Genomic DNA, 115,343 nt, shown 5'->3' with positions numbered 1-115,343 from the left:
TTAACTGGTTGCATAAGGAAGGGTTTTCACCTATTTGCTAGTTTTATAGCCCAAGGCGATGGTTTTAGCGTTACTGTGAACGCTAAAACCCGAATAGGCTTAGTACAACAAGCTATAGACTTTACGACGATACTCTGACTTAAGCGGGTCGCCGTCAGCGAGTGCGTTCATCATATCCATCATTAACTTTCTGGCATCGCCAAAGCCAAGTTCTTTCTTTAATACAGTATAAAGAAGTTCTAGTGCATCTTGTGCTTTGTTCGCTTGCTGCAACTGTACAGCTAGGTCAACCTTAAGCTGCAGGTCATCAGGGCTCGCTTCTACTGCCGCTTGAAGCTGGCGTATTTCAGGCGTATCTGCCGCTTGTTCTGCAAGTTCAATTTTGCCAGCCAAACTCTTATAGCGAGAATCTTGATCTACTAGCTTAATCTCTTCAAGCAAAGCTTTAGCTGCATCGATAGAGCCAGTCTCAACGTAGCAATCAATAAGCATATACTTAGCGTTTACGTTATCAGGGTTAAGCGTTAAGGCTTCTTTTGCCGCTGGCAGTGCTTCTGCGTAATCCCCTTGTTGGATCGCCTTGCCAGCAGTGGCAAGTAGGTCATCTTCTGGGTTTGGCAAATATTTATCCAGCATTTCACGAATTTGCTGCTCAGGTTGTACACCTGCAAAGCCATCGACGGGCTGACCATTTTGCACCACCATCACCGTTGGTAGGCTTCTAATACCAAACTGAGCCGCCACTTCTTGCTGTGCTTCGCAGTCTACTTTGGCCAAAATCAAATGCTGGCTATATTCACCTGCCAGCTTTTCTAATATGGGCATTAGGTCTTTACAAGGTTCGCACCAATCAGCCCAGAAATCGATAAGCACTAGTTTTTCTTGTGATGCTTCTACAATAATTTGCTGAAAGTTTTCTACCGTAATATCCACGATGGTTGCTTGGCTATTTGCAACGAGATTTTCCATGACGCAGGCCTTTAATTTCTTGTATTGAGAGGAATATGGGGCAGACGCTGTAAAATTACAAGGTTAACGCGCGTTATCTTTAGTTTCGCAATGAGCGACATACTCTTTTTATAAAAGCAGCCATTTCGTCTTTGTCGCTTTCACGACAATCTACAATCTCAATGAATGTTAATGTAGTGTAAATTCGCTCTATTGAGCTACTTTATTATCAAGCCACCCTACATCTTTAAGATTTGGCCGAGAGGGTTTTATGACTACACAAACCAGCACAGACACTCAGTTTGCTTCATTCAAAGAGTTTTACCCGTTTTATTTAAATGAGCATAAAGACGGCACATGCCGCACGCTTCATTTTATCGGCTCTTGGCTAGTACTTAGCGTTATAGCGCTGGCAATATATATGGCGAGCTGGTCGCTACTGTGGTTTATACCGCTAGTAGGTTACGGCTTTGCGTGGGTAGGACACTTCTTTTTTGAGAAAAATCGCCCCGCCACATTCAAACACCCCCTTTACAGTTTGATGGGCGATTGGGTTATGTTTAAAGATATTCTGGTGGGCAAAATTAGCCTTAAAGGTGAATAAGCCTTGTGAGAATTAGACAACGGCGATACTGCGTTATTACCGATAATACCCGCTGTTAGCCTCCCATTGTTATACATAGCGCTATGTGTTGCGATACATGCAGTAATACGCACTTTTAACGGACAATCCTGCCCCTTCACCGCACACCCTTTACATAATGGAAACGAAAGCGATATGGTTGAGAATAAGGTTCACAGTTTACTAAATTAACCCTAGCGTTAACGTTAAGAGCACGACTGCGAACACATTACCTATCGCGCTTAGCGCAACAAGAATAACAAAAGGAACAAACATGTTTGTGTCTCGTTTCCCCCTTCGCCCTATGCGACAAGGCTTATTAGCTACCTCGACAGCATTATCATTATTGGTTTTAGGTATCAGCCAAGCCAGTGCGTTGCAAAATTCTGGCTCTGATTCAGATAGCGTAAATGCGCTAACGTACGAAGATACCTTTAACTTGGAATTTGTCGCTAACCCTCAATTCCTTGATAAAGAAACAGTCATTTATTCTCGTCAAAGCATGGATGTCATGACTGACGGAAGACAAAGCCGATTGTGGCAGGTGAACATTAAATCAGGTGAGCATCGCCCGTTTATCGGACTAGACGAGAACTTGTCACAGGCGACTTTGTCGCCCAACGGTAAAATGGTGGCGTATACAAAATCGGTCAACGGCCGCGCACAAATCCACCTTTATTATTTAGATACAATGCAGTCTGTGCGTTTAACCAATACCAGCGAGACACCTCGCCAGTTAACCTGGTCTCACGACAGCAAAACTTTAGCCTTTACGCAGTTTACCGAAGAAAAGCAAAAGCCATTGTTTACAGGAATGCCGAGCAAGCCAAAAGGAGCAAAGTGGGCTGACCAAGCCACCTATATTGACGCGGTAAAATATAGAGGTGACGGCATAGGCTACTTGCGCGAAGGCTTCGATCAGATTTTTGTTTTACCTGTGGAAGGCGGCACACCGCGACAGTTAACAATGGGGAAATTCCCAAGCGGCGGTACCCTTGCCTTTTCTAGAAACAATGACTGGATTTATTTCGCCACACCGCAGCGAGAAGACTATGCGCTGCACCCATTGTCTGGCGATATCTACAAAGTGAACGTAAGCACAGCGGCAGTTGAACAAGTTACCGATATGGAGGGCCCTGAAGGCAGACCAACCTTAAGCCCCGACGGAAAGTACCTTGCGTTTACTCAGCTAAACGACAGAAAGCTTTCATACCAAAACGGTGACATTGTTGTACTAGAGCTTAAAAGTGGTGATATCACCCGCTTAACTACATCGTTAGATAGAAGCTTAGGTAAGTTCACGTGGCGTAAAGACAGTCGCGGATTAGTTTTCTCTTATCTTGATCATGGCGAGACTAAGCTTGCTACAGTCAACCTTAAAGGTGATGTAAGAACTATTGATGTAAGTATTGGCGGTCAGGCCTTTGGCCGCCCTTACACGTCAGGTGACTTTGCAGTTAGTGAAAAAGGTGACATCGTTTATACCACTGCCAGCCGCACCATGCCTGGCGACTTAGCGCTTTACAGAAAAGGTAAAGACGACACAGTGCTTACCGCTTTAAATAACGACGCACTCGGGCATAAGACGTTGGCAGAGGTACAAGATCTTTCCGTAGAATCAAGTGTTGACGAACTACCTATCGACGCATGGATTGCTTTGCCACCTGGATTCGATAGCAGCAAGAAATACCCGCTGATATTAGAAATTCACGGCGGTCCTCATGCGGCCTACGGCCCTCATTTTGCTATGGAAATTCAGCTAATGGCGGCGCAAGGTTATGTTGTGGTATGGGCTAACCCAAGAGGCAGTAGCTCATACGGTGAAGAATTTGGTAATTTAATTCACCATAACTACCCGTCAGAAGACTACAACGACTTGATGGACGTGGTAGACGCCGTTGTTGAACAAGGCTATGTTGATTCAGAGAACTTGTTTATTACCGGCGGCTCGGGTGGCGGTACACTTACTGCCTGGTCTATTGGTAAAACTGAGCGCTTTAGTGCGGCAGTAGTGGCGAAACCCGTTATCAACTGGATGAGCTTTTCGTTGACGGCTGATGCATATCCTTACTTTAGCCAATATTGGATGGCTGATATGCCTTGGAAAATTGCCGATAAGTTGTGGCAGCGCAGCCCGCTAAGTTTAGTGGGTAATGTAGTAACGCCAACTATGCTGCTAACCGGCGAAGCCGATCACCGCACCCCCATCAGTGAAACCGAGCAATATTACCAAGCGCTGAAACTGCAAGGTGTGGATGCGGCGATGGTGCGAATTCCAGGGGCTTCACACGGCATTGCAAGCCGCCCCTCTCGCTTGATTCAAAAGGTGGGAAATATTGTGGCGTGGTTTGAGCGCCACAAGAAAGACAACGACAGCGAGTAAATCGGTTTAAATTATGAGCTCTCTTTAAGAAAAAAGGCGCCCTTCAGTGAAAATGGCGCCTTTCTTTTTTTATCATCGACCCTTATTTGGTCAGCTTCACAACTTTGCCATTGGGCGCGTCTGTCAGTAAGTAAATAGCACCATCTGGCCCCACTTCTACGTCGCGGATGCGGTCGTGATTGTCTCGAACATACTCGAACTGCTCATCTGGCTTTCCATCTTCTACCTTGATACGGCGAAGGTGCGTAAATTTTAAAGAGCCCACTAATATATCGCCGTTCCACTCTTTAAACATGTCGCCCTGATAGAAGGTTAAGCCGCTTGGTGCAATGGACGGATCCCAGTACAACCAAGGCTGCTGCATACCATCCATATGAGTTTTATCGCTGATAATATCGCCGCTGTAGTCAACGCCATAGGTAATTTCTGGCCAACCGTAGTTCGCACCGCGCTCTAAGATATTAATTTCATCACCGCCTTTAGGACCGTGTTCCATCGCCCAAACTGCGCCGGTTTCAGGGTGAATAGTTACGCCTTGGACATTGCGGTGACCATAGCTAAATATTTCAGGGGCATTGCCATCGGTAAAGGGGTTATCCTCTACTGCGCTGCCGTCACGGTTGATACGCACAATTTTACCAAAGTGATTATCGGTGTTCTGCGCTTCTTTCATGTACTTATAGCGATCGCCCATGGTCACGTATAAGTGCTTTTTAGCATCGAATGCTAAGCGACAGCCAAAGTGAAAGCCATTATCGACAATAGAGTCGGCACTGAAGATAACATCGACATTCTCAAGGCCCGAATCAGTAAGCGTGGCTTTTGCAACACTACTACTGCTGCCAGGCTTGCCTTCTTTCTCACTCGCTTTGCTGTAACAGAAATAAATTGTGTTGTTGCTGGCAAAGTCTGGGTCGATGGTAATGTCTAACATACCACCTTGGTTCTGCGCGACCACTTCTGGTACGTTGTTTAGGCGCCCTGACAATTTACCGTCTTTTGACAATCGTTGGATACCACCCGCTCGTTCGGTTACCAGCAAGTCTCCATCAGGTAAAAACACCATGCCCCATGGATGCTCTAAACCTTCAGCAAGCGTGGTTACGGTTATATCGCTGTCAGTAATTTCATGCGCTTCGCCATGCTTATGATCGCCATGAGCTAGGGCGAATTGGCTTACCGTTAGCGCCATTGCACTCGCTACTGCGCACGCTATCGGGCGCGCTAACGTGCTTAAGGGTTTGGACTTAACTGCTAAAGTGCTTAATGGTTTCATCGTTAGAAGCCTCTTTTACAGAAGCTGTGTTTGGTTGCACAGACTTCTTCTATTATTTTTTAAGTTATAGCAGTATACAAAAAAGGGTACAGCGCTGCTGTACCCTTTGTGATAGTTTTACTCGCTAATGCGATAAAGTTAGTTTGTCGTCTAAACGATGCGAACCACCTTCACCACGGCGGCGTATTTATTTTGGAAGCGTTGCACGAAGCATCCACGCTGTTTTCTCGTGAACACGCATGCGGTCACCGATTAGCGCTGCAGATGATTCATCGTCCGCATCTTGCGCTAGCTTTAATGATTCGCGGCACGTTTTCACTACTTGCTCATGACCATGAGTCAGTAAGCGAACCATTTCGTTGGCCTCAGGCACACCTTCAACTTCTTCAATTGAACTAAGTTCAGCGAACGACTTATATGTGCCCGGCGCTGAAACACCTAAAGTACGGATACGCTCTGCGATTTCGTCTACCGCTTCCGCAAGTTCGGTGTAATGCTCTTCAAACATAAGATGCAGTTCACGGAACTGCGGCCCTTCTACATTCCAATGGAAGTTATGCGTTTGAAGGTACAAAGTGTAAGAATCGGCCAATAGCTTTTTCAGGCCTTCTGCTACTGCGTTACGATCGCTTTCAGAAATACCAATATCAATCTTGCTCATGTCACACTCCTTAACGTTGAAACCCTTTTAGAGATTTTCGTTCAGCCAGTTTCTTGGCCATCAAAAATCTAGGTCTTGATAATATAGGTTAATAATACTCTATAATTTTTGATTTAGATTAACGGTTTAGTTAATTGCTTCCATCGTATTAATCGATGACGTTAAGCGTTTTGTCTTAGATATCTGACTAATGGTGGTGATGATGGCCATCACCCGTTTCTTTTTTGGCTGATGGCTCTTTTCCAGCTGATGGCTCTTTTTTAACAGGCAGTCTTACCTTAGCCTCGCTCGCATCGTCAAACTTAAGTGTTAGCGCTATTTCACTACCCTCTTTTAAACCTTTGGTCAGTCCCAACAGCATTATGTGGCGACCACCTGGTTCAAACGCAATCATTTGGCCCGCTTTAACCTTAACCCCTTCAGTTAGCTCACGCATTTTCATGACGTCATCTTGCATAACCGTTGTGTGGATTTGCGCATCACTTGCTATATCTTGGGGTACTAAAACAGATATCAGCGTTTTATCGCTTTTACTTTGATTATGTAAAGTAAAGTACACTGCGCCGGTTTTTGCCAAGGCAAAGGTTGCTCTGGCGTAACCGTTCATCACCATAACGTCAGTTTGCTTACTGGCGTGCCTGTGCTGCTCTTCTGGCTTGTGGTGGTTATCATGATCATTGCCATGGGCTGAAATAGTCCCAGACAAGCTTAAAGAAAATAAGCCAGTAACGATAACTAAAGGTTTAAGTGATTTGGAAAAAAGTGACATACAGTCTGCTCCGAATGAGTATTCGTAAGCAAGTGTACGTAAGTTTGGCATAGGAAAAAAGAAAAATGGTGCCGACTGCCGGAATCGAACTGGCGACCTACTGATTACAAGTCAGTTGCTCTACCAACTGAGCTAAGTCGGCACACTTTAAAAACCGCTGCCTAGACAGCGGATGCGTATTCTAGCGATAAACGCGTGGGTGTCAACCTTTTAATCGCGTTGCTTCACCAACTAATTTCGGGAAGTACTCAAGTGGTAAATATTTGCTCAACGCCATGAGCTTTTCACCTAAATTTTCATAACTATTAGTGGTGACATTGATGTGTCCCATTTTGCGTTTTTCACGAACAGACTTTCCGTACCAGTGCAGGTGACTTCCATCAATGCTTAGCAGGTCTCGTGAAAAGCTGCTGCAACCAATGATGTTAACCATAGCACTAGGCCCTATGGCTGACGTATCGCCAAGAGGCAAACCGCAAACAGCACGCAAGTGATTCTCAAACTGACTGGTTACAGCGCCTGACTGGCTCCAATGCCCAGAGTTATGTACACGCGGAGCAAGTTCATTGACAAGCAGTTTATCGCCTACTTGGAATAGCTCCACTGCCAGCACGCCTATGTAGTCCATGCCTTCAGCTAGTTTCACGAAAATATCGTGAGCTTGAGCCTGAAGAGCATCATCCACACTAGTTGCAGGCGCGACCGACACATGAAGCTGACCTTGGTGATGCAGATTTTCAGCAAGTGGATAGGTTCTCACGTCGCCATTAGCGTTGCGTACACCAATTAATGATAGTTCTCTATCGAATGCCACCATTTTTTCTACCACTAATGGCACGTTTTCTAAGTCCAGGCCTTGTAGCGAGCGTTTTAGTGCTGGCAAATCCGCTTCATCACTTAAACGCCACTGTCCGTAACCGTCGTAGCCATCGCGACTCGCTTTAAGAATAAGTTTGCTACCAAGCTGTTTTACGCAATCATCTAATTGAGCAAGGTCGGTCACTATCTGGTGATCACAGTTTGCTACTTTCATGCTTTCAAGCAGCTTTTTCTCGCGTACGCGGTCGGCACCAACTAGAATACTGTCGATATTCGGCATCAACTTGTTTGTTTTAGCCGCTTCTTCAAGCAATCTTTCAGGTACATGCTCAAACTCTACTGTTAATGCATCGGCATCCTCTAGCGCTTGCGCTAGTGTTGTATCGAGTGGGGTTTTGCTAACTGGATGTACAACGGTATCGTTGTTTACGTCCACAGCTTGAACCTCAATACCTAACGGGCTTCCCGCTAAGTACATCATTTGAGCAAGTTGGCCTGCGCCGTAAACAACTACTCTCATTCATCTAGCTCCAATGTGTTGCTTGAAGCAAGTACTGTCTCAGTCTGAGATTTTCTAAAAGCGATAACGGCTTCACGCACACTCTCGTCTTGCAGCGCTACGACTTGCGCCGCCAGTAGACCAGCATTTGCTGCACCAGCTTCACCAATGGCTAGTGTGCCTACTGCTACGCCTTTCGGCATTTGAACGATAGAAAGCAATGAATCTAACCCGTTGAGCGCTTTTGATTTAACCGGGCAGCCAAACACAGGTAAATGCGTGTGTGCAGCAATCATTCCCGGCAAGTGTGCTGCACCGCCCGCGCCAGCAATTATTGCGCTAAAACCTTCATCGGCAGCGCTTTCTGCAAACTCTACTAGCAAGTTGGGTGTACGATGTGCCGACACCACCTTCGCTTCAAATTCAACACCAAACGACTTCAGCATTTTTGCGGCCTGCTGCATGGTAGGCCAGTCTGAAGTTGAACCCATTACAATCGCGACTTTTGCCATCTAGAGATCCTCGGAGTAGGTAAAATGGACAACCTTGGAAAGGCCGCGATTGTAGCTTAAAACCGTTCAAAATCCCACCGTAAATGGCGTGAAATATAGCGCTATAGATTACGAGCGTGTAAAAGCACTCTACCTTTAAGGGTGATCTATCTAAACTTAATAATCCGTATTAACTATAATTAATTTGTGTAGAAAAACTGCCTTATAACACGGATTAGCAACCGCGACTCTACAAGCTTTGCGGTGTTAGTAGTTAAATGGCGCAAGAGGTTATTGATGACAGATAAGCATGAACCCGACGTACTTGATGAAGTGATAGAAGAAGTACAGGACGTTGTCTCTGACTTCTTAAACCGCGAGGCGGCTCCCGGTATTTTGCTGATGGCCGCGACAATACTCGCACTCATTATTGCCAACTCCCCACTAGATACACTTTACGACCATTTAATCAGCATGCCAGTTCAAATATCCGCTGGTTCGTGGGCTATCGATAAACCTTTGCTGCTATGGATTAACGATGGCTTGATGGCAGTCTTTTTCTTTCACGTAGGCCTAGAGCTTAAACGCGAAGTGTGTGAAGGTGAGCTGGCAAACCCTAAAGATATTATTTTACCCGCTGCAGGTGCAGTGGGCGGCATGGCGTTGCCTGCATTGATTTATGTAGGCATAAACTGGGATAACCCTGTGGCGATTGCAGGGTGGGCGATTCCCGCTGCCACAGACATTGCCTTTGCGTTGGGTATTCTCGCGTTACTGGGTAGCCGAGTACCTACTAGCCTAAAAGTATTTTTGGTTACGTTAGCCATCATCGACGACATCGGCGCTATTGTAATTATTGCTTTGTTTTATACCGACAACATTACAGCTGGCGCGTTGTACGTTGCTGCTGGGTGCTTGTTACTGCTGTGGCAAATGAACAAGCGAAATGTAGTGGATATTCCAGCCTATGTTTTTGTAGGCATCATTTTATGGGTCGCTATGCTGAAATCGGGCGTACACGCGACGTTAGCCGGTGTGGTATTGGCTAGTTTTATTCCCATGCGGGATCAAAAAGACGCGTCATACTCTCCCGTAACACGACTTGAGCACGGCTTAAATGGTTCTGTAAGTTTTGCCATTTTGCCTCTGTTCGCGTTTGCTAATGCGGGCATTAGTTTTGGCAATATTAGCCCAGAAGGAATTTTCCACCCTGTAACCTTTGGTATTTTCCTTGGCTTGGTTGTGGGTAAACAGATTGGTGTATTTGGGTTTTGCTATTTAATGGTGAAGCTAAAACTAGCAAAGTTGCCTGACGATCTTAACTTCAAGCATATTTACGGTTGTGCACTACTGTGTGGCGTTGGTTTCACTATGAGCCTGTTCATAGGAGGACTTGCTTTTGAACAAACCGGGATTAATCAAATCTTTGATGAGCGGGTCGGAATTTTAGCGGGCTCTCTTGTGTCTGCGTGCTTGGGCTACATTGTATTGCGACTGGTAAGTGATGCCCCAAGTGATGACACTGACGTAGCTTCAAACGCTAGCAAGCTCACGGGCAATACAGTCAAATAGCACTTGCTTGCGTATAGGCTTACTTAAATGCGCATTCATGCCTGCTTCTAAGCAGGCATTTTTATCTTCAACAAATGCGTTGGCCGTTAACGCTATAATTTTAATCTTAGTTTTATTTCTACCTTCTTTGCGGATAAGTGTGGATGCAGCCAATCCATCCATTATGGGCATCTGACAGTCCATTAAAACCAGGTCGAAATCATGTTTTTTCTCTGCTTGTACGGTATCTCTGCCATTCTTAGTTCGAATACATTTGATGTTCGCTGATTTAAGCATATCCATCACGATATCAGCGTTTATATCGTTATCTTCTGCAAGAAGTACGCGAAGACCACTGGGGAGTGTTGCTGAGGTCTTAGGTTGCTCCTGCTTATCGCTATTACTCGTAGTGGCCGGAATATGGAAAGTAAAATTAGTCCCCTTGCCCAATTCACTTTCAACGTAGAGCTCGCCGCCGAGCAACTCAACTAGCCCTTTGGATATGGCCAAGCCTAGACCGGTTCCTCCGAAGTGGCGGGTGGTCGATGTGTCAGCTTGTTCAAACTTTTCAAAGATAAGATGTATTTTTTCCGGGGCGATACCAATGCCGCTATCCTGTATCGAAACTTTAAGCCCTTGGTGCGCGTAACTAACGTCAACCGAAACTTCACCTTCATTGGTAAATTTAATCGCGTTGCTAAGAAGGTTATTAATAACCTGAGCTACTTTTCCAGCATCAATGTTTAAAGCATTGGGTACATTGTCTCTAATATTAAGTGCAATGTCGTACCCCTTAACCTGCGCTGTATGGCGATAAAGTTCACAGGAAGCAATAAGCAACTCACGAATGTCACAGCGCTGGATATCACTGAGCATTTTTCCTGATTCAATTTTCGACCAATCCAAAATACTGTTCAAAATAATCAGTAAATTAGTAGCTGAACGAGAAATCGTTTTTGCTCTCACTGCGATATGCTCGGGGAGGTCATTGTCTAACATCAATTCGCAAGAGCCAACGATACCGTTCATCGGCGTTCTTATCTCGTGGCTCATATTGGCAAGAAATTGGGTTTTGGCAACGTTAGCAGCTTCAGCTTCTTTCAACGCTAGCGCTAAATGCTCAGTCTTTTCCTCTATACGTTTTTCTAAAGACTGGTTTAACTCATTAAGTTCTACGTTTAGCCCCTGCTCTATTTCTCGCGCTTTCTTAAGCTCATCAAAAGCACCTAACAAGCGGGTTTCTAAGCGCATAAACTCATCGCTTAGTGACGATAACTCTTGAATGTGGAGTGCTCTTTGCGGCGCTTTTTTTCCTTGTTGCTGTGTAGGTTCGAAGTCTGCTATGTAGCGAATAAGACGGCGAATGGGTGCTCCCACCATTTTCGCTACTACATAGCCTGTAAAGGTCCCGAATGCAGATAAAGCCAGTAATAAAAGCAAATCTTTGAGTAAATAACTACTCATTGATGCCATCAAAAGCCGTTTATCGAAATAATAGCTAACCTTCCAATTAGCAAAAGAAACATTATCAGTAAATCTAAGCCACGTCTTACCTTGAGGGCCATTATCAACTTCAATGGCACATTTAGGCTCGCATGAATAAAACGGTGCCTTAGTTAAGGGCTTTAACGCTAACGCCTCGGAGGCGTAAATTACCTCACCCTTTTGATCTTCGATTAACATCGAGAATCCACCGAGACTAAGTTTATCAATAGCATGAAAGCTCTTTAGTGATAATGACCCTTCTACAATACCTTTAGGCGACCCATTACTATCTAAAATAGGCGCAGATAGCGCGACAATGGGGTCGTTACCAAAGCCACGGCCTTGAAAAACGTTAGATAAGAATGGCGCCCCACTTTGCATTACCTCATAAAAATAAGGCCGATAAGACACATTGGGCCGCCCATTTCGCTTTGCTTTTTCCAACATGCTTGGTGGATAGGCATGCGTAATATCACCATCTTCATTGGCTACCAAAAAGGTTAAAAATTCAGGGTTATTAGAAGCCACAATTTGTAGATTTTTGGCTGCGGTGTTTTCGTTGTTTTTTTCCGAACCACTATTAGAAAGTACTTTTGCTGTGGCGGTAATAGCATTTTGATGATGACGTAAAAAATTTGAAAGCTGAAACTCCAGCACTTTAACGCGCTGGGTCATATAACTGTGAATTTGCCGTTCTTGTTGATGCTGAAACAAGCTTACTGACAGATATATCACCGCCATAGAAGCGACAAAGAAGCATCCAGAGAAAAAATACCCGAAGAGAAAGTGAAGCGTGACCCGCTCGGATTTGTACGAAGTTTGCCGCTTCAGACCATAAATGGCTAAGTATGCGAAATGGCCGATGATTAAGCCAAATACACCGCTGACCCAAGTAACTAAAACACCCGAGAACACCATGTTCACGTTGTCATCATCGAACAGAGAGTGTTCTAACAGCAAAATGGGTAAAAAGACGATAGACCAGAAACCTGCGCCTACTTTAATCACCTGCTTTAGCGATTTATCGTAGCCGAAAAAGCTAAGTACTATTGGCAAAAGAGTGAGACTTTCCTTGCCTACAATGCTGCCTTCGTTTAACCACAATGGAAGACTGGTTAGCAGTGCAATGGGAATTGAAATAAAAGGGGAAAAGCGAAGAGAGGCGTAAACTGCCGCTCCTATACCAAATGCGGCTATCCCAGTGCTGTCAAAAGGTGGAGAGAGGGCGTTTAAACTTGCACCAAGTACACATACAATTAATGCTTGGAAGGCCAGAGACCATGAAATGGAAAACGAATTACTACCAATTTTCAATACATGTCTCCAGCCGCCAGTGTTAGTGTTGCGCCATATAATCTAAAGTAAAGTTAGTAAGCAGCTTAACACCCAGCTTCATTCCCTCATCATCAACATAGAACTCTGGCGTGTGATGAGCGGGGCTGTCTTCTTCTGATACATCTAGCGGCTTACCGCCCACCCAAACGTATAAGCCTGGAACTTGCTCTTGGAAGAATGAAAAGTCTTCTGCCCCGGTTACCGGCTTGGAAAGCAATGTGTTTTCAATACCAGCGGTACGCTGCATGGTAGGTAGCATGGCTTTTGTAAGCTCTGGATCGTTATAGGTAATTGGGTAATAGTAATCTAGTGGTAACGTAAGTTCTGCCTCCGCCCCCATACTCTCTGCAATCGCTTTTACTTTGCGTGGAAGCGACTCGTAAATATGATCGCGAGCGGCTTCGTTAAGAGTACGGATAGTGCCTACCATCTCTACTTCATTTGGAATGATGTTAGAGCGGTTACCACCATGGATTGAGCCAATCGATACCACTGCCGCGTCGTCAATCAGTTTTAATTCACGACTTACAATGGTTTGAATAGACATTATCATTTGCGCAGCAGTAACTACTGGGTCTACGCTTTTCCACGGATAAGCGCCATGCGCTTGCTTACCGTGAATAACAATTTTGAACGGATCTACTGCGGCCATAGTGCCACCGGCGTTATAGCGCACTTTGCCCACATCGGTGTTGGCATTAATATGCAAACCGAAAATAGCATCAACATCAGGATTTTTTAATACGCCTTCTGCCACCATAACTTCAGCACCGCCTTTTTCTCCAGCGGGGGCGCCCTCTTCTGCAGGCTGAAAGATAAATTTCACTTTACCCTTTAATTCACCCTTTATTTCAGTAAGAATTTTTGCAGCACCCATGAGCATAGCCATATGCGTATCGTGACCACAGGCGTGCATCACTGGCACTTCTTTACCATTATATTCGCCTACTTGCGTAGAGCGATATGCTAGGTCGTTTTGCTCTTTGACCGGAAGCCCATCCATATCAGCTCGTAGGGCAACAACGGGGCCAGGCTTGCCAGAATCTAATATTGCTACCACCCCGGTTTTAGCTACACCGGTTTGAACTTGTAAGCCTAGGCTCTTAAGGTAATCAGCCACATACTCAGCGGTTTTGAACTCGCGGTTCGACAGTTCTGGAAACTCATGAAAATGATGGCGCCATTTAATAACGTCCGGCTCAACTTTGTTAGCCAGTTCATCAACGTTAATGGGGTTAGCGCTAGCTGTAAAAGAGGCTAGGCCAGCAAATACAAGTGACAGCAACTTCCGATTCATATCTCTTATTTCCTTTGATGTTTTTAGACAGAGTAAATCATCTTAAAGGAGAACACACCAATGCTTCTACAATTGCAGCATAGAATTAGCAGGCACTTGAAAATACCCCATTCGCCCAGCCGTGAATATTAGACGGAAGTATAAGGTAAGCCACTGAGTAATCTGGGAAACAAAAAAGGCGCCATGAGGCGCCTGATGTATATATCAACTTATTGCTAAGTCGCGATTAGCTCTTTTGTCTACGCATTGCGTCAAAGAACTCATCGTTAGTCTTAGTCATCGACAGCTTACTGATAAGGAAGTCCATGGCATCAATTTCAGACATTTCGTGAACAATTTTGCGAAGAATCCACATTTTCTGTAGTTCGTCTTGCGCAGTAAGTAGCTCTTCACGACGGGTACCTGAGCGGTTAAAGTCGATAGCTGGGAATACACGTTTTTCCGCAATCTTGCGGTTAAGGTGAAGTTCCATGTTACCTGTGCCTTTAAACTCTTCGTAGATAACTTCATCCATCTTAGAGCCGGTATCAATTAGCGCTGTTGCGATAATGGTTAAGCTTCCGCCTTCTTCAACGTTACGTGCAGCACCGAAGAAGCGCTTAGGCTTGTGTAGTGCGTTTGCGTCAACACCACCGGTAAGTACTTTACCTGATGAAGGAATTACCGTGTTGTATGCTCGCGCCAATCGAGTGATTGAGTCAAGCAAGATAACCACGTCTTTTTTATGCTCTACAAGACGCTTCGCTTTTTCAATTACCATTTCTGCCACTTGTACGTGACGGCTTGCTGGTTCATCGAAGGTCGATGCAACAACTTCACCCTGAACAAGGCGGTGCATCTCTGTAACTTCTTCTGGACGCTCATCGATAAGCAATACCATTAACTCACAATCTGGGTGATTAGCAGCAATTGACTGAGCAATGTTTTGAAGAAGAAGGGTTTTACCGGCTTTAGGTGGTGCTACGATAAGACCACGTTGACCTTTACCGATTGGCGATGCTAAATCTAGGACACGTGCCGTGATATCTTCCGTTGAACCGTTGCCGCGTTCCATACGCAAGCGGTCTGCTGCGTGAAGCGGTGTAAGGTTTTCAAAAAGAATTTTATTACGTGAGTTTTCAGGCTTGTCGAAGTTAACTTCGCGAATTTTTAACAGAGCGAAATATCGTTCACTGTCTTTCGGTGGACGAATTTTTCCAGCAATCGTATCACCTGTACGCAAATTGAAGCGTCGGATTTGGCTTGGCGATACATAGATATCGTCTGGCCCTGCAAGATACGAAGAGTCAGCTGAGCGTAAGAAGCCGAAACCGTCCTGTAAAATTTCTAGTACCCCATCACCAAAGATATCTTCACCGCTTTTTGCGTGTGTCTTTAGGATTGAGAAAATGATGTCTTGTTTTCTGGCGCGCGCCATGTTTTCCAGGCCCATTTCCTCGGCCAGGTTAACCAACTCGCTTATTGGTTTGTTCTTTAATTCAGTTAAATTCATACTGGTGGGTCTTTGTGCTTGAACTTCGCTTACAGGACTTAAAGTCACTCTGTTCTAGTTTAGATTTGATATCACCCGGATGTGGGCGTAAGCAGAATGCTGCTCGGATGAGCGCTGAGGAAAAGTTAGCACTATATTTAATCAACGTCCAGCGTTTTACCACCGAAATGTTAAATAAATTGATATGCCCTTTTCTAAAACAATTTGTAAGTACCTGTGATGCAAATAAAAACCGGTGCTTTATTCGCACCGGTTTTTTATTTTGTTTCAATTACAGATTTTCGTTTAGGAATTCTGTTAATTGAGCTTTTGATAGCGCGCCAACTTTAGTGGCAGCAACGTTACCGTTTTTGAAAAGTAGCAATGTAGGAATACCACGAATACCATATTTAGGTGGAGTTTCGTTATTTTCATCGACATTCAACTTGCCAACTGTTAACTTGCCTTCAAACTCGGTCGCAACTTCTTCTAAGATTGGTGCGATCATTTTACACGGGCCACACCATTCGGCCCAGAAGTCAACCAGTACAGGACCTTCAGCATTGATAACATCTGCTTCGAATTTATCGTCAGATAACTGGATAATTTTGTCGCTCATTCTTTTCTCCATTATTGGTCTGTCGCTGATTTGTCTCAGCCCGACCATAAGTGTTATATAGAAACTGTTTTTTAATGCAAGCACTGATAAGCTATAAGCTATGCCTACTCACTTAACTGATACTCATTTTTCCGACCTGCCGATTAACGGCAAGGTTGTTGACGCCTTAGCGGCAGCTAATTTTTCACATTGTACACCAATTCAAGCACTTGCACTGCCTCCATTATTGGAAGGTCACGACATTGCAGGTCAAGCTCAAACAGGAACCGGTAAAACCATTGCCTTTTTGGTGGCTACATTTCACTATTTGCTAAGCAAAGCAGAAAATGCAGATAACAGCAAATCAAATGGCCCTCGCGCAATTATTATGGCGCCGACCAGAGAACTCGCCGTTCAAATTTATAACGACGCCAAACTGCTTAGTGAGCATACCGGATTGTCGCTTGGTTTGATTTATGGGGGCGAAGGTTACCAAAGTCAACGTGAAACTTTGGAAGAAGGGGTGGATATTATAATTGGTACGACGGGACGCATTCTTGATTACTATAAACAGAATGTGTTTACTCTGAATAATATTCAGGTTGCCGTACTTGATGAAGCCGACCGAATGTTCGATTTAGGCTTTATTAAAGATATCCGCTTTTTATTCCGCCGTATGCCACCAGCAAGCGACCGCCTAAGCATGCTGTTTTCAGCTACGCTAAGCTATCGCGTACAAGAACTTGCCTATGAGCATATGAATAACCCGACTCATGTTCAGGTTGCCCCGGAACAAACCACGGCGACTCGCGTTTCACAAGAGCTATTTTACCCTTCTGACGATGACAAGATGTTGCTTCTTCTTACGTTACTTGAAGAAGAGTGGCCAGAAAAAGCGATTGTTTTTGCCAACACTAAAAATAGCTGTGAAAAAGTCACCGACTGGCTTACCGCTGATGGACATCGCGTAGGCTTACTAAGCGGTGATGTACCGCAGAAAAAGCGCCTAGGGATCTTAGAGGGCTTTACCAAGGGTAACCTTGATATCTTGGTAGCAACTGACGTTGCAGCGCGAGGCCTCCATATTGACGCGGTTACTCACGTATTTAACTATGACCTCCCTGACGATGCGGAAGACTATGTGCACCGAATAGGCCGTACTGGTCGCGCAGGTCAAAGCGGTGTCGCAATTAGTTTTGCATGTGAGAAATACGCACTAAACTTACCTGCTATCGAGCAATACATTCAAAAAGCAATTCCGGTTACCGATTACGACCGCAGTGCCCTGCTTGATGATGTAACGCCGCCCAAGCCACGTAGAAGACGCACGCCCAACAACCGCAACTCTTCACGCCGTGGTAACGGTAGAGGCCGTGGCAAGCCTCAAAACAGAAACAGCAGAGCGCAATAATAAGGCGTAAGGGTAGTTAATAAGAAACGAGATTTTATGCAGGCAGAACTTCAGCACGATGCACAAACCTACGGCGAGTATTATGCTGCCGTAGACTTAGGCTCTAACAGCTTTCATATGGTGATTGTTCACGTTGTTAACGGCAGTGTGCAAATAATAGGGAAAATTAAACAAAAAGTACGTTTAGCCGCTGGCTTAGACGATGACTTATCACTTGATGACGTGAGCATGGAGCGCGGCTGGCAATGTCTGCAAGTTTTCTCGGAACGTCTGCAAGATATCCCTTCATCTAATATCAAAATAGTCGCTACTGCTACCCTACGTCTTGCGACCAACGCCCATGTTTTCATCCGCAAAGCTGAAGAAATACTTAATCACAAGCTCAACGTGATAAGTGGCGAGGAAGAAGCGCGACAAATTTACCTAGGGGTAGCCTATACATCTGCAAACCAAGGTAACAGCCTAGTCATTGATATTGGTGGTGCCAGCACCGAAATTATTATCGGTAACGACATGCAGCCTATCCACTTGAAGAGTTTGGATATGGGCTGTGTGACTTTTATGGAGCGTTATTTCACAGGCGGTACCATAACCGAAGAGAACTTTATTAATGCCAAAAAAGCGGCCCATGCATTGATTGATGATGTATCAAGCGCTTTTTTGTGTTTCGACTGGGAAAATTGCTTAGGTGCGTCGGGGACGCCGCAAGCGATTACCGAAATTTTGGTAGCGCAGGGTATCAGCGATGCCATTCGTTTAGATTATCTGTATCACTTGGAAAAGCAGTGCATCGAATGCGGCAGTATTAAAAGCCTTGATATCGACGGATTAGAAGATAATAGAAAAGCTATTTTCCCTTCTGGGTTGGCGATTCTTATCAGCTTGTTTGAAGCGCTGAATATCAAACATATGAATATATCTGGCGGGGCATTGCGCGAAGGGCTTATCTACGGGATGTTAGATAACGTTACTGAAAACGATAGACGCCAACAAACGCTCAACCAAGCAAAGCAGCGTTATCACGTTGATAAAAACCACGCTAATTCTGTTCGCCACGTGGCGCTAGCTTTATGCCACCAGCTTTGTGCTCAACAAAATATTTGCCATCTAGATACGGAAACTATTTTAGGGGCCGCTGCACAGTTGCATGAAATTGGTCTTCATATTGAATATAAACGCCATCATGAACACGGTGAATATATTCTGAGTCATATCGATTTACCGGGGTTTACTCGCTTGCAGCGATCAGCAATTCGCGACCTTGTTGCGCAGCATCGTTTAACGATTAATGCCGAAATTTTTGATAAGTACCACGAAGACTATCGCCCTATGCTAAAAGGCATGCTTCGAGTATTGCGCATAGCGGTAGTCTTATGCCTGCGCCGCCAAAACAAACATATTCCAGAAGTTTCGCTACAATGTGATAACAGTAAGTGGACACTTACTTTCCCTGAAGGCTGGTTAAAGTCTCACCCTTTAATTAATGCTGAGTTAGCTAACGAGTGCTGGCTACAGCACAAAGCTGGGTGCGAGCTTGTATGTAAGTAAATACTTACATCTTTATTCTATAATTAAAAAAGCCGTGCTAAGCACGGCTTTTCTTTGGCACACGCAATTCAATGCCATTTAATTTTAATGTCTATTTACCATTTTGCTTTGCTAGCAACTCTGCTGCTTTAGGTGCAAAATAGGTTAAAATACCATCTGCTCCAGCGCGTTTAAATGCAAGTAAAGACTCTAAAATTACTGCTTCTTCGTTTAGCCAACCGTTAGCAAAGGCAGCTTGATGCATGGCGTATTCGCCACTTACTTGGTAGGCAAACGTCGGCACTTTAAATTCGTCTTTGCAGCGTCGTACAACATCTAAATAAGGCATGCCGGGCTTCACCATTACCATGTCTGCGCCCTCTTCTATATCAAGAGCAATTTCATGAAGCGCCTCATCGGTATTTGCAGGGTCCATCTGATAGGTTTTCTTATTGCCGCCCTTGATGTTTGCGGCAGAGCCGACGGCATCACGGAATGGACCATAGTAAGCCGATGCGTATTTAGCCGAGTAAGCCATAATACATGTGTTGATATGGCCTGCCTCTTCAAGTGCCTTACGAATGCTGCCAATGCGGCCATCCATCATGTCAGAAGGTGCCACAATGTCAGCACCAGCATCGGCATGTGACAAAGCTTGTTTGATGAGAACCTCAACGGTTTCGTCGTTCATCACATAACCCGTTTCATCTAGAAGGCCATCTTGTCCATGAGACGTGAAAGGGTCTAATGCAATATCAGACATCAGCATGACTTCAGGGAACGCCTTTTTAAGCGCCCTCATAGCTTGTTGAGCAAGGCCATCAGGATTAAATGCCTCACTGGCACATTCGGTTTTAAGGGACATAGGTGTTACAGGGAAAAGTGCAATAGTTCTAATACCCAATGTTACCCAATTTGCGGCTTCTTGAACCAGCAAATCAATAGAAAGTCTTTCAACACCAGGCATAGAGGGTACGGCTTCCCTTGCGTTATCACCAGGCAACACAAAAACGGGGTAGATTAAATCATCCGTAGTTAGCCTGTGCTCTGCCACAAGCCCTCTTAACGCATCTTTGGCACGTAGTCTACGCATACGACGGAGAGGGAAAGGTGAAGACGTCATAGTTTTTCCTGTAAATGTTTGTGTATTACTGTGTTTCGCCCTGAAGCTTTCGCTTCGTACAGGCAGTCATCAGCATATTTAAATAAACTTTGCGCGTGCTCTTCATCCGCGATTATGGTTGTAGAAACACCTGCGCTGGCGGTTAGCTTAATCATTTGTCCCTCGTATTCAAGTGGACTGTTTTCTAAGCTATGTCGAATATTCTCAGCAACGTGGTATGCGCCGCTCAAATCGGTATTAGGCAATATAATGGCGAACTCTTCACCACCTATGCGACACAAATCATCTGTTGGGCGATGGATGAGTTTTTGAAAGACATTTGTGACGTGAATTAAACACGCATCTCCGCCGTCGTGTCCGTATTCGTCGTTAATTTTTTTAAAGTGATCCACGTCAACAATGATCAGTGATAAAGGCGTTTGCTCGCGACGGCTGCGCCTTCCCTCCGACCGCAATCGCTTATCAAAGTGGCGGCGGTTATGGGCCCCTGTAAGCGGGTCTATTGCGTTAAGTCGTTCTAGCTCTTGATTCACATCGGAAAGCTCACGCAGTGTTATTTCTAACTCGAGCGTTCGCTCCTGAACTTTATATTCAAGATCGTCTTGGTAGCGCTTTTGCACCTCCAACAGATTTTCCTTAGCGGTATTCGCCTGTTTTTCTTGTTCAAGGGCAAACTGCTGTGCATCTATCAAGTCGTCACGACTGTGGCTGTAATTAATCGCCAGAATAAGCGCTAATATTAAGGTTTCAACGGTTCCACCTATAACTAATAAGTCATTAGACGAAATAGGTAGCTGAATAATATTCACATTATCTAAACTTGCACACAGCCCGCTAATTAATAGAAAGCCCCAAGCAATTGTAAAATAGCGCGCTACGGCTTCTCGCTTAAGCGACAGCCACACCCCCAGAGCTAGGATAAAAATGACAACAAGGCTTAATACTAAAAGAAACGCTTTTATCATTAGCCAATAAGGCAGAACAAGACCTGCAACAATGCTCAAGCCGCAAACCCAACCAATAGCTTTGGTCACGCTATCGAGTTTGTTACTGTAATTTTTAATGGGCAGAAGACTACGAGTAAATAGCGCCGCAAACATTATAGTAGCGTTTGCAAATACGATAATTGCTTTGCTCTGAAACCAAATATTTGTGGGCCAAATATAAGAAAAGCCATAACCATGAAGCGTCATTAAAATAAACGCTAGATTGATTACATAACCCGAATAAAACAGAAACGACACGTTTTTTGTCGTGACAGTTAAAAACGCGTTACTCACGCCCATTGCTAGCAAAACGCCAAAAAAGATGCCTAATACCAAGTTTCTTGTTGATGTGTATTCTATAAACTCTGTCTCTTCCCAAATACGAATGGGAAGGCGAACGCTGCCCGATGTTTGCAGTTTAATAATGATGCGCTGAGACTGCCGACTGTCAGGTAAGGGGAACAAGGGTTTGACGTGCGCAATGGGTCTATCATCAAAGCTTTGTCCATCGCCGCTAGAGTAAGTCACAATGGGTCTAGTGCCTACTTGGCTATATACCGCTACATCCAGATTATCTAAAAGCGGATAGTCAATATGTAAGAGAAACCGGCTTTGGCTGCTTTTCGTTGGCTCAACTACCATTGAAAACCAGTGCACATCGGTGTTCATCCCTAAATTCACTGGAGACGAGACTTGCGTCCATTCGCTTGTTGGTGTTTGAACAACACTATTGAAATCAAGCGTCGTCCCTTGAGTTTCTTTTAGATAGGTTAACTGTGAAAACCGAGGGGACAGGCTTGAGGCTGGTGAAAGGTTAAGCAGAACTATGGCAAATGCTACGACGGCAAGGGCAGTGATAAGAATGAGACCCGCATCATACTTGCGCATCGCTTTTAGATTTGTCTGCATATAAACCTATGTTTAGCTGAGAGAAAACAACTCACAGCTATTAGCATAACTGCTAATACGCAATTTATCAGTGTCAAGTTGCAGATATTCGCCTAATTGCTGAGCGATATGGGGTAAAAAAGCAGGTTCATTATTGCGTTTACGCGGGCGAAGTGTTTTTGGAAATAAATATGGGGCATCAGTTTCAAGGATAAGCTTGTTCAGCGGTATATGGTTTACAGCATCACGTAAGTCAGCGCCGCGCTTATCATCACATACCCACCCTGTGATACCGATATAAAGACCTAATGACACATACGCTTTTACCTGTTCAGCCGTACCAGTAAAGCAGTGGGCAATTCCCCCTTTCAATTTCGGCATATACTGGGTCAACAAGCCAATTTGCTCGTCAAAGGCGTCTCTTTCATGTAAGTACACGGGTAAGTTTAATGACGTAGCTAATTTTAACTGCGCTTCAAAAACCGTTAACTGTACATCTTGAGGTGAAAAATTACGGTTAAAGTCTAACCCGCACTCACCTATAGCCACACACCCTTTATGTTGAGCAAGCTCACGTAGACGGTCATAGTCGCTTTCAGTGATATCTTTCGCGTTATGAGGGTGTACACCAATGGTAAAACAGCACTGATCAGGGTACTTTTTATAAAGCGCTACCGCGGCATCCCACTCATTGGGATGAGTGGTAATGACACACAGTTTATCAACATCGGCGTCTTGCGCACGTTGTATGACTTCTTCGGCGTCAAAACGCTTGTCAAGCAGATTGACGCCTGCGTCGAACCAAGGCATTTACTTAACGCGCTTCACTTTCATGCGTTTGTTAACACCTTCTACGCTTAAAAAGAATGACCCTAGCAGGCCTCTTTCAATTGATACTTGCTGACCTTCTTCTATCTTCAAGTAAGCACTATCGCTTTGCTGCCACACTGAGCCATCGCTGAACGTAATAATCTTTTTGCCTCGAAGAGAGTCTTTAAACGATGCGATAGTGAGTGAAATTTCTGAGGCTTCGGCAGTTAAATCCCGTCTATGCTCTAGACCAAAATCATTCTCAGGCTTTTGTACGGTAGTAGGTTCGCTGACAGCAGGACGTTTATTCGGCTCAGCCTGTAATCTTGGTTTAGCAACTGGCTGCGACTTATACGCTTGCAGTTGGCTGACAGCTGCATCTGTGCCACCATATTGATTCAGCGATTTAGCAATATTGTCGTAACAAATGAGACGCTTTAAGCTATTGTCTGTGTTGCGGCACTTTTCCATAGCATCAGCTACAGTTTCAGCGTGAACGTTAAGCGCCCCAAAAGCACACAATAATGTGGCAATAGATATCAGTCGAGTTTTCATTCTTATTCCTTGCTCTTTATAACTTTTATGTATTGTCAGTAACTTCTTCTGACTCTTCTTCTTTTGGCTTTTTACCCGCATAAAAGCCACCTACAATAACGCCGACTTCAAATAGCAACCACATTGGTATCGCTAACAGAGTCTGAGAGATAATATCTGGTGGCGTCAGTAGCATGCCAACTACAAAAGCACCTACAACCACATACGGACGTTTAGCTCTTAGCGACTTGGCATCAGTGACGCCAGTCCAACACATCAGAATAATGGCTATGGGTATCTCGAATGAGACCCCAAATGCGAAGAACAGTTTCAATACGAAATTTAAGTAGCTAGATATATCGGTACTTACCGTTACTCCTTCGGGCGCCACGCTGGTAAAAAATGCGAACGCAATAGGAAATACGACAAAGTAGGCAAAGGCCATACCGGCATAAAATAGTAAGGTACTTGATAAAAGCAGAGGCGCAACAAGGCGTTTTTCATTTCGGTATAAGCCCGGCGCAACAAAGCCCCACACTTGATAAAGCACATAGGGGATAGCTATGAAAAACGACAGCACCAAAGTAAGTTTAAAAGGCGCGAAAAAGGGCGATGCCACATCGGTTGCAATCATACTTGAGTTTTCAGGTAGCGTTGCAAGTAAAGGCATTGCTAACAGCTGGTAAAGGTCTTGAGCGAAAGCGGCAAGACACACAAATACAATTAGCACGCTCAAAAGCGCTTTGAGAATACGGCTGCGTAATTCAATTAAATGAGAAATGAGATTGTTAGCGTCAGACATTTATTGCTTTTTATATGGTTCTTGAACCGACTCGGCGGCTTTTTTTAGCTCATCGACACTTTGTTCAAGTTCAGGTGAAAGATCTTTAAGGCCTTGCTGCTCTGCTTTTTTCAAGTTTTCATGCAATTCATGCACACGCAGCTGATGCTCAACTTCTTGCTTAAAGCCCGTTGCTACATTACGTACGCTGCGAATTGTATTTATAGTAGAGCGCATGGCACCTGGCAGTCGTTCGGGCCCTAAAATAAGGAGTGCCAAAACGCCTACTACCAATAGCTCCCAAAAGCCGATATCAAACATCAGGATTTTTCTTTAACGTCGCTCTGTGTTTTTGTCGAAACAGGCTCAGCCGCTGACTTTTCTTCAACTTGCTTCTTTTGTTCAAAGTCGGCGTCTTTGTCTTCTTCGCTCACTGCTTTTTTGAAGCCTTTAATTGCGCCGCCTAAGTCAGTGCCGATACCTTTAAGTCGTTTTGTACCAAACAATAGCACTACGATAACCAGTACGATCAGCAACTGCCAAATACTAATACCACCCATAAAAATAATCTCCATTACATCGTTGTACACAGTATGCCATTGCCCGCCAATGCTTTCACCTGAATATTTACTCGAATGAATAAAGATTGACGTTTTAACAGCGACAATACATTCTCTGTATATCTTAAAAGCGAATAGTAAATACATTCAACTATTCTAATTTTTACAAGGAGTTAGTGAGCAATGCTGTGTCTTACCGTTGTCTATTGCCAATTATTGCTCTCTGCCCCCTCTACGTCGAATAATCCCCCGCACACGTTGAATTACCCCGTAAACACGACCAGTAGAAGTGCTGCTTACCAAGACGTCATTAAACCTTCGCATGTCCTCACTACAAATTCTGTCACGTCGAAGGATGACATAACGTTTGCCTCACAGGCGCAAGACAATGAGCAGTGGTTTGATATTTGGCAGCGCAGTTTTACTGACACTATGGACTTTACGGTAAAGCAGCTCGATGGTTTGTTTGTAAGCGATAGCCTTCCAATCACTTCAGGACGTAAAGAAGCAAGAGCGGAAGGCCGTATTCAACTCTCATGGGAGCCAAGAAGCAGTATGCTTACAGATACTGACTTACGCTTTCGTATTCGCGTTCGTTTGCCTGCTTTAAAAGAGCGCGTTGATTTACTATTAAGTGACAATGAAGACGAAACGCAGAACAATACAATACGGGCAGCAAGAGATACCGGAAATAACGACCGCGATAGGACGACTATTGCACTAAGGTTTCGTCCAGAGCAGGATTCACATTATTCGTATAGAGTCGGCGCAGGACGACGCGACCAACTCTATGCCATGACGCGATACAAAGACGCCTTCGCCTTTTCCCAACAGTGGGCCATGCTATATGACGCAGAGCTTTATTATTATACCCGTGATCGATTAGGTGCTGAACTTGGCTGGGCATTTCAATACGAGATGAGCAAAAAACACCTCATTCGCCAAAATAACCGTTTTTATTTTCGAGACGATACGAATGACTGGTTGTGGCGCCACGAAGTACATCATTTGTTTTCAGTGGATCAACACAACGCTGTTATACCCCATTTAATGGTAGAGGGGTTGAGCCAACCTAACTATCGCGTAGAAGAAATTTACGGCGGGTTTAGATGGCGTAACAACATGCTGCGCGATTGGCTTTTCTTTGAAGTAGAGCCTTTTGTATTATGGCTGCGTGATGAGGACTTCAAAACCTCGTATGGCTTAGCTTTGCGCGTTGAAGCCTATTATGGGCGCGATACTTAGGGACATTCCCTAAAATGAAAAAAGGCTGTCTAATGACAGCCTTTTGAAAAAACGCTTTGCGCGAAAATTCAGAGCATCATTTAAGGACGAAGCGCCCTATCACCTCTAGCTAGGCCACAAACACCAGTGCGTGATGACTCGATAATTTCAGCGCATTGCCCCATAGTTGCTGCAAACGCATCTAACTTATCTGTAGTACCAGTAATTTCAATGGTGTAGTTGTTTACGTTCACATCTACAATACGCGCACGGAAAATATCAGAATTCCGCTTCACTTCAGCGCGTACCGACTCTGTGCGGGTAGCGACTTTAATCAGCATAAGCTCACGCTCAATATGCGTACCTTCAGTAAGATCCACGACCTTTAGCACATCAATAAGCTTGTTTACCTGCTTAGTGATCTGCTCGATAACCTTGTCGTCGCCGTGAGTAATGATGGTCAAACGTGAAAGGCTTTCGTCGTCAGTCGGTGCCACACATAGTGAGTCAACGTTATAACCACGTTGTGAGAATACACCAACGATACGAGATAGTGCGCCAGGGGCGTTTTCCATTAATACAGAGATAATACGTTTCATCAGGTTCGCTCCGTCTTGCTTAAGCGCATGTCATCCATTGCGCCAAACTTAATTTGCATTGGATATACGTGTTCGTTTTGGTCTACTGCTATGTCCATAAACACTAAGCGATCTGTGTAGCTGAAACATTTCTCCATTGCTGCATCTAGCTCTTCGAGCTTGTCTACTTTAATGCCTACGTGCCCGTAAGCTTCTGCTAACTTCACAAAGTCAGGCATTGAATCCATATACGAGTGTGAGTGACGCCCTTTATAGATCATATCCTGCCATTGACGAACCATACCAAGAGCACGGTTATTCAGTGAGATAATCTTGATAGGCAAGTTGTACTGCAAACAAGTAGACAGCTCTTGAATATTCATTTGAATACTGCCATCACCTGTTACTACCACAGAGGTTGAGCCTGGGTGGGCAAACTGCACGCCCATCGCCGCAGGTAAACCAAAGCCCATAGTGCCAAGGCCACCTGAGTTAATCCATTGACGCGGTTTATCATAAGGGTAATAAAGCGCAGCAAACATTTGGTGCTGACCTACATCAGAGCTGACATAGGCTTTACCATCGGTATGCTTATACAAGGCTTCAATAACGCGCTGTGGCTTAATAGTTTCTTCGCCTTGTGCGTAGTTCAAGCACTCACGAGAACGCCATGTTTCTATCTGCTGCCACCAATCGGCGAGCTTTTCACTTTGACCTGATAAATCTTTCTTATTTACCTGGCTTAAAATTTGATCAAGTACTTTATCTACCGAACCTACTACAGGAATATGCGCATTTACGGTCTTAGAAATTGATGCAGGGTCAATATCAACGTGGATAATGTCTGCATGAGGGCAGAATTTATCAACGTTGTTGGTAACACGGTCATCAAAACGTGCACCTAGCGCAATGATACAGTCGGCATTGTGCATGGTTTTGTTCGCTTCAAGTGTACCATGCATACCAAGCATACCAATGAATTGCTTGTGTGTTCCCGGCATAGCGCCAAGACCCATCAGCGTACAAGTTACCGGAGCATTTAGCTTTTCAGCTAACTCAATAACTTTTTCTGACGCGTCGCAAGCTACTGCACCACCACCTACATATAATACTGGACGTTCTGCTTTAAGTAGCGACTCAACCGCTTTCTTAACCTGCTTAGGGTGGCCCTTTTCGGTAGGATTATAAGAACGCATGGTAACGTCAGTTGGATACACATAAGGGTGCTCTTCCGCTACGTTAACAATATCTTTTGGCAAATCTACAACCACCGGACCAGGACGGCCAGTGTTAGCAATATAATAGGCTTTAGCAATCGCTTCTGGAATATCAACCGCGCGCTTAACCAAGAAGCTGTGCTTAACGATAGGACGCGAGCACCCTACCATGTCAGTTTCTTGGAATGCGTCTTCACCAATGTGCTTCGACGGCACCTGTCCCGATAAGATTACCATCGGGATAGAGTCCATGTACGCAGTAGCAATACCTGTAATAGTATTCGTTGCGCCTGGACCTGATGTGACGAGCACTGTGCCGGTTTTGCCAGTTGAACGTGCATAACCATCCGCCATGTGGGCGGCTGCCTGTTCATGACGTACGAGGACGTGTTTGACATCATCTTGCGCAAATAACGCATCATAAATGTCTAGTACGGCACCACCTGGGTAACCGAACACGTGTGTCACTCCTACATCTTTTAGCGCTTCAACCACCATGGCTGCGCCCGACATCATTTTCACAGTGCTTTCTCCTGTAATGGGTTGGGGGGTTTGTCAGCGTACGTTGACGATGCCCCGACTATATCTAAGGTAATAGGAAGATAAAACACCAAATTGCGTAAAAGTGAGATATATATCCCAATATTCGTAATAATTAGGATAAATATTTCGCCGCTAGTATTAAATTGACGAAAAATAGGATAATTATTTACATAATATTAACAGCGTGAACAATAAAATGACGTGCGAAAAGAAAGCGCCTTTATCTACCGCTTGTAAATGAAGGCAAAGCCTTAATCATCGAGGCTAATATCAATGTCACTGTTATCGCTTATATCTTCATCATCGTCAACCTCTTCTGAAGATGGGCGCTTAGAGCCATAAATGCTAGCGGTCTTTGGTCTATTGATTCGTGCTTGGTATTTTAACCACGCTTTTTCTTGAGGCGTTGCGGGCTCGCGATGGCCGAGAGCCGACTCTAAATAGGCTTGTTCTTCGTCGTTTTCCGGCGTGATCTTTCCGTCTACCAGTGCAGCAAACAAGCTTCCGTGACTTTGCAAAAGCTTGCTCTCGTTAATTGAAAAATCTCCTGAACGCGCAAAGCCGTAGGGGTAATTTTTCTTATCTGCGAAGGGTTTTCTGGTGATTTTTTCTTTTGTGATTACAGACATCTTAACCTCTTTCATTGCGGCCCCCTCGTGTTACATAAATAGAGGGCTGCCAGCTAATAGTTGAATGAAATAGACTTCCGATATAGCGCCTTAATCGCTTACCACGTTATTCTTAGATGTGTTTTTGAATACTGTCAATTAGAAATAAGCGTGTCGTAAAAACTTAATATTGTGTTTTAAAGCTGACATAAAAAAAAGGCCGCAAAAGCGACCTTCAAACAACACGACATAGTTTAGCGTTTTTCGCTTACCCAAACCGTAATAGTACCATCTACAACCACTGTGCCTTCAGCGTTGTACGCCTTAACTGAAATAGGTAAATCGCCAGGCTTCCACGCATCTGCTGGCACTTCGGCGACACAGCGAATGTCTGAGTCTGCTTTTGCTGGGTATTTCACTTCCATACCTTTTGGGATCCACCTAAGGTTTTTAGGAATTGATGCTTCACACATAAAGCCCATGGCCATTTCTAAACCATTACAAATCGCGATAACGTGAACCGTGCCAATGTGGTTTTCTACCCCTTTGCGCTTTTTAATAAGCACTTCACAGTAGTTAGGTTTAATGTCTGTAATAAGTGGTGAAACTGTTGAGAAATAAGGTGCTCTGCGCGCCGAATACCAGCTAAACAGCTTTTTGCCAAAGGGCAGTTTAAGGAATTTATTATAAGTATTGAGTACGTAGTTCTTTGACATAGTATTTAACGCCGCTTTTCTAGAAAGTACTAATTCAGAAGCACGATGATAACGCACCGACTTCACGCTCACCTGGTTAGACCAGTAGGTATAACGTTAACATAATCGTTACTTTTATACGTTGCAAATGAATCTGTATTTTTCTAATCATTAATACCTAAAGACTTCTGTAATGCTTCGGTGTATAAGGCATAGCGCTTCCAGCGTCCAATTGGACGAGTATTTATTGGCTCTCTTACCTGAACTTTGCTGGCTGTTGATACCGGAAGCTTGTTATTTTCAACACGCAAACATTGTTCTTCCCAAGGTAGATTGCAATACGCCAATAGCTCTTTAACTTCAGTTTCTGGGTGCTGAGCAAGTTGCTCATATGACTGCAGGCGAATAGCATCTGGGTAAGTTTCAGCAAATTTTCTCACCCATTTTTCGAAACTTTGATACAGCTTTCCTATGACATCAAGGTCGTAAGCATAGGCGTAATAAGGGCTATGGATAGAAAACAATTGTCTAAAATTACCCACGCAAGTATCCATAGGATCTCGCAATAAGCACACTATTTTCGCGTTAGGTAGAGCCTGCCGTATTAGGTCGATATAAAAGAAGTTAAACGGCAGTTTGTCGACTAGGTGTTTTGAATTTTGTCGCAAGAAAGCCGTACGCTGAAGATAGCGCTCTCCAACTTTAGCAAGATCGCATTCATATGCCCTTTCGATAGTATGCTTATCGAGCACTAGTTGACTGCTAGTTTGAGTTACCTCTTTAACAGCAACGCCAAAATCTTGTAGCTCTCCTCCAGAGGCAACTAACGAATGATGACTTAATATCCGCTCAACTAACGTTGTGCCGCTGCGCGGCATGCCTACAACAAAAATTGGAGCGTCGCTTTGTGAACCACTGCTAGAAAAGGAAACGGAGTTTACCTGTGCCTGCAGATTACTATGAAGAGTACTGAATATTGCCTGATAATCTTTCAGTGTACTTTCGCTACGAGCCCTTTGGGGTGCTTTCGCGTGGTTTAGCGCGTCGAAAGCACGCCTGTAATCACCTATAGCTTCATACTCCTTGGCAAGCGCATGCCCTATATGAAGACGCGCATCAAAATTTTTCTCTACCCTTTTAACTAGGGGTTCAAGTCGTGCTAGATGATTATTTTCAGCTGAAACACCGCCAAGATCAGACAGGGCAAAATGAGCCTGAAAAAAATGAGGTTCGCTATCTATGGCTTTTTCAAAGTGTTTTCTTGCTAGTTCAAATTTCCCTGCAAACTTGCAGCTGACAGCATAGTTGTAGTGGTATTGCGGATTCGCTGGCGCTAGCGTAAGTGCTTTTTCAAAATAAGCGATAGCCTTTTCATGTAGGCCGACTCGAGACAGTGAAACGCCAACGGTATCTAAGTCGAGGGCACGAGTTAGGCTATCTACTGGCGCACACGATACAAACTCAAGCGCTTGCTGCATATCGCCTTTTAGTGCAAAACATTTCGCTAGATAGGCAAAAGTAATTGGACGTTTTTCTATCTCGTTAGACTTAGTTAACAAGGCAATTGCCTTTTCTATTTGGCCAATTTCAATATGAATAATGCCAAGTAAAAAATAGGCATGGGCATGCGGCCCGTATTGTTGAATCACTTCAACGCAACAGCGGTGTGCTTGCTTAAAATCTCGTTGTGTTAAGAACCTAACGGCATCGTCTAAGCGAGTTTGGCTTGTATTCATTGTTTATCTGTATTTAAACCGTTATTAAACAAAAAAGGCGCTTACACGTTAAGCGTAAGCGCCCCATATTGTATCGTACAGCAGTAACTATACTACATGCCAAATTGATACTTAAACATCAATCCTACGGTACGCGGCGTTAACACATAATGACCATAGTTTCGCTGTATTTCAGTACCATTAGGTTCTAGGGTGTCGTTAAATTGACCTAAACCTATATCACCTACGTTACGACGAGTAGAAGTAAATGCATACTTATCAAATAAGTTGTCGATATAAAGCGTTACCGACCAGTCTTCATCTGAAATAGTGGCGTTTAGATTACTTACAGCATAGCCAGGTAGCGCTTCACCATCTTGGCGAAGACCAACAGTGGTATACACATCGCTTTGCGCAGTGATACCGTAGTTTACGTTTAGCATTTTATCGTCAAATACTTCTTGGCTGTAAGTAATACCGAATGAAAACTGATGCTCTGCCGTTCCTGGTAAACGATCACCCTCTTTACCATCGTAGAAATCTTGAAGCTCTGTACCTTGGTCATCGAACACGCCGAATAAGAAAGGTGCGTCGGCTGTTAACTCAGCTTTTGTGTAGGCATATGTTGCATAAGTCGTGATATTGTCGCCGATAATACCACGCACCGAGAACTCAGCTCCTTTCGACTCTGCACCCTCTGCGTTAACAATAATAGGCTGCTGACCATTAACTGTTGCCCCAGATACCTGTGGGTCCTGCCAGTCAACATAGAATAGCGCCGTATTTAATTGAAGCTTATTTTTAAAGAAACTGGTTTTAACGCCTAGCTCGTAGTTAGTAGTGGTGTCTGCCTCATAGAGTTGCTCGTCAGGCGTAGCACAAACTATTTGGTTATTAAGATCGTCAACATTATCAGGGCAAGCACCAACGCTATTCGCGCCACCAATTCTAAAGCCTTCACTGATGGTCAAATAACCCATAGTACTAGCGGTAAATTGATAGCTCGTGTTGAACTTAAATAACGTGCCACTATCGTCAGCCTCTGTCTCACCAAAATCTAGCACAATAGAATCAGACGCTCGGCTTTCAAATACAGAATTATAAAGCGGTAAATCTACTGCCGAACGCGAATAGACATCATATTGGTATGCGCGCAGACCTAATGTTACGTCCCAGTCTCTTGTTAACTCGTAAGTAAGTTCACCGAATAGGGCCTTTTCAGTAACCTCACTTTCGTCTACTGAAAAGTATTCAAGCGAGTCAGGGCGGTAGTTACCCTCTACGCCCCACACTTCGATAGCATAACATCAAAGTTAGGCGTAAATTCTTTACTGCTGCCTTCACTGTCTAAATCGTAATAAAAACCACCAACAATCCAAGAAAGAGGGCCGTCCGTTTGCGAAATTAGGCGAAGCTCTTGTGTAAAGACTTCGCGTTCAGATTCTTCTTCGGTGTAAGCAGAGAATGCTGGAAATTCTTCATAGCTATAGTCTAAGCGAATTAACAAGTCTGTTTGGTCACGCTGGCCGTTTGCATTAAAGTTAGACAAGCCTGTTGCAGACACTAATTCAGCAAAGCCCAAATCGGCACTCATTTCTAAGCTCAAAAGTTCGTCTTCTTTTTCGCGAGGCTCTTCATAACGATACGCTGACTCATACTCACCAATAACTTCGCTCAAAGGATTTTCAGAGGAAAGTGAGTCGTAGTGGGTAATAGAACGGCCTTCAACGTCTTGCTTTTGATAGAAGTAAGTCAAAGTGCTGTCAAACCATTCGTTTGGCGCCCAACGCACTGCAATACGACCGGTTAGCGTGTCTTCGCCATTTGCATCTTCAACCTGCTTTAAGTTGCTATTTACTTCTTCTTCGTTAGACCAGTCTGGGTCAGGCAGTGATACACCGCCTTCTTTTACTACATAGTTGTAGTCAAGGAAGCCAGGGTTATTGAAATAGTTTAGTGACGCACGTACCGCTAATTCACCATCAATAATAGGTGCATTAAAGACAATACTGCTTTCCCCGCCTAACGAGTCACTTTCGCTAATGCTGAACACATCACCCGTTACTTCACCAGACATAAACTCTAGGTCAACTTTCTTCGGAAGGTAGCGAATAGCGCCACCTAAAGTTCCGGCCCCATAAAGCGTACCTTGCGGCCCAATAAGAACTTCAACCCGATCCACGTCGACAAGACGCATGTTTAGGAAAAGAGGAATGTCACCAAAATAAGTGGCTACGGTGCCCCCATTTGAACCAGGTCCTGATGAATTAGTATTTAGACCACGTACGATAATTGGAGAATCGTTCCGCCCGCCCTGATCTGTCACAGTAAGACCAGGTACCCATCGGGCTACGCCGTCAAGATCTTCAATATTCTGTTGGTCTAACACGTCAGATGTTAGTGCAGAAATATTAATAGGCACTTCCTGAAGAGTGCCACTTCTGCGCGTTGCGGTTACTTCTACTTTTTCAATTTGTTTTTCGTCTACTGCAACCGTTTGGGCGTATGCGCCTTGGCTTGAGCAAGCGGCTAGTACTGCGCCTGCTACAGCGGAAATATGAAAAGGAGCACTTTTACTCTGCATGTTCTCTCTCTTTAAATGGACATTACTAAAAAGTCACTAGCCCATTCCGTTGGAATAACAGAGTCCTTCTGATTGAGTGTTTCTAGCGTGAATTGGGTAATTATGCGTACCGGCTCGTTCTTGGTCGCCTTACTCTTATCTATCGTTACTATTCGCTGAAAAAGGTCTAGAGCCTATAGCTCAGCAGAATACGTGCCGGAATTTGCGCGCATTCTAATATAAAAACCGGTAAAAGCCAGATAAAAACAGGGTATTTATTCATTTAAAGTGCAATTAATCTCAAAAAATGACACAAGAAGAGGCAAGCGCACTGTATAAGAACTCACAAAACAATGGTTTTTTAAACTACATTTCAATTAGTTATAGACTTTAATCTACAACCCAACCACAAGTGCACCATTTTGATGCAAAGGCGTTGGAATTAATATCCAGAACCAGAGAATAATGTGATGTAAACGAGAAACTTAGAAAATCATTCGTTATTTAGTCGACGATTAATATAATCATTGAAGCGACTGTTATCCCTACACTTTACAGTTCCCTGGACGGTTGTAGAGCCGGGTGAAGGAGGAAAGTCGCGATCCTCAATCGTTACTCCCTTATTTTTACTGAGGGCGCTAAATAACTTCCCTTTTATTGAACTGCAATCAACGACTATTTCGATGCTTTTTAGAAAGTCTTCGTTTTCAGTATTGAAGGAGTTAGAAAGCTTAGGGTTTCTTTTCACATTCGAATGGGTTTTGTTTGAAGGTGATTGATTAGCGATGTCATGCAATCGTTGTGCGTTCAAACGATTGATATAATCTTGTGTGGCATCCCGAATTTTAACCTTGGTTTCTTCTGTTCTTGCTTTAAATTGTGGTGAAGGTTCTTTTACCAAAAGTTTCTGTGGTTCTTTAGGTTTGCCAACCACTTTGCTAGCGCTCGATACTTGCTCACCCTTTTTAGTGTTTTCAATGGCAGCGCTATGTTCTAGGTCACTACCTTTCTCATTCACTGTTTCTGAATCAATCTCGGTCTTTTGAGGGGCAGTCGTTGGCGTTACTAATACTGCTTTTAATAATACGGGTGGAAAGTGTTGCTTACTTACAGACTGGTTTTCTGTGGTGAATGCCAACGCGAGTAACAATGCCCCATTGGTACCTAGAGAAAGTATAAACGCACCGAGAGCAGAAGCGTTTGGCAGGCTTATTTGAGTAAAACAGCTTCTTTTAAGCTCATATCTATCAATCCTTGGCTCGACCATTAATGCATCCATCCATAAAAGCACCTAGTAGTTGAGCATTAACAAAGCAGAAAGTTCAGATAGCTATCGCTTACAAAGTAACTGCGATTATGAGATATGAATACTGAAGAAAAAATTTAGAGCGGGAAACAGGTTTGAGCTCGTTACGAAGCAATGGCCGACACTCGGTCGCGGGCCCATCAAGGGGTCGCATCAATACATCTGTAAATGTTTATATTTTCGTGAGGTTTTAAAATTTGGAGCGGGAAACAGATTTGAACTCGTTGCGAAGCAATGGCCGACACTCGGTCGCGGGCCCTTTAAGGGGTCGTATCAATACATCTGCTAATGTTTAGATTTTCGTGATGTTTGAAAATTTGGAGCGGGAAACAGATTTGAACTCGTTGCGAAGCAATGGCCGACACTCGGTCGCGGGCCCATTAAGGGGTCGCATCGATACATCTGCTAATGTTTAGATTTTCGTGATGTTTGAAAATTTGGAGCGGGAAACGAGATTCGAACTCGCGACCCCGACCTTGGCAAGGTCGTGCTCTACCAACTGAGCTATTCCCGCATAGAGTCGATGCTGTGCATCTTTTGATATCTGATTAGATTCAGATTTAAATTTGGAGCGGGAAACGAGATTCGAACTCGCGACCCCGACCTTGGCAAGGTCGTGCTCTACCAACTGAGCTATTCCCGCAACAAAAGAGGTACTTCGTTTGAAGTGGTGCGCATTTTACAAAAATTTTGGGGTAACGCAACCTTTAATTCTACTTTTTTTGCACCTCGATGCTCGAATGCTTAAATCGTAAACACTTTCTCTCGATAATAGCGCATTTCTTCAATAGACTCGCGAATATCATCTAGCGCTAGATGTACACCTTTCTTTTCGAAACCGTCTAAAACTTCAGGCTTCCAGCGGCGCGTTAGCTCTTTTATTGTACTTACATCAATATTTCTATAGTGGAAGTAGGCTTCAAGCTCGGGCATGTACTTCACCATGAAGCGTCTGTCTTGCCCAATGGTGTTTCCACACAGCGGCGATTTACCTGCATCTACCCACTGCTCTAAAAAGGCTATGGTCTGCGCCGATGCTTCTTCTACGCTTATCTTACTTTCTCGGCAACGCGCGGTTAGCCCACTTTCTCCGTGAACGCGTGTACACCACTCGTCCATATTGTTTAGTACGTCATCACTTTGATGTACCGCTATTACGGGGCCTTCAGCCAATATGTTAAGTTGTGCATCTGTAACAATGGTCGCAATTTCCATTACTACACAGGTTTCAGGATCTAACCCTGTCATTTCCATGTCTATCCAAACAAGGTTACTGTCGTGTTTACTCATTACTTTCCTCTTTGCGCTACAGACATGGCAACCATGCCCTACAAACGGTATTATTGACATAGTATACGTGAAACTAGAAAAGAATCGTGGCGAAAAAACCAAAACTTACACAACGACAGAAACGACAAGTTGCAGCAAACAGAAGCAAGCGCTTGCGTGAAAAGCACACCTCTAAAGGCGCAGCGAACCTTGATGAAAGTACGTTAGAAAGCGGTACTGTGATTGGCCGCTTTGGAAAACACGCCGACGTTGAAGATGCCAATGGCGACGTATCCCGTTGCCACATTCGCCGTACCGTTGACTCTGTAGTGTGCGGAGACAAGGTGTTTTTCAGTAAAGGGGATGACGCCGAGTCGGGTGTAAGCGGAGTCATCGAAATTGTAAAAGACAGGCATTCTGTTCTTACTCGCCCTGATTATTACGACGGTATTAAGCCCATTGCCGCGAATATTGACCGTATCATTGTAGTAAGCGCTATTTTACCTACCCTTTCATTGAACATAATCGACCGCTATCTCGTTGCCTGTGAAGATATCGGTATCACGCCACTTATTGTGCTCAACAAAGTTGAATTGCTAAGCGATGAAGAGCGCGAAAACGTTACGGAGCAGCTTAAAACCTACGAAAAACTAGGCTACGAAGTCCTGTTTACCAGCTGCAAAACTGGCGAAGGGATTAACACTCTTAATGAATACCTTAACGATAATATCAGCGTTTTCGTAGGGCAGTCGGGTGTTGGTAAATCGAGCCTTATTAACCAAGTTTTGCCAGACGCGGATGAGTTAACGGGTGACATTTCAGATAACTCAGGACTGGGGCAACACACAACCACAGCGGCTAAACTGCTTCATTTACCGGCTGGGGGTGATTTAATTGATTCTCCAGGGGTACGTGAATTTGGCCTGTGGCATATTCCTACCGAGAGAATTACATGGGGCTTTATTGAGTTCAGAGATTATTTGGGCGGCTGTAAATTCAGAGACTGCAAGCACTTAAATGACCCCGGCTGCATATTAAGAGAAGCTGTTGAAGAAGGAAAAATTAGCGCTGAACGCTTCGATAGCTACCATAGAATTTTAACCACCATGGAAGAGCAGCGCCCTAGCCATAGTCAGCCACCCGGGGCATAACAACGGCCCTAGGGTTTTGACATCGCTGAAACGCCGAACCAGCAGAAGCGTCTAAAAAGCACATCATTTATTACTGACATTGAGCTTGCTGACATTGAGCCTGCTGACATTTAGTAGCGGGGCTAAGCCAGTAAAGAAAATGTTGCAGTGTGAACCATGTGCTTATGCTTTTGTGTAAGCACTCATAACCCTAAAGTTGCTCTTAATACTACGACTTACTATACAATAACGTTATCTATGCAATGCGTTATTGTTTGCATAAAAGAAACGGAGATATTTTGTGTTAGATTGGCTTAAAGTTAATTTACAATACGTTACACCCAAGCACCTGCTTTCACGCCTTGTAGGCAAACTTGCACAAGCGGAAATGGGTAGCGTCACCACCTTTTTCATCAAGCTGTTTATCAAACAATACAATGTTGATATGACTGAAGCGCTGCATGAAAAACCAGAACATTACCGAAGCTTCAATAAGTTCTTCACTCGCCCTCTTAAACCTGAAGCACGTACGATTGATGAAAACGAAGACGTACTGATCCACGCCGTTGACGGCACGGTAAGTCAGTTTGGCGATATTCATAGCGACAGTATCTTCCAAGCCAAAGGTCACGATTTTAGCTTAACGACGTTGTTAGGCGGAAAACCTGAAGTAGCAGCACCATTTAAAAATGGTAAATTTGCTACCATTTACCTAGCCCCTCGCGATTATCACAGAATTCATATGCCAGTTGAGGGCACCCTAACTGACATGCTATATGTGCCAGGCGAATTGTTTTCAGTAAATCCGCTTACGGCACAAAATATACCTGGGCTATTTGCACGTAACGAACGTGTTGTGGCGCTGTTTGATACACCTGTAGGCAAAATGGCTATGGTACTAGTAGGCGCAACTATTGTGGCTAGTATTGAGACCGTTTGGGCAGGCACAGTTACGCCACCTGCAGGTAAAAACGTTCAGCACTGGTCATATGAAAAAGACACAGAAGCGTCTGTTTTCCTTGAAAAAGGTGCCGAGCTTGGCCGCTTTAAACTGGGCTCTACCATTGTGGTATGTTTTGAAAAAGACATGATCAACTTTGAAGATATTGCCCCAGGTATGGTTACTCGCCTAGGTGAACCTATGGCTTCAAAACTATCTTCACAAGAGATAGCTTCACAAGACGTTGCTTCGCCAGAGCCTGAGCAAAATAGCGATGAGTTCGATGACGATGCAGGTGAAACAAAAAAAGAAACACCATCTGAGGGCGCTGACAGCTAGTTTATGGATGCTGTTAAAAAAAGCCTGATTTCGCTTCACCTCACGGTCATTTTATTAGGTGGTACAGCCCTTTTTTCTAGGCTTGTACCACTTAGTGCCAGTGACATTACGCTAGTGCGTTCAGTATTTGCTTGCATCGCCCTGCTGGCATTTTTGAAACTGGCCGGAAATAAAATAAAGCTCAATTCCAGAAAAGATTATGGCGTCGCTCTTGGTCTAGGGTTTTTAATGGCGCTACATTGGGTTACCTATTTTGCCGCAATGCAATATGCTGGCGTATCTGTTGGCATGATTGCGCTATTTACCTTTCCTGTTATTACAGTGCTTATTGAACCTTTTTTCGAACGGGTTAGCCTGGTGTGGCAGGACATTGTATCTACGTTAACGGTAGTCATTGGTGTTTATTTAATTGTGCCTGAAATATCATTGGAAAATGATGTTACCCTTGGGGTACTTATCGGTATTGCATCTGCCATCTTGTACTCGTTTAGAAACCTAATTCACCGTAAGCATTTTAAGCACTACAGCGGTGCGCAAGCTATGGCATGGCAAACTTTGGTTATCAGTGTATTAATGCTGCCAATAGGCAGTGCGGAAATAGCCTCGGCGTCAACGAGCTCTTGGCTAATGCTGTTGCTTTTAGGCACTGTATTTACCGCTCTTCCCCATGCTTTGATTGCGGCGAGTCTGCGTCACTTACGGGCAAAGACATTTTCACTTATTGCCTGCATGCAGCCGCTTTACGGTGTTTTTCTTGCCATAATTTTACTTAATGAAAAGCCCGGCTTAAGCGCATTGCTAGGCGGAATTCTTATAACGTCGGCGTCAGTCTATGAAACGCTCAACACGCATAAGTTACACAGCGCGAACGATAAGTAACGTTCGCTCTGAGACTTAAGAAGGGAATGTAGATGCTAATTTTTGCCCACCGTGGCGCTAGTAAAGCCGCCCCAGAAAATACGCTAAAAGCCTTTAAACTGGCCTTCGAACAAGATGCCGACGGCATTGAATTTGATACTTATCAACACGAAAGCGGCATTATTGTTTTTCACGATAGAACCCTTACACGTAGAGCCCGCGAGACAGGTTATTTGTTAGATACGCCTTGGCAATCTCTCAAACAAATGGACATTGGCGATGGAGAGCACATACCCTCTCTTTCAGAAACCCTTCAATGCGTTCCAAGTGATAGGTGGTGCAACATTGAAATTAAGCATCTGTATGACGTAAATAGCTGGGTAGAAGACGTAAAGAAGGCAATAAAGCAAAGCAACATAAGCACTAGCCAGCTACTTATCTCTTCATTTAATCATCACTGGCTTAATGCGATCACAGACCTATGGCCGGAAATAAAAATTGGCGCTTTAACCGCAAGCTATGAATTAGACTGCACGGCAAGCGCAAGGACCCTTAGTGCTTACTCGGTAAATATTGCGCTAGACGCGGTTAATAAGCAGTTCGTACAAACTGCGCTGCAGGAGGGCTTTGATGTATTCGTTTATACGGTAGACGAACCTAGAGATATGCTAATGCTTAAAGAGTGGGGAGTGACGGGCATATTCACTAATCTGCCAAATGTAGCATTTAATACCCTATCTGATTAGGTCACGTTTTTTCGTAAGCCTATGTTCTTTTAATAACACCAGATACAAAAAAACGAGCCATTGGCTCGTTTTTTAATACTCTGTTTTACTGGTTACTTAAACTCAGTAGATAGGTGGTCTGAAAACACTGTATTTTTGCAGCACTTACACTGTCGACACAGGCGCATATTGATCCAGTGACCCGCTACAATTAATCCTGCGCCTAACGCAATAGTAAATGGCTCGTAATGATGCCCAAAAATATCTTTATGCCAGTAAATTGCGCCACCAGTAAACAGTAGTGCCAGCGGGTAATATTTGCCGTGGTAGCGAATGGCACCGCTAATCAAGGCTACCGCCCCAACAATCAGTGAGAACGTTAAAATAGTTCTTTCAAACCATACTTGCGCAAAAAAGCTAGAACCAATAAGCGGTAACAGAGGCACCAAAACAGGCAGCGCAAGGCAATGCAGCGCACACAAGCTCGACACCCAAATGCCAAGTTTGTCTAGTTTTGTTGGATTCTCGTCAATTGGAGTCATTACTCTAATTACCACCGTGCTTGAAAATGTATACGCGAATTACTCGCCAGAGACGTTATATTATAACAGACTCACAAAAATGAGAAACGTTCCCACATTAAATTTTGATCTTATCGAGATGAAAATAGACTAATTAAGTAAGAAAAAAAGCGAAGACGTTACTCGTTAGGCGCTGTAGTCGAGAGTTCAGTCATCTCTTTAGCCAAGATACTTTCTTTGGTTGCAGTACTCTCTTTGGGCAAAGTACTCTGCACAAACCTTCTGCTAACAAACCTATCCTGTTCACTTATTTCAGAGCCGGTTTTGTTTACATCTACACGAGTGAGTTGAGCAGTCTGATTCCGTTCTTTACCAAACTGTTTAGCCACTTTGGGTGCGTGTGAAAAATAGTCGGCTACGGAAGTAAGGGTAAAACCTTCTTTTTCAAGTGAGGGTAAATGCGTTTTTAAGAACTCGACCGTTTCAGGATGAGGGTGGCCAATCGCCACAACGTGCCCATTCTTTTCAGCGATGCGTTTCATTTGGTTAAACTGCTTCAGTAAGAATGATGGCTCTAATTTATGGTCCAGAAATACCTGCCTGCTTGCGCTAGGCACACCCAAACGTTGAGCAATTTCTTCACCTTTAGTTAGCACAGTAGTTCTGCTATCAACAAAGAACAGGCCTTGGCGCTTCACCTCTTTTAACAGCGCTTCCATTCCTTCTTGCTGACCGGTAAAGGCACTGCCCATGTGGTTGTTTACACCTACTGCGTTTGGCACACTTTTCATCGCTTTGCGCAAGTTATAAGTAATAGCCCCGGCAAACATATCCGTGGTTAACCCAAGCGGCCCCATGTTTTTACCATTTTGGGCTTGCATGGGCATATGAAGCATAACTGCCCTGCCCTCTTGCTCAGCACGATGCGCAATTTCAGATGCCAATGGGGTTTGTGGAAGAATGGAGAACGTAATTTCTTTAGGGAGAGAAAAAGCAGCGACATCGGACGGCCTGTATCCCAGGTCATCTAATATTATTATTATGTCTGACTTTGCGTTTACTTTAGGGCTAATTAGCCCGCATAAAACAAAGATTATACAAGGCATTAGCAGACGCAAAAGCATCTAAATCACATCCGTTTTTCATCATTATTATTAAGCGCACTGTGTGAATGTATTCACTTTAACGTTAAGCATACCAACAACAAGCGTACTTTCAACAAAACTAGTTTTTTATTACCATCTTATTACAGGTGAATCATGAACAACCTTTGTAAAGGGAGGTAAATATTGCGTAAATCTGGTACTACGCACTAAAAAAATCAGTGATAGGTCGATACTTTCTGGTTAAAGACCACCCAGCATTTAAGGTTTCACTATGATTTCAGGTATTAATGATTCTTCAGCAGCACAACAACTAAGACCAAGTACTCCACCACCGCCATCAAAGGGTCAGCAAACATCACTTTCTGACGAGCAAACACAGGCTTTGCAATCGATTTTAGAACAATACGACGCTAATTCACTCACCAGTGACAACGCGACGTCTATTGTTGAGCAATTGAAAAGTGAAGGTATAGAGCCAGGAAAGGCATTAGAAAATGCGCTTAGTAGTGCAGGTTTCGATGCTAAGCAAATTGGTGAACTGGCAGGCTTAGGTGAAGGCAAACCTCAACGCCCTTTACCAGATACAGCGACATTTGAAGTCACTGCTTAAACATTATTGTGGCGTTAACGATTTAATCCAACCAAGCTTTCGGATTTAGCGCCTTGCCTTTGTGACGAATTTCAAAGTAAAGGTTAGGATATTCCTGACCACCGCTTCGACCGACAAGGGCAATACGCTCTCCTTGACTTACATCGTCACCCGCCTGTTTAAGTAGCGCTTGATTGTGGCCATAAACACTCATGTAGCCTTCGCCATGATCGATAATAGCCACTAGACCAAACCCTCGCAGCCAATCGGCATACAAAACTCGCCCTGGTGCAATACTTTTTACAGGATCGCCCTCAGCGCCGTCTATCACAATACCTTTCCAAGATACTTCGCCTTGGCGGCGACTACCAAATAAATGGCGTATTCTACCTTTCACAGGTGCGGGAAGTTTACCCTTTCGCTTAGCCAGTCCATTCATGCTGAACTCAGCGGCACGCGCAGCGCGTTCAGCGGCTATGCGAGCTGCTTCTATAGCACCTTTAAGTGCTTTCTCATCAGCCTGCAAAGACGCAATTCGCTGATTTTCTGAAGCAATGGTTTTATTTATTTTCTTTAGCGTTGCTTTGCGGTCGGCTTGCCGGGTGATAAGCACTGCCCGCTGACCTTCTTGCTCCTCTTTGAGCGCGACGAGAGATAGTGCTTTTTCACTGAGTTCGGCAGTAACGTCTTCAAGTCTTGCGACATTACTTCTAAAACTTTCGATTTCTTTTTGGCGGGCTTTCGCCACGTATTGGTAGTAGGTAATAACACGTTCAAAAGTACGCGCATCGTCTTGATAGAAAAGCATTTTAGCGTAGTCATAGTGACCTGCCATGAACGCACTCTTAATTTGACTTGCCAATAGAGATTGCTGTTTGCGAATAGCAACTTTCAATGCATCTTGCTCTTCTTTTAGCGTAGCTTCTTCTTGCTCAACGCTTTTAAGCGCTTGTTCGGTGGTAGATAACGCTTTTGCAACTTTTGCGATATCAAGCTCTGAAGCCTTTAGCACGGCTTTTAGCTCTTCTGCACTGGCTTTATTGTTTTCAAGCACTTGCTGTCGTGCACGTAACTCGGCCTGAAGTTTAGCTAATTTTTCTCTTTGCGCACTAGCGTCGCCGTCTTGCGCTAACGCATCACTTCCAATTGGCATAACAGCCAGAGCTAGTATGCACCCGATAACTGAAAGAAAAGAACCTGCTGACATAACGTGCGCTTAAAACCTCTACCTTTGCAATGATGCCAACAGCCTGACCAGCTGTATTTCACCACTACTATTAATAACAACATCCAGTGTATCTGACGGCTTCCCATATGCCCAGTGCAATTTATTCGTAATATCAATCATCTAAAGTATTTATGATCAAGGCATGGTGAAAGTCTCTTAGCTAACTGAAAGGTAAGCTGGTTTCTCGCCCATTTTTCTATATACTTTGCACTCTTTTCATGGTCTGTAGACAGGGTTAGAGGTAATGGATCAACTAATAGAATTTGCTAGCAACAATATTATTCTTGCTGGTATTTGGGTTGCGCTGATTGCCATGTTGATATTTAGCTATATCAGTACATGGACATCTTCGGTAAAAGAATTAAGCACACATGAAGCAACACTTTTAATTAATAAAGATGATGCGATAGTGTTAGATACACGACCTGCAAAAGAGTTTAAAGCTGGCCACATTTTAGGAGCCAGACAAATTAAACCTGAAGAAGTGCGTGAGAAAAACTTCAAGAAACTTGAAAACAGCAAAGACAAACCCATTATCGTAGTATGCGCTATGGGTAATCAGGCTCGTGGTACAGCAAATGCGATGCTTAAAGATGGCTTCGCGAATGTGAATGTATTAAAAGGCGGAATGAACGCGTGGCAAAGTGCCAGCCTTCCCGTTTCTAAATAACAGGTAACCTTTATGAGCAAAGTAGAACTTTACACCAAGGGTCACTGCCCTTACTGCCATCGTGCGAAAGCACTGTTAACGCAAAAAGGTGTAGAATTTATCGAATACCCAATAGACGTTAAGCCCGAGCTACGCGACGAAATGATTGAACGCGCAAATGGCGGCTGGACTGTCCCACAAATTTTCATTGACGATCAGCACGTTGGTGGCTGTGACGATATGATGGCTTTAGAAGCTCAAAGCAAACTAAACCCTATGCTGGGTTTAGCGTAAGCGTCAGCGCATAGAGCAACGCACTACATTAAATTAAAACGACAATTAAATAGGAAATACCATGGCTGACGAAAATCAGACAAATTCAGGTGAAGCAGCAGGCGCACAGGCGCAACAAGGTGCTCAGTTCAATATTCAGCGTATCTACACAAAAGACATTTCTTTTGAATCTCCAAACGCACCGGCTATCTTCACTAAAGAGTGGAAGCCAGAAATTAAATTAGACATCGACACTAGCACTAACAAACTAGAAGAAAACACTTTTGAAGTTGTACTTTCAGTTACTGTTACTGCAACACTAGGTGAAGAGACTGCTTTCCTTTGCGAAGTACAACAGGCAGGTATTTTTGCTATTGGCGAGATGCCAGATCAAAACAAAGCGCACACGCTTGGCTCGTTCTGTCCGAACATGCTTTTCCCATATGCGCGTGAAACTATTTCTAACTTGGTTAACCGTGGCACCTTCCCTCCACTTAACCTTGCGCCTGTTAACTTTGACGCTATCTTTGCGGCTTATGTGCAAAAACGTGCACAACAAGCGCAAGGCGAAGCGCCTAAAATGGATGCCTAATAAGGTCCATGGAGCAGGTGAACATGAAGTCGAATTCGGTTTCTGAGTCGGTTTCAGTATTAGGGGCGGGGTCGTATGGCACCGCCCTTGCTTTTTGTCTTGCCAGAAATGGCAACCCAACACTGCTGTGGGGTCGCGATGAAAAGCACATTACTGAAATGGAAGCGAATCGAGAAAACAGCCGTTATCTTCCTGGCGCAACTTTTCCCGATTCACTAATTGTAAATGCCAACTTAGAAGAAGTGGTTGCCGCCAGCCGAGACATCTTGGTAGTGGTTCCTAGTCATGCTTTTGCAGCTATGCTTCAAAGCTTAAAACCATTGCTTAAGCCGCATCAACGTATCATTTGGGCGACCAAGGGGCTTGAACCTAAGACTGGGCGCTTGCTTCGCGATGTGGCAGAAGAAATTCTGGGAACGGATTACCCTTTAGCTGTTTTATCCGGGCCTACCTTTGCTAAAGAAATGGTAGCTGGTCTACCCACCGCTATTTCACTTTCTTCTACCGACGATGCTTTAAGTGACGAATTTGCAGCAAAGCTTCATTGTGCAAAGTCGTTCAGAGTATACAAAAACTCAGACTTTACCGGTGTTCAATTAGGTGGCGCGGTTAAAAACGTTATCGCTATTGGCGCTGGCCTAGCCGACGGCCTTGGGTTTGGTGCAAATGCGCGAACGGCGCTTATCACTCGTGGTTTGGCAGAGCTTTCTCGTTTAGGTGTGAAGTTAGGGGCCAACCCAGAAACCTTTATGGGCATGGCAGGCCTTGGCGATTTAGTATTAACCTGTACTGACAATCAGTCGCGTAATCGACGCTTCGGCTTGGCATTGGGCCAGGGAAAGAGTGTAGATGTTGCTATTGAAGAAATTGGTCAGGTTGTTGAAGGTTACCGCAATACAGAAGAAGTGCATGTATTATCTAAAAAGGTGGGTGTAGAAATGCCTATTTGCGAACAGATATATGCTGTACTTTATCATGGTAAATCACCGAAGGAAGCGGCCTTAGCCCTGCTTGGGCGAGATTTGAAAAACGAAGCGTAATTTCTCATTACGCTTCGCTTTAATTCCTGCTGACGGCCTTATCATTCAGACCCAATAATTAACGCCCTTCCCTTACTACAATAACTTTCTTGTTGCCTTGGTAGCTATATTGGCTGCGTTTATAGCGTTTAGCTTTTTTCGCGTTTTTATAGGGTGACTCTACAACCACATAGCGGTTTCCATGTTTGCGATAGTAGTGGTTGTTCGCAACGTAATAGCGGTGGTTATCAACAACCTCAACCCTATGTGCGCTTGGTAATACGTTAACGAATACCCCAATCTCAGGCACGCTAATGACTACGTCAACCAAAGAACGGACGGGCTGCGAGATAACAGTTACTGTTTCACTTTTGCCTCTTTTGCCATGAGAGTGATGGCCTGAGTGCGCGCTAGCCTGCCCGGCCACTAGTAAACAAACGCCGGTAATGATACTTAGTATTATGCGTTTCATAATGCTACTCCTAACTCATTTGTGTATATTCAAAGGCTATACTAATGAGCGAAGCTGAACGAAAACTGACTTTGAGGGGCTTTACGCTGTCTTTACATTAGGCATAAAAAAGCCCTTGTTACAGGGCGTTTTTAACAGGTATATCTTCAGGCAACTTTTGCCTACCTTCTACTATCTGGCCCCTTCGTAGCCAAACTGACGCCAGCTTTCGTATACAAAGACAGATACGGCATTAGATAGGTTCATGCTGCGACTGTCTGGCAGCATGGGAATGCGAACGCGCTGCTCTGGAGGTAACGACTGAATATAATCGTCCGGTAAGCCGCGAGTTTCAGGGCCAAATATAAGTGCATCGCCTTTTTGATACGATACATCACTATGAAACGCTTTGCCTTTTGTTGTACAAGCGAATACGCGGTTCGGCTTCGCGTCTTCAAGGTAGGCTTCTAAGTTTGCATGGCGCTTAACGTGAGCAAATTCATGATAATCTAAACCTGCACGTCGTACTCGCTTGTCGTCCCACTCAAAACCTAAGGGCTCGATTAGATGTAGTGTGAACCCACTGTTTGCGCATAGACGGATAATATTTCCCGTATTTGGTGGGATCTCTGGCTGATAAAGTACGACATCAAGCATGTTTTTCAAACTACCTTCACTGTTATTAACCGACTCATTCTATAACGAAACACAGCAATTCATCACCTACTCTGCAGACAAGAAGTCTAAAATTCTGGAAAGAGAGCGCTCGCGAATGTCGTCTGACTCGGTGAATAACTCATGATAAGCTCTTGGTATAATCTCAAGCTCAGCATTTGGCATTAGGTGTGCCACCCGCCGTTGGCGCTTATTATCTATTATGGCGTCATCGTCGGCGCTTAAAACCAGCGACGGGGTAGTGATTGCCCCCGCACTAGTTTCAATTCTATTCATGGCCTGATGGGCTGCGGCCAACCACTCGGTAGTTACGCCCCCAAGCTGGATATCTTGCTCTTCATCATAAAGCTCGCGAAACAACGCGTAGCGGGATTTGCTATGGGTAAGCTTATTCAAAGAAAAAGGAAACGCGATATACGGGGTTTGCCCAAAAAAGTAGCCTGCATCGGCTTTTTTCATTCTATTCACCGCAAGACCAGTGCGAATTAAACCGTTTGCCAACCAATTGGGCAATGAAGGTTTAATACCGAACATGGGGGAAGCCAATACAGCTTTCGAAAACAAATTGGGTAAACGCAATAGCGTAAGCGCACCAATAGCGCCGCCCATTGAATGGCAAACTAACAACAAAGGGCCTTGTTGCATAGGCTTAACGATAGACTCAACGAAGGCAACGAAATCGTCTACATAGTCATCGAAATGCGCCACATAGCCGTGTTGGGGATCCCGTGTCATTCTGTCTGACAGGCCTTGCCCTCGGTGATCAAGAATAAAAACGGCAAAGCCATTTTGATAGAGGTCGTAAATAAATTCTTTGTATTTTAAGTAAGACTCTATACGTCCAGAACAAATAACGATGGTTGCTCGCGGCGTTTCTGGAATGCAGTAGGCGTAGCGCACCTTTATATCATCTTTGCCGGTGAAGTGGCTTTCAGTGACACTCTTCTGCCAAAACGGGTTGATGTGAGTGGCAAAGGTGCTGGCTAAATTCTCTTCCGACGTGAACGTCCAGTTCATAAATACCCTATAACGGTCAATTTGCGCTTGTTGTGAAGCTACATACTACTGTCAAAGTATAGGTTACTACTTCGGGAATGACAGAGTTACTCGCAGCCCACCGCGCTCAACAGGTTCAGCGATAATGCGCCCATGATGCAACTCAACCGCCGCTTTTGCAATGGATAAACCCAGACCAACACCTCCTGACTCCCGCTCTCTGGCAAGCGTAGCTCGGTAAAAAGGTGAAAATATACGTTCGCATTCCTCTACAGTCAGCCCCTCGCCGTCATCGGTAATATGAATGCACCATTGCTTAGCCTCTTCGCTAAAAGAAACATGTGTTAAGAACTCGCTATGTCGTATAGCATTGCGTAGAACATTCTCAACCGCTCGGCAAAGCATCATATTGTCAACAACAACAAGCTTTTTGGGAATATCATCAATTTTTAGCTGCTTGTTTTTATTTGCTGCTTCAAAATTCGCATCGGTGAAGACATCGTTGAGCACTAACGAAAGCATTTGTTTTACCATCGTCGCTTCGCCAGCTTCAGCTCGGCTTAATGTAAGCAACTGGCTCACCAGTGCTTCCATACGCTCAGCCTCTCGCTCGACTCGAGATAGCGTTTCAGGATCTACGTTTTGCTGATGAGCAAGCCCAAGCGCCATTTGCAAACGCGCCAGCGGAGAGCGAAGCTCGTGGGACACATCGGCTAACAAGCGCTTTTGCGCCCCCCACATAGACTCTAATTGCTCAGCCATTTTATTAAAGTCACGAGAAAGCTGTCCTAGCTCATCCTGACGCTTCGCTGCTCGGCCCACCCGCGCTTGCCAGTCACCGCTCGCTATGCGTTTGGCTGAGCTTTGGATACGCAGTATGGGTTTAGTCAGTGATTTCGCAAACAACCAGCTCAATAAAATGGTAGTGATCAACGCAATTGTAAGAAACAGTAAAATTGGAGGAGTTTGCTTGTCAGGCATTTCCAGTCTTACTGAGAAAAGCGCAAATCGAGTACCGTTGCGCTCAAAGAAAACCGGCCCCAATATTTTAAATGCGCCACGCTTCACCGAGATGGGTGACGTTTGTGTTACCAACCTAAGTAAATCATCTCTGTCTTCGTTACGAAGCGGTGGACCACCACCTGAAATAACACGGTTATCGCTTATATCGATGGCCACCATTCGCCCTCTCCCTCCACGGGAATGACGATCTAGCGCTCCGCGTAATGGTGCGTCTTGGAAACGATCCTCTTGTATGCGCTCCACCACTTGATTAAGAGCAGCAACTTCACGTGGCTTTATGGGCACAATTTCAAGATCTTCAAAGAAAAGGCGGCTGCCCCATATAGCCAATAAGGCGGTTACAATGAATGTAGCCCAAAACCAAAGAAACAATCTGCCCATGATGGCCCGCGTTGGGCTTATACTGCGTAACAGTTTTACCATCAATGACTTCCAACAATTAGCATATACCCTACACCTCGGATGGTTTTAATTTTTTCATCCCTGGCCACTGCACCGATTTTCTTGCGCAAGTTACTCACGTGCATATCAATACTTCTATCAAAAGCCTGTAATGGCTTACCCAGTATTTTTAAGCTTATCTCTTCTTTTGTTACTCGCTGAGCAGCGTTGAGCATTAGCAGGCGCAGAATTAAAAATTCCGTTGTTGTAAGCGTTAGTTCGACATCATCCACTTTCGCCAGCTGACTGCTAGGGCTTAAAAAGATACCGTTAACGAATAAGTCCTGTTCAACGGCTCCGCCCGTGGATGACAAATTATGTCGGCGAACAATCGCTTTTATTCGCGCAACGAGCTCCCTGTGATTAAAGGGCTTAGGTAGATAATCATCGGCCCCCATCTCGAGGCCCAAAATGCGGTCGTAGTCATCGCCTCTAGCGGTAAGCATAAGCACCGGCGTACTGTGGCTTGCTCGAAGCTTTTTCAATACGTCAAATCCATCCATTTTAGGCATCATCACGTCAAGCAATATCAGGTCGTAATGACGCCCAGAGATCGCTTCGGATAGCCCCTCTTCGCCATCGTTGCGCACTTGCACCTGATAACCCATACCCGATAGGTACGTGGAAAGCATTTCTGTCAGCTCTAGGTCATCATCAATAACAAGGATAGACTGCAAGTGAAAATCTGTACTCATGGTATTAAACTCTTTAACTGCTAGATTCATGAAAATGCCTGTAAATTAGATAAAACTCAACCTACGCTTTCGGGGTGCTTCGCCTTAAGCTTACAAACAACACTGACAAAACGCGTACTATATCTTTTCAGACCTTTACAATCACAAATCGGCTTTACCTTTACATAAGCTTTACACTGCATTGACTGCTTTTTTAGGTGCGCACGCTAGAGTTAGCATGTCCGAAAAAAGGAGACGACAATGAAAAAGTTATTAATTGCTAGTGTAACAGTAGCAGCGATTGGCTTAGGTGGCCTTGCACTGGCGCAGCCAGCCGAGCCTGGAATGCGTCACCACGAACCGGTAAAAGAAATTGTTAAACATCTTCGCGGCATCAGCTTAAGTGACGCTCAGCGCGAAGAAATAAAAACACTCGTAAGCGCATTCAAAGACGCTAACCCTCGACCTAAATTTGGTGATATTGAAAAACCTAACCTAGATTTTGCGAGCGCCACTGAAGCCCAGATCAGCGCTTTTATCCAAACCCAGCTTGAAGAGCGCGAAGCAACGCATTTTGCTTTTGCTCAACTGCGCCACGATATCTACAACGTGCTAAATGAAGAGCAACAGGCAACTCTCTTAGCTCGAGACGCTAAAAGAGAATTAGATAGACAAAAACATCATGATGCTTTCGTAAAACAAGAAGCACGCTTTGCAAAACGAATAGATGGTGAGGTTAAAGGTCCTAAACGCAAGCCTAGGGAATTTTTGTTCGAAGGCATTGAATTAACCGACGAACAAGTAGCCAGCCTTACAGAACTTCGCGAGTCATTCAAGGACGCATCTAAAGCGAATAGAGAGAAGCTACGCAATTTTAAAGATGCCCAGCGGGATTTGGTTCGTAGCCAGTCTTTCTCTCAAGACGCTTGGGACGCGCTTTTCGCCCAATACAAAGACGACCTTGTAAGTGCTAAAGTTGAGAAAGCCAAACAGCATCAAGCCATGTTTCAAGTTTTGTCATCTGAACAACAAGCGAAACTAGAAGCATTGCGTGAAGAAGAACGTAAGCTACGCGAGATATTTAAGCCTTAACGCTTAGCCCATTTTTACCCATCTTACCCACCGTAAAAAGTGCTGGCTTCGGCCAGCCTTTTTTATGGCTGAGCCTCAGATAATTTTTGTTTCACGGATAAGGTTAGTGGCGTCACAAAATCACCAACATGTACGCTATCACTACCTGGCTCAGCCTTAAGCAAGCTAACTTCGTCAGCCACTTCAAATACTTCTAAAGTAAGGGTCTTACTAGAAAATAAACCCGATTTTCTTGATAACCCTAGGGTGGGTAACGCGCGCTGCTTTACGAGTGAAAATTTATCTCCTGCCACCAAACCGCTATTTTTACCTAGGTCGATTGCAATATAGTCAGGCGATATATCTATAACCTGCGCATAGGTTGTTTCGCACTGTAATGCCCCATGAATATCGGTAATGGCAGCATGTATAGTGTTTAGCACCATTCGACCAAAACCACTTCGCCACAGAAGGCTATTGTTACTGTCTACAGAATCGTGTTGGGAGAACGGCCAGTCTGCTTCACTGTGATAGCTATCGTTAAAAATAACCTTCGCTTTAAACGTATCGAGTACGTAAACCTGAACAGTAAAGTTTCTGCGAAGTGCCGTACTATCGCTTTCAAATACCGACGTTGCTTGTGACACTTGCTCGAAAAGCGAAATGTCTTTAACAAACCCAAATACCACGAATTGCTGACCATACTCATTGCGAAGGTACGTGGACATCGCCGTCAAATCGACATCAGAGAGACTAGAGGTTAGCCAGGTATTTACGTTAATGAGCGAAACGGGAATCTGGCTAACACTATTGCCGTTATACAGCCCATTGAGCTGCTGTGTAAAACGTTGAGATACATGACTACCAAACGAATAGAGCATACCGGTTGCGGCTTGCTGCGGTGAAGTTAAAGAAAACTCCGTTACTAGTATCCGATGGGCTAACCCATTATTAGTACAGTTAAACAAAGGCGTAATATTAACGTTTACCACTACCGTAAGTAGGTCGTCTTTAAGTGTTTCACTTATAATCTCTACACGCTGTATTCTTCCCTGAGAGCGAATTTCTGCCTTACTAGAAAGCAGTAAACCATCTACCATAATATCTTGCGCTGAAATCGTGCTGCCACTTTGAAAAGCCGCATCTGCGATAGCGTTTTGTATAGCACTGGTTCTTATATCGCTTAACTCAGCCCCTGCGAGAGCTACGGTAGACTCACCTTGCACCCATTGAGCACACGCTTGCTTAGTCACCATTAGAAAAGAGAACAAAACTAACCCAGTAAGCGTTTTACGTAATCGGCTTTTATACATGTGGTTCTCGTCACTAACCAAAAATTGAAAACAGCTTGCCGATTACCGAAGGCTGCTGATTGTCCTGCAGGTCCCCCGTACCGCTGTATTCAATTAATGCGTTACCGACTTTAGATGACAACACGGTATTACTTTCATCAACGTCTTTTTTACGTACTTCTCCGGAAAAGCGAATGTACTCTTTTCCCCTATTCATGGTTATCCACTTTTCTCCAGTAACAAGTAAATTTCCAGCAGGGGTTATGCCGGTTACGTACACTGTAATACTTCCGCTCATTGAGTTTGATTGTTTGGTTTGAGCGGAGCTAGCAAATTCACTGTCTTGCTCATGCTCTACTTCAACATCATCTCCTTCAACCTGAATACCACCTAGTTTCAATGTGACAGGCGCTAAATCGAACGAAGTATTTTTGTCGGTATTAAAATCAAGAGACTTCTCTGATTGGGTCTGCTCATCGAGCTTAACCAATATCATATCCCCTACTTTAAAGTTCGCGTGGCGCTCATAAAGCCCTATTGATTGCTCAGGGTTAAATAAAGACCCGGTAGGTACATGTAAAGTGGGCGTGGGCTGCGCTCTGGGTGGTGAATAGCGCGGATGACCAGGTCTCGGTTCGTCTTCTACTTGACTAACTGCCCGTTGCGACACATTGGGGTTAGTGGGGCTATTTTGAACCACCTGCTCTTCTTCAGTAATTGTTTGGGCGCAGCCCCCAAGTGTAAAGATTGCGATAAGTGTGTGTATATGGCATCGAACTTTCATGACATTGCTCAGTATTATTTTTTATGCAGTGTGTAATTTAAGTGCCATCCATGACCTGACAGGAGCAAGTTTAAACGAACAAATCAGAAGAAATCTCGTTCACTTTCTCTATTTGCAAAACCTTTACAAATCAACTATATGCCTGCGGGTAAGGGGATGTTATGGCCTTAGAAAACACAACCACCACCTCTGTTGGAACTGGCTTCAATGCACTGTTATCAAAGCTTGATTTAGCGTCAGGTTTCAATGACAGTAAAGCTACGGATTCGACAAACTCTTCAACAACATCAGATATTGAAGCGGCAAAAAGCGGCGAGTCTTTGCCGTCTATTTTCTCATTATTACTTGAACAACAGAGTCAGACGAATGAACCAGTGGGTACATCAGATACCGTTGCGGATATCAGTGCTACAAGTCTTGCAGAAGATGCTCTCTCACCACTGACAACTATAAGTAATGCACTTTCAGATAATGCTATAGCCGCTATGCAAGGTACGCTATTAACTGCATTGCAAAACAATATATTTCAAGCGTTATCCACCAATAGCGACACCACCAATACAGCTACCAGCGCAACTTCTAACCTTAGCAATGCTAGTATTAATCAAAGTGAAACCAGCCCAACTTTATTCGACACGCTATACACAAACGCATTCGGTGATGACGGGCTTAACCTTAAAGATGGCTTTGATGTTTTAAATATTGCAAACCACCTGCCCGTAGTTTCTGATATTTACGAGGCAACCACCTCTAGTCACACTGCCGCCGCGGCAAGTTTGGCTGGTAGCTTTTTATATGGCGGCATAGGCGGCCTTATGTATAACGCTGTAGACTTAGCCGTAGAAAACGTTACTGGGCAGAGTATTTCAAATAACCTGTGGTCAATGGGCCAAGCTTTTGTGTCATCGTCCTTCAGCAAAATCAATACTGATAGTGCTTCACAGGTGTTGGATGAAAGTGTATTGGCCTCATCGCCCATCGAGACTAATGATATAAAGGCAGGAATTGCCAATAAAGCCGCGGACGCTACTTACCAATTCGTTCAACGAGGCTTAAATTAAAGCCTCTACTTTGAACAAATGCACGTAGCGACAATAGTGTGTACCTTAAAGCCTTAGAAGTTAGGTTTAACTGGCTTGTATTCGGCAGATAGGAAGAGCGGTGATGTGATCACTAAATCTGCTGTGGCTGGTGTGCAGGCTACTGGTACGTTCCACACTGAACACAGCCGCAATAGCGCTTTTACGTCGGGGTCATGGGGCGCTGGATTCAATGGGTCCCAAAAGAAGAATAGTGCGTCTAGCTTGTTTTCTGCGATCAACGCGCCTATTTGCTGGTCCCCACCAAGCGGGCCACTTTTATAGCGTGTGACGTCTAACCCTGTTTCGCTAGCAATTAAGCCGCCCGTAGTTCCTGTCCCCACCAAATTACACTGCTTAAGCACGTCAATATGCTGTTTAACCCATGCTAGCAATTCGGGCTTCTTATGATCGTGCGCAACCAGCGCTAAAGTAAGTTTGCTCATTTTATTTTCCGAGTTTAATCCCAACAACCTATTTTAACAGTCTTCTGTTTAGGCCTATAGCAACCTATCACTTATCACTGTCTGATTTCATGCGCTACTTGCGCTTTACAATTAGGGCCCGTTTTCCTTTGCAAAAACAGACTAAATTCTTAGCTTATTAAGCAGCAACGCTGCCATAAATAAGTACAACGACTACTTATTAGGTGCCAAATATAAATATTCAGTTCTATTGAGCTTGTTGTCAACTTACTGTCATAACTATAAATATATTATTAAGTATCTTTTTACAGACGAAACAGCATAAATATAAGATAAAATATTTATACATTTTTATTGCATAAACATTCAAATTAGATACACTAGTCCACGGTTAAAGCATCCAACCCGTAAATTCGGGTTGTAACTTTATAGGAATTGATGATGACACAACCAACTCGCGTTGTTGGTTCAACCACTAGCAACGATAAAGAGTTTATCTCTCCCCTGGCTGGCTACACCATGCATAGCGCACGACGATGCGTGTGCACATCTATGCTTATTCAGTAGCACACTTTTTACCTTTGTAATGTGGTCGCGGTTAGGCAAGGATATTCGCCCAACCAGTTTACAAAGGTAAAAAGTGATTTTTTTCTCCTTTTATTGAATTTTTAAATTATGTATAGCGTTTCAATTATTGGTGCCAGTGGTTACACAGGTGCACAACTTGTTCAGTTGGTTAATCAACATCCAAAACTTGAGTTAGCGGGTACTTATGTATCTGAGAAAAGTAGCGATGCGAATAAAAATATCGCACAGCTTCACGGCAACTTGGCCCATGTCAACGCTACGCTCACGCCTATCTCAGATGATGCCCTGAAAGAGATGGCTAACGGTGTTGATTTTATTTTTTTAGCAACGCCACATGAAGCAAGCCACGACTGGATGCCTGTCTTATCTTCAGGTAAAGCAAAGGTACTTGATTTATCAGGTGCCTTTAGGTTGAAAGACACCCAAGTATTCGAACAGTTTTATGGCTTCCCTCATACGCAAAAGGAAAGCCTAACTCAAGCCGTTTACGGTCTTGCCGAGTGGCACGAAGCAAAGATTGCCAGCGCAGATGTTATTGCTGTTCCGGGTTGCTACCCCACGGCCAGTCTTAGTGCACTTAAACCACTTGCTGAAAATAACTTGCTTGATGCAAATGTACGCCCTGTAATTAACGCCGTTTCCGGCGTATCAGGTGCAGGTAGAAAAGCCAGTTTAACCACCAGCTTTTTTGAGGTCAGTCTTCAAGCATATGGCGTACTAGGTCATCGCCATACGCCTGAGATTGAAGCGTATTTAGGCACGCCCGTTATCTTCACTCCGCACCTTGGAAACTTCAAAAGAGGTATCTTGGCAACGGTCACCGTGAAGGTTAAAGCTGGTACCACCAGCGAGCAGCTTGAACAAGCGTACACTGACGCCTATGCTGATAAACCTATTGTGCGTTTGCGTACCAGTTTCCCAAAAATTGACGACGTTGCTCATACCCCATTTGTTGATCTTCACTGGAAGCTAGATGAAGCATCTGGGTATGCGGTGGTTACCGCTGCAATAGACAACGTAATGAAAGGCGCAGCCTCTCAGGCTATTCAGTGCCTTAATATAATGACGAAACAACCAGTAGAAACAGGGTTAGTACTATGAGTGTTTCACCTATCGTAATTAAAGTTGGTGGTGCATTGCTTGACGATGCAGCAGCAATGACACGCTTATTTTTAAGCGTAAAAGAAGTTCAAGCCATACGCCCAGTTGTGGTAGTTCATGGTGGCGGCCCATTGGTTGAGACCCTAATGGCAAGTCTAGGTCTTCAAAGTACGAAAATTGATGGCCTTCGCGTTACGCCCGATGAGCACATGCCTTATATCTGTGGTGCACTTGCGGGCTCTGCGAACAAACAGCTTTGTGCAGCAGCACTTGCCACGGGTATTACGCCAGTTGGTTTATCTCTGCTAGATGGAAATATGGTGGTATGCGAACCACTGGCTGATCAATATGGTGCAGTAGGTGTACCTTCAACAGCTGATGCTTCTTTCCTAAAAAGCGTACTAGCACAGTCTACACTTCCGGTAATTAGCTCTATTGGTTCAAGCCCACAAGGTAGATTACTGAATGTAAATGCTGATCAAGCAGCCACGGTTATTGCTGAACTTCTTAACGCGGAACTTTTATTACTTTCTAATGTTGAAGGTGTACTAGATGGCGACAAATCGCTAATTAGCGAACTTAACGCTGCAAGTATTTCAAAGTACGCAGATGAAGGCGTAATCACAGACGGAATGAAAGTAAAAGTAGATGCGGCACTTGCGTCTGCAGAAAGCCTAGACCGCGCGGTTTACATCGCAAGCTGGGCAGCTGATATCAACGATATTTTAAATAAGAAAACGGGCACACAAATTCTGCCCGCAGCGCTGGCAAACTCAGAGTCGACAAACCCTGACTTACACCACACCGACGTAACAAAAGGCAATGCCGGAGAAGTACAATGAAACAGGACCTACTTACTTTTGCAGACTGGACACCAGACGCAATGAAAAACTTGCTGCAATTGGCTGTAGAAATTAAACAAGCACCGGCAAGTTACAGCAATGTGCTAGCAGGAAAATCAATCGTTGCCCTGTTTGAAAAACCGTCTTTGCGAACCCGTGTAAGCTTCGATATTGGTATTAACAAGCTTGGCGGCCACATGGTGTATTTAGATGTGCAGTCAGGCAAATTAGCCGGCCGTGAAGACGCAGTAGACACCGCTGCTAACCTTGCATGCTGGGCTGACGCTATTGTCGCTCGCGTGTTTTCTCACGAAACCCTAGAGACCTTTTCTAAAGCGGCCAAAGTACCGGTAGTTAACGCACTGTGCGATAAATACCACCCATGTCAGGGCCTTGCTGATTACCTCACTATGTTTGAACGCTTTGGCAAAACCGAAGGTCTTACCATGGCTTATGTAGGCGACGGCAACAATGTAACTCACTCACTATTAATTGTTGGTGCGCTTTTAGGTTGCAACCAAGTTGTAGTTACGCCAGAGGGGCACGAAGCGGCACCTGAAATTGTGGCGCAAGCCAAAGCAATTGCCGAGAAAACGGGCGTATCTATTGTTGAAAGCACGGACCTTAGTGCCGCTAACGGCGCAGACGTTCTCTATGCAGATACATGGCTTTCAATGGGTGACGATACGCCACTTGAAGTGATCAAAGAAAAATTCATGCCTTATCAGGTAAATGAGGCGCTGATGGAAGCAACGGGTGCTAGTTACGTAATGCACTGTCAGCCTGCCCATCGCGACCTAGAAATTACAGGCTCGTTAATTGATAGCGATAAGTCACTATTAATGCAGCAAGCCGAAAATAGAATGCATGGCCAAAACGCCATTCTTACTCAATTACTTAATGCCTAAAAAGGCACCTAAGAGGTTTACTTAGATGCAAAACGTTAAAAAAATCGTACTGGCCTATTCAGGCGGGCTTGATACATCAGCCATCATTCCATGGCTAAAAGAAAATTATGGCTGTGAAGTTGTCGCATTTGCGGCAGATGTGGGCCAAGGTGATGAAGAGCTAGAAGGCCTTCACGAGAAAGCTATCGCGTCTGGCGCGAGCGAATGCCACATTGTTGATTTAAAAGAAGAGTTCGTAAGCGAATATATCTTCCCAACTATCACGACAGGTGCGGTATACGAAGGTGAATATTTATTGGGTACGTCAATGGCGCGCCCGGTAATCGCAAAGGCGCAAGTTGAGATTGCCCGTAAAGTAGGTGCCGACGCCCTATGTCATGGTTGTACCGGTAAAGGTAACGACCAGGTGCGTTTTGAAAGCACCTTTGCTGCCCTTGCTCCAGACCTTACCGTTATCGCGCCGTGGCGTGAGTGGGATATGGTAAGCCGCGAAGACTTACTTGCTTACCTAGCTGAACGCAATATTGCGACAACAGCGTCAGCGACAAAAATTTACAGCCGTGATGCCAACGCATGGCACATTTCACACGAAGGCGGCGAGCTTGAAGACCCATGGCAAGAGCCTACTAAGCAAGTGTGGACCATGACGGTTGACCCAGAAGATGCCCCTGATGCCCCTGAGCGCGTTACCCTGACTTTTGACGAAGGTAAGCTGACGCACGTTGATGGTGAAGCATTATCGCCTTATCAAGCACTTGTTAAGCTAAACACAGTGGCAGCAGCCCACGGTGTTGGACGTATCGACATAGTTGAAAACCGCCTTGTAGGCATGAAGTCTCGCGGGTGCTATGAAACTCCTGGCGGCACTGTATTGCTTAAAGCGTACAAAGCGCTTGAAACCATGGTGCTAGATAAAGCCGCGCTTAAATACCGCGAGCAAATTGGCCTTGAGTTCTCGCACGTTATGTATGATGGCCGTTGGTTTACTGCCCTTAACGATGCACTGCTTGCTGGCGCTGCGTCTTTCGCTAAGAAAGTGACAGGCGAGATAGTGGTTAAGCTTTATAAAGGCCAAGCTACTGTTACCCAGCGTAAATCGCCCAACAGCCTTTACTCTGAAGACTTTGCAACCTTTGGTGCAGACGATGTTTACGACCAGAAGCACGCTGAGGGCTTTATCCGCCTATTCAGTCTTTCAAGTCGTATTGAAGCACTAAAAAATCAAGGTTAATTGTATACCGCGCGTAGCTTTTACCAGCTACGCGCGGGTAGCAAAGTCAACAAACAGTATTTAAGGAGCATCGCATGGCGTTGTGGGGTGGCCGGTTTGAATCCGGTGCAAGTAGTATGTTTAAACAGGTTAACGACTCGCTGCCGTTTGACCAAGTTATGGCAAGCCAAGATATTCAAGGCTCTATCAGCTGGTCTCGTGCGCTGCAAAAAGCAGGCGTACTAACTGCTGACGAACAAGCCCAGCTTGAAGCAGCACTTAGCGAGTTGAAAGCGAAAGCCGATGCTGGAGAATTAGATTTTAACGCATCGAGTGAAGAAGATATTCACAGCTTTGTAGAAGCTGCGCTTATTGAAAAGCTTGGCGATATTGGTCGTAAACTACACACAGGTCGTAGCCGTAACGACCAGGTGGCTACTGACTTTCGCCTGTGGGTACGCGAACATATTGCCTCACTTCGCGCTGATGTTTTAGGTGTTATTAAATCACTTCTAAATGCCGCAAGCCGTCATCAAGAAGCGATCATCCCAGGTTACACTCACTTACAGCGTGCACAGCCTATTCACTTTGCACACTGGTGCTTAGCTTACGTTGAAATGCTAAAGCGTGACTTGAGCCGCTTAGACGACCTTAAAGCGCGCATGAATCAGTGCCCTTTAGGCTCTGGCGCATTGGCAGGTACCACGTTTCCTGTAGACCGCCACGCTATTGCAGAGGAATTAGGCTTCGACTCTCCCTGCCTAAATAGCCTTGATGCCGTGTCGGATAGAGACTTCGTTCTTGAACTTTTGTTTGTGGCCAGCACCAGCATGATGCACTTATCGCGTCTTGCTGAAGATATGATTTTCTATAACTCTGGCGAAGCTGGGTTCTTACAGTTAGGCGATAGCGTAACCTCAGGTTCATCGCTTATGCCGCAGAAGAAAAATCCAGACGCGCTAGAGCTTATGCGCGGTAAATGTGGCCGTGTATTTGGTTCTTTGCAGGCGCTGTTAGTTACCATGAAGGGCCTTCCACTTGCGTATAACAAAGATATGCAAGAAGACAAAGAAGGCGCTATCGATACGGTAAATCAGTGGCATATTTGTTTATGCATTGCCAGCGAAGTGCTCGACTCCCTGCAGCTTAATGAAGAACGCTGCCGCGTTGCGGCAACTCAAGGCTTTTCTAACGCAACCGAGCTTGCCGATTACTTGGTAGGTAAAGGCGTGCCGTTTAGAACAGGCCACGATATCGCGGGCCGTGTCGTGCTTCAGGCTATCGACAAAGGCTGCGCTATTGAAGATTTACCGCTAAGCGACATGCAGGCGATTTGCGATAAAATCGAAGACGATGTTTATCCAGTACTTCAATTGGAATACGGTGTAAACCAGCGCAATATCCTTGGCGGAACCAGCAAAGAAACAGTCACCAAAGCACTGTATCAAGAGTTGGAAGATTTGGATAAGCAAGGGTAGCGGTAAGGAACTACTTAGATGGTACTAGCGCAGCAAGATGGCATAAAACTGTTTCGCAGTTCACTGCCATACATTAATGCTCATCAGGGAAAGACCTTTGTACTGATGTTCGGTGGCGAAGCCATTGAACATCCTAATTTTCCCAACATTATTCAAGATATCGCTTTATTGAACAGCCTTGGCGTACGTGTGGTAGTGGTGCACGGTGCAAGACCACAAATAGACCAGCGAGTTGCGTTACGCAATATAGAAGGCCGCTTCGAAAATGGCGTGCGCATTACCGACAAGCAGACCCTTGAATGTGTAAAAGACGCAGCAGGCTCGGTTCGTTCACAGGTAGAAGCCTTACTTACTATGGGGCTTCCAAACTCCCCCATGCACGGTGCACAAATACGGGTGTGTTCGGGCAACTTGGTGGTGGCCAAACCTATGGGCGTACGTGGCGGTGTAGACTTTGAAAACACGGGTTTAGTACGTCGTATTGATACTACTGGCATTAACGACCATCTTAACGACGGTTCGATTGTGCTGCTATCGCCTATGGGCTATTCATCAACAGGTGAAGTGTTTAACTTATCCCATGAAGACGTAGCTACACAGGCAGCTATCGCCCTTAAAGCTGACAAGCTGATTGTGTTTTCAAACTATGATGGCGTATACAACCGTGACGGAAGATTACTTCGCACCATTGAACGTCCTCAGCTAGAACAGCTAACTCTAGCAGGTGACATCACCACCGAAGATACGGTACTAAGCGCACTTACCACCAGCGTTGCTGCCGGCGTTCCCCGTGCGCACTGTATCAGTTTTGAAAAAGACGGTGCCCTGCTTCAAGAATTGTTCACCCGCGACGGTACGGGCTCGCTTGTAATGGAACACCATTACGAGCAATTACGTGCAGCGACCATCGAAGATGTGGGCGGGATCTTAAAGCTAATAAAACCGCTAGAAGAAAGCGGCGTGTTAGTGAAGCGTTCTCGTGAGCGTTTAGAGAACGAAATAAACCAGTTCATAGTGATAGTGCGCGACGGCATGATCATCGCCTGCGCTGCTTTATACTTGTACCCAGAAGATGGCTGCGCCGAATTAGCGTGTGTGGCGACCCACCAAGACTATCGCGGCAAAAACCGTGGCGAACGGATTTTAGATGAAGTGCGAGTGCGTGCTAAAGAAGCCGGTATTAACAGCATTTTTGTATTAACAACGGTAACAGCGCACTGGTTCTTAGAGCAAGGGTTTGAACCTGCAGACATTAGTGCTTTACCTGCCGTGAAAAAAGAGCTGTATAACTTCCAGCGTAATTCTAAGGTGTTTACCCTAGCGGTGTAAGAAAACTCTTCTTTAAAAGCGTAAATGCTATGGCTTACTTATCCCAGCTAAGCCGTAGTATTTGCGTGCTCATTACGAATCACTTATTACTCAGCATTAACTATCAACAAAATAAATAGTCAGGATATTGCATTTTATTGGTGCAGAAGGTTTACTGGTTAGACCAGATGAGTTTTCGAGATCTCCTATGTCGAGCAAATTAAAGCAACACGACACCATAAAGAATACGAGTGTTAAAGATATCACTGTTACCTGTGCTGATAGCACCCCGCTTGCCGCTTCTCTTTTTTCTCCAGCCTGCCCTGCTAAAGCAGCCATTATGATTGGTCCTGCTACGGGTATTAAACGTCAGTTTTACAGCGCATTTGCCACTTACTTGAGTGAGCAAGGGTTTGGCGTTATCACGTTCGATAACCGTGGCATTGGCGGGTCGGTCAACGGCAGCGTTAAACAAAGTGACGCATCACTCGTAACCTGGGGTGAACAAGATATGCCGGCGGTGCTAGAGACACTAAAGATACATTTTCCTAATGTACCCTATTTTCTTGTTGGCCATAGCGCAGGTGGTCAACTACTGGGTTTGATGTATAACGTACACGACCTCACTGCTTTTTGTAACTTTGGAAGTTCGTCAGGTAGCTTACGTAATATGCGTAAAAGCTATTTGCTAAAAGCGCATTTCTTTATGAATTTCTATATCCCGGTGAGTAATTTACTGTTCGGCCATACAAAATCTCAGTGGGTAGGCATGGGAGAGCCACTGCCTAAGAAAGTAGCGCGCCAATGGCAAAAATGGTGTAACGGTAAAGGCTACGTAAAAACAGGGTTTGGCAGTGATGTAAACCAGCACCACTACGACACCATTCAGATACCTTCTAAGTGGTTACTCGCCAATGACGATGACATTGCTAATATTCACAACGTTCACGACATGATCAGCGTTTTCCCCAATATGGAAGCCGAGGTGGAGGAACTCGACCCACTGGCTCATAACGTAAAAGAAATAGGCCATATGAAGTTTTTCTCACGGAAATGCCAGCACTTATGGCCCAAAGTCACCGATTACTTTAATCAATACGTGTGATATCGCCTTCAACCGAGCGCTTTTAGCAAAGCGCTCGAACTTAACGAAGGTGACGAGCTCCACGCTAAACAAACGTATAAATTCTTCCTTCGTCTGAGGGAATCTGACCTTGCTGATGCTGGCTAAAGTCATTTTGTAATGCGTTTAAGCCTTCACGCTCTTTAACGTTCAACCAACCGGCGCTCCACGCAATGGCTTTTGATACAAACCCGCTACTCAACTTTTGGTACTCAACAGCCCCAATCTCAGACATACGCTGCTGAATATGAGCAGGGGCAAAGAAGAACTCCTCATCGCTTGAGGGCTTAACGTCCTGCCAGTGAGTAAGCCCAACGTTGATGTATTTAGTTAGGTGCGCACCAAGTCTATATTTAATTGATTCTTTGATCTGCGCGTTACCGGACATGTCGACCACAACGGTGCTTTTCAATTGCAACATTTCCAGTTGTTCATAGCTAATAACGGTGCTGTATACATCCAATGCTTCTAGTGATGCAACACGCTTTTCAGAGGTTACACCTATTGCGTCTATGCCCGCTTCTTTTAACGCAAAAGCAAGCCCTAAACTGGTTTTGCTTGAAGCGCTTAGTATTAATAACTGCTCTCTTTGTGCCCTAGGTATAGTATCAACCACTTCTGATAAACAGTAAGACGTTGCGTAAAGCGGCCACAGCAACATCTGATAATTTTCTTGCTCGTGCTGCTTAGTGTTTACTTCAGCGTTAGCATCGCTCTTTTGGGCAGGCAGTGGACGATAGACGTTATAACCTTGCGGTAACTTCAAGCGATGAGTACTGCAGTCAATAAGGTTACTGCCATTAACTGTGGTGTTACCCATCACCAAGTATTCGGCGGGTGGGAAATAACCGAGAAAACGGCGTCCTACTTCTACTGCATCGTTTTCAGAGCTAACTACTTGACCCACGCCCCATACCGGAATAACGCCCCAGTTTTCGTTACTATTTGTATTAACAGGTGGAAAAAACTGCCAATAACCAAGCTTGTCACCCACCATAAAATAGGTCAGGTTATTGGCAGTAAACGCGAACCTTTCAATTTTGATTATTAGGCTTTTCGCCTTTCCAGCCCCCTCTATCTGTGCGTTATCATGACTATCTTCTGCTTGCATTATCCGAAAGCGGTTTGGGTTCGTTTTGTCTATTTGAAACTGTTTCATCGTTATTTCTAACCTTTTAGAGTTGTCCGCTCGCTTTTAAGCTGTGTATGTAGGTCATCAGCTTTTTCATTGCCGGTGCCGCTGCTTCTTTCAAACGCCCTAATACCTGCATTTTTTGCATATCGTCTTTTGCCACGCCGTGTACTATTTTTGAAAAGCCATCCAGCCGACAATGGTAGATCCACGCTTTAAGCGCCGAATCTTCACCCCAAATTTGCATATTCCGTAACATGGCGGCAGTCATTGGCAACCAATCGACGTCGCGATTAGGCAGCGGGACCACTTGGGTCAGCATCTGCTTTTGTTGTTCATCGCTGTAGGCAGCCTCAACGTGGGCAATAAGAGCCGCACTAAAAACAGGTTGATAGGCACGCACTGTTTGAGGGGTGATGGTGTCGCCATCAAACACCGCTTTCATCTCTAAGTTAGTCAGCGCGGAAGCAGAACAATCAATAACAAGGGCGTTATCCGGCATACTCCATGTTGTATTTTCAAATTGGAGTTTATCGCGGCTGATATGCTTAACCCGACCTTCCCTAACGATAGACGGAAGCGTTTGTAAAGCTTTTAGCTCTAATTCGCTCACCGTTGCGCCGTGGAACATACTCGGTCTTACCTCCTTATCAATGCGCAGTAAAACACCGCGCTCTTCTAGTTTGTCGAACATATCTTCTATGGAAGTTGACGCAGCAATAGCTTCCATCTGATTCGCTTGTGCCCCAATAGAATCGAAGAAGAAGTCGTCCAAAGGTTGGGTATTTTTACGGTTAAGTAACCAGGCATCTCGCGATACCACCCAGTGGATATTATTTGGGGTCACATGGTTTTCGAGCAGCCATAGGCAGGTATCAATACCTGTTTTACCACCACCGACCACCACGTAGTTATCAAAGCCTTCGATATTTTCGACCACGGTATTAACTGGCGTAAATGCAACATCGTTGTCGCGAGTAAAGCTTGGAGTATGGGTAAGTGGAATATTGGTATTTAAATAAGTGGCATCAACAATTTTCTTGTTCACGGTGACGTTGTAGTGCTTGCCATTTAAGGTTGATACAAACTGTTTATTTCCTTTGTACTCGCAAAGCGGGTAATACTGCACACGACTTGAAGGTAAAAAGGTTTCGTTCATTACCGCATCGAAATACGCGCTAACTTCTTGCCCTGAAGCTAACCCCATTAGGCCTTCATTCATTCCGCACTTGTCGATTACGCCCCGATTAAGCTCTTTTGAGCACACACCATAGAACGCTGAAGGCTGGTGTAGGGTGACGAAGGGGTAAGCGTAGTTCCAATGCCCGCCGGGCTTCACATTTTTATCTACAATCAGAATGTTAGCGTTTGTTTCGTGGAGCAGTACATCGGCGAATGCCATCCCTACCGCGCCAGCGCCTACAATCAAATAATCGCAGGTTAATTGCTCAGTTTTCATATATAGTGTCCTTATGATTAACCTGCGGGCAGGCAGGTTAAGTGTTAAACCAAGAGATATAACAGCGTTATAAACACACCTTACATAACGGTGTTATATTGCGCAACATGTAAATGATGTGTAAATGAAAAAAGATACCCGACAAAAGATCTTAGATGCTGCTTCAGCACTGTTTTTAAAAGGCGGTACAAATGCGCTGAGCGTGCGTGCTATAGCCGAAGGCGCTGGTATGTCTACTATCGGCATTTATAGCCATTTTAAAGGTAAGCAGGGCATCCTAGATGCGCTCTATATTGAAGGTTTTGGATTGGTAGAGCGTGAAATGTTGGCGGCGGATGGCAATACTGCGGCGGAAAAAGTGATTAATGGCTGCGAGCGTATTTTAACGTTTTCAGAAACTCACGCGGCTCATTATCGACTAATTTTTGCTTCTAATTTGAAAGACTATACCCCATCAGATGAGGCGATAGAGGCAGGTGAAAAAGCGTTTATTACGCTAACTAAGCTTACCGCTGCGTTGATCAAAAAAGAGCTGTCTGTTGAAGAAAAGCAGGATGTAGCTATGCAGGTATGGGCGCTTAATCACGGGTACATTACCTTAAATCAGCATGAAATTAGCAACCGCATTACCTGGAACAATTGGAAAGAACGCGCGCTTCAAGCAATTCGCTTACACGTTTATGCCCTAGTCGCTACCCAGTAAAAAAAGGGTCAGGGTACATTTTAATAAAGTACTCTGACCCCATTTACCTTATCTGCTGGCTACCGCCTCCCTTACACGAGCGCCATAATCACTATCTGCTAGATCGTATTGTACGAACATGGCTTCTTGAACATCTTGTGTGGCTTGGCTTAGACCATCAGCGATATTGTTTACTAACTGCTGCTTTTGATCTTCACTCATAATGCGATACAGATCGCCTGCCTGAGAGTAGTTGTCTTCATCACGGTTATCATAAATGTCTAACCATGCATCTTGCTCTAATGGCATCGGTGGCTCTTGTACCTCCGACATTTCAGCAGGCTCACCAATTCGTGCTCGGTTATTCGGGTAGAAGTTTGCTCCACTTCCCGCAAGCGCTGGGTTAATTCCTGCAAAAGCGCCATCTCGCTGATAATTGTGTACCGGACAACGTGGTGCGTTTACCGGTATTTGATTGTAGTTTGCACCAATGCGGTATCTGTGCGCATCTTGATATCCAATTAGTCGCGCTTGAAGCATTCTGTCTGGCGATGCGCCAATACCCGGTACCAAATTGCTCGGCGCGAACGCTGCTTGCTCAGTTTCTGCAAAGTAGTTATCAACATTGCGGTTTAACTCCAACTGTCCTACTTCAATTAATGGGAAGTCGCTGTGCGGCCATACCTTGGTCAAGTCAAACGGGTTAATATGATAATTGCGAGCTTCCTCTTCGGTCATGATCTGCACGTTCACTGTCCATGACGGGAAATCACCATTATCAATACTTTCAACCAGGTCTTGTTGGGCACCAAAGGCAGGCATTTTCGCTGCTTCTTCGTTAGTTAGCGTTTTGATACCTTGGTTAGTTTTAAAGTGCCACTTCACCCAATAGCGCTCACCTGCGTTATTCCAAAAGCTTAAAGTATGTGAGCTATAGCCATTCACGTGGCGATAGGAAAGCGGAATACCGCGGTCAGACATCAAAATTGTTGATTGGTGTAATGACTGCGGGTTGTTAGCCCAAAACTCATATACCGCCTGCGGATCTGGCAGGTTAGTACGTGGGTTCTTCTTCTGGCTGTGTATAAAGTCAGGAAACTTAATACCGTCCCGCAAGAAGAATACAGGTGTGTTATTTCCCACCATATCCCAGTTTCCCTGTTCCGTGTAAAACTTCACCGAAAAACCACGAGGGTCACGAGCGTAATCGCTTGAGTCTTGACCGCCACCTACAGTAGAAAATCGCAAGAACACATCGGTTTTCTGCCCTTCCTTTTGCAAAAAGTCGGCAATAGTATAATCAGACAAACTTTTAGTTAGCGTGAAAGTACCATATGCTGCGCTGCCTCTGGCGTGAACTACACGCTCTGGAATTCGCTCGCGGTTAAAGTGCGCAAGCTTCTCGAACAAATAGTGGTTATCAAAAGTAACGGGGCCGCGGGGGCCTGCAGTTCGACTTTGATTGTCATTGGCAACGGGCGCACCATTGCTAGACGTTAGCGTGGTAGGGTTTATAGCTGTACCTGAAAATGGACACTTACTCATTGCGAATTCCTTCTAGTTCTTTTCTCGCCCTCTTTTCAGCTTTACTTAACGTCTCGCTAAAATTGGGCACTACGTACGTAACTAACAACGATTGTTAATCACCTTTTTCGTTTAAAAAGATGATCGCTGATTCACCTAAACAATTAAAGTAAACAAAATAGATAATGATAATCGTGTTTTTAAATCACGCTAAAACACTTATCGTTAGGTGAATTTTTTGTATATCCGTTTTTGCTGCTGGAACATCGTTCGATGAGGGTAAGCGGCGGGGAGTTTTATATAAATGGAAGGAGTGAAAGCTACTATTCGCTATTGTTTGGCATCTTGAATAGTTGATTAAGCTTATAAATCCGATGGACTTTTTCGGCTCAAGCATTGGTTAACGGAAGTCAAAAACGCTATACAGAAATAAGGTAAAGCGAATTACTTTTTTGCAATGAAGGTCTAGCATTGTGCTTTTTTCGTAGCAAAGAACTAAACATTCGTAATCTACTAGGGGCTTGTGCCATGACAAAGCCACTCATATTCATCACCGGTTTTATAATGTTGTGCGTCATTGTCTTTGCATCTTGGAGTACTTTTGAAACGCTTTGGCGTTTTAACCACAAGAACAACGAGCTAACTTTTATGGGAAGTTCAGGTTGGCAGTGGCATAACAAATCACAAGGGCTTCAAATTAAGCGAGTCGATGGCTATTTGCCTGCGATGAGGAAAGTATCCGACAGCAAAGAATATGCTTCGCTTATTTCCATTACGGAAAGCGGAAATTATCGCGGCTTTATATTTTTTGATCAGAACTGTGAAGAAGGCGCTATTGTCTCAGAGCGTGTAACTTACAGTGCTGCAGAACCACCAAAACTTGAAGTATTACACTGCCTGCATGGAAAGCTGGTGTATATGAAAAACTGGACAACAGCACCTACAGAAAGATGGCGTGGCCGTGTGGGCGACTTCGAATTCGACGAAGCCTTAAATGAATGGGATTTCACACCACTTCAACAAGCCTATTTAAAGAGTGTGGCAGAGCTCATTTGAAAATTGGGGGTCAGAGTACTTTTGTCCCGCTTTTTGTCGATGCCCCTCTTTAGCCATTGTGATGTTAAGAAAGTGATTAACATAACTAAAGTACACTGACCCCATAATTTACACTGACCCTGAGGGATCCCCACGAATTTAGTTTCATGTGTCTCCGGCCCAGGCTGCGTCAACTATGGAGCTGTACCATTTGAGTGCAGCTTTCCACTGTCGCATAGTAAATCGCATTCGACAAGCGACAGCCCTGAGTCCAAGGTAATGGAATGACAGCACGCTTCTGGTTTCGGTATTGGCTTGGAAGCGCCGATGCCTATTCGATGAGACGAGCACCATACCCAGTAATATAGCCACGAGTGACGCTAACGTTGTCAGCAATATCAGTATTATTAGACGTTGCTTTTTCACGCTTTTATTCTGTTCATAGCCAAGCCCGAACTTCGTGCTTTTCATGTCTCTAAAGCCTTCTTCAATTTGCATTCGTTGCCTGTAAATGGCCACTACTTGCTTCGATAAGCTTCGATGAGGTGCCAGTGATGTCGCTAATAGCCATGGATCTTTCGCCCCTTGCGCATGAACTTTTGAGCGTTTTGAGGCTTTACGTGTACCATCTGGATTTGAAGCATGACGCCCTTTAGATTTCTGTTTAAAAAGAACTAGCGTGCAGGTAAAGGGGTTGCTCCTTACTATTTGGCTGTTATCAAAACGCTTCGGTCGACAGGTTGCTTGTGCGTATAAACGACGAATACATTGCCACGTATTTCCTCTATCAAGCGAGTAAAGATGTGGCTTGCGGATACGCCCAACAATGTCCCATCCTAGGGCCCTAACTTCTCTGAACCAAGGCGATTTATACCCTGCATCGGTAACGATAATGGGTCGGCAATTTGAAGGTAATATAGCGTGTAACGCCTTTAAAAATGCCTTGTGTGTAGCAGGTTTCTCTTTGGTCTTGTTGCAATGTACTTCTTGGTAAAGTGTGATGGGCCTTCCTTTCAGAGATACTGCCGCGCGTAAAAGAAAGTGCGCTTTACGGTCGTCTAAATCTGACCAATCTATTGAGATAACAGGGCGTGTTGTGTTGCCGCAAAATAGTTGGCATATAGATGCATAGATGAGCGGTGTTTCACTTAGTAAGTGCGGATTTGAGAGCAAGCGGTCTGCACGTTTAATCCTATGTTTTTCAAAGGCTTTAGTGTTTATCCCTCGACCTATGCTGGTTACGGTTGCAGCGCTTCCATTAAGCAGACTTTTGACGCACGCCGTGACCGCATTTAGACGAGTTTTATGCATATTGTAGCTGACAAGCGTAACGACTTTGTTCACAATAGATAGGACATTCATGGCTGTTTGGTCTCGGTGAAGTTTGGCGATTGATCTGATCACCAAACGTCATGAATGTTCCTGTCTTTTTTATCTCACTGATATCATTAGTTTATTTGTGGGGATACCTCAGACACTGACCCCATTATTTAGGTGTTGGCGAGGGCGTCGTCGATATCTTTTGCGCTGTGGCGGTTTGCTAACTGGCCGTCATCGCCCCAGGTTTTGTTGACAATACGACCTCGTTTGACGCCTTCTCGTTGCTCTAGCTGTTTAGCCCATCGTACCAAGTTGGTGTACTCGTGTACTTGAAGAAACGTTGCGGCATCGTAAAGATTTCCAAGCACTAAATTGCCGTACCACGGCCATATAGCCATGTCAGCGATACTGTACTCGCTACCTGCCATAAACTCATTGTTTGCTAAGTGCTTGTCTAGCACATCTAACTGACGCTTAGTTTCCATGGTAAAGCGGTTGATAGGATATTCCATTGGATATGGCGCATAACTGTAGAAGTGCCCGAAACCACCGCCTAAGTAAGGCGCTGACCCCACCTGCCAGAACAGCCAGTTGAAACATTCCGCCTTTGCATGGGCGTCTTGCGGAATGAACTTACCGAACTTTTCTGCCAGGTAAACCAAAATTGAACCTGATTCAAAAAGCTTCGTTTCTGGTGACGTTGTAGTATCGACCATTGCCGGAATTTTACTGTTGGGGTTTACGTCAACAAACCCTGAAGAAAACTGCTCACCCTCACCAATATTTATAAGCCAAGCGTCATACTCTGCTTCACTTACACCTGCTGCCAACAGCTCTTCTAGCATGATAGTCACTTTCTGACCGTTAGGCGTGGCTAACGAGTAAAGCTGCAAACCATGTTCGCCACTCGGACGATCCTTTTCGTGGGTAGCACCAGACACAGGGCGATTAATACTTGCCCACTTGTTACCATCATCTTCAGCTTGGGTCCAAACTTCTGGCGGTGTGTAGTTATCTTCTGTCGACATAGCAAATCCTTATAGTTTCTTTATTTATTAAGTTACTGCAATACATAGCTATTAAGAACAGCTTTTAAAGACTTATAGCTCATCACTGTCGACTAATAAACGGGGATATACGGTTACTGACATAAAAAAAGCCGCACTTTGCAGCGATACAAAGCACGGCTTTAATAATAAAAGGCGAGCAGTCCATTGCCCGCAAACTGGTACTAATCGATACCCACCGATAAGTTTTAACAGCAGAAACGGTGGCTATATCGATAGCATGTAAACGTATAATTTCGAGTTACTTAACCTTGTAGTAGGCGTCAATTAGGTCGGATTCATCCAAGTAAACAAACATTTCACTTTGTTCATCAACTGGGCTTTTTGAAGCAGGTTCGATAGCTTTTTCCGTAGCCTTTACATCATGTGCTACAACATCAACGTTAGTTGCATCACAAGCAGAAAGTGTTGCAAGAGCAGCCATAACTAACGACGTAGAGAATGAGCGCTTAGTAACACGCGCACAGAAAGGACTTGCCTTGTTTTTTAACTTTGTCATCAATAACACCTCTTGCTCCTTGTTGTAACTGATAAGAGGAGTATCAATCATTGTGCCAATTATATTTAAACTTATAATATCAATAACTTAACAACAAAAAGACAGTAAAAAGAGTGAGAGGGATGAAGGAAATGTTGCGCATAAGCAACACCATTTTACATTGTTTAACGATTACTCCGCGAGACGGATAAAAAGCAAACAAATTACGTTTGGTTATTTCTGCTAATGATAGAGAAGTAATGGAGAAAACCTAATCTACAGGCACAAAAAAAGCAGGCTTCACCTGCTTTTTTCTAACGTTTATGCTGACTAAATACTTACACGCTTATAAGGGCGGTATTCAGCTTTCCAGAAGTTTCGCTCAATGCTGGCGCGCAGTGCGTCGTCAGACATTTCTAAGGCTAGTCCCTGCTCCATCGCCACTTTACCCACTTCAAAAGCAATCTCACGGCTAATTTCAGCAATGGCTGCAAGTGGTGGTAATAGTGAACCTTGTCCCGTGTTGACTAATGGCGACGCTGCCGCAAGCGCGTTACTTGCTGCCATTAGCATTTCATCACTAATCAACTTCGCTTTTGATGCAACAACACCAAGGCCGATACCAGGGAAAATATACGAGTTATTACACTGAGCAATAGGGATGATATTGCCATTGTACTCAACAGGCTTAAACGGACTACCTGTTGCAATAATTACCTTACCTTCTGTCCATTCAATTACTTGCTCAGGACGCGCTTCAACCTGACGAGATGGGTTGCTTAACGGGAAGATAATTGGCAGTTCACAGCCTTGTTTCATGGCGCGAATAACTTGTTCCGTGAACAAACCTGGCTGACCTGAAACACCAATAAGTACATCTGGCTTGGCGCAGTGCATCACATCTAGCAAAGAAGCGTAGTCACCGCTGAATGTCCAATCTGCCAAGTCGGCATTCTTCTGCTGTAGTTTTTGTTGGAAGTCGCGCAAACCTTCCATGCCTTCGGTTACCAAACCAAAACGGTCAATCATGAATACTTGCTTACGCGCTTGTTCGTCAGTGAGGCCTTCAAATACCATTTGCTGTATTAGCATTTCAGCAATACCGCAGCCCGCAGAACCCGCCCCGACAAACACAACCTTCATGTCACGTAGCTTTTGCTGCTTGGTTTTACATGCCGCCAGAATAGTACCAAGAGTAACCGCAGCGGTGCCCTGAATATCGTCGTTAAAACAGCACACGTCGTTGCGATAGCGGTTTAATAGCGGCATAGCATTTGGCTGTGCAAAATCTTCAAACTGAATCATCACGTCAGGCCAGCGTCGCTTCACCGCATTGATGAACATATCAACGAATTCGTCGTACTCTTCCTGCCCTATACGCGGGTGGCGCGCGCCCATGTACATTGGGTCATTAAGTAACTTTTCGTTGTTAGTTCCTACATCTAACATGACAGGCAAAGTATAGGCTGGGCTGATACCCCCGCAGGCGGTGTACAGCGATAGCTTACCGATAGGAATGCCCATGCCACCTATACCTTGGTCTCCCAAGCCTAGTATGCGCTCACCGTCGGTCACAACAATCACTTTCACTTTGCGTTTTGTCGCATTGCGAACGATGTCATCTAGCTGATGACGTTCTTCATAAGACACAAACAAGCCACGTGAACTGCGATAGATATCTGAAAACTGCTCACATGCATCACCTACAGTAGGGGTGTAGATGATGGGCATCATCTCATCGATGTGCTTTTGAATTAGGCGGTAAAACAAGGTTTCGTTATTGTCTTGAATTGCGCGCAGATAAATATGCTTGTTTAGTGCTTCGTCAAAGCTGCTGTATTGCATGTAAGCACGTTCAACCTGCTCTTCGATGGTTTCATACCTTGGTGGCACTAGACCCGTCAGGTTAAACGCCGCACGTTCCCGTGCAGTGAAGGCACTGCCTTTATTCAGTAGGGGGGTTTCCAGCAATGAAGGGCCGGCATGAGGAATATAAAGATATCGCTGTGAATCTTCTGACATTGGTTTTCCGATAATGTGTTCAGGCAAATACATCACCTAAGCCTGAAGCGGCACGCGTGCAACGTGCCTCTTAGTAATTAGAATATTTCTTCTGGCTCAGGCGCAGTAGTCGTATCCTGCGTGGCCGGATCCAACACTTCGTCATCGCGAACATAAGTCGTTGGCTCGGTTCCCTGCAGGAAATATTCGAATAGTGTCGTATGGTCTGTTCGTCTGGTCAACTTTCCACTGGTACGATCAATGCGAACACGCACTATATTCTCTGGTACGGGCATTGGCGTATGTGGTTTATTTTCTAGAGCATGTTGCATAAATCTGATCCACGCTGGCTCAGCAGCTTTAGCTCCATCTTCAATACCGATCATGGCGTTGCCTATCCAGTTGAATTTCTCAGCATTCTTATTAATAAGGTTTTGGTTTCGCGTAGCTCGCCCTAACTGACGCCCCATGTTGTCGAAGCCTACCCATGTGGTGGCCACCAAATCTTTGTGGAAACCACTGAACCAGGTATCACGAGAGTCATTTGTGGTACCTGTTTTGCCAGCAATATCAGTACGCTGAAGGATATTTCGAGCACGCCATCCCGTACCTAGCCAATAGGTTTTCTTATTCCAATTACCATTCGCTCGAACAGCTGTACGCATCATCTCTGAAACTAAGAAGGCATTTTGAGCCGTAATGACCTGAGGCGCTATCGCTTTTTCAGTGTTTTCATCAAGGTCGGCGTCACTTAGTAAGATATCTTGGTTTAATTCAGCGGCTAGCAAGGCTTCAATATCCGCTTCTTCGTCTTCGGGCAGCATTTCTTGCTCGCTTTGATTTTCACAACGATTGCACGCCCAAACTGGGTTTGCTTTCCAAAGCTCATCGCCGTTTTCATCAAGCACTTTGCTGATAAAATGAGGGTTTACTAAGTAGCCACCGTTCGCAATGACCGACATACCTCTTACTACTTCAAGCGGCGTATGTGAACTCGACCCAAGGGATACGGTTTCATCAAGTGGGATATCGTCTTTATTAAAACCAAAGCGTGTTAAGTAATCGGCTGTTTCTCTAAGACCAACACCACGCAATAGTCGAACCGATACCACGTTTTTAGATTTGCCCAAGGCTTTGCGCATTCTTATTGGGCCATCGTACTCTGCCGGTGAGTTTTGCGGTCGCCAAGCAACACCTGTAGCGGCGTTCCATTGGTTTATAGGCGCGTCATTTATAATTGACGCAAGTGTGTAACCACTGTCTATTGCTGCTGAATAAACAAACGGCTTAATATTCGAACCCACCTGTCGTTTTGCCTGGGTCGCCCTATTAAATTGACTTTGGTAAAAGCTATAGCCGCCAACTACGGCTTCAACAGCGCCATTTTGAGGATTAAGCGCAATAAAGGCACCGCTTACTTCTGGAATTTGCGAAATACGCCACTGTCCTTCTTGCTGCCTAATATAAATTACTGCGCCTTCTTGGGTTACATCTGAGGCGGTTTTAGGGTCACTACCCTGCCTAAAATCCGTAATGTAGCGTCTAGCCCAATCGAGGCCATCCCACCCAACAGTTATCGTTCTGCCATCAACTGTCAGCACATCGATCGACTGTTCATTTACCTTGGTAACTACAGACGGCAATAAGGGGTTGATATGAGGAATTTCTTCAAGCACACGCATGAGAGATTCGTTGTCCCATTCTTCTCGTGTTGTCTTATTGCTGATATCAAAACTTACCGAAAGTTGAGGGATAGGATCATTCTTTCCTTCTGACTTAGGTATGTTCCACAGGTATCCGAGCGCACCTTTGTACCCATGACGTTCATCGTAATCATGAAGGTTTCTTACCACTGCGCGTTGCGCAGCAAGCTGCAGATCAGACGTTGCGGTAGCGTAAACTTGGTATCCGCCCGTTTCCGCTTCTTCTTTTCCATAAATTTCTACCATTTCATTGTAAATGGTATCCGCTAAATATGGCGCATCAACTTCAATCTCGGCCCCGTGTTTCTTAGCTGTAACCGGCGCATTAGCCGCTTCATCGAACTGGGCTTTAGTTATGTATTCTTCATCTAACATTCGAAGAAGTACAACACGTCGACGCTCAACCGAACGCTCTGGCCCGCTTACAGGGTTAAGTACCGAGGGGGCTTTGGGCAGACCAGCAATGGTGGCAATTTGCGCTAAAGAAAGTTCGTCTAGCGGTTTGCCATAATACACCTGAGCAGCAGCACCAAATCCAAACGCCCTGTGCCCTAACTCAATTTTATTTAGGTACAACTCCAGAATTTCCTGCTTGGAAAGCTCCTGCTCCATATGCAGCGCAATGAAAATTTCTTTAATTTTTCGAACGTAGGTCTTTTCACGGCTAAGAAAGAACCCTCTTGCTAGCTGCATGGTTAATGTACTCGCGCCCTGACGCTTTTCACCTGTAAGTACTAAACTTACTGCAGCGCGCACAATACCAATAGGGTCAATACCGTGATGTTCGTAGAAGCGACTATCTTCAGTAGCAAGTATGGCGTCAATTAATTCTTGCGGAACTTCCTCAAGTTTTACCGGGATCCGCCGTTTAACTCCATATTGTGAAATAAGTTTTCCGTCTTTAGTGTATATCTGCATAGGGGTTTGCAGTCGTACATCCTTAAGTACAGTAACACTTGGTAGGTCAGGTTTGATATAAAAGTAAATACCTACCAGTGCTGCAAAACCAAGAAGGCCTGATAGAAAGCTAAATAAAATAAGTGGTTTAATGTACTTCACTGTAACGGATACCAAGACATTTTGTTGAAATGACGTATATTCTATACGTATGTGTTATCTGTAGAACCATACGCACAATACTAATAGAGTAATATTGTACTTTAGAGCAACTACCTTTGAAACTGGACACTTGTAAATGAAATCGCTGTTCAAAAAAAAGCTGCCGCCCATTGTGGGCTTAGACATAGGCACGCGTCAAATAAAAGCGGTGTGGCTAGAACAATCAAAAGACGGGTTCGTCCTTCAAGGGTATGCCTGCGAACCCATCTCAAAGATCGCTTTTTCAGAGCGAGATATTAAAGATTATGAATCGGTTAGCGTTGCGCTAAAAAAAATCCGTAAATCGTTAAAAACAAAGTTAAAGCTGGCGAATGTAGCAGTAGCGGGCACGTCTGTTATTAGCAAAATCGTCTATATGGACCCTGAGCAAAACGATTACGACCTTGAAAATCAAATTGAGATAGAAGCAGACAGTCTTATTCCCTACCCCCTTGAGGAAGTCTATTTAGATTTTGAAGAAATGGGGCCAAGCGCGACTCACACTGGTAAGGTCAATGTTTTATTAACGGCCGCTCATAAAGATCTCGTCGACAGTCGGTTATTGCTAGCAAGAGAAGCTAACTTCGAGCCTAAGATTGTTGATATGGAAAATTACGCCATTGGTAATGCATTGGATTTTTTCCACACCCCACAAGCTGAAGATGAGCCGCTTTGCTGTATAAATGTGGGCGCCTCACTGCTTCAAATATGCGTGATTAAAAATGGTGATGTGATTTACACAAAAGAGCACGCATTTGGGCTAAACCAACTAATCAATGATATTAGCGCTATTCATATGGTGGAGCGCGAGGTAGCAGAACGTCAGTTACTAGACGGGACGCTTTCAGGCAATTGGGTGGAAGATACACTACCCATATTTGCGGCCAACCTTCAGCAGAATATTAACCGCGCACTTCAGATGTACATGAGCACTTTGCATGCTGAACGACCAAAGAAAATTCTGTTAAGTGGTGGCGCTGCTACCATCGAGCCATTGGTAGATATTCTGAAACAAGACTTAGGCCTTGAAGTAGATTGCTTCAACCCGTTTAGCAATATGACTATAAACCCAAAACTTGATACTACGCGACTTAGCAAAATTGCACCTCAACTTGCAATTGCTGCGGGTCTGGCGAGCCGGAGCTTTACGCCATGGCACATGTAAACTTACTGCCTTGGCGAGAAAAACAGCGCCAACATCAAAAACAACAATACTTAGCAGGCCTGGTTGCGGTGGCTGCTATTGTGGGCTTAATTTTTTGGTTTATTGGTCAAGCTATCGACCAGCAGATTAATAATCAAAACTCACGTAACCAATACCTTGAACGCGAAATAGCCGTGCTTGATGCGCAAATTGGTGAGATTAAAAAAGTAAAAGAAAGAAAGAGTGCGGTTGAGCAGCGTATGGCACTCATTGAGCAACTACAAGCAAACCGTAACGTCGCCCCTATTGTATTTGATGAGCTTGCCAAGCTGGTCCCCCAAGGTGTGGCTTTCGAATCTATGACAAGAACCAATAACATCATCACGATAGAAGGGATTAGCGACTCAAACAACCGTTTATCAGATTTTATGCGCGCACTAGATAATTCAAAAGTATTCGTGGGCGCAGAGCTTTCTACCATAAAATCTGACAGCAGTGCGGCTAGAGCGATTAGCAACTTTACGCTTACGTTTTCGATAAACCCGAACGTTGCTCCCTTAGAAATTGTAAGTAGTGAGGCGAAGTAATCATGAAGTTTGATGTCTCGAAACTAAAAGAACTCAACGAACTCGACTTTGAGCAAATCGCAATTTGGCCGAACGAAGTCCGCATCGTTGTCGCTGCGTTTCTTGCCATATTGGTAGGTGCTATAAGCTACTACACCTTGGTAAGCCCCAAACTACCGATTATGGATGCCGCCGAGCTAAAGGAGCAAGAGCTGAAACTGCAGTTTGAGGCTAAATACCGCATTGCAGCTAATTTAGAAGCGTATGAGGAACAACTTGCGAAGATAAAAGAAGACTTCTCTTCCATGCTGAAAAGCCTGCCAACCAGTAACGAAACGCCAGGCTTGCTTGATGACATCACGTACGTGGGTACGTCAGCTGGGCTAACGTTTGAACTACTTAACTGGCAACAAGAAGTACCAAAGGAATTCTACACCGAGCTTCCTATCGAAATGGAAGTGAGTGGAGGCTATCACAACTTCGGCGAATTCGTGTCTAAAGTGGCCGACTTACCTCGCATTGTTACGCTACACGACTTTGATATTAAGCGGGAAGTAGGCGGTTTATCTCTTAAATTGCAAGCTAAAACCTATCGCTCTGAAAATTCTTCAGATATTGAAGGAGATGAACAATGATTCGTTCGCTTTTATCTCTTTTGATCGCATTACTTATAACAGGCTGTTCGCCGAAGCTTGACGATCTTCAGGCCTACACGCAAAGTGTAAAAGAGCGCGCACAGCCTCAAATAGAACCCTACCCAGAGTTCAAAACGCCCACTCCATTTAGCTATACTGCAAGTACGCTTAGAAGCCCTTTCGACCGTCCGCGAAAAAATACGGCGCCGGTAGCTAAAGCAAGGGTAGAAAACTGTCTACAACCCAACTTTCAGCGCACTAAAGAAGCATTGGAAGCTTATGGTGTTGATGCCCTCGCCCTTGCTGGCAATTTTGCTGTTAAAGGAGAAAAGTGGGCATTATTAAAAAGCAACGATGGTGCGTTACATAAAGCTAAAGTAGGAAGCCGTATCGGCTTGTTTTATGGCAAAATTATGCAAATTGGCACCGACTCAATTACTATTGAACAATTATTACCTGATGGTGCAGGCTGCTGGCAAAGGAAAACAACAACAATGACTACAGCATCGAAGGCAGGAGAGTAAGCATGGCCGAACGATACATTTTTAATAAGTCTCTCAACCGAAGAGCGCCTAGATGGTATTGGCTGGCTTTTGCTGTCGCTGCAATATTTTCATGCACTTTTTTAGTGTCTCACCCCGTTAGAGCACAAGAGCCTCTATTAGTAGACCCCAACGCTAAACAAAATGAAACGGCGCCAACTACAACGGTTACCAATATAGACTTTACCCAAGCGCCCAATAGTACGGCAGTAACCTTGGTGGAGTTCGTTGGTACAGCACCTAAAGTGCAGCTTATTGAATCGCAGGGGAAAGTGTCTCTTACGCTCACCAATACCGCTTTAGCTGAAGATCAGCTCGTTGAGCTTAGCGTGGCCGATTTTGGCACTGTTGTTTCAACCATAGAAACCTTTGAAGATGAAAATGATGCACGCATTGAGATTAACTACTCTGGCCAAGTTACCGTTAAAAATACGGTAAAAGACAGTGTGCTGCGCGTAGCAATTTCGCCGATGGACAACGAGCAGCAAGAAGCGTTGGGCGCAGAGAAACAATACACAGGCGACCCGATTTCTTTAGACTTTCAAGATGTTCCTGTAAGGCAGGTTCTACAAATTATCGCGCAGGTAAATGGTTTTAACTTAGTCACAACGGACACAGTTTCAGGGAACGTCACGATTAGCTTGTCTGGCGTACCATGGGACCAGGCTCTAGATATGATTCTACGGGTTAAAGGCCTAGACAAGCGTTTAGAAGGCAACATTTTATTAATAGCGCCTGCCGAAGAATTATCTGCACGTGAAACTCAAGCGCTTCAGTCTAAAAAGCAAGTATCGGATTTAGCCCCACTGCACACGGTAAATATCTCGGTTAACTATGCTAAAGCCTCAGCGTTAGCCACTATATTAAAATCTACCGAGGGCGGAATCCTTTCGGAGCGTGGCGGCGTTACCGTGGACGAACGAACCAATACATTACTTATTCGCGATACTTTAGCGTCTATTGATGAAGCAAGAAAAACCATCAATGCATTAGATATTCCCGTAAAGCAAGTGCTGATAGAGAGTCGCATGGTTACTGTGCTTGACGATGTTGACGAGCAGTTAGGCGTGCGCTGGGGGTTCAGCGACCGCCAAGACGATAACGGCGTATCAGGCTCCCTTGAAGCGGCCGATACCATTGCCGGAGGCGTGGTGCCTAGCATTGATAACCGTCTTAATGTGAACCTTCCAGTGACCAGCGCAGCGGGGAGCATCGGCTTTCAAATTGCAAGTTTAGTAGACGGCACCATTCTAGATCTTGAACTTTCTGCGCTGGAATCAGAGAACAAGGGTGAAATTATTGCAAGCCCCCGTATTACCGTGGCTAATCAGCACGAAGCTTATATTGAACAAGGTACAGAAATTCCTTACGTTCAAGCAACGTCGAGCGGTGCAACATCGGTAGAATTCAAAAAGGCAGTACTATCGCTTAAAGTTACTCCCCATATAACGCCAGACAATCGCATTATTTTGGATTTGGTTGTAACCCAGGACACCCGCGGCGAAACCGTTGCTACGTCTACCGGTGATGCGGTAGCCATAGATACCCAGGAAATCAAAACCCAGGTATTGGTAGAAAATGGCGAAACGATTGTTCTTGGTGGAATTTTCCAACAAACCAGTTCTGATGGTGTTTCGAAGGTACCTTTATTTGGTGATTTGCCTTTTATAGGCGCCTTATTTAGAAATACCTCGCAGCTTCAACAGAAGCGAGAGCTACTTATTTTTGTTACACCTAAAATTGTTACAGAAAGACCATAAGTAAAATTTCACCCACAAAAATCGCGCATCTTAATGCGCTTTTTTTGTTTTAAGGCTTTTTTTGTAACTAAATTTACAGGTATACGCTATTTGTTAGTAACAAAACTTGCATCGCCTTGCATGAAACTGAGATAATCCCCGCCTCGAAATTTAAGCGAGGTTTAAGGAGTGGTGCTTATTGGACACTAAATAGGCACGAGTCAATGGGTAGGCTGGTAAGGCAACAGTGCACTGCCCCTAACATGATTAAGTTGTGATATAAGCAAATATGGCTGAAAAACGTAATATCTTTTTAGTTGGCCCAATGGGTGCTGGCAAAAGTACCATCGGTAGACATCTGGCAGACGAACTTCACCTAGACTTTTTTGATTCGGATCAGGAAATTGAGCGCCGTACCGGTGCGGATATCGCCTGGATCTTCGACCTTGAAGGCGAAGACGGTTTCCGTAAACGCGAAGAAAACGTCATTAACGATTTGACAGATAAGCAAGGTATTGTACTTGCCACTGGCGGCGGTTCTATTGTAACTAAAGCAGTGCGCAATCGTTTATCTGCCCGCGGTATCGTTGTTTATCTACAAACCACAATCGATAAACAAGTAGCCCGTACACAACGCGACAAACGTCGCCCTTTGCTACAAAACGAAGATCCAGAACAAGTTCTTCGCGATCTTGCAGAAATGCGCAACCCGCTTTACGAAGAAGTTGCTGATTACATTGTTGATACAGACGACCAAAGTGCACGTGCTGTAGCAAATCAAATTATCAGTAAAATCGGTCTATAAATTAAATATGTAATAGGAGGTGCTACGCCAATGTCAACCTTAACTGTGGAACTTGGAGAACGTAGCTATCCTATACAGATAGAGGCTGGGCTGCTTTCGCAACCCGGCCTTTTTAGTGCCTACATAAAAGGCCCGCTGGCGGTTATCGTAACAAATGAGACCGTTGCCCCGCTTTACTTAGAAACCGCTAAAGCAGCGTGCGGTGACGTTCAAGTTGAAACCATTATTTTGCCAGATGGCGAGCAGTACAAGAATTTAGAACAATTCGAAGTAGTCATGACTCGCCTTCTCGAACTAAATGCGGCAAGAGACACAACACTTATTGCCCTTGGCGGTGGTGTGATAGGTGACCTCACAGGCTTTGTTGCAGCAACTTACCAACGCGGTGTGCCTTTTATTCAAGTCCCTACTACCCTGCTTTCTCAGGTAGACTCATCGGTAGGCGGGAAAACCGCAGTAAACCACCCTCTAGGTAAAAACATGATTGGTGCTTTTTACCAACCTGTTTATGTTGCTATCGATACTGACTCGCTGGCAACACTACCGCCAAGAGAATTTGCTGCTGGTATGGCAGAGGTTATTAAATACGGCATTATTTACGATGCACCGTTTTTTACGTGGCTTGAAGATAACGTAGATGCACTTACGTCTCTTGATACTGAAATCCTTACCTACGCCATTTCTCGCTGCTGCGAAATAAAAGCAGATGTGGTTGCGAAAGACGAACGGGAAGGTGGCTTACGCGCCATTCTTAACTTAGGCCACACGTTTGGTCATGCTATTGAAGCTGAACAAGGTTATGGCAATTGGCTACACGGCGAAGCGGTAGCCGCTGGTACTATAATTGCTTGTAAAGCTGCTGAAGCATTAACATGGTTTGAAGCGTCAGAAACACGACGCGTGACAGCGCTATTTGAAGCTTTTGCACTGCCTATTGCAGGGCCTAGTAGCATGACGAAAGACGACTATGTTAAGCACATGAAACGCGATAAGAAAGTGGAAGCCGGCAGTATTCGATTTGTACTTCCTCAAGGTATTGGCAAAGCGGTTGTTACTAAAGACGTCACCGACGCCATCCTTACTGACATTCTCTCTTAGTCAATCGCGTTCGCGACAAACTGGCAGCGTGCCCTTTCATTATTCCCGAGACTTGGGAAGTAATAACAAGGTGCGTTGCTAGACTAGTTTTAAAGCAACGGTGAATAAGGGCAAACTCCCATGCAAAGTGAACTGCATGAACGTTTGGAATATCTGGTTAATTACTCCTCTCAGCTGATCTTCGTCAGCGGTGAGTCTATTGCTCAACAACAAAAAACCCTTGAAGCCTTTGTCTTTCAACAGCACGACGATACCGAAATTGCGTATTTGACCGCGCAAGATAATATGGAGCCTTCTGACTACCGTAGACAGCTTTGTCGCCAGCTACTCGGACAAGTAGTGGGAAGCTTTGTTCGCCCCCTTAATGAGTTACTTTCTGATTTAAATAGCCACGAAGGCCCAATTCTAATCGCTATCACCCAAGCCCATTACCTTCCTGATGCACTGTTACAAGAGCTGTGGGATTTGGTCTTACAAAGTCGATTTGCTGGAAACAAACAGCATTTAAACGTGCTTTTATTTGCAAATAACGCGTGGGCCGAGCGCGCTAAACAATGGCTTCCTGCTAAAAATACTGAAACTCCGCTTATTATTAGCAGCCAGTCTGTGATTAGTGAGCAGCCTAATTACGAGTCAGACCTCGATAAAATGATAGCTTCCCGAAGAGAAGCGTTTCAGGCTCATTTAGAAAATAGACAACGTGAAAATACTAAGACATTCACTAACCCGCTAAAAACAAAATGGTTTTATGCTGGTGTAGCTCTGGTGTTTCTGGCCACATTCTCTGGCCTTATCTATTGGCAGTACGGTGAAAAGCTCGCATCAATTTTCTCTCCTATTAGCCAGCAAACTCTTGAATCTAATCAAACTCAGGTTGAACCGGGTTCAGCCTATAACAAGCTAATTGCTGACGGCAATGGTGACGAAAGGCTTAATGCCGACGAGGAAAAAAACAGAGAAGTCACAGCTGCTGAAACGCAAAATGACGTAGGCGCACAAACCGGTAATGTGGAAATTGTCTCGGCTCCAAGTGTAACTCCTGAGCTAACCGGTCAATCAACCCTTGATAAACCATTGGAAAATGAAATAGCAGAGAATGACTCGCTAATTACCGACTGGGAAAGCGCAGTATCATCATTACCTGATGCAGGCTCTTTGTCTGAAACAGAAGGCGGTAATAGTAATATTACTTCAAGGGCGCAAAGCAGTAACTCTTCCTCTGTCGAGACTAGTCGAGGTGAAAGTAATGGGCAAACGGCTGCAGAGAATACACAAACAGCACTAACGAACCCGCAAAACACTGATACGGCGCTCAGCAACGATAATGTAAACCAAACATCACTGCAGGCAAACCAGTGGATTAGCGCTAACGATTACGCCATTCAGATGCTAGCGATGAAAAGCGAATCGGTGCTCAATGCGTTCTTGCGAGAAAACAATCTTGTAGACCAAACCCGCATTTATAAAACTGAACGCTACGGTGGCGATTGGTTTGTGGTTGTTTTTCGAGAAGTTTACTCCTCACTATCGCAAGCACAGCAAACTCGCGCAGCGTTACCTGAATACCCTGGCAGACAAAATGCGTTTATAAAGCGGGGGAGTCAGATCCTAGCTGAAATAGACAGAGCGCAAAATTAAGCCGATTCGAAGTCAAAAGCGCCTAGTTAGTTCTGATTATTTAGCTAAATTCCACTCTTGCGACACTTGTTGGTTGTCCGTTTTACTGATGAAAGTTACAATCTACCTTTAGCGTGGTGATATCTGATACTGATCAGCATAAAAGTATAAAGACGACCCTTTCCCTTGGAACGGCGGCGCAAGGAAAAACCACCGTCTTCATTCCGTCTAGGTAGTAACGTTTAAGCATGATGCAGAAAAAGAACCGTGCCTTTTTAAAGTGGGCCGGTGGCAAATACAGCTTGGTTGAGCACATTCAGGCCAGATTACCGCAAGCTAACAAACTTATAGAACCGTTTGTTGGTGCCGGATCTGTATTTCTGAATACGCAATACAAACGCTACCTGCTTAATGATATCAACCCTGACCTCATTAACTTATACAACTTCTTAAAAGCCCAACCCGACGCGCTTATTAACGATGCGCGCTCATTTTTTGACGGGAGCCGTAATGAAGAGAAGATGTATTATGACCTACGTGAAGAGTTCAACGGCACGCAAGACGAATACTATCGCGCCATTCTTTTTCTCTATTTGAACCGCCACGGCTATAACGGTTTGTGTCGATATAGCCTTCAAGGTCGCTTTAATGTGCCTTTTGGCCGGTACAAAAAGCCTTACTTTCCAGAAGACGAAATGTTTGTTTTTTCTGAAAAATCACAAAAGGCTACCTTTACTTGCCTACCGTTTGAGAAGGTTTTTTCAAGAGCTAGGCGAGGCAATGTTATTTATTGCGACCCACCCTACGCACCTATTAGCAAGACAGCAGCTTTCACCAGTTATGCGGCGCGAAGTTTTGGGCAAGAGTCACAAGAAAAGCTAGCAGAACTGGCCACCCGCGCTTCTAAAAAGCGTGGTATACCTGTGCTGATATCAAACCACGATTTACCGCTAACCCGTGCTTTATATCAAGGTGCAGACTTTAGCATGCTGTCAGTTAAACGCTCGATTAGTCAAAATGGCGCGAAGCGACAGCCAGTAGATGAGATATTGGCTTATTTCCCTCCCGCTAAAGTCGTTGTGAAACGAAAAACACGCAAGAAAAAAACAGCTCAGCGCCCTTCTTCTGATTAATTATTGCGAGGTGTAAGGTTAGAAAACACCTATGTGAAGCGATGAAGCGCTTTTGCTAAGTGTGAAGGGCTATTATCCGTAGCCTGTATACCACTTTACAAACATAAAAAGTGAAACGACGAATATCACGACTAATACGACACCGATAACAGCAAAGCTGATAAAGGTACCTTTGGTAAAGTCGCGTTCATAGTTTTTGTGGCTTTGAACACCGAACAAACTTGCCACTACACTACCTAGAACTGACCAGAAACCAGTACCAGATTGCATAATATCCCCTTAAGAATCGTTTGAGGGTGAGGTGAAATCGCGATTACCATCGTCGCTGTGTAGCAACTCTAGTAAATCTAAAAAGTGAAACTGGAAGGACGGTGACTTTCCTGCTATCCATGACAGCCAGCTAACCTCTTCTACTCCCTCTTGATGACGGGCGCATTGGTTTTGAATGTGGCTTGCAGGAAGTTTTGGATTAAACTCGGTAACAGGCTGAAATTCACAAACAGACGAGCGTGAGCTTGGCGGGTTTGTAACGGCCACGCTAACTAGGGCAACGGCTCCACAAATCGCAAAAAAAGGAAGAACTTTCATCCTGAACACCCCTTACACTCGTTTAAAATTTAATCTCATTATAATCAAAAGCAGGTAACGAACAAGTTAAAAATGCGTGCTGTTTAAAATGAAAAGCCTAATGCAATTACATTAGGCTTTTACTACTCAACGTTTTAATAAAGAGGTCGATCCATCGGACTCTTTTTGAAAAATTAAAGCTCGAAGTCTACTGAATAAGCTACAGTAAATTTAACTGCATCGTTATCATATTCGTCGTCACCGCCCATATCATCAAGGTCAGTGCCTGTAATTGCAAAACTAAATCCGTCTTTTGCAATTGAAACACCGTAGTCTACATAACCTTCAACGCCATTGAACGCTTCAGCAAAGTCACCTTCGTGATAACCTACGTGAAAACCAAGTTCAGTACCGTTTAAAATTTCGGTGCTGTAATCAAGTGATGTGTATGATGCTTGAGCGAAACCAAAGTCCTGCCCTTCGCCCTCATCGGCCTCAGTGTGAGCTAATAAGTAAACAGTAAGGCTAAAGCCCCCCATGCCTACTGAGCCATATACTTCTGCGAAGTCGAAGTTCGCCTCATCATCGTAGTTGTAGTAAAGGTAACCGAAATCATACGCAATGCCGTCAGACTCGCCAGCAAAACCAAAATACATATCGTGCTCGTATGAATATTCATCACCTGCACCGTAATTCACGTTAGACGCCCACGTACCTGCATAGAAACCACTTTCGTGTGCATAGTCGATACCGCCCTGTACGGCAGCTTCGTTAGTTGTCTGTGTTAGACCACGCCAAATGTAGTTGCTGGTAGCACTTGCATTGGCAGTAAATTCGCCTTCGGCATAGCTCGGCATTGCAGTTAGTAGACACGCTGAAGAAATAGCAGCGGCAAGTAGGGTTCTTTTTGTAGATGTTTTCATGTGTGTTCTCCAGTCAAATTCAAACTTGTTGTAATTCGTTTTTTCTGTCTGTGTTTTCTTTTTTGGACTGGGTAACGCAAAGTTGATGCCCATTTATGGTTCATTGAAAATGCTTGCTAATTTATTCGTAACATACTGATAAAAAACAACTTATAAATACATCACTTAATACTCCTGTAATTTATTCAGTTGAAGCGCAGTTTAAAAATGCACCAATAAAACGCAGCCTCACCAAAATTGGGCAGCAGCACGCTTTACGGTTGTCTGTCTTAAATTTATGCCAAATCAACCTTGATGTGCCCTTTACATAGTAAAGAAGCATGGTTTTGGGTAAACTTTCGCTACCTTATACCGTAAGTGGCAACGCACCTTGTTGTTTTTGACTTGAAGGACACGCAATGAAACCCTTTTTAATTGCCCCATCAATACTCTCTGCCGACTTTGCTCGACTTGGTGAAGACGTAGAAATAGTATTAGACGCAGGCGCCGATGTGGTGCATTTCGATGTGATGGACAACCACTATGTGCCAAACCTTACGTTTGGGCCAATGATTTGCGAAGCATTGAGAAAATACGGCATAACCGCGCCGATTGATGTTCACCTTATGGTAAAGCCAGTAGATGACCTTATTGAGAAATTCGCCAACGCGGGGGCAAGCTACATCAGCTTTCACCCAGAAGCGTCTGAACACATAGACCGGTCTCTTCAGCTTATTATTGATGCAGGCTGCAAACCCGGCTTGGTATTTAATCCAGCCACGCCGCTACACTACTTAGATCATGTTATGGATAAACTACACCATATTCTTATAATGTCGGTGAATCCTGGCTTTGGCGGCCAAAAGTTTATCCCCAGCACCCTAGATAAAGTACGTGCGGTGAAGCAGCGTGTACTTGAAAGCGGCTATGATATTCGAATTGAAATTGACGGTGGCGTAAAAGTCGATAACATTCGCGCAATAGCAGAAGCTGGTGCAGATATGTTTGTGGCTGGTTCGGCCATTTTTTCTCAACCCGATTACAGCGATGTGATTGCGCAAATGCGCGATGAACTTTCATCGCTATCTAAAGCTTAGTTTTTAACAGAATTTAACGTATTACAGGTAAATAGAAATGAGTAACAAACCCGTTGTATTAAGTGGCTGCCAGCCTTCAGGACAACTTACCCTTGGTAACTATATGGGTGCACTTAAACAGTGGGTTTCCATGCAAGACGATCACGACTGCTTATACATGATTGTCGATTTACATGCGATCACCGTAAGACAAGATCCAAAGCAGCTTGCCGAAGCCTGTCTTGACGGCCTTTCTCTTTATCTAGCTTGCGGTATCGACCCGCAAAAGAGCACGCTATTTTTGCAATCACATGTGCCTGAGCATGCGCAACTGTCGTGGGTATTGAATTGCTATGCTCAAATGGGCGAGCTAAACCGCATGACGCAGTTTAAAGATAAGTCTGCGAAAAACGAGAACAACATAAACGTGGGCTTGTATAGCTACCCTGTGCTTCAAGCAGCAGATATTTTGCTTTATCAAGCGGACAAAGTACCTGTGGGTGAAGATCAAAAGCAACACCTTGAGTTAACACGCGACATTGCTACCCGCGTGAATAATCTATATGGCGATGTATTCCGTTTACCTGACCCTTATATTCCAGAGTTCGGTGCCCGTATCATGAGCCTGCAAGAACCAGAAAAGAAAATGTCTAAGTCAGATAACAACCCCAATAACTTCATTGGTCTGTTAGAAGATCCTAAGAAGCTAGCTAAGAAGATTAAACGCGCGGTAACCGACTCTGACGAACAAGCCAATATTTACTTCAATCCAGCCGAGAAACCAGGTGTATCTAACCTACTTACCCTGCTTTCATTAGCAACGGGTAAAACAGTAAAAGAGCTTGAGCCTGAATATACAGATAAAATGTACGGCCACTTAAAAGGTGATGTTGCAGATGCAGTGGTATCTTTACTAGAGCCTATCCAAACCCGCTATGCTGAAATCCGCGCAGACAGAGCCTACTTAGACGACGTTATGCGCCAGGGTGCAGAGAAAGCTTCAGCACGCGCAGCAGAGACTCTAGCCAAAGTTTATAAAGCAGTGGGTTTTATTCCAAAGCCGTAACTTAAATACTGCAACTAAAAGACATGAAGCGTTCATAGAGCGCTTCATGTGTCTAACCCACACATTTCAGAAATACCAAGGACTAGCACTGCTGTGTTGCTGTTAATTGATAACTTCGATTCGTTCACTCATAACCTTGCTCGCTATTTCACAGAGCTTGGAGCTGACGTTGAAGTAGTGCGAAACAACGCTCTCAGTATTGACGACATTGCGCGCATAGCGCCTTCACAGCTTGTTATCTCGCCAGGCCCTTGCACGCCTAACGAAGCGGGTATCAGTTTGTCTGCGATAGAGCATTTTGCCGGTGAAATTCCCATAATGGGCGTTTGCTTAGGTCATCAAGCCATAGGTCAAGTCTTTGGTGCAGAAGTGGTAGGTGCCCAAGAAATTAAACACGGTAAAGTTTCAGCATTGTCCCATTACAATACAGGGCTATTTGAAGGGCTACCAAACACCTTTAACGTAACCCGCTACCATTCATTAGTATTAAACCCTGAATCTTTACCTCCATCACTACGCGTCGATGCTTGGTGTGAGACAGCGTTGGGTACAAAAGAAATTATGGCCGTTTCCCATAATCGCTACCCTATATGGGGTGTTCAGTATCACCCTGAATCATTACTTACCGAACACGGTCACAGCGTGCTTGAAGCTTTTCTTCATCACAAAAAGGTTTAAGTCTACAGGCGTATTGCCGATACCGTACATAATGTAAAAGGTTGCGCTTGAAGGCCGTTAAAATTCGCAATTCACTGATTTTTCGTTTAACTTTTCATAATCAAGTTTAGCCAAGCGCTAACTGAGCTTTATGTTGAAAACTACATAAGCGATATCAATCATTGCAGGGTGCTAACTGAGCTTTTAAGTGGTGGCTACATCTTCATCATTACCGCAGCTAAAGTTATAAAGGCCCTTAATGTACGATAATATCGCCGTTCACCAAAAAGTTATGAGCAGGAGTGCTTTTGATATGACTATGGGGGCAACCACACCGCCGACGATAGATGATCGATTTGAAAATATGATCATCTCACCCGAGCGCGTGCTTGAAATGCTAGGAAAGCGCAAGGTGGGCCAAGTCAGCTTCGAACAGTCTGAACAGGGCGACGCACGCAGGCTTCTACTTCACGTTGAAAAAGTCGCAATTGAAAACAAACGCCTACAGGAAAAAACAGAAGCCTCTTATTTAGAGTCGGTTAGCCACCACCTTCACGAGATTTTGCTTGGTGAACTTACTGAACAACTTAGCTATACCGATGAACTCGTTCAGAAAGTGCTTAACTTGCCTGAAAACATTGGTGAGCTATTAGATGCCTTATCTGTAAAAGCATGCTCAGTGTCAAAGCTAGAGCCTATAGTAGCCACTATGCCATGGCTTTACGACGAACTTATCGTAGTAGTAAATACGCCCCGATTTAGGCGAAAAGACTCGCGAGGGCGTATTATTGTTGTTGAAACCTTACGTACCGCTTTAAGCTTTTTAGGTATCGAAAACTTACGTACGCTAATCCCGTCGCTGATATTAAAGCGTGCGATGCCCCAAATTACCGATCCTTACCCGCTGATAAAACAAAAACTAACGCATTACTCTACGGGCGTTGCGCTCACCGCTAAGCGCCTTGCTTCATTAAGCGACCTTAATAAAAACCAAGCTTACGTGTTGGCAATGGTAAGTAATTTAGGGCGCTGCGCTGTCACGCGGCTTTACTTTAAACTGTTTGATAAAATTCAGCTGCATCTACTGCAAGAGTGTCAAAAAGATAAAGAACAAAAGCGTCACGAAGCTTTACTAAGAATTGCGCCATCAGCAAATCACCTTATTGCCTTACAGCAAGAGTTTGCTGATGCAATTAGCGCAGACATTTTAGAGTGGATGCACTTTACCCGTCTGCCAATTGCACAGCCAATGCGTGCTTGTGCTGATAAACAGCCAACACAGACCAAGACGTTGAGCAAAATACTCCATCAAGCGCGCGCGTATACGCAAATACGCATGTTGCATCAGTTAAAGCTTGTCGACATTAAAGAAGTTAAACCACTTTTCGCTGAACAAAAATACCCTGCGGGTGCACTTGAGGCACTTAAAAGCACGGATATCTTTACCCTTCCATTGGTGAAGAATGAAGATAGTTACTAAAGCTAATTGCTGCCCCCTACTCATTTGGAACAAAAATCAGGCAAAATAGCGCACTACACGTGAAATATTTTATGGATATTCATGCATTGGTTATGCACTTTTCGCATACTAGTTGTCTGATACTCAAAAATATTGACCGTAACTCAGTACTTTGCCTGTTTTCAGCTTGAGTAAACAAGCAAGTTTGTCGCGGCGCATTACCCTCTTTAATTCTGTTAAAGCACCACAAAACCTCTACGCGGCGCTTTTCTTAGCGTAAAAATTGATTATTACTAATTGATATAGCCCAGTAGTTAATAGTTATTCACTTTTCCTGCAAATTAAGCCACAGTCCTTATAAATAAAGGGCTGCAGCCCTTTGCATAGAAGACAAATGTTAAAAAAAATGGCATACTGTAAATCAAATCCGATTAGTTTTTATGCGCCCAATTAATGCTTATTGACTCACGCAGCACGTATAAAACGTGCTCATTGATTAGACAAGCAAGCTCACATAGTGTGATTGGCGCCCAATGCAGAGGTAACAAAGATGAACGTAACTCGCGCTACATTTGATGATGTAATGGTTCCTAACTATAACCCAGCAGGTATGGTACCTGTTCGAGGTGAAGGTTCACGCGTATGGGATCAAGATGGAGCTGAGTACATCGACTTTGCAGGCGGTATTGCAGTAAACGTTTTAGGCCACTGCCACCCTGAGCTAGTAAAAGCACTTAATGAACAAGGCAGCAAGCTTTGGCATTTAAGTAACGTATTTACCAACGAGCCAGCGCTTCGCCTTGCTAAAAAGCTTAACGATGCAACTTTCTCTGACAAAGTTTACTTTGCCAACTCTGGTGCGGAAGCTAACGAAGCGGCACTTAAGCTTGCTCGTCGTTGGGCACTTGATAAGCACGGTGAAGACAAGAATCAAATCATTGCTTTTAATAAAGGCTTCCACGGTCGTACTTTCTTTACCGTAACGGTAGGTGGTCAAGCGGCTTACTCTGACGGTTTTGGTCCTAAGCCAGGCGCTGTTGATCACTGTGACTACAATGACTTAGCTGCTTTTGAAGCCCTAATTTCAGATAAAACTTGTGCTGTAATGATGGAACCGCTTCAAGGTGAAGGCGGGATCATTCCACCGGACGCTGACTTTGTAAAAGGTGTACGTGAGCTTTGTGACAAACATAATGCACTACTAATTTTTGATGAAGTTCAGTCAGGCGTTGGTCGTACTGGTCATCTTTATGCTTACATGGGCCTTGGCGTAACACCCGATATCCTAACTACAGCTAAATCGCTTGGTGGTGGCTTCCCAATTGGCGCCATGCTAACAACGAATGACATCGCTGCACACCTGAAGCCTGGTACCCACGGTAGTACTTATGGTGGTAACCCACTTGCTTGTGCGGTAGCAGAAAAAGCGTTAGATATCGTGAACCAGCCTGAAGTGCTTGAAGGCGTGCTTAAGAAAGAAGCGCTTTTCCGCGAGTTGCTTGGCGCTATCAATGACAAGTACAACGTATTTGAAGAAGTACGCGGTCAAGGCATGCTGTTAGGCTGTGCACTAAATGAAAAATATCAGGGCCGTGCACGCGACTTTATGATGGCAGCCACCAAAGAGAACCTAATGTGTCTTGTTGCTGGCATGAACGTTATTCGTTTTGCACCTTCACTTGTTATTCCTGATGAAGACATTAAAGAAGGTCTTGCACGTTTTGAGCGCGCCGTTGCCGCCGTTGTAAACGCCGAATAATTACAACACGAGTAGCGAACATGAAAATCATTCGCCCTATCACGAAGGCCGACTATAACGCGCTTAAAGAAATCGCTGTTGAATCAGGTATTGGCTTTACGTCTTTACCTGTCAACGACGAGTTGCTGCAGCGTAAAATTGATCGTGCAGAAACCGCGTTTAACAAGCCAAACGTAACTGAGCCTGGCGATGAGTCATACTTGTTTGTGATGGAAGATACCACTACCGGCCAGGTAGTGGGTACAACAGGTATCGAAGCTGCAGTTGGCATAGATGACGCGTTTTATCACTACCATTTAAGCAAGGTGGTACATGCCTCGCGCGAGCTGAACATTCACAATACGGTAGACATTCTAACGTTTTGTAATGACTACACTGGCGTTACTGAGATATGTACCTTGTTCCTTCGCGAGCAAGCCCGTGGTGGAATTAACGGCCGCTTCCTTTCGAAAGTTCGATTCTTATTCATGATGGAGCACCGCGAACGCTTCTCGGAAACCGTTATTGCTGAAATGCGCGGTGTGAGTGACGAAGAAGGACGTTCACCGTTTTGGGAATGGCTAGAAACTCACTTCTTCTCGATGGACTTCCCTACAGCCGACTACTTAACGGGTATAGGCAACAAAGTGTTTATTGCTGAGCTTATGCCTAAGTACCCGATATACGTAAATCTACTCAGCAAAGAAGCACAAGAAGTCATTGGTGAGGTGCACGACAAGACCCGACCAGCCCTTCAGCTTTTAGAAGAAGAAGGCTTTTCGTGCCGTGGTTACGTAGACATTTTCGACGCAGGCCCTACGGTTGAGGCGAATTTAAGCCACATTCGCACGGCTCAAACGAGCTTGAAACTGCCTGTTGTCATTGATGATAGTGCAGCTGCTCAAGGGCAAACCTACTACATCATAAACACATCAATATCTGATTTTCGTGCAGTAGCCACCGAAATGACGTTTAGCGAAGAAAAGCAAGTTGCCGTGCTTTCTCGCCAAACCGCTGCTGCATTGAATGTCAAAGAGGGTGAGCACGTGCGTTTTGCCCCCGTTACATTCAGAGATTAAAAGGACACCCACTATGCTACATACACATTTTATCAACGGTGAATGGGTTGCCGGACAGGGTCACGATTTAACGTCAATTGACCCTGCAAAAAACGAAGTGATTTGGGAAGGTAAGTCTGCGACTGCTGCTCAAATTGATGACGCAATTAACGCCGCTCGTGCTGCGCTTGTAGCGTGGAGCATGAAAACGGTTGAAGAGCGTCTAGAAATCATAAAGGTTTATGGCGCTAAGCTAGAAGAAGCCAAAGCGCACCTTGCCAAAGTTATGGCAAAAGAAACGGGCAAACCAGAATGGGAAACCGCTACTGAAGTGGGCGCCATGATGGGCAAAATTGGCATTTCTGAAAAAGCCTATTTTGAGCGCACGGGTAACGTAGAAAACCCAATGCCAGTAGGTAAAGCATTCATTCGCCATAAGCCTCACGGCGTTGTTGCGGTATTCGGTCCTTACAATTTCCCTGGCCACCTGCCAAATGGACACATTGTTCCGGCCCTTATTGCAGGTAACACGGTTGTATTTAAACCAAGCGATTTAACGCCTATGGTCGCGCAGGAAATGGTAAAACTATGGGATGCTGCCGGACTGCCAGCGGGCGTACTTAACCTAGTTCAAGGTGAAGTTGAAACGGGCAAAGCGTTGGCGTCGCATAACGACATTGACGGCCTTTTCTTTACGGGCAGCTCACGCACAGGAAAAATCCTTCACGAGCAGTTCGCAGGTCACCCAGGTAAAATTTTGGCGCTTGAAATGGGCGGCAACAACCCACTTATCGTAAAAGACGTGGCTGATGTTGATGCAGCAGTACACGATATCGTGCAATCTGCTTTCATTACTTCAGGTCAGCGCTGTACTTGTGCTCGTCGCTTATTCTTGCCAACTGGTGCCAAAGGCGACGAGATCCTTGCTCGCCTTATCGAAGTAACCAAAAACATTAAAGTTGGCGATTACGATGCTGAAGACCAGCCGTTTATGGGTGCTATGATCTCAAGCAACGCCGCTGCACTTATGGTGAAAGCGCAACAAGAACTTGAAGACCTTGGTGGTAACGTGCTGGTTCGTCTTGAACAAAAAGACGAAAGCAAAGGTTTTGCTACCCCAGGTATTATTGACGTTACCGACATGCTTGCTTCGTTACCAGACGAAGAGCACTTTGGTCCACTACTTAAAGTAATCCGCTACAGCGACTTCGATGCTGCTATTGCAGAAGCGAATAACACCAGCTTTGGCTTGTCAGCAGGTCTTCTAGGTGACAATGAAGAAGACTATCGTTACTTCTTCGCGCGTATTCGTGCGGGCATCGTAAACTGGAACAGACCTATCACGGGTGCTAGTAGCGCTGCGCCGTTTGGCGGTGTGGGCGATAGTGGTAACCACAGAGCAAGCGCGTTTTATGCTGCTGACTACTGTGCATACCCAGTTGCATCCGTAGAGCTAGACAAAGTCACTATGCCAGGCAAATTAAGCCCAGGCTTGTCGATGTAAGCCAAGCTTTTACAGCGGTATAAAGGCCGATGCAAAGTGCGTCGGCCGATCAAGCACCAACCCTATACGAACTATTCATTTAGAAATAGTCGACGACAGAAAGGACCCTATCATTATGCATAGCAACATCGATACGTTGTTTAGCAACATGTGGGACGATTACGTAACTATCACTCCCTCAGCGCATAAAATCCATGCACTTTTGGCGGGTGAAGAAAACACGAACGATATCGTTAACGACCATGTGGCTTTTAGAACTTTTGCTTTAGATAAAACTCGCTTAGATAAGCTTGCTGCACATTTCTTGGCATTGGGTTATGAAGCGAAAGGCGACTATGACTTTGAAGCTAAAAAGCTGACCGCAAAACACTTTGAGCACCCTGACGATACTAAACCAAAAGTATTTATCAGCGAGCTTCGGGTAAATGAATTATCTGAGACAGCGCAAACCATTATTAAAAAGCTTGTAGAGCAAATGCCTGAATCTGTAGTGGATGCAGATAACTTCTTGTACTCGGGTAAACATTGGGACGTCACGAAAGCGGAATACGACACACTGCTTAACGAGTCAGAATACGCGGCGTGGATGGCAGCATGGGGCTTTCGTGCTAACCACTTTACGGTAAGTGTTAATCACTTAACCCGCACTGACGAGCTTACTGACGTAAACACATTACTTAAAGAAGCAGGCTTTGTGCTAAACACCTCAGGCGGCGAAATTAAAGGCGGTCCAGACGTATTTTTAGCGCAGTCGTCAACTATGGCTGACCGTGCTGACGTAGTATTTAGCGATGAGACTGTGGCTATTCCAAGTTGTTTTTATGAATTCGCACAGCGCTATGAAATGCCTGACGGTAAACTTTATAAAGGCTTTGTTGCTGCATCAGCTGATAAAATCTTTGAAAGTACAAATGCTAAGTAACGCGCTTGCTTAGTCATTAAAAAAGCCCGTTAGGGCTTTTTTTGTTTAAGCTTAGCAAAAGACATTACCGATTAGGCTCAGTGGTATGCCTGGCAAGAAACTGGTCGTAAGGCATGGGTTTATCAAAGTAGAAACCCTGCATTAACTTGATATCTGCTTGCTCCATAAAAGGTAGATAAGACTCTAATTCTACCCCTTCAGCCACTACATCTATTTGCAGGCTCTTCAACATAGCTATTAGACCATTAAAAAGCGCGTTTGCTTTGCTATCTTGATGTATACCTTGAATTAAGCTTTTATCTACCTTAACTACCTCAAACTGAAAACTTCTCAGGTAGCTAAGTGATGAGAAGCCACTGCCAAAATCATCTAAAGACAACCTAAACCCACTCTCTCTGAGTGTATTTAATGCTCTTAGCGCTGACTTTTCGTCCCTAATAAATACCGACTCAGTGAGCTCTAGTTCTATAAATTCCGGAGATATATTGTTGTCCAAGCAAATTGAGGCTGCTTGGTCTGGAAATTCCGGGTCGAGCATCTGATTAGCACTAATATTAACCGATAGCGGAATAGCTTCACCTTGTTGCGACTCCATTATCGAAATATAGTCACAGGCAGCTTCGAGCGCTTGTAAACCAATGGCGCTATCTAGCTTGTGCTCTTCCGCTATGGGGATAAACACTGCTGGCGATACCACACCGTGCAGTCCTGAGATCCAGCGGCACAACACTTCACCACCTTTTAAGACGCCATTTAAGTCATATTTACCCTGAATATAAAAATCAAGAAGATGGTTTTCTACGGCCTTGCGCAAGTCGTTCACCATACTGACCTGCTGTGTCATGCTTTCATAAAGCCCTGGCTCATAGACAAAAGTTTGGCCTTTCCCAAGCTCTTTTGCGCGATACATTGCTGCATCGGCGCACTGAACTAATCCTTCAATATTGCTGCTGTGTCCTGGAAATTCGGCAATGCCAATACTGGCCGACAGTCTAAGCTCTGTCCCTTTTACAACAATGGCGTCTTCTTCAATTTGGCTAATAAGTTCCTGTGAACGTTCGGCAATGTCTTCAATATTTTGGTTAGGCACTACGGCAATAAATTCATCACCGCCCCATCTGCCAACTTCCCCAATAGGTCCGAACATACCGGTTAATAACGCTCCCATGCGCTGTAGTTCTGCATCACCTCTCTCATGCCCCGCGTTATCATTTATGGCTTTAAACCCATCTAGGTCAATAAATACCAGAGAAAAAGGCTGCACTCTTTTCACTAATACTGAAATAGACTCACGTAGCGAGTTACGATTAGAAAGACCGGTTAATTCATCATGCAAGGCGAGTTGACGTAGCTTCGCCTCGTTGCGCTTTCTATCGCTGATGTCGCGCATTGTTGCGATTAAATAAGACGAGGTTTGTTGATAGGTTTCGAACAAAGCCACAGAAATATCTACCACTTTCATTTCGCCGCTTTGGTTTTTTATTTTTGACTCAAATCTCACCTGCTTATCAATGGCCAATTGCGCTTTATCAACTTTCTCAGCGATAAATATTTGATTGAAATCTAACCCTACACATTGCTCTTTTACTGACATACCAAGTAAATGGATAAAGGCATCATTACACTCTGTAATGATAAGGTCGGGAGAGAGGACTAGCATTGGCTCTCTTGAACTAGCGAACGCAGAGGCCATTAAATGAAAAGATTGTTCGGCTTTGCGCTGCTGGGTAATATCTTTGGTCGTTCCCACAATGTGCAGTGCTTCACCCGCGCTGCCCCGCTCTAGTACACGGCCGCGTAACCTTACCCATTGGTAGCTTTTTTCTAACATTAAGCGAAAGGAGAATTCAACGCGATCACGATTGCCGTGAAGTGCCATGGTCCAGTGAAACTGAAGCCCTTCCAAATCGTCCTCATGGACCCGTTCAAGAAGCTGAATTAAGGTGCCCGACCACGTAGATACGCTTTGTGAGTGGAGAGAGAAAGAGCGAATCTCCATTATGTCGCTTTGCGCCTCCCAACTCCAAAATGACTCTTGCGAAGCCCACAGGGCAAGCTCTAGATCCTTTTGCGCTCGTTGGCTCTCTTGCAAAGTAGCATATAAGTTTTGAGTCTTTTCTCTGAGCAAGCTTTCAGCTTGCTCTCTGGCATTTCGCTCTCGTTTTAAACGACGCTCCATTAAAGCTGACGCGTCATTGCTAACAGGCTTGCCATTCGATGATTCATCTGACATTACATCCCCCGTTAAACAACAAGAGATATGCTAAATTCGTACGTGTGAGGCGTATCTAGTTGATGGGTTTCCCTTTCAAGTTTGCAGTTGTAATGCGCTGCAGCGGCGTCCATCAGCCCCTCAGCTAAGGGGTATAACTCTCTTTCAGAGTAGTATTGTAGGCGCATGGAGGTGTCTGTGCGTGACAGCACCTTAAAACGAGGGAGGTCTGCGTCAGGATAAAGCTTTTTAACCTGGACATGGATATCGCCGTCCAAGTGTTCCAGCATGTCTAGCATGCTATTGGTATTGGCTAACACATCACCGTGTACGGCACCTAACTTACCGAACAAATAAAAACCAAAATCGTATAAGAGTTCATTAGCAGATTTACCCGTTCTCTCCACCAGCACGCCTACCAGGCGTTGCATCTGTTCAAACGGGTAATAACCCACTGCGGTATAAGCTCCGTCGTTCTCTAACCCAGCTTCCATGATGACATCATCAGCGAACTCGGGAGAAACCTTCTCCTCAAGCATATCGATTAACGATGTAAAAACTATGCCTAACATGTAAATTCCTCATTCATTCCTTTAATGAGTGTAGTTCACCTAAGCATAAGAACAACTTAAACTTTATGACAAATCTTCAGGTGCTTCGTCTTTATTTGGTAGCACTACTTCTACGCTATCAACCCGCTGTAAACCGCGAGGCAATTTATTCCCCCTACGGCCCCTTTCCCCCTGATAATGGATAAGGTCTTCAGCACTTAACGTCATGTTGCGCTTCCCTGCTCCAACCTTAATGGCCGCGCCATCAGGCACAACGGTCAGCACTTTGACAAACTCTTCACGGGACTGTGATTTTGCTGATGGAATATTGATTAGCTTATTTCCTTTTCCTTTGCCTAAACTTGGCAAGTCGCGAAGCGGGAACATAAGCATTCGCCCTTCGTTAGAAATACTTAAACACCAATCAGAGTCGGGGTTAGTCACAGGCATTGGTTTCATAACTTTCGCTGCTGTAGGTAAGGACAAGTAAGCCTTACCCGCTTTATTCTTGCTAACCATATCTTTGAACGTGCCGACGAAGCCATAGCCCGCATCAGAGCCCACCAAGAACTTACTCTCGTCTTGCGCCATAATCACGTGCTGGAAGGATTCCCCACCAACAATGCTAAAGCGCCCGGTTAAAGGTTCGCCTTGACTTCGTGCAGAAGGAAGACCGTGAGCGTCGCATGAGAATGTTCGCCCTGAGCTATCCATAAATACGGCAGGTTGATTACTTTTGCCTTCGGCGCTAGATAAATAAGCATCACCCGCTTTATAACTTAGTCCTTCAGCATCAATATCGTGACCTTTTGCACAACGTGCCCAGCCTTTTTCTGAAAGTACAACTGTGACTGATTCCGCAGGCACTAACTCTTTTTCAGACAGCGCTTTAGCTTCGCTACGCTCGACAATAGGTGAGCGCCTATCGTCACCGTATTTCTCAGCGTCAGCAAGGATTTCTTTTTTAATGAGGGTTTTAAGGCGACGGTCTGAGCCAAGCAGTTGCTGTAGCTTGTCACGCTCGGCAGCTAGCTCGTCCTGCTCACCCTTAATTTTCATTTCTTCTAATTTGGCTAAGTGGCGAAGTTTCAGCTCTAAAATGGCTTCGGCCTGTTTATCACTTAAACCAAAACGCGACATAAGCTCAGGCTTGGGCTTGTCATAGGTACGAATAATTTCGATAACTTCATCGATATTCAAAAACGCAATTAACAAACCTTCTAAAATATGTAGACGCGCCAATACTTTATCTAAGCGATACTGCAAACGTCGTGTCACTGTATCTTTTCGATACTGCAACCACTCAGATAAAATAGTACGCAAGTCTTTAACCTGAGGGCGACCGTCTAGGCCGATCATGTTCAGGTTAACTCGGTAATTTTTCTCAAGGTCGGTAGTTGCAAACAAATGCTGCATTAATTGGGTAACGTCAATGCGATTTGAACGAGGAGTAATAACTAAGCGAGTAGGATTTTCGTGATCAGACTCATCGCGAAGGTCACTTACCATTGGCAGCTTTTTCGCCTGCATTTGCGAAGCTATTTGCTCTAGAATCTTTGCGCCAGACGCCTGATGAGGTAGAGCCGTAATCACCACATCCCCATTCTCTTCGCCGTAGACAGCACGCATTTTTATTGAGCCACGCCCAGTCTCGTAAAGCTTTTTAATATCGGCTTTTGGCGTAATAATTTCGGCTTCAGTCGGGTAATCAGGCCCATTCACATGTTCTAGGACATCGCTAAGCTCAGCCTTACTGTTGTCCAGCAACATAGCGCAAGCGTTAGCCAACTCTCTTACATTGTGAGGGGGTATATCAGTGGCCATACCCACTGCAATACCTGTCACACCGTTAAGCAGTATATGCGGTAAACGGGCAGGTAGTACACTTGGCTCTTCTAACGTACCGTCGAAGTTGGGCACCCAGTCTACCGTGCCTTGACCAAGCTCATTTAAAAGCACTTCCGAGAATCGAGAAAGCTTAGCTTCGGTATAACGCATGGCTGCAAACGATTTAGGATCATCCGGTGCGCCCCAGTTCCCCTGACCGTCAACCAAGGGATATCGATATGAGAAAGGCTGCGCCATAAGCACCATGGCTTCGTAGCAGGCAGAGTCACCATGTGGGTGAAATTTACCAAGTACATCACCTACGGTTCTGGCAGACTTTTTATATTTTGCATTCGCGCTTAAGCCTAAATCGGACATCGCGTAAATAATACGTCGCTGTACCGGCTTTAAACCATCGGAAATATGCGGAAGAGCACGGTCCATGATGACGTACATGGAATAGTTTAGATAAGCGTCTTCGGTGAAACGTCGAAGAGGAAGTTGCTCTACCCCATCGCGATTAATGATGATCTCGTCACTCATGATAGTTTTTTCGTTTTGTTATTAATACCAATGTGCTCGTAATAGAAAGGCCGCCATTCTCGTTGTGTTGTAGCGCACTACTTACTGAATGTACGCGAGCGTTTAGGCTATTGTGGGGTAAACCGCATTTGTGTGCAATCTTTGAAAACAATTGTCATCACTTTTCAAATAGCCAATGCCTTACAGTCTTTGCTATTTAGCAAAGATCCTTGCAATGTAAATGCTATCAATGTGTTAATTGTTTGCTTTGTTATTCTGCAAATAGAGTGTTTAAATAGAAAAGGTTGAAGTTTCCGTTCAATATTCACCCTAAAAATAATAAAACCCTTATCTAAATGGTAGTTAAAGTACAGAATAATATGGCAACCTTTCGCGCACTTTCTTTCCTATTTATTTTGCTAGCTAGCTTCTGGCCTTCTTGTTCCCAAGCGCAACATATCGAGCAGCTTTTTGACGAACAAAGTACGCTAGATTTATCAGACTCGCTGTACTTTCTATTCGAAACCGATTACCAACTTACCATTGGAGATGTATCAAGAAGACGAAATGACTTTCTTATGCATCCTCACGGAAACCCCAACTTTGGCTTTCGCAATAATGGTATGTGGTTGCTAACATCCGTTGCCAATGTGTCAAACGACAAGAACTGGGTATTTTCAATAAACTTTAGTCAGCTCGATAATGTTGATTTCTATTTAGTACAAAATGGAAAGGTGATTAGTCAAAGTCATCAAGGTAAGGCGCAAAAAGAGCAGCGTTTTCGCGTTCCTACCTTTCGGGTTGAACTCGCTAACAGCGACCCCGTTGACCTTTACATACGCATCGAGAGTCATTCATCAAGCCTCATCGCTCCACTTCGCATACAAGCTGAGCCTTTACACAGCAGTTATTTCCAAATGGATAGTTTGCTCTGGGGCTTTTTTTACGGTGGCTTACTCATACTTGCCATTTATAATTTGGCCTTATTTTTCGGCGTAAAAGAGAAAAGCCTGATTGCTTATGTTGGTTACATATTAGCGGTGATCTTGTGGCAATTTGTGTGGGGCGGTCATACACACCTTTTATTTACTCAAGGAATTCCCTCTTGGCTAGTCGGTCATTCGGAATTGATATTCGTCATTATCGGTATCAGTTCAGGCTTGTTCACCATGACCTTTTTAGAAACCGAAAAGCACTCGCCCACTGCGCATCCTATTATAAACTTATTATTAGTGTGCCAAGCACTCACTGGACTCGTGTGCTTCGTCGATCTTCTTCCCTCTATCTGGAAGAACAACCTGGTATATGGCGTAGGGCTGGTAGCGATTTTGAGCTATATCTACGCAGGGGTGGAAGCCTTCCTAAATAATTTCAGACCCGCACGCTACTTTATTTTTGCATGGGGTATGCTTGCTACCGGTGCCATTATTGGCATGTTAAGCCTTATCGGTGTGCTGCCCTCAAACGACTTTACTACCTACTGCTTCCAAGTTGGCGTTTTCCTAGAAGCTGGACTTTTTTCTTTTGCACTCATGGAGAAAAGTCGAAGCCAGCTTGAAAGTGAAGTAGAACAAGCAACCGATGATTTACGCAATAATGTTGAGCTTATTGAAGAGCAAAATGCACGCTTAGACATTGCGCGAAAAGACGCAATAAAGGCCAGTAACGTAAAGTCTCAGTTCCTTGCCAACATGAGCCATGAGATACGCACGCCGCTAAATGCAATATTGGGGTTTAGCAAAGAACTCAATAACGCATTGCTACCTACGGACCAGCAAGAGCAGGTTCGGATCGTTAATACTGCAGCTGAAAACCTGCTCACCATTGTTAACGACGTACTCGACTTTTCAAAAATTGAAGCGGGCAAACTTCAAATAAACAACCAACCTTTTTCACCTAATAAGTTACTCGAAGAGATGGTCACCATTATGGCTAAATCTTCGCACAGCAAGCGCATCGAGTTCGTTTTCGACTTAAATCCGCTGCCTGAAAAACTTATTGGCGATGTATTTCGCATCAAGCAAGTACTCAACAACTTACTCAGTAACGCGCTTAAGTTTACTTCTAGTGGAGCCATTACATTCTCAGCAAGCGGGCGCTCGCTTCCGCACGGTATCCACGAATTAAATATTGTCGTTGAAGACACGGGAATTGGCATTAGTCGTCAAGACAGGAAAAAGCTTTTCAGCGCTTTTTCACAGGTAGACGATGCACTAAATCGAAATTACCAAGGTACGGGCTTAGGCCTTGTAATTAGCAGGGAACTCGTTCGCCTGATGAACGGAGACCTTTCGCTTAAGAGTGTGCTGGGCCAGGGCTCTACGTTTAGCGTTTCTCTTCGCATGAATCAGCTAAGCCAAAAGTATTCTTTGACGAGTAGCGAAGATTGGAAAGAGAAAAGCGTTGTTATTTTCGACCCCATTCCTGCAACACGCCGCTCAAGCGCTAATATGTTGTCGATATTAGGTGCCAAGGTTACCTCAGTGGAATCGTTAGATTATTTAGCTACGCTAAACGGTCAATATGACTTCTTCATGGCAACGGTACCGGTAAGTAAAATGGCATTGCGCGATACTTACCTAAGCCGGTTTGTACAGTTTCCAGCCACAAAACGAATTCTCTGGTACTCTGGCCCCGAGCCGTACGCTCAATATCCAAGCCTATCGCAGCACTTTTACTCTCAGATACGTATGCCAATAACCTTGACTAAGTTAGATAGCTTAGTGAACCAGCACGCTACGCCTGCGAAAAATGCCATGCAAGAGAAGATCAGCAGTTTGCCTAACGTGAAAGTATTGGCTGTTGATGACATGGAAATGAATTTGAAACTTCTACATACATGGCTTGACCATTCACCTGTAGAGCTCATTACAACGATTAGTGGGCAAGATGCGGTAAATCAGTGTCAGACACAAGAGTTCGACCTGATTTTAATGGACGTTCAGATGCCTGGGATGGATGGTGTACAAGCAACTAGGGAAATTCGCAAATCTCCTGTAAATATGGGTACGCCTATTATTGCTGTCACCGCTCACGCATTTAAGGAAGAACAGGAGCGACTACTCGCATCAGGTATGGATGATTATCTCCCTAAGCCTATCGAAGTAGAGTTACTTATTAACCTGATCAAATCTTGGTGCCATAGCATTGAACCAGGGGAAATAGAGCTTCCCTCAGTTGATTGGCAGCTTGCGCTAAAACGTGCCAATCAAAACCAAGACACCGCGAAAGAAATGTTAGACGGCTTTATAGAGCTGCTCCCTGAAACCATTGAATTACTTTCAACGCTGTGGAAAGAAAAAGATTATAACGAGCTAAAAACCGAGGTACACAAGCTTCATGGAGCGTGTTGTTATACTGGCTTGCCGCGCATGCAACATCTGGCGAATGATACTGAAAGCGCGCTCAAGTTAGGCCAGCATAAACTTGTTGATGAGCATTTACCTGCACTTATCGCTGAAGCAGAGAAAGTGTTACGGGAGAGCAAACCCAGCGTATAACAAATTATTGGCCACGCATATAGCACTGGTTATTGCGTGGCATTTTGCTCTTGAAAAAACTTCCGTGATTGCTGACATTCAGAGATTAACCTAGCAAATTCGCTGGCGTCTCTATCTAACTCTGAGCTTGCGATAAAAATATCAAAACCGAGTCGTTTTCGAAGCTCTACCATACGATGAGCTAACATGGCTTTTATTCCTTTAATGATAGTACCGTCTTCCATAACGTATTGCTTATCGTCAAACATTGATTGTTCGTAACAACTTCCCGACGCGCAGTTTTCGTCAGTATTTTGCATTAGCAGAGGTCGCTGCTCCATCAGTAAGTGTGTAGCAAGCCTAGGTGATATTGTATTTAGAAAATCGGTATAGCTTTTTATTTTAAAGCCGACTGTTTCTAAGGGAACGTGATCCAACCCATGGCGCACACGTGGGCAATCTGCACGCTGTAGGTTGTCCCAGTGGATTCGCCAACTGCCAAGACGGTGGCGATAGGTGATGTAATCTCTGGCTATTTCTAAGCTGAAGTCTGGCTCGCGTATCTTAAAATAACCAACTAGCAAACACACCAGTGCCGCACTTGTCAGAAAAATACCGGCTAAAAACAACCAATCTGGCAAAAAGGCCAGCCACAAGGCTGCGACGAACAGCCCTACACAGCCCAATACTAGGCTAGTAATGCCGTTACTTTTTGACGCAGCTCGAATATAGATAGGTTCAACACTAGTGCCAGACATACAAGTACACCACCAACATAATTATGGCCCAAACGATATAGAGTCTGACACGTTTACATTTCACGCAGTCAGTCTGCCACCAGCGCAATATTGGATGAGATTTTCGCATACGCTGATACACCCTTATTATACGCTCATTAGAAAGGGATAGTTTAACCGCAAAATTAAGCTAATGTATGGTTTCTATAACGATATCGTTGAAATGCCGCCACTATAGTTGGCGTAAATACTAACGACAAGATAACCGAAAAACCAACTCCACCTGCAAGTACAACAGCCAATGGCGGCCAGAAGCTTCCCTCGCTAAATAACAACAGTGGAATTAAACCGCCCACCGTTGTAAAGGTTGTCGATAGTATGTGGCGGCTACAACTCATAGTTTCTTCAACAATGGCCTTTGTATCGCCCTTCTTTGCTTTGGGATTGGCATTGATTGCAGCAATGACCACTATCGAACCGTTAATTGCAACACCAATAAGCCCTGCACAGCCAAGTAAAGGGTTAAATCCTACTGGCAAGCCTGAGATCCACAAACTAAACATTCCCAACCCCACCGAAAGTATCGCGACTAGGGCAATAACACCTGCCATACGCAAACTTGTGAATGTCAGTATGAGCGTAGTTATCATAAGAACTAATAAAACAGGTGCATAAGTAGCAAGTTTACCTAGTGCCTGCTGCTGTTCATCTGCATCGCCCGCCAAGTGAATTCTGTAGCCCTCGGGTAGTTCAAGTTGGCTTTCAAGCAAGTCCCTTAACTGATTACTGGCATCAACGGCCGGTACGCCAGGCAATAAAAACGCCTGAATGCGGTTAAGCCTTTCTCCGTCAACACGAGTAATGCTGCTAGTTGCAGGCTGTAGCGTTAAATTAGTAACTGCGGCAAGGGGTGACCACGAGATTGCATTATCACCCGCAACAGGTATTGGCATAGCATCCACGCTAGTGACGTTTTGTCTGTAAGCCTCATCAAGCCTTACCCTAACCGGAATTTCTTCTGTGCTCTCTAGTACCGAGCCACCGGTGATCCCCGAGAAGTTAACCTGCATTTGATTAGCAAGCTCAGAAAGGGTTAGGCCAAGGTAAGATAAGTTATCACTATCGGCATTGATTTTAAGTTCAGGCTCGCCCATAGAGATACTGGTGATGGACTGAGATATGCCGTCAACTTGTGACATCAACATACGAACTTTATCGCCTAGGTCATTCAGTATATTAAGATCTGGGCCAAATATTTCGACTTCTACAGGCGCGGCAATGGGTGGACCTTGTCCAAACGCCCGAACTACAATTTGTACTTCTGGGTACTCGCTATCAAGAGAATGTTGTAACTTGCCCACCAGCGCTGCCGCCTCTTCTACCGTGTGGGTAGAAACCACGGCATTGGCGAAATAAGGCATGTTGTCGCGGGTCATCATTTGATTGTAATACACCGAAGGGGCAGAGCCGCCGACCAACCAGCTAACCTGCTTCACACCTTGCTCTAAGCGAATAGCGGCATCAATTTCTTTCACGTAATGGGTGGTGTTGTCAATGCTGCTTCCTTCTTTCGTCCACAGATAAACTTCAAACTGGTCTCTATCTGCGCTTGGGAAGAACACATTGGCCAGTGTCGAAGACAACACAAAGCCAGACAGGCAAAGTATGGCAACAACCGGTAGCACGAAAATGGGCTGTTTAATCCAACGACCTAACTGCCTTTTAAAAGCTAGACTTAATTGCGGCGCTTGAAGACCAACTTTCCACCACGAATTGGATACGGCTTTACCTTGCGAAGCATTATCGTGCTTTGGTAAAAATCGTGCGGCTAGCGCGGCAATAATAGTCAGTGAAATAAACAAAGAGCCAATGAGTGCCATGACCACGCTTATCGCTATTGGCCCTACGAAATCACCTATATTTCCATCAAGAAGAAAGATAGGCATAAAGCCCAGAATAGTCGTAAGTGTTGAAGCTAAAAGTGGCGCAAATAAGTGAGAAACACTTTTTGCCATAGCCCCTACCCGCGTTAGGTTAGGGTCTTGTAAGTTAATGCGTATTTCATCGGTAATTACGATAGCGTTATCAATAAGCAGGCCGATGGCGATGATCATGCCAAAGATTGACATTTGGTGTATTTGCTCGTTGTAAAAGCTCAATGAAAACAACGCAAAAGCGGCGCACAATGGCAGTGCTAACCCCACAATCCATGCTGCGCGAAACCCCATGAAAAGTAGAATTACCATCATGACAACCGCACATCCCATCAATAAGTTCATCGATAGGTCGGCAAGGCGCGTGGCAGTATATTCATTTTGCTCAAATGCCACCGTCGCGGTTAAGGTGCCGCTGAAATCTTTATTAAACTGCTCTACCACCGCTAATGCATTTTTCGTCCATACGTCAGAACGCAATGAAGGCTGCATGCGGGCGGCTACAAAGATAGACTCTTCACCATTTAAAAAGGCTATTTCGCTTCGTGGAGTGGTGTAACTGCGTTCTACCGACGCAACATCTTCGACTCTCAAATAGCGCCCTTGTTCATTAACAAGAGGAATAGACGCTATCATGTTTACACCATTTAAGCCCTCTCCCACCGTAAAGCGCAGGTTACTTTGTTCGGTATTCAGTATACCTGCAGGCAATTTGGGGTCAGCACGACTGATTGTATTGCTGACCTGCTGCAATGTAAGGCCTGTAGCAGCTAGCTTGATAGGGTCTATGTTGACACTAATTTCTTCCTGCGGTGCGCCGTATACACGCACTAACTCAGTACCGTTAACATTGCGAAGTCGGTCGGTAAGTTCTTGAGCCAAACGAGCGGTGAGCGTGATAGGTGTATTATCAAAGTGTTCAGCGCGCACAGAAAGCAACAAGGTAAAGGCAGTCGCGCCGCGTTTTTCATCAAATATCGGCGCCATTGCGCCTTCTGGAAATGACTCAGCGGCAGCACCTATTGCATCGCGGATCTCACTAAATAGCTGTTCGTTACTTGTGTTGTCTACCCAGTCCTGTGTTTCAATCAATATGATGGAAATTCCTGCACGAGAGGTAGATTTCACTTCCTTAATCTCAAATATTTCCCTTAACCTGTCTTCAAGTACGTCGCTGACTAAGGCTTCAACTCGCTCGGCTGATGCGCCAGGATACTGGGTAATAATTAGCGCGTTTCTTGTATCAATTCGAGGGTCTTCTATTCGTGGTAATGAGCCCAAAGCTGATAACCCTGCGGTAATCAAAATCAATAGACTTAAAACCAGCAAGTGACCCCGACGATAAAAAAGCGTGTACCACGGGTAGGGTTTATCGGTATCGAAGTTAAATGACTTCATTAATGGGCCCCAGCATGTTGTTCACTGGGTATAGCTACCATTTGCCCTGGCGCTAATTTATGGGTGCCCTCTTTAACATAAACATCACCGTTTTTGAGCGCGCCGCGAACAAACGCTCTATTTCCGTCGGTATATACCACCTCGACAACGCGCGCTTCTATGGTGGCGTTTGACTCACTAGATAAAACGAAAACACGCCACAAGCCTCTAAGGCCATTACTTAGCGCGTTTACAGGAAGCCAAGCACCTGTTTCAGAATGAGAGCGGAAGGCAGACAGAATTGCCATGTCGCCAGGACGAACCTGTTCGTTACTATTAAGTGTGACCAGAATATCTACGGTTCGAGTCTGCACGTTACGTACTGGAAGCCGCTGAGATACCGTTCCAGCAACATCAATATCGCCAACACGCACAAGTACGGGTTCATTAACATCAAACTGCTCTACGACGTCAGCAGGTACCGCAAAGCGGGCTTGATAATTGTCGATACTTGTAATGCCAAATACAGGGCTTCCTGCACTCACCACACTGCCTTCATCAAAAAATCGGCGATTAACAACACCATCAAAAGGCGAAACGAGCGTAGTTTTTGCTATTTCTACATTGAGAGATTCGAGCGCAGCCTGCATTTCGCTAACCTGCGCTTTCGCTACGTTTAAATTCGCTTTTGCTTCATCCAGTCGTTGTGCTGACTCTAGCTTTCTCTCCACCAATGAGGTGGTTCTATCACTGTTAACTTTAGCAAGTGCAAGATCAGCATTTGCTCGCTCAAGCGCTGCTTGTAGCTCTCGCTTTCTTGCATTTAGGCGCTGCAAATCTTGGTGAGCAAGTATATCGCCTTGACTGACTACATCGCCTTCTTCTACAAGCATTCTGGTAACTTGACCAGCGACATCAAAGGATAAAGATGTGGCCTTAGGTGATTCAACTAAACCAAATACGTTAATAGGCGTTTCAAAGCCTGATTGAATGGTGACCGTACCTGTTGAAACCGCAACGGGTAGTCTTGCCTCTGGCGTTTGCGTTGCGTTCCCCAAACCAGCAGTCATCAGTAATATCACCAGTGCTGCTGTAAAAACGGCAATTGAAATAAGTAACGTGAATTTGCCACTTTTAGACGGTGTATTTGCAGCAGTCATAACGGTTCCTTTAACCAATTCGGCGTGTGCTTTAGGCTATATTTGCATACTTATTGTGCTATGCTAGTATATAAATACTAGACCGTCCAGTTTGATATTTAAATATTCTGCAATAAAGTGAGAACGTACGTGGCTACCATCAAAAAGCAAGGCCGTCCCAAAAGTGAAGAAAAATATCACCTCATATTACACGCTGCGTCTTGCCTATTTTTAAAAGAAGGGTTTGCTAGTACGTCAATGGACACCGTGGCTAAGGCCTCTGGAGTATCTAAACAAACGGTTTACTCTCATTTTGAGAGTAAAGATGCCCTGTTCAAAGCCGCAATCTCTTCAAAATGCCGCTCTTATCAACTCGACACTCAGCAGCTTATTGACGCCTCCTTAGGCTCGCTTTCACTGTTTGAATGCTTGCAAAAAGTGGGGTGTCAGTTTGTTCGTCTATTACAAGACCCTGAAGCTATCGCAATATTTCGCGTCATTATTGCCGAAGCAGTAAATAGCCCCCACGTAGCCACATTGTTTTATCAAGCAGGTCCTGAGGCATCACTCGCCACACTTAGCACAGTGATAGAGAAATTTGGACAAGGTAGCTTAAGTGCTGATGTTGCGCAGCAGTTAGCCGTGGATTATTGCGCACTACTTAAAGGTGAGTACCACACCATGATGTTATGCGGCATACAGTCTCCGCTGACAGAGGACGAAATCACAGCGCATGTTGATTGCGCCGCTGAAAAAATTCTGCTGCTTTTTACTCATTACACGCAGCAAAGTGGTGAAAACTGAACATTGTTCGGGCCATTTCAGACAGCACAAATACCATTTAACCAGTTGGTCAAACTGGCAAAAACGTAAAGCAAGATTAACCTTGGCCTAATGACTTAACACCTGCGGTATTATAAACTAGCGGCGTTTTCGTTGATGATTGAGAAGCGCATGTCTGACTTTACGGGTAACCACATTCTTTCGGTTGATCAATTTGATCGCGAGGCCATTGAGAAAGTCTTCTCAGTCGCCAATTCCATGAAGCCTTATGCGAAGCGGCAAAAGCGCACTACCGTACTAGACGGCGCTATTCTCGGAAATCTGTTCTTCGAACCAAGTACGCGTACCCGCGTGAGCTTTGGTACCGCTTTTAACCTTTTAGGCGGCGAAGTAAGAGAAACTACCGGTATGTCTAGCTCTGCACTTGCTAAAGGCGAATCGCTTTATGATACTGCCCGAGTGCTCAGCGGCTACTCTGATATTATCGCCATGCGACACCCTGCAGCCGGCTCCGTCGCTGAGTTTGCAGAAGGTAGTCGAGTGCCTGTAATTAATGGGGGTGACGGCGCAAACGAGCACCCCACACAAGCACTGTTAGACCTATTTACCATTAAACGTGAACTTGAGTACAACGGCCACGGCGTTGATGGTTTACACATCGCAATGATTGGCGACCTGCGATACGGCCGAACGGTACACTCTTTATCACGCCTATTATGCCTGTTTAAGAATATTCGCTTCACGCTGATATCCCCGAAAGAGCTGGCCATGCCTCAGCCAGTTATTGATGCAATTGAGAACGCTGGACACCAGCTTACTATTACCGATACGCTCGAAGGAAATATGGATGCGGATATATGCTACCAGACTCGCATTCAAGAAGAGCGCTTCCCTTCTCAAGAAGAAGCGAACAAATACCGAGGTAAGTTCCGCTTAAATCAGTCGATTTACACAAAACACTTTCAGTCGAAGACCGTTATTATGCATCCACTTCCTCGTGACTCACGTATGGAAGCCAACGAATTAGATAACGATCTAAACCTTAACCCAAACCTCGCTATCTTTAGGCAAACCGACAATGGTGTGCTTGTAAGGATGGCTCTGTTTGCGCTAACGCTTGGTGTAGAGAACCTTCTGACCAAATACGAGCGCGATGTCGTTTGGTACAGCAATAAGAGTAAGTAATTACATGCAAAAATCTGAAGCCCTATTTACCCGCGCCCAAAAAACCATTCCTGGTGGCGTAAACTCACCTGTTCGCGCATTTAAAGCCGTAGGCGGCACACCCCGCTTCATTACCAAAGCTGACGGCGCTTATATGTGGGATGCGGATGGTAAGCAATACATTGACTACATCCAGTCTTGGGGGCCGATGGTACTAGGTCATAACAATGCAAAAATCCGCGAAGCAGTGATTGAAGCATCATACAGCGGCCTTTCATTCGGTGCGCCAACCGAAGCGGAAGTGATCATGGCCGAACTTGTTAGCGAGTTGGTGCCATCTATGGAGATGGTACGCATGGTTAACTCTGGCACAGAAGCCACCATGTCAGCCATTCGACTAGCTCGCGGCTACACTAGCCGCAACAAAATCGTTAAGTTTGAAGGCTGCTATCACGGTCATGCCGATTCACTTTTAGTGAAAGCAGGCTCTGGCGCATTAACCCTTGGTGTGCCTAGCTCTCCGGGCGTACCTTCCAACGTAGCCGAGCATACGCTAACGGTTGAATACAATAACCTAGATAGCGTAAAAGAAATTTTTGAAGCCCACGGCGATGATATTGCATGTATAATTGTTGAGCCAGTCGCTGGCAACATGAACTGTATCCCACCGGTGGAAGGTTTTCTTGAAGGGCTTCGCGCTATCTGCAATGAGTACGGCAGCGTACTTATTTTTGATGAAGTAATGACAGGGTTCCGCGTATCTCGCGGCGGAGCTCAGGAACGCTACAAGGTTAAACCAGACCTAACTTGCTTGGGTAAAGTTATCGGTGGCGGTATGCCTGTGGGCTGTTTCGGTGGTCGCCGCGACATCATTACTCATATTGCTCCAACCGGCCCTATCTACCAAGCCGGTACACTTTCCGGTAACCCTGTGGCTATGGCGGCAGGACTTGCTGCGTTAACCCAAATCAAACAGCCTGGTCTTTACGATTCTATCTTTGAGAATACACAAAAACTCGTTGATGGATTTCAGGCACTAGCAGACAAACACAATATTAGCCTAACTACTAATATTGCTGGCAGTATGTTTGGGATATTCTTTACAGACGTAGAGAAAGTCACTAACTACAAGCAGGCGATTAACTGTAATACCGAGCAATTCAATAAGTTTTATCACGGTATGTTAGAACAAGGGGTTTATTTGGCTCCCGCTTCCTATGAAGCTGGTTTTGTCTCGAAAGCACACGATGCTGAGGTCATTGAAAAAACATTGGCTGCGGCAGATAAAGTGTTCTCAACCCTATAAGTTAATTGCCCCTTACCGTTTATTAAAAATCGGCGCTAACACTCTTTGTAAATGTAATCAAAAGTAATGTGTTAACGCCGAATTATCCTTTATACTTTCTTGGCAGCATAATTATTAACCGCATTTTTGCTGTTTTTCTGTAGGAAATTAAAAGGTGTAATTAACAATGGACTGGCAAATAAGCGCGCTTGTTGCACTTACTGTTTATAGCACTGTTATCAGTATTCTTTATGTAAGGCGAAGCAGGCGCTTCAAGTATCGACTTAGAACGGCCCTATCCCGCAACACGAGTAAGTATGAAGCAACACTGCAGGCTGCAGACGAAGCCCGGTTTCAGGCCGCTGCTGATGAAGCCTTAAAACTTACCCAAACTTTCCAGAAATTTGTACCACGCCAGTTCGTAGAACATATGGCTACCACCGATGTAGATTCATTGGAGCTTGGCTATGCTGCTGAAAACGATGTGGCCATCATGTTTTGTGATATTCGTGGCTTTGCAGGTTTTTCCGAGCGTATCACCCCACAAGAATTGATGAACTTCCTCAATTCGTATTTCACGCGAATGAATGACCCTATTCACCAAAACCGAGGTTTTATCGACAAG

The 115,343-nt window shown here is 44.7% G+C and carries 102 protein-coding genes, 3 tRNA genes and 1 pseudogene (2 of these 106 only partly in view); 50 read left to right on the top strand and 56 right to left on the bottom strand.

Translation table 11 applies throughout. The features are described from left to right. Positions 1-41, top strand: the 3' end of a protein-coding gene (locus PCAR9_RS02225; RefSeq protein WP_179982223.1) for a hypothetical protein. Its footprint begins 379 nt before the window's first position; only the last 41 of its 420 coding nucleotides appear in the window; its start codon lies beyond the left edge, outside the window; it ends in the stop codon at positions 39-41. A gap of 58 nt (positions 42-99) precedes the next feature. Here PCAR9_RS02225 and trxA (PCAR9_RS02220) read toward each other — a convergent pair whose 3' ends face one another. Then, positions 100-969, bottom strand: coding sequence for a thioredoxin (gene trxA / locus PCAR9_RS02220; RefSeq protein WP_179982222.1), 870 nt, complete (start codon positions 967-969; stop codon positions 100-102). Positions 970-1,219: 250 nt separating this feature from the next. Between trxA (PCAR9_RS02220) and PCAR9_RS02215 the strand changes: the two genes are divergently transcribed. Then, positions 1,220-1,552, top strand: coding sequence for an Mpo1-like protein (locus PCAR9_RS02215; protein ID WP_179982221.1), 333 nt, complete (start codon positions 1,220-1,222; stop codon positions 1,550-1,552). A gap of 292 nt (positions 1,553-1,844) precedes the next feature. Next, positions 1,845-3,953, top strand: coding sequence for a S9 family peptidase (locus PCAR9_RS02210; protein ID WP_179982220.1), 2,109 nt, complete (start codon positions 1,845-1,847; stop codon positions 3,951-3,953). An 82-nt stretch (positions 3,954-4,035) separates the two neighbouring features. Here PCAR9_RS02210 and PCAR9_RS02205 read toward each other — a convergent pair whose 3' ends face one another. From PCAR9_RS02205 to purE, 6 genes are all read right to left on the bottom strand, one after another. Further along, positions 4,036-5,229 (bottom strand): PQQ-dependent sugar dehydrogenase, encoded by a 1,194-nt coding sequence (locus PCAR9_RS02205; protein ID WP_179982219.1) that lies wholly within the window; start codon positions 5,227-5,229, stop codon positions 4,036-4,038. A 187-nt stretch (positions 5,230-5,416) separates the two neighbouring features. Continuing rightward, entirely contained in the window at positions 5,417-5,890 is a 474-nt protein-coding gene (locus PCAR9_RS02200) for a Dps family protein (RefSeq protein WP_118490413.1), read from the bottom strand. A gap of 187 nt (positions 5,891-6,077) precedes the next feature. Then, positions 6,078-6,659, bottom strand: a complete 582-nt coding sequence (locus PCAR9_RS02195) for a copper chaperone PCu(A)C (RefSeq protein WP_179982218.1) — start codon at positions 6,657-6,659, stop codon at positions 6,078-6,080. 66 nt (positions 6,660-6,725) lie between these two features. Then, a tRNA-Thr gene (locus PCAR9_RS02190) sits at positions 6,726-6,801 on the bottom strand. Positions 6,802-6,861: 60 nt separating this feature from the next. Beyond that, positions 6,862-7,998, bottom strand: coding sequence for a 5-(carboxyamino)imidazole ribonucleotide synthase (locus tag PCAR9_RS02185; protein WP_179982217.1), 1,137 nt, complete (start codon positions 7,996-7,998; stop codon positions 6,862-6,864). Next, positions 7,995-8,489: a 5-(carboxyamino)imidazole ribonucleotide mutase gene (purE, locus tag PCAR9_RS02180; protein ID WP_179982216.1), complete on the bottom strand. Its 495-nt coding sequence runs from the start codon at positions 8,487-8,489 to the stop codon at positions 7,995-7,997. The genes PCAR9_RS02185 and purE overlap by 4 nt, the downstream gene beginning before the upstream one ends. A gap of 276 nt (positions 8,490-8,765) precedes the next feature. Here purE and nhaA point away from each other — a divergent pair, with 276 nt between their 5' ends. Beyond that, positions 8,766-10,040, top strand: coding sequence for a Na+/H+ antiporter NhaA (gene nhaA, locus PCAR9_RS02175; protein ID WP_179982215.1), 1,275 nt, complete (start codon positions 8,766-8,768; stop codon positions 10,038-10,040). On the opposite strand, the gene PCAR9_RS02170 is transcribed toward nhaA, so the two are convergent. The 4 genes from PCAR9_RS02170 to trxA (PCAR9_RS02155) all read right to left on the bottom strand — a co-directional run bounded on the left by PCAR9_RS02170 (position 10,002) and on the right by trxA (PCAR9_RS02155) (position 16,226). Beyond that, positions 10,002-12,818 (bottom strand): ATP-binding protein, encoded by a 2,817-nt coding sequence (locus tag PCAR9_RS02170; RefSeq protein WP_179982214.1) that lies wholly within the window; start codon positions 12,816-12,818, stop codon positions 10,002-10,004. The genes nhaA and PCAR9_RS02170 overlap by 39 nt on opposite strands. Before the next feature lie 22 nt (positions 12,819-12,840). Then, a complete protein-coding gene (locus PCAR9_RS02165; RefSeq protein ID WP_179982213.1) occupies positions 12,841-14,136 on the bottom strand; it encodes an amidohydrolase in 1,296 nt (431 codons plus the stop codon). Between the two features lie 226 nt (positions 14,137-14,362). Next, a complete protein-coding gene (rho, locus tag PCAR9_RS02160) occupies positions 14,363-15,628 on the bottom strand; it encodes a transcription termination factor Rho (protein WP_014948094.1) in 1,266 nt (421 codons plus the stop codon). Positions 15,629-15,899: 271 nt separating this feature from the next. Then, entirely contained in the window at positions 15,900-16,226 is a 327-nt protein-coding gene (trxA, locus tag PCAR9_RS02155) for a thioredoxin TrxA (RefSeq protein WP_118490421.1), read from the bottom strand. A gap of 100 nt (positions 16,227-16,326) precedes the next feature. Here trxA (PCAR9_RS02155) and rhlB point away from each other — a divergent pair, with 100 nt between their 5' ends. Continuing rightward, entirely contained in the window at positions 16,327-17,616 is a 1,290-nt protein-coding gene (gene rhlB / locus PCAR9_RS02150) for an ATP-dependent RNA helicase RhlB (protein WP_179982212.1), read from the top strand. Between the two features lie 36 nt (positions 17,617-17,652). Then, positions 17,653-19,164 carry a Ppx/GppA phosphatase family protein gene (locus PCAR9_RS02145; RefSeq protein WP_179982211.1) on the top strand — a complete coding sequence of 504 codons (1,512 nt, stop codon included), beginning with the start codon at positions 17,653-17,655 and terminating at the stop codon, positions 19,162-19,164. Positions 19,165-19,255: 91 nt separating this feature from the next. Here PCAR9_RS02145 and hemB read toward each other — a convergent pair whose 3' ends face one another. From hemB to tatA, 7 genes are read right to left on the bottom strand one after another with little or no spacing between them, the layout of a single operon-like run. Then, positions 19,256-20,266, bottom strand: a complete 1,011-nt coding sequence (gene hemB, locus PCAR9_RS02140) for a porphobilinogen synthase (RefSeq protein WP_179982210.1) — start codon at positions 20,264-20,266, stop codon at positions 19,256-19,258. Then, the gene (locus PCAR9_RS02135) at positions 20,263-22,161 is read right to left on the bottom strand and encodes a sensor domain-containing diguanylate cyclase (RefSeq protein ID WP_179982209.1); all 1,899 of its coding nucleotides are present in this window, start codon (positions 22,159-22,161) and stop codon (positions 20,263-20,265) included. The genes hemB and PCAR9_RS02135 overlap by 4 nt, the downstream gene beginning before the upstream one ends. A 12-nt stretch (positions 22,162-22,173) precedes the next feature. Further along, a complete protein-coding gene (locus PCAR9_RS02130; protein WP_179982208.1) occupies positions 22,174-22,950 on the bottom strand; it encodes a TatD family hydrolase in 777 nt (258 codons plus the stop codon). Next, positions 22,951-23,505: a hypothetical protein gene (locus tag PCAR9_RS02125; protein ID WP_179982207.1), complete on the bottom strand. Its 555-nt coding sequence runs from the start codon at positions 23,503-23,505 to the stop codon at positions 22,951-22,953. It abuts the gene before it with no gap. Between the two features lie 25 nt (positions 23,506-23,530). Next, positions 23,531-24,286, bottom strand: coding sequence for a twin-arginine translocase subunit TatC (gene tatC / locus PCAR9_RS02120; protein ID WP_179982206.1), 756 nt, complete (start codon positions 24,284-24,286; stop codon positions 23,531-23,533). After that, the gene (gene tatB, locus PCAR9_RS02115; protein WP_012517066.1) at positions 24,287-24,586 is read right to left on the bottom strand and encodes a Sec-independent protein translocase protein TatB; all 300 of its coding nucleotides are present in this window, start codon (positions 24,584-24,586) and stop codon (positions 24,287-24,289) included. Beyond that, complete coding sequence (gene tatA, locus PCAR9_RS02110; protein WP_232091269.1) at positions 24,586-24,831, bottom strand: Sec-independent protein translocase subunit TatA; 246 nt, start codon at positions 24,829-24,831, stop codon at positions 24,586-24,588. Before tatA ends, tatB begins: the two co-directional genes overlap by 1 nt. Before the next feature lie 177 nt (positions 24,832-25,008). On the opposite strand from tatA, the gene PCAR9_RS02105 reads away from it, so the two are divergent. Further along, positions 25,009-26,070 carry a hypothetical protein gene (locus tag PCAR9_RS02105; protein ID WP_179982205.1) on the top strand — a complete coding sequence of 354 codons (1,062 nt, stop codon included), beginning with the start codon at positions 25,009-25,011 and terminating at the stop codon, positions 26,068-26,070. An 80-nt stretch (positions 26,071-26,150) separates the two neighbouring features. Here PCAR9_RS02105 and ilvN read toward each other — a convergent pair whose 3' ends face one another. From ilvN to orn, 10 genes and pseudogenes are all read right to left on the bottom strand, one after another. Further along, entirely contained in the window at positions 26,151-26,648 is a 498-nt protein-coding gene (ilvN, locus tag PCAR9_RS02100; protein WP_179982204.1) for an acetolactate synthase small subunit, read from the bottom strand. After that, the gene (locus PCAR9_RS02095) at positions 26,648-28,366 is read right to left on the bottom strand and encodes an acetolactate synthase 3 large subunit (protein WP_179982203.1); all 1,719 of its coding nucleotides are present in this window, start codon (positions 28,364-28,366) and stop codon (positions 26,648-26,650) included. The genes ilvN and PCAR9_RS02095 overlap by 1 nt, the downstream gene beginning before the upstream one ends. A 272-nt stretch (positions 28,367-28,638) precedes the next feature. Then, positions 28,639-29,016, bottom strand: a complete 378-nt coding sequence (locus tag PCAR9_RS02090; RefSeq protein WP_232091090.1) for a MaoP family protein — start codon at positions 29,014-29,016, stop codon at positions 28,639-28,641. A 233-nt stretch (positions 29,017-29,249) separates the two neighbouring features. Next, positions 29,250-29,711 (bottom strand): hotdog fold domain-containing protein, encoded by a 462-nt coding sequence (locus tag PCAR9_RS02085; RefSeq protein ID WP_012517059.1) that lies wholly within the window; start codon positions 29,709-29,711, stop codon positions 29,250-29,252. Positions 29,712-29,854: 143 nt separating this feature from the next. Next, entirely contained in the window at positions 29,855-31,426 is a 1,572-nt protein-coding gene (locus PCAR9_RS02080) for a tetratricopeptide repeat-containing sulfotransferase family protein (protein ID WP_179982201.1), read from the bottom strand. A 92-nt stretch (positions 31,427-31,518) separates the two neighbouring features. Then, a pseudogene (locus PCAR9_RS02075) lies at positions 31,519-33,989 on the bottom strand (TonB-dependent receptor). Between the two features lie 472 nt (positions 33,990-34,461). Next, complete coding sequence (locus PCAR9_RS02070; protein ID WP_179982200.1) at positions 34,462-35,247, bottom strand: hypothetical protein; 786 nt, start codon at positions 35,245-35,247, stop codon at positions 34,462-34,464. 465 nt (positions 35,248-35,712) lie between these two features. Then, a tRNA-Gly gene (locus tag PCAR9_RS02065) sits at positions 35,713-35,788 on the bottom strand. 53 nt (positions 35,789-35,841) lie between these two features. Next, positions 35,842-35,917: transfer RNA gene (locus PCAR9_RS02060), tRNA-Gly, on the bottom strand. A 101-nt stretch (positions 35,918-36,018) separates the two neighbouring features. Then, positions 36,019-36,564: an oligoribonuclease gene (orn, locus tag PCAR9_RS02055; RefSeq protein ID WP_012517056.1), complete on the bottom strand. Its 546-nt coding sequence runs from the start codon at positions 36,562-36,564 to the stop codon at positions 36,019-36,021. An 86-nt stretch (positions 36,565-36,650) separates the two neighbouring features. Here orn and rsgA point away from each other — a divergent pair, with 86 nt between their 5' ends. The 4 genes from rsgA to PCAR9_RS02035 all read left to right on the top strand — a co-directional run bounded on the left by rsgA (position 36,651) and on the right by PCAR9_RS02035 (position 40,556). Then, complete coding sequence (gene rsgA, locus PCAR9_RS02050) at positions 36,651-37,694, top strand: small ribosomal subunit biogenesis GTPase RsgA (protein ID WP_179982199.1); 1,044 nt, start codon at positions 36,651-36,653, stop codon at positions 37,692-37,694. Positions 37,695-37,974: 280 nt separating this feature from the next. Further along, on the top strand, positions 37,975-38,952 hold the full coding sequence (asd, locus tag PCAR9_RS02045) for an archaetidylserine decarboxylase (protein WP_179982198.1): 978 nt from the start codon (positions 37,975-37,977) through the stop codon (positions 38,950-38,952). Positions 38,953-38,955: 3 nt separating this feature from the next. Next, on the top strand, positions 38,956-39,831 hold the full coding sequence (locus PCAR9_RS02040; RefSeq protein WP_179982197.1) for a DMT family transporter: 876 nt from the start codon (positions 38,956-38,958) through the stop codon (positions 39,829-39,831). Positions 39,832-39,863: 32 nt separating this feature from the next. Continuing rightward, positions 39,864-40,556, top strand: coding sequence for a glycerophosphodiester phosphodiesterase (locus tag PCAR9_RS02035; RefSeq protein WP_179982196.1), 693 nt, complete (start codon positions 39,864-39,866; stop codon positions 40,554-40,556). 92 nt (positions 40,557-40,648) lie between these two features. On the opposite strand, the gene PCAR9_RS02030 is transcribed toward PCAR9_RS02035, so the two are convergent. After that, on the bottom strand, positions 40,649-41,077 hold the full coding sequence (locus tag PCAR9_RS02030; RefSeq protein WP_179982195.1) for a MerC domain-containing protein: 429 nt from the start codon (positions 41,075-41,077) through the stop codon (positions 40,649-40,651). A gap of 158 nt (positions 41,078-41,235) precedes the next feature. Next, complete coding sequence (locus PCAR9_RS02025) at positions 41,236-42,162, bottom strand: divergent polysaccharide deacetylase family protein (protein ID WP_232091268.1); 927 nt, start codon at positions 42,160-42,162, stop codon at positions 41,236-41,238. A gap of 271 nt (positions 42,163-42,433) precedes the next feature. Between PCAR9_RS02025 and PCAR9_RS02020 the strand changes: the two genes are divergently transcribed. Then, positions 42,434-42,772, top strand: coding sequence for a hypothetical protein (locus tag PCAR9_RS02020; RefSeq protein ID WP_179982194.1), 339 nt, complete (start codon positions 42,434-42,436; stop codon positions 42,770-42,772). Positions 42,773-42,794: 22 nt separating this feature from the next. On the opposite strand, the gene PCAR9_RS02015 is transcribed toward PCAR9_RS02020, so the two are convergent. Then, positions 42,795-43,958, bottom strand: a complete 1,164-nt coding sequence (locus PCAR9_RS02015; protein ID WP_179982193.1) for a murein hydrolase activator EnvC family protein — start codon at positions 43,956-43,958, stop codon at positions 42,795-42,797. A gap of 265 nt (positions 43,959-44,223) precedes the next feature. Between PCAR9_RS02015 and PCAR9_RS02010 the strand changes: the two genes are divergently transcribed. The 4 genes from PCAR9_RS02010 to gpsA all read left to right on the top strand — a co-directional run bounded on the left by PCAR9_RS02010 (position 44,224) and on the right by gpsA (position 46,533). After that, on the top strand, positions 44,224-44,649 hold the full coding sequence (locus tag PCAR9_RS02010; protein WP_179982192.1) for a rhodanese-like domain-containing protein: 426 nt from the start codon (positions 44,224-44,226) through the stop codon (positions 44,647-44,649). A 12-nt stretch (positions 44,650-44,661) separates the two neighbouring features. Then, positions 44,662-44,922: a glutaredoxin 3 gene (grxC, locus tag PCAR9_RS02005; protein ID WP_014948069.1), complete on the top strand. Its 261-nt coding sequence runs from the start codon at positions 44,662-44,664 to the stop codon at positions 44,920-44,922. A 61-nt stretch (positions 44,923-44,983) separates the two neighbouring features. Beyond that, positions 44,984-45,493 carry a protein-export chaperone SecB gene (gene secB, locus PCAR9_RS02000; RefSeq protein ID WP_179982191.1) on the top strand — a complete coding sequence of 170 codons (510 nt, stop codon included), beginning with the start codon at positions 44,984-44,986 and terminating at the stop codon, positions 45,491-45,493. An 8-nt stretch (positions 45,494-45,501) separates the two neighbouring features. Next, positions 45,502-46,533 (top strand): NAD(P)H-dependent glycerol-3-phosphate dehydrogenase, encoded by a 1,032-nt coding sequence (gene gpsA / locus PCAR9_RS01995; RefSeq protein WP_179982190.1) that lies wholly within the window; start codon positions 45,502-45,504, stop codon positions 46,531-46,533. A 58-nt stretch (positions 46,534-46,591) separates the two neighbouring features. Here the strand turns inward: gpsA and PCAR9_RS01990 are convergent, their stop codons facing one another. The 5 genes from PCAR9_RS01990 to PCAR9_RS01970 all read right to left on the bottom strand — a co-directional run bounded on the left by PCAR9_RS01990 (position 46,592) and on the right by PCAR9_RS01970 (position 50,823). After that, complete coding sequence (locus PCAR9_RS01990; RefSeq protein ID WP_179982189.1) at positions 46,592-46,984, bottom strand: NAD(FAD)-dependent dehydrogenase; 393 nt, start codon at positions 46,982-46,984, stop codon at positions 46,592-46,594. 171 nt (positions 46,985-47,155) lie between these two features. Continuing rightward, a complete protein-coding gene (trmL, locus tag PCAR9_RS01985; RefSeq protein WP_039219267.1) occupies positions 47,156-47,620 on the bottom strand; it encodes a tRNA (uridine(34)/cytosine(34)/5-carboxymethylaminomethyluridine(34)-2'-O)-methyltransferase TrmL in 465 nt (154 codons plus the stop codon). A gap of 66 nt (positions 47,621-47,686) precedes the next feature. Further along, positions 47,687-48,655, bottom strand: coding sequence for an alpha/beta fold hydrolase (locus tag PCAR9_RS01980; protein WP_179982188.1), 969 nt, complete (start codon positions 48,653-48,655; stop codon positions 47,687-47,689). 66 nt (positions 48,656-48,721) lie between these two features. Then, positions 48,722-50,080, bottom strand: coding sequence for an ATP-binding protein (locus PCAR9_RS01975; protein WP_179982187.1), 1,359 nt, complete (start codon positions 50,078-50,080; stop codon positions 48,722-48,724). Continuing rightward, entirely contained in the window at positions 50,080-50,823 is a 744-nt protein-coding gene (locus PCAR9_RS01970; protein ID WP_179982186.1) for a response regulator transcription factor, read from the bottom strand. The genes PCAR9_RS01975 and PCAR9_RS01970 overlap by 1 nt, the downstream gene beginning before the upstream one ends. Positions 50,824-51,033: 210 nt before the next feature. Here PCAR9_RS01970 and PCAR9_RS01965 point away from each other — a divergent pair, with 210 nt between their 5' ends. Continuing rightward, positions 51,034-51,864 (top strand): Spy/CpxP family protein refolding chaperone, encoded by an 831-nt coding sequence (locus PCAR9_RS01965; RefSeq protein WP_179982185.1) that lies wholly within the window; start codon positions 51,034-51,036, stop codon positions 51,862-51,864. Between the two features lie 62 nt (positions 51,865-51,926). On the opposite strand, the gene PCAR9_RS01960 is transcribed toward PCAR9_RS01965, so the two are convergent. Then, positions 51,927-53,156, bottom strand: coding sequence for a flagellar assembly protein T N-terminal domain-containing protein (locus tag PCAR9_RS01960; protein ID WP_179982184.1), 1,230 nt, complete (start codon positions 53,154-53,156; stop codon positions 51,927-51,929). A gap of 13 nt (positions 53,157-53,169) precedes the next feature. Further along, positions 53,170-53,919 (bottom strand): flagellar basal body L-ring protein FlgH, encoded by a 750-nt coding sequence (locus tag PCAR9_RS01955; protein WP_179982183.1) that lies wholly within the window; start codon positions 53,917-53,919, stop codon positions 53,170-53,172. A 161-nt stretch (positions 53,920-54,080) separates the two neighbouring features. Between PCAR9_RS01955 and PCAR9_RS01950 the strand changes: the two genes are divergently transcribed. Beyond that, a complete protein-coding gene (locus PCAR9_RS01950) occupies positions 54,081-54,980 on the top strand; it encodes a hypothetical protein (protein ID WP_179982182.1) in 900 nt (299 codons plus the stop codon). 53 nt (positions 54,981-55,033) lie between these two features. Here PCAR9_RS01950 and PCAR9_RS01945 read toward each other — a convergent pair whose 3' ends face one another. Continuing rightward, positions 55,034-55,444: a methylglyoxal synthase gene (locus PCAR9_RS01945; protein ID WP_179982181.1), complete on the bottom strand. Its 411-nt coding sequence runs from the start codon at positions 55,442-55,444 to the stop codon at positions 55,034-55,036. A 420-nt stretch (positions 55,445-55,864) separates the two neighbouring features. On the opposite strand from PCAR9_RS01945, the gene PCAR9_RS20160 reads away from it, so the two are divergent. From PCAR9_RS20160 to PCAR9_RS01910, 8 genes are all read left to right on the top strand, one after another. Continuing rightward, positions 55,865-55,990: a hypothetical protein gene (locus PCAR9_RS20160; RefSeq protein WP_259462663.1), complete on the top strand. Its 126-nt coding sequence runs from the start codon at positions 55,865-55,867 to the stop codon at positions 55,988-55,990. 108 nt (positions 55,991-56,098) lie between these two features. Continuing rightward, complete coding sequence (gene argC / locus PCAR9_RS01940) at positions 56,099-57,112, top strand: N-acetyl-gamma-glutamyl-phosphate reductase (RefSeq protein WP_179982180.1); 1,014 nt, start codon at positions 56,099-56,101, stop codon at positions 57,110-57,112. Next, a complete protein-coding gene (argB, locus tag PCAR9_RS01935) occupies positions 57,109-57,954 on the top strand; it encodes an acetylglutamate kinase (RefSeq protein ID WP_179982179.1) in 846 nt (281 codons plus the stop codon). Before argC ends, argB begins: the two co-directional genes overlap by 4 nt. Further along, on the top strand, positions 57,951-58,862 hold the full coding sequence (locus PCAR9_RS01930; protein ID WP_179982178.1) for an ornithine carbamoyltransferase: 912 nt from the start codon (positions 57,951-57,953) through the stop codon (positions 58,860-58,862). Before argB ends, PCAR9_RS01930 begins: the two co-directional genes overlap by 4 nt. A 25-nt stretch (positions 58,863-58,887) precedes the next feature. Continuing rightward, a complete protein-coding gene (locus tag PCAR9_RS01925) occupies positions 58,888-60,093 on the top strand; it encodes an argininosuccinate synthase (protein ID WP_179982177.1) in 1,206 nt (401 codons plus the stop codon). A 74-nt stretch (positions 60,094-60,167) separates the two neighbouring features. After that, positions 60,168-61,550 (top strand): argininosuccinate lyase, encoded by a 1,383-nt coding sequence (argH, locus tag PCAR9_RS01920; protein WP_179982176.1) that lies wholly within the window; start codon positions 60,168-60,170, stop codon positions 61,548-61,550. Between the two features lie 18 nt (positions 61,551-61,568). Then, on the top strand, positions 61,569-62,879 hold the full coding sequence (gene argA / locus PCAR9_RS01915; RefSeq protein WP_179982175.1) for an amino-acid N-acetyltransferase: 1,311 nt from the start codon (positions 61,569-61,571) through the stop codon (positions 62,877-62,879). 187 nt (positions 62,880-63,066) lie between these two features. Continuing rightward, positions 63,067-63,963: an alpha/beta hydrolase family protein gene (locus PCAR9_RS01910; protein ID WP_179982174.1), complete on the top strand. Its 897-nt coding sequence runs from the start codon at positions 63,067-63,069 to the stop codon at positions 63,961-63,963. Positions 63,964-64,027: 64 nt separating this feature from the next. Here the strand turns inward: PCAR9_RS01910 and PCAR9_RS01905 are convergent, their stop codons facing one another. Both PCAR9_RS01905 and PCAR9_RS01900 read right to left on the bottom strand, forming a co-directional pair. Next, entirely contained in the window at positions 64,028-65,140 is a 1,113-nt protein-coding gene (locus PCAR9_RS01905) for a DUF2855 family protein (protein ID WP_179982173.1), read from the bottom strand. Positions 65,141-65,156: 16 nt separating this feature from the next. After that, the gene (locus tag PCAR9_RS01900; RefSeq protein ID WP_179982172.1) at positions 65,157-66,572 is read right to left on the bottom strand and encodes an NAD(P)-binding protein; all 1,416 of its coding nucleotides are present in this window, start codon (positions 66,570-66,572) and stop codon (positions 65,157-65,159) included. A gap of 124 nt (positions 66,573-66,696) precedes the next feature. Here PCAR9_RS01900 and PCAR9_RS01895 point away from each other — a divergent pair, with 124 nt between their 5' ends. Next, entirely contained in the window at positions 66,697-67,275 is a 579-nt protein-coding gene (locus tag PCAR9_RS01895; RefSeq protein ID WP_179982171.1) for a TetR/AcrR family transcriptional regulator, read from the top strand. A 48-nt stretch (positions 67,276-67,323) separates the two neighbouring features. Here the strand turns inward: PCAR9_RS01895 and PCAR9_RS01890 are convergent, their stop codons facing one another. Continuing rightward, positions 67,324-68,799 carry a catalase gene (locus PCAR9_RS01890; protein WP_179982170.1) on the bottom strand — a complete coding sequence of 492 codons (1,476 nt, stop codon included), beginning with the start codon at positions 68,797-68,799 and terminating at the stop codon, positions 67,324-67,326. Between the two features lie 507 nt (positions 68,800-69,306). Between PCAR9_RS01890 and PCAR9_RS01885 the strand changes: the two genes are divergently transcribed. Continuing rightward, positions 69,307-69,834, top strand: a complete 528-nt coding sequence (locus PCAR9_RS01885) for a hypothetical protein (protein ID WP_179982169.1) — start codon at positions 69,307-69,309, stop codon at positions 69,832-69,834. Positions 69,835-69,978: 144 nt separating this feature from the next. Here PCAR9_RS01885 and PCAR9_RS01880 read toward each other — a convergent pair whose 3' ends face one another. The 5 genes from PCAR9_RS01880 to PCAR9_RS01860 form a co-directional block, all read right to left on the bottom strand. Continuing rightward, positions 69,979-71,217, bottom strand: coding sequence for an IS4 family transposase (locus PCAR9_RS01880; RefSeq protein ID WP_232091266.1), 1,239 nt, complete (start codon positions 71,215-71,217; stop codon positions 69,979-69,981). Between the two features lie 86 nt (positions 71,218-71,303). After that, the gene (gene yghU / locus PCAR9_RS01875) at positions 71,304-72,161 is read right to left on the bottom strand and encodes a glutathione-dependent disulfide-bond oxidoreductase (RefSeq protein ID WP_179982168.1); all 858 of its coding nucleotides are present in this window, start codon (positions 72,159-72,161) and stop codon (positions 71,304-71,306) included. A gap of 280 nt (positions 72,162-72,441) precedes the next feature. Next, positions 72,442-72,699 (bottom strand): hypothetical protein, encoded by a 258-nt coding sequence (locus PCAR9_RS01870; protein ID WP_179982167.1) that lies wholly within the window; start codon positions 72,697-72,699, stop codon positions 72,442-72,444. Between the two features lie 309 nt (positions 72,700-73,008). Further along, positions 73,009-74,700 carry an NAD-dependent malic enzyme gene (locus tag PCAR9_RS01865; RefSeq protein WP_179982166.1) on the bottom strand — a complete coding sequence of 564 codons (1,692 nt, stop codon included), beginning with the start codon at positions 74,698-74,700 and terminating at the stop codon, positions 73,009-73,011. A gap of 77 nt (positions 74,701-74,777) precedes the next feature. After that, complete coding sequence (locus tag PCAR9_RS01860) at positions 74,778-77,441, bottom strand: penicillin-binding protein 1A (protein WP_179982165.1); 2,664 nt, start codon at positions 77,439-77,441, stop codon at positions 74,778-74,780. 136 nt (positions 77,442-77,577) lie between these two features. Between PCAR9_RS01860 and pilM the strand changes: the two genes are divergently transcribed. The 9 genes from pilM (at position 77,578) to PCAR9_RS01815 (ending at position 86,759) form a co-directional block, all read left to right on the top strand. Further along, positions 77,578-78,645, top strand: coding sequence for a type IV pilus assembly protein PilM (gene pilM, locus PCAR9_RS01855; RefSeq protein WP_179982164.1), 1,068 nt, complete (start codon positions 77,578-77,580; stop codon positions 78,643-78,645). Then, positions 78,633-79,211: a PilN domain-containing protein gene (locus tag PCAR9_RS01850; protein WP_179982163.1), complete on the top strand. Its 579-nt coding sequence runs from the start codon at positions 78,633-78,635 to the stop codon at positions 79,209-79,211. The genes pilM and PCAR9_RS01850 overlap by 13 nt, the downstream gene beginning before the upstream one ends. A 2-nt stretch (positions 79,212-79,213) precedes the next feature. Then, a complete protein-coding gene (locus tag PCAR9_RS01845; RefSeq protein ID WP_179982162.1) occupies positions 79,214-79,825 on the top strand; it encodes a type IV pilus inner membrane component PilO in 612 nt (203 codons plus the stop codon). Further along, on the top strand, positions 79,822-80,349 hold the full coding sequence (locus tag PCAR9_RS01840; RefSeq protein ID WP_179982161.1) for a pilus assembly protein PilP: 528 nt from the start codon (positions 79,822-79,824) through the stop codon (positions 80,347-80,349). Before PCAR9_RS01845 ends, PCAR9_RS01840 begins: the two co-directional genes overlap by 4 nt. 2 nt (positions 80,350-80,351) lie before the next feature. Beyond that, complete coding sequence (locus PCAR9_RS01835; RefSeq protein WP_179982160.1) at positions 80,352-82,127, top strand: type IV pilus secretin PilQ; 1,776 nt, start codon at positions 80,352-80,354, stop codon at positions 82,125-82,127. A gap of 268 nt (positions 82,128-82,395) precedes the next feature. Further along, positions 82,396-82,911, top strand: coding sequence for a shikimate kinase AroK (gene aroK / locus PCAR9_RS01830; protein WP_014948032.1), 516 nt, complete (start codon positions 82,396-82,398; stop codon positions 82,909-82,911). Between the two features lie 30 nt (positions 82,912-82,941). Continuing rightward, the gene (aroB, locus tag PCAR9_RS01825; RefSeq protein ID WP_179982159.1) at positions 82,942-84,009 is read left to right on the top strand and encodes a 3-dehydroquinate synthase; all 1,068 of its coding nucleotides are present in this window, start codon (positions 82,942-82,944) and stop codon (positions 84,007-84,009) included. A gap of 120 nt (positions 84,010-84,129) precedes the next feature. Continuing rightward, positions 84,130-85,647, top strand: a complete 1,518-nt coding sequence (locus tag PCAR9_RS01820; RefSeq protein ID WP_179982158.1) for an SPOR domain-containing protein — start codon at positions 84,130-84,132, stop codon at positions 85,645-85,647. Positions 85,648-85,874: 227 nt separating this feature from the next. Beyond that, positions 85,875-86,759: a Dam family site-specific DNA-(adenine-N6)-methyltransferase gene (locus PCAR9_RS01815; RefSeq protein ID WP_179982157.1), complete on the top strand. Its 885-nt coding sequence runs from the start codon at positions 85,875-85,877 to the stop codon at positions 86,757-86,759. Between the two features lie 72 nt (positions 86,760-86,831). On the opposite strand, the gene PCAR9_RS01810 is transcribed toward PCAR9_RS01815, so the two are convergent. The 3 genes from PCAR9_RS01810 to PCAR9_RS01800 all read right to left on the bottom strand — a co-directional run bounded on the left by PCAR9_RS01810 (position 86,832) and on the right by PCAR9_RS01800 (position 88,342). Further along, a complete protein-coding gene (locus PCAR9_RS01810; RefSeq protein ID WP_179982156.1) occupies positions 86,832-87,029 on the bottom strand; it encodes a DUF2970 domain-containing protein in 198 nt (65 codons plus the stop codon). A 9-nt stretch (positions 87,030-87,038) separates the two neighbouring features. Further along, entirely contained in the window at positions 87,039-87,347 is a 309-nt protein-coding gene (locus tag PCAR9_RS01805) for a hypothetical protein (protein ID WP_039217648.1), read from the bottom strand. Between the two features lie 173 nt (positions 87,348-87,520). Beyond that, positions 87,521-88,342, bottom strand: coding sequence for a TorF family putative porin (locus tag PCAR9_RS01800; RefSeq protein ID WP_179982155.1), 822 nt, complete (start codon positions 88,340-88,342; stop codon positions 87,521-87,523). A gap of 305 nt (positions 88,343-88,647) precedes the next feature. Here PCAR9_RS01800 and rpe point away from each other — a divergent pair, with 305 nt between their 5' ends. The 8 genes from rpe (at position 88,648) to PCAR9_RS01760 (ending at position 97,708) form a co-directional block, all read left to right on the top strand. Beyond that, the gene (rpe, locus tag PCAR9_RS01795) at positions 88,648-89,325 is read left to right on the top strand and encodes a ribulose-phosphate 3-epimerase (RefSeq protein WP_179982154.1); all 678 of its coding nucleotides are present in this window, start codon (positions 88,648-88,650) and stop codon (positions 89,323-89,325) included. 37 nt (positions 89,326-89,362) lie between these two features. Beyond that, entirely contained in the window at positions 89,363-90,370 is a 1,008-nt protein-coding gene (gene trpS / locus PCAR9_RS01790; protein ID WP_179982153.1) for a tryptophan--tRNA ligase, read from the top strand. 93 nt (positions 90,371-90,463) lie between these two features. After that, the gene (locus PCAR9_RS01785; protein ID WP_179985122.1) at positions 90,464-91,048 is read left to right on the top strand and encodes an anthranilate synthase component II; all 585 of its coding nucleotides are present in this window, start codon (positions 90,464-90,466) and stop codon (positions 91,046-91,048) included. Between the two features lie 292 nt (positions 91,049-91,340). Beyond that, a complete protein-coding gene (locus PCAR9_RS01780; protein ID WP_179985121.1) occupies positions 91,341-92,507 on the top strand; it encodes an HDOD domain-containing protein in 1,167 nt (388 codons plus the stop codon). Between the two features lie 529 nt (positions 92,508-93,036). Further along, complete coding sequence (locus PCAR9_RS01775; RefSeq protein WP_179982152.1) at positions 93,037-94,245, top strand: aspartate aminotransferase family protein; 1,209 nt, start codon at positions 93,037-93,039, stop codon at positions 94,243-94,245. 20 nt (positions 94,246-94,265) lie between these two features. Beyond that, entirely contained in the window at positions 94,266-95,303 is a 1,038-nt protein-coding gene (astA, locus tag PCAR9_RS01770) for an arginine N-succinyltransferase (protein WP_179982151.1), read from the top strand. A 13-nt stretch (positions 95,304-95,316) separates the two neighbouring features. Then, entirely contained in the window at positions 95,317-96,786 is a 1,470-nt protein-coding gene (gene astD / locus PCAR9_RS01765; protein ID WP_179982150.1) for a succinylglutamate-semialdehyde dehydrogenase, read from the top strand. Between the two features lie 115 nt (positions 96,787-96,901). Continuing rightward, on the top strand, positions 96,902-97,708 hold the full coding sequence (locus PCAR9_RS01760) for a DUF1338 domain-containing protein (RefSeq protein ID WP_179982149.1): 807 nt from the start codon (positions 96,902-96,904) through the stop codon (positions 97,706-97,708). Positions 97,709-97,772: 64 nt separating this feature from the next. Here the strand turns inward: PCAR9_RS01760 and PCAR9_RS01755 are convergent, their stop codons facing one another. The 3 genes from PCAR9_RS01755 to parC form a co-directional block, all read right to left on the bottom strand. Continuing rightward, the gene (locus PCAR9_RS01755; protein WP_179982148.1) at positions 97,773-99,941 is read right to left on the bottom strand and encodes a putative bifunctional diguanylate cyclase/phosphodiesterase; all 2,169 of its coding nucleotides are present in this window, start codon (positions 99,939-99,941) and stop codon (positions 97,773-97,775) included. 11 nt (positions 99,942-99,952) lie between these two features. Next, positions 99,953-100,492 (bottom strand): heme NO-binding domain-containing protein, encoded by a 540-nt coding sequence (locus PCAR9_RS01750; protein ID WP_179982147.1) that lies wholly within the window; start codon positions 100,490-100,492, stop codon positions 99,953-99,955. 63 nt (positions 100,493-100,555) lie between these two features. Then, positions 100,556-102,841, bottom strand: coding sequence for a DNA topoisomerase IV subunit A (parC, locus tag PCAR9_RS01745; RefSeq protein ID WP_179982146.1), 2,286 nt, complete (start codon positions 102,839-102,841; stop codon positions 100,556-100,558). Positions 102,842-103,200: 359 nt separating this feature from the next. On the opposite strand from parC, the gene PCAR9_RS01740 reads away from it, so the two are divergent. Continuing rightward, positions 103,201-106,320 (top strand): hybrid sensor histidine kinase/response regulator, encoded by a 3,120-nt coding sequence (locus PCAR9_RS01740; protein WP_179982145.1) that lies wholly within the window; start codon positions 103,201-103,203, stop codon positions 106,318-106,320. Between the two features lie 29 nt (positions 106,321-106,349). Here the strand turns inward: PCAR9_RS01740 and PCAR9_RS01735 are convergent, their stop codons facing one another. The 3 genes from PCAR9_RS01735 to PCAR9_RS01725 all read right to left on the bottom strand — a co-directional run bounded on the left by PCAR9_RS01735 (position 106,350) and on the right by PCAR9_RS01725 (position 111,507). Next, complete coding sequence (locus PCAR9_RS01735; protein ID WP_179982144.1) at positions 106,350-107,057, bottom strand: DUF2982 domain-containing protein; 708 nt, start codon at positions 107,055-107,057, stop codon at positions 106,350-106,352. 164 nt (positions 107,058-107,221) lie between these two features. Beyond that, complete coding sequence (locus tag PCAR9_RS01730; protein ID WP_179982143.1) at positions 107,222-110,368, bottom strand: efflux RND transporter permease subunit; 3,147 nt, start codon at positions 110,366-110,368, stop codon at positions 107,222-107,224. Further along, positions 110,368-111,507, bottom strand: a complete 1,140-nt coding sequence (locus tag PCAR9_RS01725) for an efflux RND transporter periplasmic adaptor subunit (protein WP_179982142.1) — start codon at positions 111,505-111,507, stop codon at positions 110,368-110,370. Before PCAR9_RS01725 ends, PCAR9_RS01730 begins: the two co-directional genes overlap by 1 nt. A gap of 129 nt (positions 111,508-111,636) precedes the next feature. Here PCAR9_RS01725 and PCAR9_RS01720 point away from each other — a divergent pair, with 129 nt between their 5' ends. The 4 genes from PCAR9_RS01720 to PCAR9_RS01705 form a co-directional block, all read left to right on the top strand. After that, positions 111,637-112,290 carry a TetR/AcrR family transcriptional regulator gene (locus PCAR9_RS01720; protein ID WP_179982141.1) on the top strand — a complete coding sequence of 218 codons (654 nt, stop codon included), beginning with the start codon at positions 111,637-111,639 and terminating at the stop codon, positions 112,288-112,290. 150 nt (positions 112,291-112,440) lie between these two features. Next, entirely contained in the window at positions 112,441-113,454 is a 1,014-nt protein-coding gene (locus tag PCAR9_RS01715; protein ID WP_179985120.1) for an aspartate carbamoyltransferase, read from the top strand. A gap of 4 nt (positions 113,455-113,458) precedes the next feature. Continuing rightward, positions 113,459-114,739: a glutamate-1-semialdehyde 2,1-aminomutase gene (hemL, locus tag PCAR9_RS01710; RefSeq protein ID WP_179982140.1), complete on the top strand. Its 1,281-nt coding sequence runs from the start codon at positions 113,459-113,461 to the stop codon at positions 114,737-114,739. A gap of 166 nt (positions 114,740-114,905) precedes the next feature. Continuing rightward, positions 114,906-115,343, top strand: the start of a protein-coding gene (locus PCAR9_RS01705) for an adenylate/guanylate cyclase domain-containing protein (protein ID WP_179982139.1). The gene runs 639 nt beyond the window's last position; 438 of the gene's 1,077 nt are visible here — the first part of the coding sequence; its start codon is at positions 114,906-114,908; its stop codon lies off the right edge, out of view.

It is taken from the genome of Alteromonas macleodii, assembly GCF_903772925.1.
Classification (GTDB): Bacteria; Pseudomonadota; Gammaproteobacteria; order Enterobacterales; family Alteromonadaceae; genus Alteromonas; species Alteromonas macleodii_A.
The sequence above is the reverse complement of the archived record's forward strand: the minus strand, read 5'-3'. Positions and strand labels throughout refer to the sequence as shown.

Bases quoted from the DNA above. Each gene is read 5' to 3' on its own strand.
- PCAR9_RS01930 (WP_179982178.1), top strand. From the start codon at position 57,951: ATGAAACAGGACCTACTTACTTTTGCAGACTGGACACCAGACGCAATG.
- PCAR9_RS02025 (WP_232091268.1), bottom strand. From the start codon at position 42,162: ATGCCTTGTATAATCTTTGTTTTATGCGGGCTAATTAGCCCTAAAGTA.
- purE (WP_179982216.1), bottom strand. From the start codon at position 8,489: ATGGCAAAAGTCGCGATTGTAATGGGTTCAACTTCAGACTGGCCTACC.
- PCAR9_RS02125 (WP_179982207.1), bottom strand. From the start codon at position 23,505: ATGAAAACTCGACTGATATCTATTGCCACATTATTGTGTGCTTTTGGG.
- PCAR9_RS02185 (WP_179982217.1), bottom strand. From the start codon at position 7,998: ATGAGAGTAGTTGTTTACGGCGCAGGCCAACTTGCTCAAATGATGTAC.
- PCAR9_RS01965 (WP_179982185.1), top strand. From the start codon at position 51,034: ATGAAAAAGTTATTAATTGCTAGTGTAACAGTAGCAGCGATTGGCTTA.
- rhlB (WP_179982212.1), top strand. From the start codon at position 16,327: ATGCCTACTCACTTAACTGATACTCATTTTTCCGACCTGCCGATTAAC.
- argH (WP_179982176.1), top strand. From the start codon at position 60,168: ATGGCGTTGTGGGGTGGCCGGTTTGAATCCGGTGCAAGTAGTATGTTT.
- PCAR9_RS02015 (WP_179982193.1), bottom strand. From the start codon at position 43,958: ATGTCAGCAGGTTCTTTTCTTTCAGTTATCGGGTGCATACTAGCTCTG.
- PCAR9_RS02020 (WP_179982194.1), top strand. From the start codon at position 42,434: ATGATTTCAGGTATTAATGATTCTTCAGCAGCACAACAACTAAGACCA.
- aroK (WP_014948032.1), top strand. From the start codon at position 82,396: ATGGCTGAAAAACGTAATATCTTTTTAGTTGGCCCAATGGGTGCTGGC.
- PCAR9_RS02200 (WP_118490413.1), bottom strand. From the start codon at position 5,890: ATGAGCAAGATTGATATTGGTATTTCTGAAAGCGATCGTAACGCAGTA.
- trxA (WP_118490421.1), bottom strand. From the start codon at position 16,226: ATGAGCGACAAAATTATCCAGTTATCTGACGATAAATTCGAAGCAGAT.
- PCAR9_RS02105 (WP_179982205.1), top strand. From the start codon at position 25,009: ATGCTGTGTCTTACCGTTGTCTATTGCCAATTATTGCTCTCTGCCCCC.
- astA (WP_179982151.1), top strand. From the start codon at position 94,266: ATGAAAATCATTCGCCCTATCACGAAGGCCGACTATAACGCGCTTAAA.
- PCAR9_RS01750 (WP_179982147.1), bottom strand. From the start codon at position 100,492: ATGTTAGGCATAGTTTTTACATCGTTAATCGATATGCTTGAGGAGAAG.
- PCAR9_RS01760 (WP_179982149.1), top strand. From the start codon at position 96,902: ATGCATAGCAACATCGATACGTTGTTTAGCAACATGTGGGACGATTAC.
- argB (WP_179982179.1), top strand. From the start codon at position 57,109: ATGAGTGTTTCACCTATCGTAATTAAAGTTGGTGGTGCATTGCTTGAC.
- trmL (WP_039219267.1), bottom strand. From the start codon at position 47,620: ATGCTTGATGTCGTACTTTATCAGCCAGAGATCCCACCAAATACGGGA.
- PCAR9_RS02070 (WP_179982200.1), bottom strand. From the start codon at position 35,247: ATGGATGCATTAATGGTCGAGCCAAGGATTGATAGATATGAGCTTAAA.
- hemL (WP_179982140.1), top strand. From the start codon at position 113,459: ATGCAAAAATCTGAAGCCCTATTTACCCGCGCCCAAAAAACCATTCCT.
- PCAR9_RS01895 (WP_179982171.1), top strand. From the start codon at position 66,697: ATGAAAAAAGATACCCGACAAAAGATCTTAGATGCTGCTTCAGCACTG.
- PCAR9_RS01715 (WP_179985120.1), top strand. From the start codon at position 112,441: ATGTCTGACTTTACGGGTAACCACATTCTTTCGGTTGATCAATTTGAT.
- PCAR9_RS01840 (WP_179982161.1), top strand. From the start codon at position 79,822: ATGATTCGTTCGCTTTTATCTCTTTTGATCGCATTACTTATAACAGGC.
- PCAR9_RS01905 (WP_179982173.1), bottom strand. From the start codon at position 65,140: ATGAAACAGTTTCAAATAGACAAAACGAACCCAAACCGCTTTCGGATA.
- PCAR9_RS01800 (WP_179982155.1), bottom strand. From the start codon at position 88,342: ATGGGCATCAACTTTGCGTTACCCAGTCCAAAAAAGAAAACACAGACA.
- PCAR9_RS01780 (WP_179985121.1), top strand. From the start codon at position 91,341: ATGACTATGGGGGCAACCACACCGCCGACGATAGATGATCGATTTGAA.
- PCAR9_RS01955 (WP_179982183.1), bottom strand. From the start codon at position 53,919: ATGAAAGTTCGATGCCATATACACACACTTATCGCAATCTTTACACTT.
- tatB (WP_012517066.1), bottom strand. From the start codon at position 24,586: ATGTTTGATATCGGCTTTTGGGAGCTATTGGTAGTAGGCGTTTTGGCA.
- PCAR9_RS02135 (WP_179982209.1), bottom strand. From the start codon at position 22,161: ATGCAGACAAATCTAAAAGCGATGCGCAAGTATGATGCGGGTCTCATT.
- tatC (WP_179982206.1), bottom strand. From the start codon at position 24,286: ATGTCTGACGCTAACAATCTCATTTCTCATTTAATTGAATTACGCAGC.
- PCAR9_RS02130 (WP_179982208.1), bottom strand. From the start codon at position 22,950: ATGCCTTGGTTCGACGCAGGCGTCAATCTGCTTGACAAGCGTTTTGAC.
- PCAR9_RS01885 (WP_179982169.1), top strand. From the start codon at position 69,307: ATGACAAAGCCACTCATATTCATCACCGGTTTTATAATGTTGTGCGTC.
- PCAR9_RS01945 (WP_179982181.1), bottom strand. From the start codon at position 55,444: ATGAGCAAACTTACTTTAGCGCTGGTTGCGCACGATCATAAGAAGCCC.
- PCAR9_RS20160 (WP_259462663.1), top strand. From the start codon at position 55,865: ATGACACAACCAACTCGCGTTGTTGGTTCAACCACTAGCAACGATAAA.
- trxA (WP_179982222.1), bottom strand. From the start codon at position 969: ATGGAAAATCTCGTTGCAAATAGCCAAGCAACCATCGTGGATATTACG.
- rho (WP_014948094.1), bottom strand. From the start codon at position 15,628: ATGAATTTAACTGAATTAAAGAACAAACCAATAAGCGAGTTGGTTAAC.
- PCAR9_RS02035 (WP_179982196.1), top strand. From the start codon at position 39,864: ATGCTAATTTTTGCCCACCGTGGCGCTAGTAAAGCCGCCCCAGAAAAT.
- PCAR9_RS01850 (WP_179982163.1), top strand. From the start codon at position 78,633: ATGGCACATGTAAACTTACTGCCTTGGCGAGAAAAACAGCGCCAACAT.
- PCAR9_RS02080 (WP_179982201.1), bottom strand. From the start codon at position 31,426: ATGAATACAAGCCAAACTCGCTTAGACGATGCCGTTAGGTTCTTAACA.
- PCAR9_RS01950 (WP_179982182.1), top strand. From the start codon at position 54,081: ATGGCCTTAGAAAACACAACCACCACCTCTGTTGGAACTGGCTTCAAT.
- PCAR9_RS02215 (WP_179982221.1), top strand. From the start codon at position 1,220: ATGACTACACAAACCAGCACAGACACTCAGTTTGCTTCATTCAAAGAG.
- pilM (WP_179982164.1), top strand. From the start codon at position 77,578: ATGAAATCGCTGTTCAAAAAAAAGCTGCCGCCCATTGTGGGCTTAGAC.
- PCAR9_RS01865 (WP_179982166.1), bottom strand. From the start codon at position 74,700: ATGTCAGAAGATTCACAGCGATATCTTTATATTCCTCATGCCGGCCCT.
- PCAR9_RS01975 (WP_179982187.1), bottom strand. From the start codon at position 50,080: ATGGTAAAACTGTTACGCAGTATAAGCCCAACGCGGGCCATCATGGGC.
- PCAR9_RS02145 (WP_179982211.1), top strand. From the start codon at position 17,653: ATGCAGGCAGAACTTCAGCACGATGCACAAACCTACGGCGAGTATTAT.
- orn (WP_012517056.1), bottom strand. From the start codon at position 36,564: ATGAGTAAACACGACAGTAACCTTGTTTGGATAGACATGGAAATGACA.
- PCAR9_RS01890 (WP_179982170.1), bottom strand. From the start codon at position 68,799: ATGAGTAAGTGTCCATTTTCAGGTACAGCTATAAACCCTACCACGCTA.
- PCAR9_RS01835 (WP_179982160.1), top strand. From the start codon at position 80,352: ATGGCCGAACGATACATTTTTAATAAGTCTCTCAACCGAAGAGCGCCT.
- secB (WP_179982191.1), top strand. From the start codon at position 44,984: ATGGCTGACGAAAATCAGACAAATTCAGGTGAAGCAGCAGGCGCACAG.
- PCAR9_RS02090 (WP_232091090.1), bottom strand. From the start codon at position 29,016: ATGTCTGTAATCACAAAAGAAAAAATCACCAGAAAACCCTTCGCAGAT.
- PCAR9_RS02165 (WP_179982213.1), bottom strand. From the start codon at position 14,136: ATGAATCGGAAGTTGCTGTCACTTGTATTTGCTGGCCTAGCCTCTTTT.
- PCAR9_RS01960 (WP_179982184.1), bottom strand. From the start codon at position 53,156: ATGTATAAAAGCCGATTACGTAAAACGCTTACTGGGTTAGTTTTGTTC.
- PCAR9_RS01730 (WP_179982143.1), bottom strand. From the start codon at position 110,368: ATGAAGTCATTTAACTTCGATACCGATAAACCCTACCCGTGGTACACG.
- grxC (WP_014948069.1), top strand. From the start codon at position 44,662: ATGAGCAAAGTAGAACTTTACACCAAGGGTCACTGCCCTTACTGCCAT.
- PCAR9_RS02040 (WP_179982197.1), top strand. From the start codon at position 38,956: ATGGATGCTGTTAAAAAAAGCCTGATTTCGCTTCACCTCACGGTCATT.
- astD (WP_179982150.1), top strand. From the start codon at position 95,317: ATGCTACATACACATTTTATCAACGGTGAATGGGTTGCCGGACAGGGT.
- PCAR9_RS01775 (WP_179982152.1), top strand. From the start codon at position 93,037: ATGAACGTAACTCGCGCTACATTTGATGATGTAATGGTTCCTAACTAT.
- PCAR9_RS02205 (WP_179982219.1), bottom strand. From the start codon at position 5,229: ATGAAACCATTAAGCACTTTAGCAGTTAAGTCCAAACCCTTAAGCACG.
- argA (WP_179982175.1), top strand. From the start codon at position 61,569: ATGGTACTAGCGCAGCAAGATGGCATAAAACTGTTTCGCAGTTCACTG.
- nhaA (WP_179982215.1), top strand. From the start codon at position 8,766: ATGACAGATAAGCATGAACCCGACGTACTTGATGAAGTGATAGAAGAA.
- PCAR9_RS01755 (WP_179982148.1), bottom strand. From the start codon at position 99,941: ATGTCAGATGAATCATCGAATGGCAAGCCTGTTAGCAATGACGCGTCA.
- PCAR9_RS01815 (WP_179982157.1), top strand. From the start codon at position 85,875: ATGATGCAGAAAAAGAACCGTGCCTTTTTAAAGTGGGCCGGTGGCAAA.
- PCAR9_RS01900 (WP_179982172.1), bottom strand. From the start codon at position 66,572: ATGAAAACTGAGCAATTAACCTGCGATTATTTGATTGTAGGCGCTGGC.
- PCAR9_RS01870 (WP_179982167.1), bottom strand. From the start codon at position 72,699: ATGACAAAGTTAAAAAACAAGGCAAGTCCTTTCTGTGCGCGTGTTACT.
- PCAR9_RS01845 (WP_179982162.1), top strand. From the start codon at position 79,214: ATGAAGTTTGATGTCTCGAAACTAAAAGAACTCAACGAACTCGACTTT.
- PCAR9_RS02010 (WP_179982192.1), top strand. From the start codon at position 44,224: ATGGATCAACTAATAGAATTTGCTAGCAACAATATTATTCTTGCTGGT.
- trpS (WP_179982153.1), top strand. From the start codon at position 89,363: ATGAGTAACAAACCCGTTGTATTAAGTGGCTGCCAGCCTTCAGGACAA.
- PCAR9_RS01980 (WP_179982188.1), bottom strand. From the start codon at position 48,655: ATGAACTGGACGTTCACGTCGGAAGAGAATTTAGCCAGCACCTTTGCC.
- PCAR9_RS01925 (WP_179982177.1), top strand. From the start codon at position 58,888: ATGCAAAACGTTAAAAAAATCGTACTGGCCTATTCAGGCGGGCTTGAT.
- PCAR9_RS01810 (WP_179982156.1), bottom strand. From the start codon at position 87,029: ATGCAATCTGGTACTGGTTTCTGGTCAGTTCTAGGTAGTGTAGTGGCA.
- PCAR9_RS01820 (WP_179982158.1), top strand. From the start codon at position 84,130: ATGCAAAGTGAACTGCATGAACGTTTGGAATATCTGGTTAATTACTCC.
- PCAR9_RS02030 (WP_179982195.1), bottom strand. From the start codon at position 41,077: ATGACTCCAATTGACGAGAATCCAACAAAACTAGACAAACTTGGCATT.
- parC (WP_179982146.1), bottom strand. From the start codon at position 102,841: ATGAGTGACGAGATCATCATTAATCGCGATGGGGTAGAGCAACTTCCT.
- hemB (WP_179982210.1), bottom strand. From the start codon at position 20,266: ATGACGTCTTCACCTTTCCCTCTCCGTCGTATGCGTAGACTACGTGCC.
- PCAR9_RS01725 (WP_179982142.1), bottom strand. From the start codon at position 111,507: ATGACTGCTGCAAATACACCGTCTAAAAGTGGCAAATTCACGTTACTT.
- gpsA (WP_179982190.1), top strand. From the start codon at position 45,502: ATGGAGCAGGTGAACATGAAGTCGAATTCGGTTTCTGAGTCGGTTTCA.
- PCAR9_RS02195 (WP_179982218.1), bottom strand. From the start codon at position 6,659: ATGTCACTTTTTTCCAAATCACTTAAACCTTTAGTTATCGTTACTGGC.
- PCAR9_RS02085 (WP_012517059.1), bottom strand. From the start codon at position 29,711: ATGTCAAAGAACTACGTACTCAATACTTATAATAAATTCCTTAAACTG.
- ilvN (WP_179982204.1), bottom strand. From the start codon at position 26,648: ATGAAACGTATTATCTCTGTATTAATGGAAAACGCCCCTGGCGCACTA.
- PCAR9_RS01805 (WP_039217648.1), bottom strand. From the start codon at position 87,347: ATGAAAGTTCTTCCTTTTTTTGCGATTTGTGGAGCCGTTGCCCTAGTT.
- PCAR9_RS01990 (WP_179982189.1), bottom strand. From the start codon at position 46,984: ATGAAACGCATAATACTAAGTATCATTACCGGCGTTTGTTTACTAGTG.
- PCAR9_RS01740 (WP_179982145.1), top strand. From the start codon at position 103,201: ATGGCAACCTTTCGCGCACTTTCTTTCCTATTTATTTTGCTAGCTAGC.
- PCAR9_RS02210 (WP_179982220.1), top strand. From the start codon at position 1,845: ATGTTTGTGTCTCGTTTCCCCCTTCGCCCTATGCGACAAGGCTTATTA.
- PCAR9_RS01910 (WP_179982174.1), top strand. From the start codon at position 63,067: ATGTCGAGCAAATTAAAGCAACACGACACCATAAAGAATACGAGTGTT.
- PCAR9_RS01970 (WP_179982186.1), bottom strand. From the start codon at position 50,823: ATGAATCTAGCAGTTAAAGAGTTTAATACCATGAGTACAGATTTTCAC.
- yghU (WP_179982168.1), bottom strand. From the start codon at position 72,161: ATGTCGACAGAAGATAACTACACACCGCCAGAAGTTTGGACCCAAGCT.
- PCAR9_RS01735 (WP_179982144.1), bottom strand. From the start codon at position 107,057: ATGTCTGGCACTAGTGTTGAACCTATCTATATTCGAGCTGCGTCAAAA.
- aroB (WP_179982159.1), top strand. From the start codon at position 82,942: ATGTCAACCTTAACTGTGGAACTTGGAGAACGTAGCTATCCTATACAG.
- rpe (WP_179982154.1), top strand. From the start codon at position 88,648: ATGAAACCCTTTTTAATTGCCCCATCAATACTCTCTGCCGACTTTGCT.
- argC (WP_179982180.1), top strand. From the start codon at position 56,099: ATGTATAGCGTTTCAATTATTGGTGCCAGTGGTTACACAGGTGCACAA.